This window comes from Heyndrickxia camelliae (assembly GCF_002844575.1).
GTDB classification, from domain to species: Bacteria; Bacillota; Bacilli; order Bacillales; family Bacillaceae_C; genus Margalitia; species Margalitia camelliae.
The window spans coordinates 173014-288356 of the sequence record NZ_PIQO01000004.1; the positions used below are offsets into that span (position 1 = coordinate 173014).

Genomic DNA, 115343 nt, shown 5'->3' on the forward strand with positions numbered 1-115343 from the left:
CTTTGTAATTGAGTAATACTTCATTAAGAGTAGAAATAATATCCGTCCACCTATCTTTCCTTTCCAGATTATCAATCTTAAATGTATTAAATGATATTTTAAAAGTTCCTACATCAAAAGCGTCTCCAACCTCTTTTACTATTTGAATAATGTCATTTTTTCTTGTTTTATAATCTCTTTCGGGAATAACTAACGTTAATTCTGCTGGTTTTGGTTTTGTCTGGTATTGATTGTATTTTGTATCAAATCCTGCTTCTGCCATTTTCTTCGATATTTCTATAATAAAATCACTATTTTCTAAAGGATAATCTGTTACGTTTTTGATTACTTTAGAACCACTATATTTTTTCACCTTTATTTCAATATTACTATATCCTTGTTGTTGAATATACTGCTTAGCGGCTTTCTCTACTTCCTTCTTTTGCTCAGAATATTGTTTTGGATCTATAGATACAGAGATGGTGTTTTTAGTTTGGGATAGCCCTTTAATGGTATAACCTTGCTTTATTAAGTGATTCATTAATGATTCAACAATTGGTCCTCTGTTAAAAACATTATGGAACAATGGCATTTTTGAAACTATTGAAGCAATCGTTGGTGAAACAAAAGAAGAACCTACAAAAAGTCCAATAAAAATAATAGCAGCTGAAAACCAAAGAGTGATATACTTTTTTCTATTTCCCTTTTTCTTTAATGATTGATTGTTCATTTCTTGCTCTGCTTGTATAAACCCCTCCATAATTCTTCTATTTAGTTCTTTAGGCAGTTCAATAGAATTTATTTCCTTACGAATTGGATTATGCTCCATATATATCCTCCTTTTTGATATACTGTTTAAGTTTCCCCAAGGCACGATATGTAATGGTTTTTACAGTACTTAACGGTAAAGACATAAACAAAGAAATCTCTTGAAATGTATATTCCTGAAAATATTTTAATAAGATTACTGTTTTTTCCGTTTCATTTAACTTTTCTAAAATATCATTAAGCGACAACATAAGTGGTACATCAACTTTTGTATTCAAAATGTCCTGATGTTTTTCTAAATCTGTAGATTCAATTGCTACAATCTTGTTACTTCTTCTTAATAAATCTAAGGAGCAATTTATTGTAATTTTTAACAACCATGTTTTAAAATATTTCTTTTCTTTCAATGTATCAATGTTCTTGAGACATTTATAAGCAACATCTTGTACTATATCTAAGGCATCCTCGCTGTTTTTTACGTAAGTGAATGCCATGCGATATATATCTTGTTGGTATTCTTGAAATAGTAAAATTAATTCTTCCTTGCCTAATTTTGAATTTGTTTTAGCTTTCTCCCGTATTTTACGTGACAGAATAATCGCCCCCCTTTCTTACATCTATATTTATTAGACGGTAAACTGTTGTATTTGGCCGGAGCTTTTTATCTTTTCTTTTATTCCATTAAAGAACCCCATTTGTTAAATAAAAGACCTGATAGACTTTGAATATATAAAGAAGAAATAAATATCTTTAGAAGAATTACATATATAGGAGGAAAAAATACTCAGGGGATGGCAGTGAATTATATACCTTCTGGGACCATTATTACAATTGAAGTGTTAATAATAATTATTTTAAGCTTTCGTTGGGGGTTAATAATAATAATAATTCACAGCATTATAAATCAGATTCGTATTTTCAATAGGTACATTGCTCTCTTGAGTAAGATTAAAAATGTTATTAAATACATTTCTAAAAAATTATGATTATTAAAGGCAATAACAAAAAGCTGTTCCATTTAGGTACAGTTTTTTGTTATTTGGCTTTAAAAAGTGCATTATAATATTTTTACTCTATCAGTAAACTTCTCCTTTACTCAAGGACCGAAAAAAGCCGACTATTAGGCAGCTTATATCTTTTGACATACTAATGACAGTGTTATAAAAACAACTATTCTTTAAAGATAAAACCAATAGATTTGTCTTTTCCACCATACCATTTATCAGCTATTTCGTCTGTGGTTAAAGTGAATAAATCTTTTACAAAATTCCATTCCGCTTTATTTTCCGAGTCAGGCTCAAAACTTAACATTGTTTCTTGTAAGGTTTCGTTTTTTTGATAAAGTGCAGTCATTGAGGCCTGTATAAGAACTCTTCCTAATTTTTGTTGATCCAATTCTCCTATTTTCATATTTATCCCTCATTTCTTCTATAAACTTTCTTCAAAAGGTAGGAAAGTTCCTTTTTCAGGAAAGTTATTCTCACACAAACCTTACCCTTTACTTTATAAGAATATTTAAATTAGCTCCAAGTGTCTTGGGGAATTCTAACGTACAAGCTGAGTTTTTTCTGCAATTTCTTTAGCAGGTCTCCCTCCCTCCTGCTTTTCGCTACATCATGCAAGAAATTAGCAGGTTCTTTGCTTCGTACAACACTTTCTAATGCCATGTAAGAGTATTAATTTATTACTTCCCTTTTTTCTTTCACAATAAATTGCAGGGAAACTTGTTTACCATTCATATGTGATATAATTTCTTGCAAGTTGGAAGTATATTTGGTTTCAAGCCAATCTCGTATGTAAAAAAAGCCCTTCCTTCTGAAAGAGCTTTATTCAATCATTTAATTAAACCAAATTGTTTTTTCTTCAGCAGGTACTCGCTCTGCTTTTATATTAAATTCTTGTTTCGGATAGCCTATATACACGAGTCCGATAATTTTGTCGTTTTCCTCAAGCTGAAGATATTTATTTAATTCAGGTTCATAGGCAATATCCCCGGTTCTTGCAATTGTTGCCAAGCCTTTTTCTGTAGCAAGAAGCAATAGATTTTGCATGGCACAGCCAGTTGCAACGACTTCTTCTATTTCTGGAACTTTTCCGCTTGGACTTGCTGCCATAATAATGAGAACAGGCGCTCTTAGCGGACCTTTTCTGGATTTTTCAATTTTTTTCTGTGCCTCTTCCTCACTCAATCCTTTTGTTTTTTCTTGCATGATTCTGGCCATTTCATTCCCTAATTTAACACGGCCATCCCCTTTTATAACGCGAAATTTCCATGGTTCTGTTTTTTTATGGTTTGGTGCCCATGTTGCCGCTTCGAGTAACTCATTAATCACTTCATCCGGTACATCTTTTTCCTCTACGGCACCGATTGAGCGACGTGATTTGATTAAATCCATTAATTCCATTTACCATCGACTCCTTTGTAAAAACAACATAATTTGAGTATAGAATAAGGAAAATTATTATTCAAATAATTTGAAATTCATTTCATTAAATATTAGGATGCATTTACATGCGCATTTAGTGCCTTTTCCCTGCCTATTTTTCCAAGCATGAAAGGCATATAGTGATTGATAATGTATACTGCTGGCACTGAAATGAAAGCAGCAATTAGTGTATACAAGATTCCTTTTACCACCGGAATATTGACTAAATTACTATAATCTAATATATATTTTTGCATCACTACACTGATTAAAAAGAAAATGATTTTTTGATGCAATGCTAAATAAATGAGTGAATTCTTCCCAACATATTGAAGAGCCTTACTTCTTTTAATATGCTTAATTCCTGTCATAAATGCCCCTATTCCGGAAATAGCAGCTACATAAAATAGAAAGATATTTCCTAAACTACTATTGTAAAAATCCACCCTATCTCCTGTAAAAACATAATTTACATAACCTGTTATAACATTGATGATCAAGAAAAAGATAAATGTGTTGAAATGCAAATATCTATCCAATTTATCTTGATAGACCTTATAGAAGAACCCTAGTCCATAAAATCCTACACTAATCAACGCAATATCAAAACCCCAAGGCAGTGGTTGTCCGTGCATTTTATTATAAATACAACCAATTACAGATAACAGAATTAAAAAGAAGCTTATCCGCTTATTGGTTCTGCCAAATTTTGTAACTAAATAAAAGAGTAGCTCTGTACAAAATAAACAAGCAACGAACCATAATGCACCGCTATGAACCGTCCAAATTGATTTTCTAATATCAATAAACGTTCCAATCAATGGCGTAAATAAATCATGGTTATAGTCTACTTCGCCATAATGATAGACAACTAAAAACCATAAATAGGCCAGGAATGAAAAACAAAGATATGGAAAAATTAATGACTTTGTTCTTTTGATGAAAAATACTTTTAAGTTAGAGAACTTTTCCATTTTAAATAAGTACCCTGACAAAAAGAAAAAAAGTGGCATATGGAAAGTATAAATATATGTTTTAAGGAATATTGGAATATCAGCATGTCCCAGCATGACAAGAAGCATTCCCAATCCTTTTCCTGCATCTAACCAGTCTAATCTTTTTTTCATACTATAATCCCCCTCTCTTCTACTAATATGATTTGAGGTAATACAAGAAAATCAACCATTAAACTATAATATATTTCTCTTAAATAAATCTTAAGACTGTCATGCATTGAGTTATATCGTCTGTGAATAATAAATCATAATAGTTCGTTAACCAAATAAAATTTAAAGGGGAGTTTTAATTGAAGAATATGTTAAATAAAGGCTTAGCACTAGGCCTTGGATTAGCAGCTGTTAGCAAGGAACAAGCCCAAAAAGTTGTGGATGAGTTGGTAAAAAAAGGTGAACTCAGTCGAGATGAGTCAGTTGAATTAGTCGAAAAACTATTGCAAAGAGGTATAGAAACACAACAAGAATTAGACAATTTGATTACGAAAAAAGCACGTGAACTCGTAAGTAAATGGGATTTAGCGACCAAAGAGGATATTCAACGCTTGGAAAAGCGCATCGACCAGATTGACAATAAAATGAATTCGGTTGAATAATAGACGTATATTGGTTGTTGCGATAAAGGAGTGAGTTTCCATTTTTGAAAAAAGAGTTCGTCACCTCGGTCGTTACCGTGATATTGTTACAGCTTTTGCGCGCAATGGTTTCGGTTTCATAATTAAGGATCTGGGGCTTTTTGAATTTCTATCCTTACCGAAAAGATTATTTCAGGATGGCCGTCAAGAGATGAATTCCAAGTCTATTGGGGAACGTATCCGGCTTATTTTAGAAGAATTAGGTCCAACCTTTATAAAAATGGGGCAGATTGCTAGTACAAGACCCGATCTTATACCCGCAGAAGTTCTTATAGAATTGGAAAAGTTACAAGATGATGTCCCTCCTTTCCCATTTGAAGAAGTCGAGCGAATCATTAAAGAAGAGCTTGGAGGCTCCATCGATACTCTGTTTAAAGAATTTCAAGAAACTCCTCTTGCTGCGGCCTCTATCGGACAAGTTCATTACGCGGTATTGAAATCCAATGAGCGAGTCGCGGTGAAGATTCAACGTCCTAATATCTATAAAGTCATCCAAACCGATTTAGAAATTTTACAAGACTTAGTACAGTTAGCAGTTCAGCGATTGGATTGGGCTTCCCGCTATCCATTGACAGAGATAGTGGAAGAGTTTTCTAAATCTCTCCAAGCAGAATTGAATTATGCGATTGAAGCTCGAAATACGGAGAGAGTATCAAAACAATTTGAAAGCGATGCAACTGTACATATTCCAAAAGTATTTTGGGATTTATCTTCGCAAAAAATTTTAACGTTGGAATTTATGGAAGGCATTAAGTTAAATAATGTGAATACGCTTGATAGTTTAGGAATTAATCGGAAAATTTTAGCGGAACGATTCGTTCAATCGATATTCCATCAGATATTAATAGAGGGATTTTTTCATGGAGATCCACATCCCGGTAATATATTGGCCCAGCCAGGTGAAGTGATTATTTTTTTAGATTTTGGAATGGTTGGCCGTCTTAGGGAAGAAATGAAGACCCATATAGCCACTTTAATTATTGCAATGATGCGCAAAAATACTGAAGGAGTGATAAAAGCTGTCACCAGGATGGGATTAATTCCTGAAGACATAGATATGAAGCAGTTAACGAAAGATGTGGATGATTTAAAGGAAAAGTATTTGGATGTACCTTTAAGTCAGGTGAGTCTCGGAGAATCAATCAATGATTTGTTTTCCATTGCCTACCAGCATCGCATTCAAATCCCTGTAGATTTAACTTTATTGGGAAAAACACTTCTGACTATGGAAGGTACCGTGGAAATGTTGGACCCTGAAATCAGCGTTATGAATATTGCGGAACCCTTTGGCCGCAAATTATTGAAAGAGCGGCTAAGACCAAAAAAAGTAGCGGAAAATGCAGCAAATTATTTATTTGAATATGGTGAAATTCTGACACAGCTTCCCAAGCATATTCAAGATTTAACCTCCACGATCAAAAAAGGCAAATTGCGAATGGAAGTAACCGTACCAGAGCTCGAGCAGTTCTTAAAAAAGCTAGATCGAATTAGCAGCCGATTATCATTCAGTATAGTATTGCTTTCTTTCAGTATTATCATGGTGGGCCTTATAATCGGATCGGCATTAAATAAACAATCTACCCTTCTTTGGAATATCCCAGCAACCGAAATCGGATTCATAATAGCTATTTTAATGTTCCTGTGGCTTCTCTTTTCCATTTTTAAAAAATAGGGTGCCAGGCACCACTCGTGGACAAATGGAGATTTTGTCCGTCCTATGTGGACAATGGAAAACTGTCCATCAGAGGCGGACAAAGTTGTGAAATGTCCACGTCTGGTGCCTGGCACCTCTTTTATTTTTTATTAAATCCTTGTTTGGTAACGAAGTCTTTCATATAGGTCCTTGTAGGGACTTTAAATTTTGCTGCCATTTGACTCGTCCATGTATCATCACGTTTTCCATTTGTGCGTTCTTTATAATATTGTTGAATGATTTTGTTATAATCCTCTAATTGTTTTTTCAATAAGGATGAGTCTGATTGATATTCATCTTCATGATAAATATGTTCAAATGGCAAACGCGGTTTCTTCGATGATTGATTTAATGGATAGCCAATAGTCATCGCAAACACCGGTACCACCAAGGATGGGATATGTAATATTTTCGACACTTCCTCCAGGTTATTGCGTAAGCCACCAATATAACAAATACCTAATCCTAAAGATTCTGCAGCTAATGCAGCATTTTGTGCAGCTAGTGCGGCATCGATGATGGCAACCATAAAGGATTCTGTCGTTTCCAATGCAGGATAAATATCTACGTTCTCCATTTCTGCGATAAGTTCATGGCGATGAAGATCCGCACAAAATATAAGCAGATGGCCATTATTTTCTACATATTCATTACCGGATAGCTGTGCCAACTTTTTCTTTTTCGCTTTATCCTTTACGCCAATAATCGTGTATGCTTGTACAAAGCTCGAAGTTGCAGCAGATTGGGCACTTTCTACAATTGCCCTGATTTGTTCATCAGTTAGTGGACGATCTTCAAAATGTCGAATAGAACGATGATTTTGTATTAATTCAATAAATTCATTCAATCTCTATCACTCCTTTTTATCCATAACCACAATGGCCCTAAAATTCAGATTCAAAGTATAATTTTTAATATAGCTACTTCTCTCTTTAAAATCAATTTAAAGGGCTTAGAATTTATAAAAATACAAATAAATAGAACTTATATACTGATTTTGTGATTACAAAAACGGATGGAACATTATAATATAATTTGATCCGCATGGCGGTCTTCTTCAACGCTTTGCGGATCTTAATAGACATTTAAAGTATTGTATATAACAGTTTTTACAATTCCTGAATCTATGAAGAAGTTTTAATCTATACTTGACTGTAGACATAAATACCATGACTCCGAATTCATCAAATTTTTCCTGTACATGCTAGTGATTTTGATTAATTCTCGTTCGTGTTTTAAAATTCTAGATTATTTTCGATAACGTTACCTAAAAAAGTAAAAGAACGCCGAAATCTCACGGCGTTCCTTGTTTTCTCTTTACATTTTTATTATTTTCCATCCACCACTTCTTTTAATATCTCATAAGATCGTTTTTGTTTGTCTGGGTCGTAGATATAAGACACTGCCATAATTTCATTTACGTTGAAATAGTCTTGGAAATTGGTTAATTGGCGACGTATAGTCTCTTTACTTCCCATAAAAGTCATACTGGACATGGACTGTGACATTTCTGCTTCCATTGGTGTCCAAAGATGGTCCATCGTATCTACTGGCGGTTGCAGTTTAATCTGAGAACCTCGTACAACATTAAGGAAAAATTGTTTCATCGTCGTAGATAAATGCTTTGCTTCTTCATCTGTTTCAGCTGCTATTACATTTAGGCAAACCATCATATATGGTTTATCTAAATACGCAGATGGCTTGAATTCCATACGATAGATTGAAATAGCTTCTTCCATAAATCTTGGCGCAAAATGCGAAGCGAATACATAAGGTAATCCGAGTCGTGCTGCTAAATGAGCAGAATCTGTTGAAGAACCTAAAACATAAATAGGTATATTCGTTCCGACCCCTGGGTACGCTTTGACATAACCTTGCTCGTCTTCTGGTCCAAAATACGTAAGGAGAGCCTGAATATCATCAGGGAAGGTAAAGACTGTATCAGCTTGAGCGCGTCTTAAAGCGTTGGCTGTTTGCATATCTGTACCGGGTGCACGGCCAAGTCCTAGGTCTACACGACCTGGATAAATGGTAGCCATCGTCCCAAATTGTTCAGCCACGACCAATGGAGAATGATTTGGCAACATGACTCCGCCGGAACCTACTTTAATGTGACTAGTATGCTCTAATGTATGTTTTATTAAAATCGATGTCGCTGAGCTAACAAGCGTCGAGGTATTATGATGTTCTGCGATCCAGTATCGTGTATACCCCATTTTTTCAACGGCTTGAGCAAGATCTACCATAGAATCAATAGCTTCCTTAGACGTCTGGCCTTCGCGAATGGGTGCTAAATTTAATACCGATACAGGTATATGAATATTTGTCATCCTCTATTTTCCTTTCAAATGTAGAATAATTCTATAGTAACAAGAGGCCATTATAAAACCAACTTATATGCTTGGAAATTGTAGTAAAGTAATTTTATAGAAAAAGACTGTCAAATTGACAGTCACTCGATATACATTACTTTCCGTTTCTCTCTTCTGTACTCTGGATGGAAACATTTTTTGGTATTCTCGGATAGGATGCTTTGTTTTCGTCATCAGGTCCCGTAAGATCATTTCCTTGGTCTAATACCTCTTTTGAAAATTCAAAGGAATGTCGCTCTGTCATTTTGCTTCACCTCCAATGATTAGGATGGTTCATTGGGGGTATATTTATGATTGTTTTAAATAATTGAAAATGCATTTTCCGATTTGCGCCATGGTTTGTTTGGCTAGTCTATTCTCAACATCTTTTGAAAGTACAACAATATTCATCGTGCGGTTGCCAACGTATAAAACTCCAATATCATGGTGAATACCTGTTACCCAACCTGTTTTATTGGCAAATTCCCATTCTGATTTCGTGCCAATTATATCCGATTCCATTTCTGGAAATTGTTCTGGCAGGCAATCCCGAAATTGCTGTTTTTTCATGATGTCAATCATTTGTTCACATGCATATTGGGAAATAATAGAACCAGAGGTTAACTTATGAAGCAAAATCGCCATGTCACCAGCAGTTATTTTATTTCTTCCCTTTGTCTTAACTGGAACGGTCATAAGCTTATTATAAAAGCAGCTATTTTTCATTCCGATTTCCGACATGGTCTCTTGAATTTTTTCCACTCCTACTAAGTCAATTAATACATTCGTTGCTGTATTATCACTTTGGATAATCATCAGAGTCAGATAATCATAAATGGTAAGACTTATTCCTGGAGTCATATGTTGAAGAATCCCAGATCCCCCAACTAAATCTTCCCTTTTTAAAACAATTTTGTCGCTTAGATGAAATTGTCCTTGGTCATATGCAGAAAAAACCGCAGCCATGATAGGCACTTTGATAATACTTGCTGCAAAGAAATCCTCCTTTTCATTCCATGACCAATGTTGCTTTTTATCCAAGTCCTCCAAGCAAATCCCCCATGTTCCACCAGTGCGATGGAGAATGTCTTGAATCTCATTCATTAACAATTCCATCTCCCTTACCCCCTATTTTTATGGATGTAACTGATTATTTATTTCTTCCATTGTCTTCCCAATAGACTCATGAATAACATAGGTATCCTGACCGAAATCGTATGGTGTTTCGCCTTTATTGATTATAATTAGCGGAACACCTTGCCGCCTATATTGAGGAAATGTAGAAAACGGAGCAACGAGCAGGCTTGTACCTAATACCAGTACAAAATCCGCTTCTTGCATGTATCGTAGGATCGTTTGAATTCCTGCCATCGAAAACCATGTACCAGTATCCCCAAATAATACTACATCCGGTTTGATATACTGTTCGAGTTTGTTATTCGCAATACAGTTGTTGCATATATAAAAATCTTCCATGGTTTCCATGCGAGACAGCATTTCATCTGTAGAATAATTTTTTCCGCAATTTAAGCATGTAGCAGTCTTCATCGTCCCATGAAATTCAATCACGTTCTTGCTGCCTGCTCTTTGGTGGAGACCATCTATATTTTGCGTAATAATGGTTGCTACTTTTCCCTCTTGCTCCCATTTGGCAAGTATCTCATGTCCCTTATTGGGTACAGCTTCCGGATGATAAAGATTTTCGATAGCGAATTGGTAAAACTCTTTTGGATGCTGATAAAAATAGTCAAGGGAAAGAATGTACTCCGGTGCTAAGGAATAAATTCCCGTTTTCGAACGAAAATCTTTAATACCAGATTCTGTACTAATTCCTGCACCAGTTAAAACGACTATCTTTTTAGCATTGCGAATAAGGTTTGTACAAGTATCCATTGTATTGGCAGACATGTTGCTAATCACTCCAGATTTTTTCTTCATTTATATGTATCATATGATGATATGTTGGACCAATAGATCAAAATATCGATTTAGATTCATGTTCCTTTATTTAGGTAAAATCCCCCTAATATAAAAATACTATGAAAAAAACTGTTTTACTCCATATAACAGAACATGCGTCCTCTAATGAGAAGAATTTCAGCGTTTTTATCAAATATAACGCCAACGTTGAACCCGCTACTCACACAATAAAAAAAGGAACGTATCCACATTCCTTTTACCCCGTTAATTTGTAGTTTTCATTTTCTTTCTTTCCATATTTACAAGTGCAAGTAAGCCAGCCCCGATTAACCCAACAAATAGATTTAGAGTGACAAGTTCAAAATGTCCTGATGCTATACTATAAGCAGTTCCAAAAATGGAATATAGCATCACCATAATATAAAAACCCATCATCGCTTTAACCATGATAACCTCTCCCTTATCCCTTTGTTGTACAATTTGCTGTAACCGTTTTCTAAATTGTAACAAATAATTCACAAAATGTACATAAAAAATTTGCTTTTTGTACATTTTTATCTTAAGTAAGATATCCTTATAGATTTATCTTACCTTCCACAATTTAGCTTACTCCAAATAAGTATGCTTTGAGTGAAGCGGTTCCTCTATTCCAAGATTGTTATCCGTTTAACTATATAGATATACATAACCATTCCATTTTTAGTCACACTATTATGGAAGGTGTTACACCGATTTTAATGTTTTATTACCGCTCTCTATTCTAAAACGACCTTTTAAGAAATTACTTATCTTTATTATTCAGGAAATCTTGGTCAATCAGTACTTGTTATAACGGGAGAAAAGGATAGAACTCGTATCTATTCAGTTTTTAGTTTGATTGCTATTATATGAATGATAAATAAGTGTAGTTTTTTCTAAAAAGTAAAAGTCAAAAATGAATCTTCTTAGAAGGAGCCATTCACTTGAAACAGAATCTTTGTGAGAATATACAGAGTTATTCCCTACCTTTTGAAAGTAAATTAGATTTAAGAAAACTTGTTGAACAAATGGAGGATTCAACAATTGTATTGTTAGGAGAATCCTCTCACGGTACTTCGGAATTTTATAAAGTCCGTTCTGAAATTACAAAAATGCTGATTGAAGAAAAGGGATTTTCATTTATTGCTGTTGAAGGTGATTGGCCATCTTGTCAAGCTGTTAACCGATTTATTAAGGGATATGATTCAGAAGCTTCGGCAAAGGAAGTTCTTTCCCATTTTGAGAGATGGCCAACATGGATGTGGGCCAATGAAGAGATAATGGAACTAGTGGATTGGTTACAGAAACATAATCAAACCAAAGCAAAAAACAAGCAGGTTGGTTTTTATGGTTTAGATGTTTATAGTATGTGGGAATCAATGGACGAGATTCTCAGGTACTTTGAAGAATCCGGTTTAACTGAAGAATATAATGCTGCAAAAAAAGCATTTGCTTGTTTTGAGCATTTCCAAAAGGATTCTGAAAAATATGCTGTATCTGCCGCATTTTTCTCAGAGGGTTGTGCAGACGAGGTAGTAACCATACTTAAGGAAATCCAAACCAATAAACATAAATACACCGATGAGTTTGAAAATAGCTTAAACCTCGAAATAAATGCCTTAGTGGCTGCTAATGCTGAAAAATATTATCGAACAGTGGTTATTAGTGATATTGAATCCTGGAATATTAGGGACCGGCATATGGTTTCTGCATTAAATAAGATTAGAAACTTCTATGGAAAAGATGCAAAGGTTATTATTTGGGAACATAATACACATGTTGGCGATGCACGTGCTACAGATATGATAAACGATGGTATGGTAAACGTTGGACAGCTGATTCGTGAACAAGAAAATAGTGAGAATGTATATATTGTCGGCTTTGGCACATATGAAGGAACGGTGATTGCCTCAAGCGAGTGGGGACTGAATATAGAGAGGATGCAGGTGCCTCCTGCACAAGAAAATAGTTGGGAAGATATGCTCCATCGTGCTGGAGCGTATGATAAAATGTTGATCTTCAATGACCAAAATCGGCGATTTTTTAATGAAACCATTGGCCATCGGGCAATTGGTGTTGTGTACCATCCTGAATATGAAATGTATGGGAATTATGTTCCCTCCAACATTTCGGAAAGATATGATGCTTTCATCTTTATTGATCATTCAAATGCATTGCATCCTCTTAATATGAAAACCATCCATATCTAACGTTTTCAAAGTAAAAAAACAAGCTGATCATTCATCAAGCTTGTTTTTTCACTTTTGTTCTTCATTAGTCAGTCTCTTTCTCTTGCTTTCTGAGTATCCCTTATATTCTTTTGAATGGTTATAGCCGCAAATATACTAAGCACAAATGCCATGCCATAAAATCCTTTTTCGCTTAAAACAATACTCCCTGCATTGTATAATCCGATGGCCATTAATAATATTGATACAATCAGTGCAATCCAACTAATACCATAATAAATATTCGTAACCGGTATTCCCTCATCTTTATCTCTAACCGCTTTTTGCAAGGATACAGCTGAATATAGCCCGAATACTAAAACAGCAAAGTAATATCCTTTTTCATTCAGTTGCATCGATGCATTATACAAACCGATTAGGTAAGCCACAATACCTACAAACAGCGCTGCCCAAGATGCCCCTTTGAAAGCTGAAGTAGGTTCCCCTTCTTTTCTTTGCAGTTTCTCCTTGGGTTCATTTTGTTTTTCCTTCTCTAATAAAACCTCATTTTCAATAGACATCATAAGTTCCCCCATCTTTTTTCTAAGAAAGATGGAGCACCATAGTTACAACCTAGTGCTCCATCTTACGTTCATTATATAAAAAATCACTGAAAATTGTATATATTTTTTAAAAATAATTTCCAAACATGATAATTGCCTTCCAATTTTTTATGTTGCCGCTAAATGTTTTGTGATATAACAAGATTAGATGCTTTTGAAAGAAGGCTGTGTATTAGTTTGAACCGTCGCCATCATCTTATCCTTTGGATCGTATTTATTTTATTACCGATCCTTATTTATATAATCACGAATAGTTGGGAAACCGCATGTATCACTTTTTTTAGTGAATTGTTATTATATAGTGTTTTCACTTTGCTATGGCTTGGTCTGACAATGAAAAGACAAGAGGATTCTTCAATTTGGATTATTAATAAAATGTCGGATGAGCAATTAGAAGAATTCACTATCCCTTTAGTAGCCAAATTAGGGTTTACAATAACAAAACCAACTGAAGATAATCCAGATACCAACTTTTTCTTAAGCACTTCAACCGGAAGAAAAGCTATTGTAAAACTTAAAAGCCATAAAAGAGAAGTTGGCATCCGCCTAGTACAAAGAACATTTGAACAAATGAATAGTCAGGAAGCCGCCGAATGTTGGGTTATTACGAACAAGAGCTTTACATCTGGAGCAGAAAAATTTACCGAAGCAAACAATATACGTTTATATGATCGGCAGCAGTTCATCAAATGGATTCTAACGGAAAGAAAGGGGGAAAATGCCTGAATTAGCGTTTGAGATATTTTAATTTACACCAATCTCCATGCGACTATTTTTTAATAATATCCATAAATGGTTGAACTATAGAACATTAAAAAATGGTCGATATATAATTTAATCCGTCGTCATGAAATAAAAAATTTTTAAAAGTACCTCCCCCTTCTTAATAAAATAACAGCTTGATTGACACGGTAGTTCAAAAAAAGGCCGCCAAAATGGCAGCCGGACCTTAAATTCTTGCCCTCTTTACATTAAGTGCAATTTTTTATAATTGTCTTAGTTTTCTAGCTTGTCTACGATAATTCTTTTATATACCAAGCGTCCATAGCATTATGCTCAGAACCATTTAGTGCTCTTTCAAGCTGTCGGAAACCCAGTTTGGTGTAAAGAAGATTAGCTACTTGCAGTTTCTTCAATGTTTCTAGATAACATTGTTGATAGTGTTCCTTGGCAAAGTCGAGTGCTACTTTCATCAATTCTTTCGACAAACCCATCCCTTGAGCTTCGGGGGCAATGTATAGCTTTTGCAACTCGCAAATACCTGTCTTTTCTCCGAATGGTGCAATACCTACACCACCTACCACTTCATCCTGTTCATTGACCGCAACCCAATACTTTGCATTAGATTGTTTCTTGTAAAATTGCGCTAGACAGCTCAGTTGCGGGTCGAAATAGGCTGTTCCTGGAATATCTAAGTTAAATGTTTCCAATGAATGCTTTATGATTTGCTCCATTGTTTGATTATCTTTTTCTTCCATCTCACGAATACGCATTGTTTCATCCCCATATTTAAATAATTTATTTATTCTACTATGATTATTCTAATATTTCAATACTAATAGATTAACTTTTCTGTATACGAAAAAGTAAAGCAATATTCGTAGTGCACACCCATTATTGTTTATTTGATAACCATTTCTCCAAGTAAGATGAAAAACTTGGGTATTGAAGTTAATGGCAATCTGTGTAATAGTATATGTAATTGGATATTTTAAAGTTTTCTAGGGTTCCGCAGCTTTATAGTTGGTCTGGTCCGAGAGAAAACTCACAGCATTGCTGTGTCACGGAGGGATAAAAGCCTGGGAGATACTGTTTACAGTTGTCTCTTGGGCTTTTTTATTTTTAGGAAAAATAAAACGGAGGTGCTTGTTTTGAATATGAACTGGATTAAAGTATTTGTTGCCGCAATCTTTGAGGTTTTTTGGGTGATTGGATTGAAGCATGCATATGACTTTTGGACTTGGAGTGGAACCGTTATTTCCATTCTTATCAGTTTCTATGCGATGATTATGGCCGGAAAGATACTTCCCGTGGGTACTGTTTATGCGGTTTTTGTTGGGTTAGGTACGGCAGGAACTGTTTTTTCCGATATTGTTTTCTTTGATGAACCATTTAAGCCAGCAAAAATTATATTGATAATGGTTTTATTAGCAGGGGTGATTGGATTGAAATTAGTGACGAGTGATAAAGTGGAGAAAGGAGTGGATTCTTAATGGCGTGGATTTCTTTGATTTGTGCAGGTGTATGCGAAATGTTTGGAGTTACCATGATCAATAAATTGCACAGAGATCGTAATGGGAAAGCAATACTACTGCTTATTCTTGGATTCGGAGCAAGTTTTCTTTTTCTATCATTTGCAATGAACACCTTACCTATGGGTACCGCATATGCCATTTGGACCGGAATAGGTGCATCTGGGGGAGCCATATTAAGTATGATATTTTATGGTGAATCAAAGAATTGGAAAAGAATCATTTTTATTGCAATGGTCTTAGGTTCAGCAATCGGTTTAAAGTTAGTTTCCTAAATCTCGTATAGTGCATAGATAATTATTAATCTGCCAAAATATCTATTTTCGATTGTATACATCTGAACACCCCATAAGTTGGATATATTCTTACTTTTGGGGTGTGGTATACCTTATCTCTCATGAATTTTTAAAACCGATATCAAATTAATGCATATATCCGATGCCACTTCCATACCCTGCGCAAAGTAAGCTAAAGCAAGAAGCTGCCACATTACTAATTTAATCGAGGAAGATATTCCCTCCATTCTTTCCGGGCAGCCATATAGTTGGTATTTTATGAAAAAGAAGAGTGTATAGAACGCCATTAGTTGTGCCACTTTTTAACCTATTCCATTCACTACTAATGATTAACCCCCTATTGATTAGGATATCCATGATATCGTTAATTTTTTTTATTAATTTTCACCTCATTAGTTAATTTTTTTTATTTATTTTTAATCATCACCTTATTATGCAACACTCCTTCCTAAACATGAAGTGTAAAAAGCCTTGCTACTTTAGAAAAAAGCTCATTAATTGGCAACATATTTTAACATTTAATTTATTTTATGTTTTGTATTCTTCCTCATTAAGACAGTATCTTTGGCAGTTCTATTTCATCTCTTATCGGAATGCCATCATTACCAATGAAGGGTATTTCCGGTTTTATTTTTCTTGGCTTGTTTACCGCATTTTTGAAAAGCTTTGATAAAAAGAAACCTCGCTTTTGATAAAATTTCAAAGCTAATAAATTATCATTTGTTGTTATTAGTTTAAGAAGCTTGCATCCATTTTCGAGTGCGACTTTTTCCACCTCCCGAAGTAGAGATGAACCGATTCCTTTCTCCTTTTCAATACTATCCAATGAAATAATTTCGCATTCATTGTCTTTTATTATAAAAGTGATGAGCCCGCTGATTTGATTGTCGCCATTTAAAATAGTAAAGCCATCCAAGGTGGAACAATCGATAATTCCACTTGAAATAACCATCTTAGGGCTACCCCAATGTAAAGTAAAAAAATCTATTACTGATTCTTTTGGTAAATCTTTTATTGGTCGTATATTCTTTGCAGTACCTCTTCCTTACTAACTTGAATCTATACTTTAAAATCACCCATCAATATTCGCGGCAAAAGGTATAAACTCCTTCTTTTACTGCATGCCCATTTAGTGACAAAAAGAATAACCCAAAACGAAAAAAAGAGTTTGACCCTTTTGGGATCAACTCCTCCTTAAATTAACATATTATTAAATTGCTAAAACCTTAGGGATATGTGTATTCCGTTAGATTCTTTTTAACAATCTTAAGGTGGTCGTCCAATAGACAATGTATTGACCTAGTCCTAACAGACAGATAGTCAATAATGGTATGAATATATTTTCAGAGAATGCAAAGCTGATAATCAATGCTGCTGGAATGGCAAGACTGTAGTAAATATAGACATTGCGGCAAGCTTTAAATGTCACCCATTGTTGGCCCTCATCCATTTCTCGAAATTCTGGTGGAATAATGGATGAATCTTTGATTTTTTGATTGGGATTTTTATGGTTATGGAATTTAATGAGTACAGAAAATACTAATGATATAAGTATAAATATCCAAAAACAAACATTTGCTAAAAATTTATGGTTATTCATAACTGTCAACAGCATAAAGGCAGTGAGTAAAATAAGCATACTCATAGGGTAAAGTGGCGAACGTACTATAAACCTAAGCATAAAAATCAGTCCTCTCCTTTTAAAGAAAATACTTCCTCAACAGTAACATGAAATACCTTTGCTATCTTTAATGCCATCGTAACCGACGGGGAATAGTCCCCTTTCTCAATTAAACCGATTGTTTGTCTAGTTACACCAATTGAATCAGCCAAATCCTGTTGAGTCCACCTAAATCGCGCACGTAATTCTCTCACTTTGTTTTCTAACATCTTCTTTTCCCTTCTTTAATTCTGTTGTCAAAATTGTAAACGATATCACACAAAATGTAAATAATCATTTGCATTTTGTACAGAATAATTTACATCAACAAAATAACATAGTCATTTATCTTTCCAACTTATTCTGAACATTTCTTAAGCATCCAATAAATTAGCGTTAATCCTTTAAGCATCAATGCCAGCCTATATTTAAGTAACCTTCTATATTCTAATGGTGTGGTATCGATTAAAACCGAAATGAAGGATGGCTATGGTTTTTCATAGCTAGTTTACAAAGTCTGACACCAAAGGAAACCGTTTTATTAGGCATTAAGAACCTCTTTCCGCTGTACTTATAACCGTATTTTGGCTGATAAAAACCTTTTGAGTGTTCCAATGGTTTGGTGCAATTTAATTATAAGTTTTTAATAAAAGAGCATTACAAAATACAAGAACCTCTTCGAAGCTGATCTACGAGGAGGTTCTCTACTTCCATTATCACGTTCTTCAGTAAAAACAGCTGAACCAATTGCATAAAATTCTTATCTAGAAATTATGATGAATAAGGAAAGGCTATAATCTTATTGGATTATCTCACCTGTTTTGCATAATAAGATACTTCTTTTAACACTAAACATGCTAGAATTAGAGTTATAAGCTTTACAATGTAGTCAATTTTTAGAAGGTGTTAATTATGCCAGATTGGTCATACCATCCATTAAAAAAACTTTTACTCGATAGATTAAGTCCTAAAACAAGCAGAGAATTTATACATAAATGTATCAGTACAATAGCATCTATCTCTGGTGGTCGCAGTCTTATTAGGTTTTTAGGAAATATGAACCCACCGCAGGAATGTCAAAAGTATTTGGAACAGACTAGTTTTCCCTCTCCTATAGGGTTAAGCAGTATAATCGATCCCAGTTTGTCAGGTACTAACGCGTTTCAAGAGTTAGGCTTGGGTTTTTTAGAAATAGGACCCATTGTATTAGATAAACCTAGAAAACAAATGGAGCCAGTTTTAGAAAACGAACATATTTTACTTTCTAATAATTTTGAGAAAGTTCCTCTTAAACTAGCAATCAAAAAATTAACAAGTCTTGATATCTGTATCCCTATTTTTGCTAGAATAGATGCACAGGTAAAAAGAAATGAGTGGGATCTCATTGTGCAGCATTTAACGCCTTTTGTGGACTTTTTCATCGTGACCAAAGAGCAAATGAATTCCTTTTTACAAAAGGATATATCCTGTAGCCGTTCTTTTTTTATCTCCCTTACCGTGGATGAAATGCACGAAGATACATTAGAGATAGAAAAATTCCATAAACAGATAAATGTTGGTGGAATCGTTGTTACGGCTCCTTGTCGAATGAAGGATAGTTATTGGCATGAGGATGCTGATGCTAATAAATCTTTAAGGAGAGCGGTTAAGCACGTTAAGGAACGATATCCTGACATAGTGGTGATAACCTCTGGCGGAGTGGAAACACCAGAGGATGCCTGTTCTTTAATGGATTCAGGTGCAGATTTCATCATGTTAACGAATGGTTATGTAAAAGCTGGACCAGGGTTAACAAAGCGAATCCATGAGCGATTATTATTTACAGAAAACCAACCTGTATTAAAGCAACAATGGATCTGGTCCTTTCTGTTTGGTCTTTCTATTCTATTTGGAGGTCTTATTGCGCTATACTTTGCGTTTACATCTATTATCCTTAGCTATGATGAGTCATTTATTGGGCTTACAAAGGCTAAATTAGTACAAATAAACCCGCTAATATTATCATTCATGTCACATGATAGGATGGCGCTTGCTGGAACAATGATATCTGCAGGAATATTATATATCCAGCTTGCTAGGCACGGAATTAAAGATGGCATGAAGTGGGCAAAAATTACTTTCCACAGTGCAGCCATCATAGGCTTTCTTGGTATATTTCTTTTTATTGGTTTCGGTTATTTTGACTGGCTGCATGGCTTATTTTGGCTAGTATTATTACCAATATATTATTTTAGTTTTAAGGAAGGCACGAAAGTCACAGGTACACCTTCTTCGAGTCATGAAAAGAATGATAGAACTTGGATGCTTGGGCTTTATGGGCAGCTCATGTTTATCATACTTGGATTTTCTATCATTATTGGTGGGATTGTTATCTCCACAATTGGTATTTCCAACGTTTTTGTATCTACTGACCTTCGTTTTCTATGTATGTCACCACAAATGTTAGATCGTGTTAGTGATCATTTAATTCCTGTTATTGCACATGATCGAGCCGGATTTGGCAGCTCTCTTATAAGTGTTGGATCGCTAGTGCTAATGCTATCTTTGTGGGGGTTTAGAAAAGGAGAACGGTGGATTTGGAACACTCTTACTTTAGGAGCATTACCTGCGTTTATAGCGGGAATTGGAACACATTTCTACATTGGATATACAACACCTATACATCTATTTCCGGTATATTTCTTAGTCCTTTTGTATATGTTAGGAATTGTTTTCTCCTATCCTTTTTTAAAAACAAAAAATTGAGGCTGGGACATAAGTAAAAAAATCATTGAAATTGGTTAAAACTACGAAAGCAAAAACGCATGAAATCAAGGTTTTTAAATTTGATTTCATGCGTTTTTTTGATTTTCACTGCGTTGTGTCCCAGCCTCAATTCTTTGCTTGTATGTTATTACGTAAACAGCATAAAAAGGAACCAATCAATCATAATGAGAAGAAAACATAAAATATGAATGGTTATAAACTATATCTACAAACACCCATCCTTTTAATATTTCCAAATTGCAGTTTTATCCCCTATCCGCTTTCCTTATCGCCGTGTTTCTTCAATGGTTTCTTTCCACCTTGTAAGGACCGTAGCTGGATCCTTTAAGGATATTTGGATCCCGGATGTGATGTCTGCATATTTAGCCTGATCTTCTCTAAATAATTCTACCTTTGCGGAAAAGCGTTCTAACGGATGCTTTGCTCCTTCTAATATCCCCAATGGAGATAATGCAAGACGGAGATAATTTACCTTCCCTTTATAGACCGCAACTAATAAGGCCTTTTTGGTTCTTAGGCAATTTTTGGTGGTTGTGGTTCCTGGCCAGAGTGCGAGCCGTAAGTTTTCTTTGTCGATTGCTACAATTTCACCTGTACTAACCATCGCATTATGTGGCCATCCATCCTCTGTTACGGTCATTAAAAACATTGCTTCATGCTGTTTATTTTGAAGGTCTTCACCGTTCAGAAGTTCTAACAATTCCTCAGATAATTCCAATAGTAACAAATCCTTTCATAAAAAAATCTACAAATGCTAGGACAGGGCTAGTCCCCTTTTAGACTAGCCCTGCTGTAATGGATTATTATTTTATATATTTTGCCGGAAGAGCTGGCACATTTTCAGCTAATGGAATATCAGCTGGGTTCACCTTGAATGCTCGATTGTACTTTTCAGGATTCGTGATAGTTTCAGGCTCAATGGAACGCCATGTAAAAATACATACCGGACACATATAAACCTCCCAAGCACCTTCAACCGGTGATTTTGATACAACTGTGGCTTCTTTTGATTCACATCGCGGACAAGTATGCATATCCGAACACTCCTTTTATTGTAATAATTCTCGTAACCGTTGTTCCCACTTATCTACATTAAGCGGAGAATCTAGCGGCTGTGAATAATGGCCTCTCGTTTCAGGTGCTACTGGTGTCGTTGCATCCAGGATCATTTTGTGAGTGATTCCGGAAGGCTCTGAACCGGGATCCAGTGCAAGAACAGAAAGATCTGGAATAATCACCGCGTCGTGCTTTGGATGCATCTTGGTTGATAGGGCCCACATCACTTGCGGAAGATTAAATGGATCCACGTCTTCATCCACAACAATTACTAGTTTACAATAGCCTAAGCCATGAGGAGTGGTTAAGGCGCGCATTCCTACTGCCTTGGCAAACCCTCCGTAGCGACGTTTAGTAGAAATAATAGCGACTAATCCATGAGTATACATTGCATTTACCGCTTCAATTTCATTAGGAAATGCTTCTTTCAATTGCTGGTATAATGGAACACTAGTATTAATCCCAACCATATAGTCGGTTTCCGTCCAAGGCATTCCGATATAAAGATGTTCAAAAATAGGATTCTTGCGGTGATATACACGATTAATTTTTATAACTGGCATGCTTCTTCCGCCAGAATAGTGACCAGTAAATTCACCAAATGGTCCTTCAAATTCACGGACACCTGCTAAAAGCTCGCCCTCCAGGACAACCTCTGCTCCCCATGGTATATCGAGGTTCGAATCCTTTGCTTTTACAATTCGGTATGGCTCGCCTTGAATGGCACCTGCCATCTCATATTCTGATTGATCATAAAGTAAAGGGGTAGCTGCTGCGGTTGTAATCGCAGGTTCATTTCCAAGCGCAATTACAACAGGCAAATTTTCTCCGCGTTCTTCTGCCTGGCGCAGATGGATAGCGATATCATGCTGAGGTACCGGTTGGATTCCCAAACAGTCTTTTCCTTTCACTTGCATGCGGTAAATTCCGACATTTTGTTTTCCGAAGTGATCCGGATCATCCAAATCACGTGAAATGACACATGCTTTATCAATATAAAATCCACCATCACCCTGATTCAAACGGAACAATGGTAAAATCTCAAAAAGATTGATGTTCTCTGTGATTTCTACTTCATGGAATGGTGCTGTTTCCTCTCGTTGAACAGGCACTGGAAACTGGTCATAACGACGGGCGAACTCAAAGAATTGATCCTTTAACGGCGTATTCTTTGGCAACCCCATCATTAAAGCATGGTTTGGCCATGAACCCATTACATTCATCGCTACTTTTGCATTTGTATATCCATAAATGTTATCAAACAGCATTGCCGGAGTTTCAGAACCAAGCTTGCTCATCGCCTTGGTTGCTGCTGCAATATCCGGTTCAGGCTTTACTTCATCATGTATGGTCAGAAGCTGACCTTCTTTTTCTAATGTAGCAAGAAAATCACGAAAATCTTTATAGGCCATTATAAATCCTCCTGTTTTTTAGGTTTCATTCCTTCCCAGCGTTTCGCCTCTGACATATCAATACCAAATTGGTCCAACGCCCTGAAAGCAATGTGATTTACCATATCATCCAGATTCTGTGGATGATTGTAAAAGGCAGGCATAGGCGGAAAAATAATAGCGCCCATGCGGGAAAGCTCCAGCATATTTTCAAGATGAATTGTATTTAATGGAGTTTCTCTCGTCATTAATAGTAGTTTTTTTCTTTCTTTCAACATGACATCCGCTGCGCGTGCAAGTAAGTTATCGGCTAGTCCCATCCGAATGGAAGCCAGTGATTTCATACTGCATGGTGCCACAATCATGCCATCAACCCGGAAGGATCCGCTTGAAATTTTAGCGGCCTGATCTTTGTAGGAATAGTTAAAATCTGCGATTTGTTCTATTTCCTTCACGGTATAAGATGTTTCGAAAGGTACGTTAGCTGTTGCCCACGGGGACATAACCAGGTGGGTTTCAACATTCACTTGCTTTAATAGTTCAAGAATGCGAATGCCGAAAATGACGCCCGTTGCTCCAGAAATACCAACTATGATTCTCATCTGTTCCCACCTTTCTCCTTCAGCGTATATATTCATGTACTACAGTAAGTAAGTGTACTCTTTGAATGTAGATAAATAAAATATATATATTTTATGCAATGCATATATTAAACTTATGCACCATTTGGAATTCTTCTCTTTAATCGGGAAATGCTAATGACGGAATACAGAACCTATATGGAGAGGAGGATGCAGTTTGGAAGAAACGAAGTACAAATACTACGTATTTATCGCTGGTGAGTCAAAGACCAATTAGCTTCTTAGTGTGTTTTGCAAGATAGAAGGTTTCACAAAGGATGAGGCTAGAGAGAAGGTAGCGACTGTATTATAGAAACACAAAGAAGGTCACACTTATCAACTCTATTATCTCGGAGTGATTGATTTTCATAATTTAGATATGGAAGTTGTGGAAAAACAGGCAGAGCTTTTCGATAAATACGATTCCGTTTGGATTCTTAATTTCTCCTTCAGCAGTAATCAATAAATGATGGGAAAAAGGGTGTTCAAACTTCGGACTCTTTTTTCTGGTTATCTCACACAAAATAGTGTATGCTCCATCTGTATATGCAAAATGCATTTGGATAGTTTTGATAAGATTAGAGGAGAACTTATGGATATTCGTCAGCTTCGCTATTTTCAAACCATAATAGAAGAAAAACAGATAACGAAAGCAGCGAGGGTGCTTCATATAGCCCAGCCAGCACTAAGTCTGCAATTAAAGCAATTAGAGGAAGAGCTTGGTGTTACATTAATTATTCGAGAAGGAAAACAATGGCTGGTAACGGAAGCCGGGCAAATTCTATATGAGCGTTCCAAACAGCTGCTTCAGTCCATTGACACGATTAAAGGAGAACTATCGGAAATAAACAAAGGCATTGCGGGAACTGTTAGGATCGGTACTTCCACCATTTGTGTATCCCATCTTGCCCCGCATTTAACGAAGTTCCACAACGATTTTCCTAAGGTATATGTGAAGATTTTCAATGGTGATACACATTATCTAGAGGAACTCCTGCAGCAGAATATGATTGATATTGCCCTGCTTTTGCTTCCGGTAGAAGGCAAAGATTATGAAATCATACCTTTAGAGGACGATCCATTTGTTGTCGTAATCCCGAGACAATGGGAAGATCGTTTCCCTAAAGACTCTATAAGCCTTGAAGAAGTCGCGCAACAGGATCTTCTCTTGGGAAAAAGAATGTCCGGTATAGGGATGTACGAAAATATTCTTTCTCATTTCCATCAATACGATCTCCATCCAAATGTTGTTTTGGATGGCCCTGATATTTCTACGATTCTTACTTTTGTAGCAACCGGCATGGGGATGACGATTATTCCGCGTTCCGAAATCCATCAGGCATACGATGGGAAATTCAAGGTACTTACTATTAAAGAACCTTTTCTTAACGCAAAGCCTGCTGTCGTTTGGATGAAGGATAAATATATGTCAAAAGCGAGCAGAAAGCTGATTGAGTTTCTGACTTCCTTTGGAATATAACACTCTTAAGCAAAATGAAAATAAATTTGTGTCCATTATAAAAAGTCATGTTAATTTAAAAAGTCTATATATTTGCTTTTTAAATTGGAATCCAATTATTGCAAAGTAACTGATTGGTGGCACCAAGAATAGTAAAATGAGAACTGCATTTCGATTAAGGCTAGTGCCTGGATATTTTTAAAAGCTTTTACTTGCATTATTTCTTTATGGCAAAAGCCAATAGGCTAATTATAAATTGAGTAAGGATACTTCGGAACTAATATATACATTTCGTTCTAATTCGATACGTTCTAAGGAGGTATACATTTGCTATCAATATGGAGCAAATGTTATTAACTTGATAATAAGGGACCAATTATGGAAATAAAACTCCGATTACTATTCCCATAACCATGTTTCTCCATCCTCTACTTCCTTCAAAAACATAAAAATGTATGAATTTACTTCTAACTTCAAATACTTTTAATGATATTCCTGAATATCACTTTATTCAGAATATCCTATCCTATCAATGAGGTGATTCGTAATGAGCTATCGAAGTCAATTAGATGAACATTCTCAAGAGTTTCACCATAATTGGACAAGACCTAAGCGTTCAAAATCCCAAGTAAATGGGCATACGAGAGTATCTCAAACAAATATAATTCTCAGAAGTAACGCAAAGGCTCATAGGTGGTAAAGGATATCTGAGTAGACAAAGAAAGAAGGCGTTTGTCCTTCTTTCTTTTGTATGCATCATTTCTACATATGTACATGTATTAGGTACGCCTATCCGTTTATCTGATAGTATATCTTTTTCATTCAATTTTACTTTCAACAGTAAAAAGGAATAATTTTTCTTAGATTCATGCCTTGAAACTCCAGGAAATAATCTAAAAACGAAAGTCACGCTTTCTGGTTAGTCGTTTAACGCCTTCGGTACAAACAAAGCTACCTAAGACTCCAACTAAAACGCTAGATGAAAGAATCTTAAATAAAAAATAAAAACCTGTACCGATCATACAATCAAGAATGAAAAATCTTTTGATTGTTGAATGATTTATTGTATAGAATACAACTTGATGTTGATTTTTCATATTGCTTATCACACCTAAATGTTTTTTCCTATGGATATGATTAAATAAGATTGTCCTATTCCACCGTCCATCCCTTTACCTTTCATAAAAAACGAGATCAAAACCATGTATCAACATTGTCCTATACTGACTTATGAGATATTTTAGATTCCTAAAAAAAAAAACACCTCCTCCATCATACTAAATATGATGGAGGAGGTGTTTCCTTCCCCTTTTCGTTTGCTTCTATTAAATCAATGGTTATCGTAACATCCCTATTGATATATTTTTCCAATGTTTCCATGACGTCCTCTTCATCAATGAAGAAATCATTTACATATTTCGTTCCACTAAAATATATTTGCTTTCCTTCAAAGTAATAGATTTCAGCATGCCCTTTAAAGTTTCGAACTAATTCTTTTGTATCGGCATGATGAACAATAATATGTAAAGCAATATATTGATCATCAAATGTTTCAAATGCCTTTGCCACGGGAATATGGTTAATCAATAAAACAGCAGATCCTTTTTCTTCTTTTTTTTCAATATGTCCCGTCACTTCTATGCTTTTTTTCTCCTTCTCCATAAAAGATTTCCTTTCCACTATACTATAAATGAATATCGAAATTAGTATAACAAAACTCTTTCATGAAGTATAACTATCTTAACTTTCCGATAAAGAGCGAATACGTCTGAGGGAAGGAAATAAAACCATCCAAAGACCGGCAACGACAATGGTGCCAATGCCACCAATGAACACAGCTGGAACCGTCCCAATTAAACCAGCCAATGTACCAGACTCAAATTCCCCAAGCTGGTTGGAAGTTCCAATAAATAAAGAATTGACCGCGTTGACTCGTCCTCTCATCTCATCTGGAGTTTGCAACTGGACAAGCGAAGATCGGATCACGACACTAACTACATCAGAAGCCCCGATTATCAATAAGGCTACTAATGAAATAATTAGATTAGTAGATATCGCAAAGAGCATCGTCGCCAACCCAAAAATTCCAAGTGCACCAAACAAAATTGGTCCAAACGCTTTTTTTAGAGGATAATATGCCAGCACCATAGACATGATTAATGCCCCAACCGCTGGTGCAGTTCTCATTAATCCAAGACCTAAAGGGCCGGTATGTAAAATATCTTGAGCAAATATCGGTAATAGTGCTGTAGCTCCGCCCAGCAAGACCGCAAAAAGATCCAAGGAAATGGTACCTAGAATAACCTTATGACGATATACGAATACCAATCCCATTAACATAGAACGCAATGTAACAGGTGCTGAAGACCTTTGGACTGCATTGTCCTTCAATCGAATAAAAAATGTAAGAATAGCTGAAATAGATAATGCGACTGTTACAGTTGCGTAAACAAATACAGGTCCAACCGCGTAAAGTACCCCACCCAAGGAGGGACCCACAATTTGCGCTGTTTGTCCTGCCGATGTGCTCCAAGCGATGGCTGGTTGAAGGATTTTCTTCGGCACAAGCTGCGGCAATAATGCGGAAGAAGCTGGGTCTTCAAAAGAACGGCAAGAACCAAGGATAGCAGCTACCACCAAAATTTGTACTTTGGTTAGCCATCCCCCAATACTTCCATATAATAAAAACGCCGCCGTAAGCACCTCAATGATTTGACATATATACACAATTTTTCTGCGGTTGAAGCGGTCTGCAACCTGACCTACCACCAATGTCAAAAGTACCATTGGAATAAACTGGGCTAACCCCACTAATCCGAGGCTGAATGCATCATGGGTCAATGCATACATCTGCCAACCAATCGCAACAGACAACATTTGAAATGAAGTCGAAGATAAAATTCGGGAAACCCAATAATTTGCAAAAGATGGCTGTTTGAGAATGGAACCACTTAAACTTGCCAAGTAAAAATCACATCCTTTTATAGTTTAGATAGAAGTACACTTGTCCATTTAGGAACACGAAATATTATACTATTTTTATTTCAAGATTGTTATAAATTTTTTTAATAAATGGTTCCTTGCAACAAAACGCTATTCAAATATGTTAATGCATTTTAGCAGGAAAAAGACTCCCTGCTTTTCTATTCAAGGACGGAAACTGAGTTTCATAACGTTAAGGAAATTTCAATATTAAAGAGCCCAGTTTCCCTTTTAAATATAGGGAAACTGGGCTCTTTTTCGTTACAGTATAACAAGTACCTTACATTAAAAAATTTAATTCTGATCCTTTCAGTAATATTCTATTTTGTGTCTATAAAACATCATATTTTGAAAAATCATAAACAGAAGCTCTGGTAGAAAAGTAAATATGCTCCAAATTTTCAAATCAAAAGTCCTGTAGAAAAACGCTGCAATACAACAAGAAAGTTCTGATTTAAGAAAATCCAATATCTTAAACAGAGGAATTGAATTATATAAATGACTTAAACTGCTATCACATTGACAGATAGCCTGATTAGAATTAGTGTTACTGAAACAGAAGTAGATTTGTTGGCTATGTTCTCTTAGAACTGTCTTAAAGCCGAAATCTGCCAATAAGCATGGAAGTTATGACATCGAACTTAGTGCTTGATTTAGGGTTGCATAAGTCTCCACATTACGGAAATCCAGTCCTAGCTGAACAGCTGTTTGTGCTATTTCAGGTCTAATCCCTGATAAAATGGTTTTAATCCCTATTAATTTTAATGCTGTTACCAGATGAAAAATTTGTTGAGCAACCATTGTATCAATCATAACCACACCTGACAAATCAATGACTAGAAGCTCAACACCCAATTTGACACATTGCTTTAACGTATTGTCTATCATGAACTTTGCTCGTCTCGTATCAATTTCACCTACAAGAGGAAGCATAGCTGTATTGTTATAAAGCGCAATAACTGGACAACTCAATTCTTGTATCAATTCCTGTTGAGCCAATAATCGTTGTTCTGCATAATATTGATGTTCTTCTACAAAACTTAGAATCACTTTATCGAATGCTTTAATAATTATATTATTCCATCTATCTATCATTTCAGTAGTAAATGTACCCTCGTGTATCGCCACGAATTCCTTTATAAAAGAAAGATATTGCTCCCGTACCCTAAAAAATTCTCTTATTATATATTGAATAGGTGTATTTAGGTGATGCGGATCTTGCGCTATGGTGTGAATCCACTTTTGAAAATCCTCCAGAAATATGCTTTCCTCTTTCACAAAAACCTCACAAAGATGTATGTGGAAATCATAGTTTTGTTTTTTTAAATCATTTATAACATCAGGATTTTCAGAAGAATATACCCCTGATGGATCACTTTTATCTAAAGAATCATACCACTGTTCTGTAAAACTAGATGCTTTTGTCAATAAAAATGTATGCAACTCTTTGTTTCTATGCAAAATGAATCTCCCCTGATTTAATCATTTATAATAATTTTTGTTATGTATGACTGTCATACAGACTACGTACTGGGTATCTACATACGAAATGACTTAATATCACTCTTATTGTTTATTCTGGATACATGATTATTATACCAACGAACATAGCCCATTTTCCTTTATATGCTGAACTATGTTAATTATTATTATTTGTAAATTTATTATTAGACATTTTCAATCTTCTGTTTTAGGTGTATATGTGTCAAAACCCAGTATCTGTTATTTTTCCTAAATAGCCATTTTAGCCACATATAACGAAATTAGAGACCGTTAAAATTCTTAAAAATCCACTCCAAATTGGCAATAAAAGTAATTAAAAGTGAGATATATGAAATAAAATAGGTCTTTCTTTAGATTTATATAGAAATAATAAGAAGGAAACAGTTGCAGACAAATCGGATGAAAGTACACCACTATCTTTCATCCCATATTGAAAAATTATTAGGAACTAACCACTGTATTAGCTTGTCTGAGAAAATAAAGAAACAGAACCAAAATAAAGGGCAAGAATTTATTCTTATTGAACGGCTATCTAATAAGTTCAACTTTATATTCAAATAATCCTCTTTGGTTATTACATATGACGGAAAATCATTATGTATAAAAATAGATCTGAACCCAAAAATAGATTCAGATCTTAAGTGAAAAGGTAAGGTAGCTTTTATCCATTCATTTTAACTTACGCCCAACATACTGCTCCAACGATAATGAGGAGTATGAACAATACTACGATAAGCGCGAAGCCGGCACCAGCACCATAGCCTCCGCCATATCCATAGCCTCCGCCGTAGCCTCCGCCACAAAAACCAAAGCCCATATAAACAACCTCCCTTACACCATGATTAGATGGTATTCGATTTTACCGCCAACCATCTTCTCCATCAATCCAGTTACAACACATTCGTTTTTCATTTCAATACCTTTTCACTAATTAGTAATAAGGTATGTTGCCTTTTTAACTATTGGAAAGGCATTAAAACTAGTATCAATGAATTTTTCACAACGTATCTGTCTGAATTTGCTCATTTTTATTCTCTATAGACGTATTTGGATATTGGTCGATGTTCCAATCCTGTCTATAAAAAAAGCCACAGATTGAAATCTGTGGCGATTCTAAGGGGACCTCCCCTCTTTACCAAACGAACAAACCGACAAACATTGCACTCAATAGGGAAACAGCCACACCGCTCACTAAAAGTCTCCAAACATTTTTTCCAATGATACTAGACTTTTCTTCTCCCATAATCGAACTAATAGCTCCGTAAATCATCCCAACCGTGCTGAAATTAGCAAAAGAAGTCAAAAAGGTTGTCGCAACAGCAACGGTATGAGGAGGCAAGGAATGTATATGTTTCTTTAAATCCATCATTGCTACAAATTCGTTGGTGGATAATTTAATTCCCATGAGTTGCGCCACATACATAGCATCATGGCCAGATAATCCAAGTAAATAAGCAAAAGGACTAAAAATAAAGGAGAATATTTTTTGAACAGTTAAGCCATGGACAATAAATCCTAAAATTCCATTAGCACAAGCGGTTAATGCAACATAGCCAACAATCATAGCTAAAATCACAATAACCATGCGCATACCGACAAGCATACTATTGGAAATGGTAGAGAAGAAATCTTTACGTTCTTTTTTAGACGGAACGTAAACAACATCTTCTTCTTTCGCAACATCAATAGGATTTAAAACACTTGAGAGCAATAAAGCATTTAAACAATTTAAAGGAATCGCTGCAAAGACATACTCTCCAGGAACCATGCTTAGATAAGCTCCGATGATCGACCCACTAATACTGCTCATACTCATGATTCCAAAGGTAAGCAGTCTTTTTTCCTTTAAAACGGAGAGCTGCTGTCGGATAACAGCTAAGGCTTCTGTATTACCAAGGAACATCATTTGCAGGGAAAAGAAGCTTTCTAGCTTAGGTAAGCCTGAAACTTTTGAAATCACCCAACCTACTTTATCAATTATCCACGTTAAAATTCCAAAGTAACTTAAAATATCAAAGAATGTAATGATGAAGATAATTGGCATTAAGGCACTAAAGAAAAAATCAACAGTAGGGTTTGCCATTACGGATGGGAAAGCAAAAGAGATTCCTTCGTTGGCACTAGATATGAGAAAAGTAAAAAACGATGCAATTTTATCGATAACCCAAATCCCGATTTTGGTTCCCAGCATAAACCAAGTAATAAGCAGTTCTACTATGATTAAACTGATTATGGGTCTCCACTTTACTTTTCTTTTACTTGGAGAACCAAGAAATACAAGACCAAATACAATTAGGATTCCTAATATATTCAATAAAAAAAACATGTAAACAACTCCTTAATAGGATTCCCTGTACAAAGCCCCTTTTCACCCCGCCACAGACTGAAGCATGAAACCATAAGAGCTGCAAAGAACCTATTTCGATACACTCATTTAAAAAAATTAGTATCTAAGGAAATAGTTTGCATGTTTATATCTTAGTTTATTCACACTTCCCTGTAGTCCGACAATTATGGCTGCCGGGTAGAAACTATCAGACCATCCATCTGATATTATACAAGGATCATTTTTTTAGACTTGATAAGTTTATAACACCTGTTCAAATCCGACAATATATATAGAAAAAGTTGTAATCATGTTATAAATGGTAATAATGAAAAGATTCAATACTGAGGGAAGTTTAATACTTTTTTGATTTTCCTTGTGTTCACAATCGTTTTACGGTCTCTCTAAAATTTTCCATTTAAAGGCTAACCTTGTGCTATAATAGCATAAGTATTGGACAAAGGTGGTGCAAAACATAATGATAGATTCTCCCTTTATTAGAAGTGTGATTTTAAAAAGAGATATAGTTCCTTCATTTAAACAATATCCATTTAATCTTCCAAGTTTTATAAATTTGGAGCAATTACCATTCCATCCTAAGGTTACATATCTTATTGGGGAAAATGGTATGGGAAAATCAACATTATTGGAGGCAATTGCGGTTGCTTTGGGCTTTAATCCAGAAGGTGGTTCGTTTAACTTCCATTTTTCAACATATGAGTCACACTCTGACTTAACTGACTATATTAAAATTATAAAAGGAGTAAACAAACCAAAAAATGGGTTCTTCCTAAGAGCAGAAAGCTTTTATAATGTGGCAACAAACATTGAAGAATTAGACAGTATGCCCGGAGGTCCAAGGATAATTGACTCCTTTGGTGGTAAATCTCTACATGAACAATCACACGGAGAGGCATTTTTCTCGACTTTTCTTCATCGTTTTGGTGAAGAGGGAATTTACATACTAGATGAACCGGAAGCAGCCCTTTCCCCTTTAAGACAAATGTCCATGATTACAAGAATTCATGATTTAATAAATGAAAAATCACAATTCATTATCGCTACCCACTCCCCTATTATCATGGCCTATCCAAACTCGGTTATTTATGAATTGAGTGAAGAAGGAATACAAGAAAAGAAATTAGAAGAAACCCATCATTTTCAGATTATGAAGCAATTCTTTGACGAACCTAATAGAATCCTAAATCATCTTTTGAATGACTAATATACATTAACTTTCACAGAGGGACGATTGATGTTCCTCCTTTCTTTAGATCGGCCATTAATACATTAAACTCAAATAATTGGTAGATAAAACAGATTAGTATCTTCCTCAAACATATGGACTACAGAAAAGTCGATTACCACACAAGTTCCAGTTCTTCTTGTTTATATTGCTCCTCTTTTATTATTTAAGCCTATTAATGACTTTGATCCATTTATTTGAACGATAATAATGTATAAACCCGATAATAAGCAAAATGACTCCAAAAGTAATGGAAATGTACGCCGTAATTTCTAGTTTTACGTTTTTATCAAAAAACTGAATTAATGCAGCAGAAGCGGCAAAGAATGCTAAGGATGTTCGAATGTAAGCTAATAAGGTGCGAATATTAGCCAGCTTGGTTCTCTCCATTGCTAATAATTCGCTTGCAGATGCTGAGTTTTGCTCCTGTTTCTTCATATTTCTTCTCCTTTTACAAAAGATACCGATATGATAAATAAGTCCTATAATATCCCCTTCTTTTCCTAAAAATTAAAAATAGAAACTCTTTCACGAGGGCATGATTATTAGTAAAGAGAAACCGCCTATTCTGAAGGAGACACGATAATGACTCGTAGCCAAAACGTCATTCCCTCCCTTGCATCCAATTCTATTCTGCTTGGTTCTTTGTTAGCTATCGTAGGTGGATTTTTGGATACCTATACGTATATCAGCAGAGACGGGGTATTTGCGAATGCTCAAACGGGCAACATCGTCTTGCTCGCGATAAAAGTGGCAAGTGGCGATTGGAAACATTCTTTTATTTATCTTCCCCCAATCATGGCTTTTTTTCTCGGTGTTTTGATAGCAGAAATCGTAAAAACATCACGTCTTAGAGAATGGTTATATAGCTATCGACGTGCTATACTTTTGCTTGAATGTATGGTATTAATAATTGTCGGATTTTTGCCGAGCAATATACCTAATGTAGTGGTAACAGTATGTATTGCCTTTGTATCATCGGTGCAAATTTCTACTTTCAACAAACTAGATAAATGGTCGTACAATTCAACCATGACTACCGGAAATCTGCGAACCGCCTCTCAAGCTGCTTATTCTGCATTGATTCATAATGATGACGAAGCAGAAGAAAAATGTAAGAAGTTTTTTATCATCATCTTTTGTTTTTTATTGGGTGCATTAATGGGAACGATTTCGACTAATCATTTAGGCAATACATCGATATGGATTGCAGCAGGGATTTTATTCATTGCATTAATCCTATATCACAGAGATAAAGGTTATTTTAAGCATTCAGGCAGGTAAACCAAAAAATGACACGATCATTCCATGTCGTGTCATTCAATATGTGATTCATTAATTTTCAGCAGTCTATAAGCCACCACAATTGGAGGGATTGTCCTTCCTTTGGGATGCTGGATTCTCTTTATCCGGTTCTTTTACTACAGATTCCAATCCATATCCAGTTGAACTAATTTCCAATACTTCTTCTGTGTTCTGATGTAAACTTCCAGTCAGATGATCTTTTTTTATAAGGGCCTCCCTAAAGTTATTTGCTACTATTGTGCCTCATTTCTTAGGAGAAATTCTTTTGTAATAAAAAACAATAATCTAACTATTATACATCCTTAGAATATTATGTATATAATGAAAGACATACCAAAGAAAAGGAGTGCTAATAGATGAGCATAGAAAAAATAAGAGATTTTGTATCTGCTAATCAACTTGAATTCTTAGATCCACTTTATACTTTACTACGGCAGAAAAGTATTAGTGCTCAAAACGATGGTGTAGTAGATTGTGCAAACCTTGTTATGGAAATGATGAAGGAACTTGGAATTACGACACAACTCATTGAAACAGAAGGACATCCAGTTGTATTTGGTGAACTTATGGATCCTGCCAATACTTTTACCCTTTTAATCTACGGTCATTATGATGTTCAGCCTCCGGAGCCTTTAGAAAAATGGGAATCTAATCCATTTGAACCAGAGATCCGTAATGCAAGAATCTATGCTAGAGGTGCTGGTGACAATAAAGGACAGTTAGTAGCCCAGCTTCTAGGCGTAAAAACGTATTTAGAAACAATGGGCAAAATGCCAATCAATTTAAAATTTGTTTTTGAAGGAGAAGAAGAAATCGGCAGTATTCATTTAGCCTCCTTCGTAGAACAACATAAAGAATTGCTAAAAGCCGATTTAGTTTATACATCAGACGGTTCTTTGCATGAAAGCGGCTCCCCTACCATCCTGTTAGGTGTGAGAGGAATGCTTGCGATTGAACTTGAAGCAAAGGGCGCAGACCGTGACAACCATTCAGGGAACAATGGCAATATTGTCCCAAACCCTGTCTGGAAATTATTAGACCTTCTCGAAACTATGAGAGACAAAAATGGCAAAGTGTTAATCGAAGGATTTTATGACAATATTCTTCCTTTGACAGAGTACGAAAAACAATTACTAAAGAAACTGCCTTTTGATAAAAAAAGTGTTGGAGAGAAAATTGGTTATCCCCAATTAGAGATGAGTGGCGAAACCTACTATCGAAAATTAACAATGGAGCCTACCTTTAATATTTGTGGTGTCGAAAGTGGATATACAGGCGAAGGCATCAAAACCATTATCCCATCCACTGCACGTTTGAAAATGGATATCCGATTAGTAGTAAATCAGGATCCAATAGATATCTTTAATAAAATTAAAGCACATGTTTCCCTTCATGCTCCAGATGTACAAGTAACATATTTAGGATCGATGGAACCTTCACGTACAAATGCGGAATTGGAAGTGGTTAAAACAGTTGCTCAAGCAGTTCATCAAGCCTTTCATACAGAACCACTTATTCAACCAGCAATGGGCGGCTCTCTTCCTAACTATGTATGGACAAAAATACTGGAACTCCCATCTGTCATCGTTCCTTATGCAAATTTCGATCAAGGGAATCATTCTCCTAATGAAAATATTAAAATACATAATTTTTTAAGTGGGATTGTTTGTACAGCGCATGTCATTCATACATTAGGGAAAGTTGCGAGGGAAAATTAGATTTTTGGAGTAATTACTGCATGATCTTGAATGGAATCTAAAATATAGCAAGCCTTTCAACCGTAAGGCTTGCTATATTTTTTTATTCACTTACAAATGGATGAATCGGCTTCAACATAAAATCAAAGGCTAAGTCCTGATGCGAATGAATTAGGTATTCATGATGAACCGGTGCACCCCAGCTGTCATCTCCGCCAACACCCATTTGCTTTCCAACTGTTACAACCGTATAGTGAATATTTGGTAATTCATAATGGTGCAGGGCATTTTCCAGTTCAAACGCTGTATAAGGGGAAAAATTACATTCCAGTGGTTCCGTAACGGCTGATAGCTTGAGTCCAAATCCATCCCTGTTTTTAACACTAACCCGTCTGACCCCTGTTCGATTACCGGATTCCTGCGGCATAATATATTCGGATAAATTGTTGGAAACGCAATTATTAAATATTCCTAGTTTTGCTCCATTACACCGGTCAGAATAGTTTTCCTCCGGTCCCTTTGCATACCATTCCAGCAAATGATAATCAGCTGGGACTTTAAATGTAAGGGCGAATATAGGCATCTGCGGAAGATGATCTGCTCCATGATAAATTGCATTTACATAAATACTTCCGTCTGGATACACAGTGTAAATAGTGTTAACTTCTATTTCAGCAAGAATAGAAAACTTATACGTAAATACTATGCGAGTAAACCCCTGACCTTCTGTAACTTCTATATTGATACATTTTCTTGCTAAACTCGCTGCATACCAAACACCTGAATTATATCCTTGAGAAAAACCCCTGTCATTATCTGTAGTGGCTCTCCAGAATAGCGGCGTAATTGGTGTAGAAATCATCTCATTTCCAAAATAGTTTAAGGAAATAATACTCCCTACTTGTTTAGAAAATAAGATGGAGAATTCTTTTCCGTGAATGCCAATGTTAACATCACCGTGAACTACTTTAAAGTTTCCAGTCGGAATCGATGATTTTTGATTTTCCTTTTCCGTAAAAACATACTCTCCAAATGCGATTTCGTATCCTGCAGCTGCCCAAAGGCTGTCTTCTTTTAATCTAGCTAAAACATGAATGCAATATTCTCCTTCAAACCTGAAAATATTATTGGGCCACTTAAACACTGCCCCTCCATCGTTCAATGGCGCTACACTCACTTGCAGAATATCTCGAAATAATTCTTTCCCTTCATGATAAAGGATATATTCCAAATCATATTCCGAAGTATCCGAAAATAGGTTTTCGTTCCATATGGTTATACCCTCCCGATCAGGAAGTAATTTCAAATTTTGATATAAATATTTTACTTCCTGCATCTTTGGTGACGGCTTACGGTTTGCGTAGACAATACCATTTGTACAAAAACCGTAATCGGTAGGACGATCATCAAAATCTCCGCCATATGCTAGAAATTCCTTTCCATATCGGTCTTTCTTCACCAGCGCCTGGTCGATAAAATCCCATATAAATCCGCCTTGATACATTGCGTATTTTCGTTCTAAGTCTGTATATTTTTTCATACCGCCAAGGGAGTTTCCCATCGCGTGCATGTATTCACAGCTAATATAAGGCTTATTAGGATTTTTCGATAAATATTTTACAATTTCTGCAGGTTTTGCATACATTCGGCTTTCTATATCACTGGTATCATCAAAATCTCGGTTATGAAAAACTCCCTCATAGTGGACAAGCCGGGAGGAATCTACCGATTTAAAGTAGCGAGAAACATTTAAAATGACCTCCCCTGCATATGATTCATTCCCACATGACCAAATTAAAATAGATGGATGGTTTTTATCGCGCTCATACATCGAAATAGCACGGTCTAAAACAATATCTTGCCACTCTGATTTGTTTCCTGGTATGTTCCATGAAGGCTCAATTGCCCCTATTTTTTGCCAAGATCCATGTGTTTCCAAGTTCATCTCATCTATTACATAAATTCCATATTGATCACATAAATCGTACCATTCACTTTGATTAGGGTAATGAGAGGTACGAACGGCGTTAATATTGTTCTGCTTCATCGTTTTTATATCCCAAAGCATATCTTCTTTTGTGATAGATCGGCCCCTTCGACAATTAAATTCGTGGCGATTCACCCCTTTGAAGACAATACGTTCCCCGTTCAGTTTCATTATCTTATTAACTAGCTCGAATTTACGGAATCCAATGTTTACTGGTACTACTTCTACTAAACTTTCGTCTTTTTTAAATACTTGAATATAGAGCTTATATAAATATGGTTTTTCTGCACTCCATAGCTTTGGTGATTTCAGTGAACAGCTTATGAATCTTTTTTCATTAGCATTTTGATTTTCTGCTGTTCGAGCTACCAATGTTCCGCTAGCATCATATAAATCTCCAACTATTTTAGCTTCCTCTGCTGATGATAAAGTTAAATCTAGCTTCAGTATCCCTTTTGAAAAAGTAGAATTTAAATCGGTTACAACTTTGACATCGCTTATATGAATGTCAGGAATAGTATAAAGATATACATCACGAAATATCCCTGAGAATCGCCAAAAATCTTGGTCTTCCAACCAACTTCCTGTACTTCTTTGGTAAACCTCCACAGCCAGTTTATTATCGTGATCCTGAAGATACGGCGTTAATTCAAATTCTGATGGAGTAAAGGAGTCCTCGCTATAACCGACAAATTCTCCATTCAGCCACACAAAAAAGGCTGATTCTACTCCCTGGAAAGAAATAAATACAGATCTATCCTGCATATTTTTCGGTAAATCAAAATACCGCACATAACTTCCGACCGGATTATCATCCTCTGGAACTTCCGGTGGCCGAATTGAATGAATACCGTCCCAAGGATACATGGTATTTACATATTGAGGTTTCCCGTAACCCTGCAGTTGAATATGCTCTGGTACTTGAATGTCTCCCCAATTAGAGCAGTTAAATTCGAATTGAAAAAAATTTTTGGGCCTACTTCCAGGATTCACAGAATAATGAAATTTCCAATATCCATTTAATCCATAACGCATTGGCATCGGACCCGCATTTTTCGCTTCCTCCATTGTTTCATAGTACGAATGATTTGAATGAGCCTTAATCCGGTTAACTGCATAGACTTTGACGTCTGATAGCCAATGAATATCTGGACTTGTTACCATCTTAATCACCTTTTTCTTTAAAATTTATTTGACAGAACCCATCATTCCAGCTACAAAATGTTTTTGCATAATAAAGAAGATAAGTGCTGCAGGTAGGGTAGCGATAACGATTGCCGTCATGATCATTCCATAATCAGGAGCGTAACTGGACCCGAGATTGGATATTAATAATGGAATTGTTTGATTCTCTGGAGTTTGTAATATAACCAATGGCCATAAATAACTATTCCAAGAGGATGTGAACGTAATAATGGCTGCAGCAGCATAGCTTGTTTTCATGGTTGGAATATAAATTCTAAAGAAAATTCCAAACTCCGTTAATCCGTCCATTCTTCCAGCTTCAAGTATTTCCTTAGGAAACATCTTCGTGCTTTGACGAAAAAAGAAAATAAGGAAAGCAGTCGTAATAGTCGGGAGAATAACAGCTGTATGTGTATCAATACCAAACGCTGGAACTGTTTGAGTAATGGTCCCAAACATCTTAAATAAAGGAACCATTAATGCTGCAAACGGGATCATCATTGATAGCAGCAATATATTAAAAACGATATCTTTGAATTTACTTTTAAAAATTTCAAATCCATATCCTGCAAGCGACGCAATCAGTAATGCAAGTACCGTCGTGATAACCGAGATTTTAGCTGAGTTTATTAAGGCGGTTCCGAGTTCTGCTCTTTCCAAAAGATGATGGAAATTTTGCACAAACTGGTTTCCTGGCAATAATCTACCTGCCGTAACATCGACCGATTTATTCGTTGCGCTAACAATCATCCATATAAATGGGAAAACCGAAATAATAGCAGCAATTGTTAAGACAACATAGTTTAACATATGTTTCCAATTATTCATGTTTATCACCTGCCACTCTGAACTGTATGAATGAGAAGAATATGATTAAGATAACAATAGAATAGGAAACGGTAGCTGCATAACCAAAATCGGGAGTATATTTAAAGGACAAATTATAAATATATTGAGAAATCGTCATTGTCGCATTTGCCGGTCCTCCCTTTGTAATATTCATGACTTCATCAAATAGCTGAAGTGTACCAATTGTAGATGTTATCGAAGTAAATAAAATGATTGGTTTTAACATAGGTACAGTAATCCTAAAGAGCTGTTGAACGGAAGAGGCACCGTCCATTCTTGCTGCTTCATAGATAGATTCATCCACATTTTGAAGGGCAGATAAAAAGAAAATCATATTATACCCCGTCCATCTCCAGGTAATCGCAATAATAATGGCAATCTTAGCTAAAAAAGGATCTGTTAGCCATGGTATTGGTTCTGAAATCAGTGAAAGCTTAGAAAGGAATAAATTGATAATGCCATCCTGGCCGAATAAGTACTTAAAGATAACAGAATAGGCAACAAGTGATGTAACACAGGGCAAAAATATTGCTGTACGATAGACCCCTTTTAATCTCAATTTTTTATTATTTAATAAAACTGATAGAAACATAGCTAGTATAATCATGATGGGAACTTGAATAATTAAATAAATCACCGTATTCTTTAAGGTCGTAAGAAACACGGGGTCTTTTACTAATCGAACATAATTATCCAAACCCACAAAGGTTTGATTCAATCCATTACCTGAATGAAAGGACATGATGAGTGCCTGGATCATCGGATAAAAATAAAACAAACAAATTAATATCGTTGCTATAGCAATAAAAGACCAACCAATCAGCCCTTTTTTCATCCGAAGTTTTCGACCGGAATTTTTCGCTAAATAGAGATGTTGATTTGCTTTCGCTGGTATCATACGTTCCACTCCCTATACAAATAGCCTTGGAAACCGCCGCCTCTATTTCCATTAGTAGACTAGCCAGCAGTTTCCAAGGCTAATTCTCTAAAACAATTTCTGAAAATAGCCTATTTTACCGATTTTAAGTAGTTATTTAATTTGTTCTTCTGCTTGTTTCTGTGCATCTTGCAGGACTTTTTCCAGATCTTTTCCTTTTAAGTAGTCCTGCATGGAAGCAGCCAAAATATCCTCGATTTCATAAGTATGCAAGCCATAGTTTACTTGAGGGATATTTCCAGTCCAGCTTGCGAAATTAGAGATAATCTTTTGTCCCCCAAAGAAATCATCTGTTGCCTTATATGCTTCACTATCTGCTGCAGGCTTATAAGTACCGATTGCGCCAATTTCTTTAACTAAAGATTGATAGAAATCAACATTAGAACCAAATGTCTTTGCTAAAAAGTCAGCGGCTTTTTCCTTACCGGGTACATTAAGTACATACCAAGAGCTTCCTCCTAAATTAGATGCATTGACAGAGGTGGAAATACCAGCAAGTTTTGGAAGTGGTACTACTGCCCATTTGCCTGCTTGATTGGCTTGTGCTTTTACAGACGGTGTAATCCAGTTTCCAGTTGGAACACTTGCGACCGCTCCACTATTAAATGCGGCAACGAACTGGCTCCAATCAGAATTTGGCTTAACAATATCTGCATCAACGATTTTTTTATAAGTTTGAAAAGCATCTTTTAATGCGGCATTATCGGCAATATCTGGTGTTTGTCCATCATCCTTTACATACCAGGAACCACTTGACTGAATCATCATACGAATAAGACCAAGATCTTTTGGATCCTGTGTGAGCATTTGTTTTCCAGTAGCTTTTTTTATTTTCTTACCAATTTCGATCTATTTGTCCCAATCAATATTTTGTAAGTCATTTACTGAGTAACCTGCTTTTTGTAAATAGTCAGTTCGTACATACAGCCCGGTAACACCTGAATCGAATGGAACTCCGTAATTTTTGCCGCTTAAAGTATTGGCAGCCACTTTATAGGAAGCAAAATCATCTGTTTTATAAGTGCCGGTCAAATCATAAAACATATCAGGATATGATTTCAAAAACCCTTGGGAACGATAATCTTCAATTAAAACAATATTCGGCAAGCCTTTCGTAGAACCAGAGCTTAAAGTTGTATTTAATTTTTGAACAATATCATCTTGTGCCATCTCTACAACCTTAATCTTAAGTTTGGAATCGACGTCTTTATATACGTCTTTTGCAATTTCCATCGCTTTAATATTAAAGTTTGGATCCCATGCCCATACTGTAATTTCTTTTACATCCTTACTTTCACTCGATGACTTTTCACTTGAACCCGAAGAACAAGCTGTCAATAGCAGCATACATGCAATAAAGAGTGCTAGTATTTTTTTCATTAAAATTCCCCCATATTCGTAATGTAAGCGCTAACTTCCTGTGATAATTATGGTAACACCGTAATGAAGGAAAATGTTAGGATGATTTTTATGAAAAATAGTAATTTTTTATAAAAATGAATTCGCTTTCAAGACCTATTTGAACTATTTTTAGATTTTAGTATTTTTTTATGATTGGCAAGGTATGGTGATTAGGACTTTAGTACCTTCCCCTGGCTTACTTGTAATCTTGACTCCGTAGGGTTCCCCATAAATTAGCTGGATCCTTTCATGAACATTTCGAACTCCTATTCCAGAGAATAGTTGCTGTTTGCGCTTTGTTTTCGGGAGTTTTTCGTCTATGGGGCTCATTCCATCCCCATTATCCGTCACTTCACATTTTAGCAGTTCATTGTCGCGCCAAATAAGAACATTAATGGTTCCTTCCTGCTTTTGATTAAATCCATGAAAAAAGGAATTTTCTATAAATGGCTGTAATATTAATTTTGGTATTTGAACATGCTTACAATCTAGCCCCACAAAATAATTAACTTGTATACGGTTCCCATAGCGCATTTGATTGATGAGCACATAGTTTTTCAAATTGTCCAATTCCTGTTCAATGGTGATGGTTTCACTTACATTTCCAATCGTATTTTGCAATAACGAAATTAAAGCATTAATAATTGCTTCCGAATCTTCTTTTCCCCTCTGCTTTACCAAAAACTTTATCGATGCTAATGTATTGTACAAAAAATGCGGATTAATTTGCTGTTGCAAAGCAGCTAGTTCCGCATGCCGCTGTTGCTTTTGGGAAAGCATTAATTGCTCTACATATTCATGTAATTCATCCAGCATGGAATTAAATGCATTCCCAATTTGCTTCGTTTCATAGGTACCCGTAACCGCAACATACTGATCAAAATTATTTTTGGAGACATTGCTAATTTGCCTTACTAAGATCGATAAGGAATTAGTCAATCTTCTGGACGCAAAGAATACTATTAGTAAGGCAAGTAGGACAATCCCCATTAAAATCAACGTGATTTCCTTTGAATCGATTAAATCTCCAAATGCCGTTTGCTTATCAATAATATTAAAGAGATACATATCAAAGGAAGGCAGATAATTCATTAAGATAACTTGATCCTTCCCCATAAATTTTCCAACAATATATTTTTGAGAGCTGTTTTTTAATTTAGCAGCATAGTCCAAAAAATCTCTTGATTTTTGACCAATTAGCTTTGACTGATTACTGGAGACGATCAATCCGGTTTTGTCGACGAGATAAACATTATTCCCCGGACTTGTGTAGCTTGTATAGAACTTCCTAATTTCTTTTTCTGAAATAGCAAAGTACATGGATCCATAAATTTTTTCCGTAATTCGTTCCATTAGCGCTCTTGTGGCAACAATATATTGTTTTTGCTTGTCTAAACGATGATACTGATACATCAACTTTTTCGGCTGCTCCAAAGTTTTTTTGCGAAGTGTACTTGTTTCGAGTTCGCGGTCTGTTATAGGCCAGTAGTTTTGATAGGTCGAAAAACTAACCCCATTTATTCCCATAATCACAATATCCATATCATAGGGTACAAAATTTGATTGGATTCGTTTCATTTGTTGACCAATTGTATAAAACGAAGTCATCTTTTGCCTGTCGGATTGCTTTCCGCTCAATACAGACTTAATCGTGCCACTCGTGAGAAAGTTGTTAGATGCTTGTACAATAGAATAATTAAATGATTCGAAGCTATCGATAACCTGATTCATTACTGTTGCATTCATGATACTGAATTTACCAAAGAAAAATTTCTCTGACATCCGGATTGTGGTCCAAGCAATCGTAACCGATACAATAACAATAATTACAACGGTTATGAAAAACATATTGATAAATAATCCACGTTGTTTAAAGCTGACAGGAATCCATCTCATCTTTTCCATCTCTTAACGGTTGTATGTTTTCTTTTAAATTGACTAGGAGACATACCTTGTACTTTTTTAAAAACTTTGCAAAAATAACTATGATCGGAATAACCGACCATTGCACTTATTTGCGAAATGCTCGCTGCTCCCTGGATAAGCAGTTTAGATGCTTCCTCTATGCGAATTCGGTTCAAATATTCATTAAACCCTTCTTTGTTATGGGTGGAAAAATAACTGGAAAGATAGGATGGGCTAAAATGAAATTGCTTGGCTACTTCTGTTAACGAAAGTGGTTCATGGTGGTGATTCTTTATGTAATTCAACAGTGATTTTGCACCGCTGTAATGCATTGTTTCGCAGCTTCTATAAAACCATTCAATATCTGTAAAGTTGCTTGTGCGGATGAGGCTTCTTCTATCCTTTTAAAATACGTATACTTTCTTTTATCCAATTCCTTCACATCCAAATCCATATTGCCAAGTAGGATAATGATGTTAAAGATGCAGTTGCCCATAAAGGACTTATATTCAAAAATATCCATTGTATAGCACTTAGATAATTCGGAAGCATAGGATGATAAATACATAAATGCTACATCGAAATTGTGTAGTTTAAGATCATTCGTAAATTGCTCCAAATTAAAGGGAGCCACTTGATTTGGAGGATCTGGAAGATTTCTTTCCATAAGCAATGGCATGTAATTTAAATAGAAATGATATGGAAGTAACTGCAATAATGTTTTGTATGCCTCGCCAATTTGATTCATCTCCTCGAAAACGTCACTTAATGCAAATTTCGCTTTCTCCATGGACTGTGCCAGATGATAGGAAATCTCAACTACTTTATCATTATTTTCGGACCTTGTATTAAGAACGATAAGAATGATAGACTGATTCAAACAAAGAGTATAAAAGGTACCAAAGGGAAATTCTTTAAGGAATATGCGTTCAATCTCATTTTTACAAATATCCAAATGGGTAGTGGGAATCTTGTTCACATCGGCACCAAATAAAAAGAAATGCCGGTATGGAAACATATTTTCCACCTCACCTGGTTCAAAACAAACCTCATACCCAGAAATCATTCTTTCCAGCTTTTGACCAATGGATAGCTTGCTATTTTCTTGTATTGCTAATTTTTGCAGATATGGTATTCGATTCGCAGCGGTCTTTAATGTCTTCAAAAGCCCTTCTGCATCCAACTTTGGCTTTAATATATAGTCCACTACCCCATTTTGAAATGTTGACCGAACATAATCATATTCACTAAAACTACTAAGAATAATAATCTCCATCTGAGGGTATTTTTCTTTTACTAATCTCGTTAATTCCTCTCCATCCATAATAGGCATTATAATATCGGTTATTAAAATATGCGGAGACACTTTTTCGATTAACTCCAATGCTTCTTGACCGTTCGAAGCCTCTCCAACGATTTGGAAGCCCTCCTTCTCCCAATCAATATAATGCTTAATTCCTTGTCGTATTAACAATTCATCATCTACAATTAGTGTTCGAATTAATTCTTTCGCTGACATAGACTCCCCTCCCCTTTTCCATGTTTAATGAAGTTATACTATTTTTATATCATACTAATTATGAGTTTTTAAATAAATCTGAAAATACCTCCTACCCTTCATTTTATAAATGCGCTTTTCTTAAACCTTGTTTAAAATCCAAAAGCCGATTTTAACCTGTTACTATTTACAATATTTTTCTACTATCTAATGAAAACGGAATGTAGAAAAGAGCGCGAATCCTATCTATTTCAAGGATTATACTCTTATAGGAAATGCAACAATCTTTGAGAAAACAGCCTTATAAAAAAAGCATATGGGTGATACTTGTTCTCTATTTTTCACGTACTGATTCACCAGAAAGCTAATGGCAATAAAGTGAGGTGTTTATTGGCTAAACCTAATGATTGTAGAGAGAAGCAGAAATTCGTTAACGGATAGCTGCTTATACAGACACTGGTTTTATCATTTCGGATGCAAAAAAGAGCCTTCACGATTTGTGAAAGCTCTTTAGATTAAGCGATGATATAAAAAAGATATTCTCTTCCATTTTTCATTGGTTCTTGCGCCATTTGGTATCCGTGTTTCACTACTTCCTCCGGAACATTTCTGAAAGATGACGGACAGTCGGTAATGACTTGAAGAATCTTCCCCTTTTCCATATCTTTTAATGTTTCTAAAGTATAGATGACAGGATATGGACAGGATTCTCCTCTGATATCTAATGTAAAATCAATGGACATGTTTATTATGATCCCCTTTCTTAAAGCCTACTTCGAAACGATAATTTTTTTGCCAATAGACTGCGATGATAAAGCAAAGAGCAAGTAAAATAAGCGTAATGATCAGTGCAGAAGCTGGTCCCATTACTGTGATAAGATTAATTGGTTTTCCGCTTTTTACCAAATAATTGTAAACTCCAAGATGATCCCAAGCATAGGAAAGCAATGTTGCCCCAAAGACATTCCCGATAAATACCATCAAATAGTGAACCTGTCCTTCCATCAACCGGTACATCATCCCAGTTTCACAACCGCTAGCCAAGACAATTCCCAATCCAAAAAGCAGCCCGCCAATAAAGGTGCTTGGTGCCGCAATTTTCGTTACAGGCTCTAAGCCATAAGCAATAATAACGATTAGAGTAGCCACGGAACTGATCACCATTCCCAATAAAATTGCCTTCGTCATGGTTGCTCTGCCGCTGATCCATAAATCACGAAAAGCAGAGGTGAAGCATATTTGTCCTCTTTCTATTAAAATACCAAAAGCTGCTCCAAAAATAGCCGCTACTCCAAGCATGGTTTTTCCTGTACTAAATAAATACACAATGATTCCAATATAAAGTATAGCAACAAGTCCGCCAATGTACGGCTGTATTGGGTGTTTCTTTTTCAAAATCTCAGCAGTATTTCCCTTTAGCAGCACAGGTTTCCCTTTCCACCATTTTAATTGGACAATCTTTGTACCAATAAAAGTACCAATTCCTGTCGCAACCATAAAAATCCAAGAATGCAACGAAAATTGTGGTACACCTGTGAAAAAGGCGGCTAGATTACAGCCGAGGGCTAACCGTGCACCGAAGCCTGCAATGATACCGCCTATGAGGCCTTGAATCAATCTCCGTTTTTGTTTCGGAATTCTAATTTTAAAGCTATTACTGAATAAAACCATCATAAGTGCTCCAATAAACATCCCCCAAACAATCCAGCCATCTGTACGGCTAAATGTAGTTCCTTGCATTTGTATTAGTTGGAAGTAAGCCCAATCGGAAATATCCACACCAAAGAGCTGTAAAATATGTCCTCCTAATCTGGTAAACTCACCAGTCACCGCCCAAACCGTTTTGGTTATTCCAAAATAAAGAGCACTTAAAATCCCGGCAATGCCTATCGCGATATATGGGCTCCAATAATGGTTGAATATTTTGTTGATTACTTTCATTTAGTAAAAACTCCCTTTTCAAAATTTCCCTCTCTATTTTACTACAAAAATAGAAAGTGTATTACGTATGTTTACATTGCATATTATTTGATTCTCAAGAAATGTTTATTTAGGATTAATAACAAACCTTAAAATTCCATAACATATATTTGGATAAACCTCAAAATGAATAAGCTGTAAAAATTTTTTAGTAGGAAGTGTTATAATGAAGGCTGTCATTGTAGATAAACCAGGAGGCCCAGAACAACTTAAAATAGTTGAAATGCCTACTCCCAAACCTAAAAAGGGAGAATTACTAATAAAAGTAGAAACTGCCGCCATAAATCGAACAGATATTATAACGCGTGAAGGAAAAGCGGGTTATGCTCTCAATCCAATCTTAGGTGTTGAAATCGCAGGCACTGTTGCAGAAACAAATGGAAATGATACCTTCTCGATTGGAGACAGAGTAATGGGACTTGTTAATGGTGGAGGATATGCTGAATATGCCGTCATGCCTGCAGATCGTGCGATGAAAATTCCTGATACGCTTTCATTTGAAGAAGCAACAGGAATTCCTGAGGTGTTCCTAACCGCCTATCAAACGCTATATTGGATTGGAAAATTGCAAAAGCAAGAAACCGTGTTAATCCATGCAGGTGCAAGCGGCGTTGGTACCGCTGCGATTCAATTAGCAAAAATATTAAGTAACGCTAAGGTTATTGTTACTGCTGGATCCAAAAGAAAACTTGAATTTTGCCGTACATTAGGTGCTGATATCCTTATCAATTACAAGGAACAGTCCTTCGAAGAAGAGGTTCTAAAAGCGACAAATGGTAATGGCGTAGATTTAATTCTAGACTTTATTGGCGCCGATTATTGGGAGAAAAACTTAGCAAGTATTAAACAAGAAGGTCGTTGGGTCCTTATCGGAATCTTGGGAGGAAGTGAAGTAGAAAAGATGAATTTATTCAGCCTTATGTCAAAGTGCGTTCAAATTACTGGAACTTTACTAACCCCAAGAAGTGATGAGTACAAAGCTCAGCTAACGCAAGAATTTATGGAAACAGTAGCTCCCTATATCGAACGAAAAGAAATAATGCCTGTAATCGATGAGGCATTCTCTCTAGATATGGTGCAAGCAGCCCATCAACACATGGAGGACAACAAGAATATTGGAAAAATTATTCTTAAGATAAATAAAGGGTAACTCATCTACAAATATAAGAACATGAAAAAAGTAACCCCTTCCAAGTTTTCGGGTTACTTTTTTTGTTCCATCATTTATCGTTTTATAACGCTCACGTTTTCGGTACATATTTAAAGATTTCATTGCTTTCAAAAAAATCAACTAATCGGGTTAACCAATTATAATAATCTGCCCACTTTTTCATTTCCAGAAGTAATTCATTTACTTGTTCTTCCATTTCAGGTGAAAGCTCTTCACCTTCCTTTAATTCGTTTAGCTCTCGGATTACTTTTTTCTCGAACATTTTATTTCGATTGATTGTTTTTCTCCAATTAGATGTAAATATCGTGATAAAGGTATCGTAGTAATCATCTTCGACATCATAAATATCTTTACGAACCCCTTTTTCAAAAACTTTTTCCGCTATATTAAGTTCGACCATTTCACGAACCACTTGGCTCATTCTCGTCTTACTCATGCCAGTTTCATTGGAAAGTTCATCTAGTGTCATCGGTTTTCGATTCATATAAATAATCCCAAGTATCCGTCCAACCGTCGAGGAAACCCCGTATGCTCGCATATTATCGGCAATTTTCTCTATATATTGTTCTTTTACTTGAGTAACTTTTTCTAACGCTTTCTCATCCACAGGTAGTAATCTCCTTTCGACTACCAATTATACTATGACAATGTAACATACATCTAGCGAAAATTAAAATACGATATGTGGTAGGAAACAGGAGTATTTTTTAGAAAAATTGGGTAATTAACATAATAGATCTTTATACAATCCAAAATTTGCACGATATCGATAAAATACATACAGTTTATAAACTTTATATTTTACAAACTTTACACTATACTAAAATAGTACCGAACATATTATCGATTAAGTGTATAAAATTTCGGAGGTGTTTTCATTTGCTTAAATTTGAACATGTTACAAAGGTGTATAAAGGAGGAAAAACAGCGGTTAAGGATTTGAATATGGAGTTTCAGCCCGGTGAGTTTATTGTATTTATTGGTCCAAGTGGCTGCGGGAAAACAACAACCATGAAAATGATTAACCGTTTGATCGAACCTACCAGCGGCAGTATTTATATTAATGGAAAAAATATTTTAGAAAAAGATCCTGTTCAACTAAGACGGGAAATTGGCTACGTTATTCAACAAATTGGTTTATTTCCTCATATGACCATTCAACAAAACATATCACTCATTCCAAAACTACTAAAATGGCCGGAAGACAAGCGCCGCGAACGAGCAAAAGAACTACTGAAACTAGTAAATATGACAGAAGATTATCTAGATCGCTACCCACATGAATTAAGCGGTGGGCAACAGCAGCGGATTGGAGTATTACGTGCGTTAGCAGCAGATCAACCATTAATTTTAATGGATGAACCATTTGGTGCTCTTGATCCCATCACACGTGATTCCTTACAAGATGAATTTAAAAGGCTTCAACAATCATTAGGAAAAACTATCGTATTTGTTACCCATGATATGGATGAAGCGATAAAACTAGCCGATCGCCTTGTAATTATGCGCGACGGACAATTAGTGCAAATCGGCACTCCGGATGAAATATTACGAGAACCGGCAGATTCCTTTGTGGAAGAATTTATCGGAAAAGAACGCCTGCTTCAAGCACGGCCAAATATTCAAACCGTGGAACAAGTAATGAACCCGAAACCGATAACCATTACAGAGGATAAATCTATATCGGAAGCCATTCAAATAATGAAAGATCAACGAGTCGATTCCCTGTTAGTAGTAGATCGATATCAAGTACTAAAAGGTTTTATCGACGTAGAAATGATTGACCAAAATCGCAAGAAATCCGTAAATGTTGGGGATATCCTCAATACACAAGCATTTGCCGTGCAAAAAGACTCTTTAGTTCGAGAATCCATTAGACAAATCTTAAAACGTGGAATGAAATATGTTCCTGTCGTGGATGAGAAACAACGTCTTGTTGGTATCGTAACAAGAGCTAGTCTTGTCGATATTGTTTATGATTCCATTTGGGGGGATGTAGAAGCGGAGAAACAAGAAAAACATGTAGGATAGGAGGAATTTAGATGGATAGTTTACTACAGTTTTTGAACAGCTATTGGTCTGAAATGTTATTTAAAACTTGGCAGCATTTTTACATCTCTATTATTGCCGTCATTTTTGGTATCATTGTGGCTGTTCCGCTTGGGATCGCATTAACACGAGTACCAAAAGTTGCCGGAATTATCATGGGAATCGCAGGCGTTGTCCAAACCTTTCCGAGTCTTGCTATATTAGCCTTTTTTATTCCTATTCTGGGAGTCGGGGTTAAGCCTGCAGTTATTGCTTTATTTTTCTATTCAGTCCTACCCATCTTAAGAAACACCTATACTGGTGTAAAAGGGATTGAACGAAATCTGCTGGAAGCAGGTCGCGGGATGGGTATGACTGGATGGGAACGTGTTCGCTATGTGGAAATACCATTAGCGATCCCGGTTATCATGGCAGGAATTCGTCTTTCCACTGTTTATCTAATTGGCTGGGCCACTCTTGCCTCTTTTATCGGAGCTGGGGGTCTTGGAGATTATATTTTCAGCGGACTTAATCTATATCAACCGCAATTTATTATCGCGGGGGCAATTCCTGTTACGATTCTAGCCCTCTTAGTCGATTTTCTACTAGGAAAAATCGAAAAATGGGCTACCCCTAAAGGAATTCGCAATGTAAAAGAAGCTGTCTAGGAAGGAGCTAATTATGAAGAAAAGCAAATGGATAATCGGATTGATTTTGTCGTTCTCCTTGCTATTTAGTGGATGCTCCTTACCAGGCTTGAGTGCATCTTCTAATAAGACCATCAAGATTGGAACAATGGTGACGACAGAATCACAAATTTTAGGATATATGCAAAAATACATGATTGAACATTATACTGGTTTAAAAGTAGATATCGTAAACAATTTAGGCTCTTCCATTGTCCTTCATAAAGCGATGGAGAATGGGAATGTAGATATTTCCTCCGTTCGTTATACTGGGACGGATTTAGCAGGGGCACTAGGAATGGAACCAGTAAAGGACCCTAAGAAAGCGTTAAAAATTGTTCAAAATCAATTTCAAAAACGTTTTGATCAAACTTGGTTTGATTCCTATGGATTTGCTAATTCCTATGCTTTTACTGTATCGCAGGATTTTGCTAAAAAAAATCATCTGGAAAAAGTATCTGATTTGAAGCCATTGATTCATGACTTAAGACTAGGTGTCGACAATTCATGGTTAAAACGTAAAGGTGATGGGTATGAAGGCTTCACAAAGGAATATGGTTTTGAATTTGGGCACACCTATCCAATGCAAATCGGTTTAGTGTATAAAGCAGTTCAAAGCGGGAAAATGGATGTCGTTTTAGCGTATACAACAGACGGAAGAATCAGCGCTTATCACTTAAAGGTATTGGAAGATGACAAACATTTCTTCCCTCCTTACGATGCCTCCCCTGTTGCAAGAAATGATGTATTAAAGCAACATCCCGAGCTGAAAAAAGTTTTGCAAAAACTAGTTGGAAAAATTAGTACGGAAGAAATGCAAAAATTAAACTATGACAGCGATGGTAAAATGAAGGAACCATCTGTAGTGGCAAACGAATTTTTGGAGAAGCATCATTACTTTGAATAATGTAAAGCTCAGCTAACGTATGGTTTACGTAGTTATAAGTATTGTCCCTGTAAGTGACGTAGGAGCATTCTATGACTATTATGATTGTAATTCTGGTAGCAGACTGGAAACGGGAACAATAGTCGGTGTTTCGTGACCATTAACTAGCTGGCCAAGGGAAATTGGGTATGTTGGTAGTGGTTCAAGGAATCCGGGCACGATCGCTGGGTTGGTATCCGAATTACAAGTGATTAAAGTAAACTACTCAAGTGGTTTACAAGCTTATTCCGATTATAGAGAAGTCTAGTCGAGGTGGTTGAGCTAGATCCTAATTATAATGACATTAAAAATAGCAGAGAGTGAGGTGCTGATATGGATACACTACAAGGAATTGTAAACTATTATATGCAAAACGGAAGTTACGTTTGGGAACAGTTTTACCGCCACTTTTTAATGTCAGCCTATGGAGTGTTATTTGCTGCTATTGTGGCTATTCCACTAGGAATCTTGATGGCGCGCTATCATAAATTAAGTACTTGGCTCTTGTCTCTGGCAAATATTATTCAAACCATTCCTGCCTTGGCGATGGTATCGGTGCTTATGCTAGTGATGGGATTGGGAACGAACACCGTTGTCCTCTCCCTATTCCTTTATTCTTTATTGCCAATTCTTAAGAATACCTATACTGGAATACAGAGTGTGGATCAATTTTTATTAGAATCAGGTAAAGCAATGGGAATGACGAAATTTCAAGTATTAAGAATGGTAGAGCTTCCCCTTGCATTATCAGTTATAATGGCAGGCTTACGAAATGCACTAGTTATTGCAATCGGTATTGCTACCATTGGAACCTTTGTTGGCGCAGGAGGCCTTGGTGACATCATTGTCCGTGGAACGAATGTAACCAATGGTGCCCCTATTATTCTTGCTGGCGCTATCCCAACTGCAGTAATGGCAGTTGCAGCTGATTTTATTATGGCGTGGCTGGAACGAAGTCTATCTCCGATTAAGAAGAAGAAAAAAGTAGAGCAGGTGGAGTTGGAGAAAGCTGCTTAAACTTGGTATTAAATAGCTATTATTTTCGGATGCAAAATAGTAGAGAATTCGAGGCACTGTTTTTTTGAAACAGTGCCTCGTACTTTTTTCTTCTCTTCTTTAACTTGAAAAGCCTCTTTTTTTGATCATTATTTACTGCCAGCAACCCACTTCATACCCCAACGATACGCATGGTCCATATCTTGATGACCATTGAAGTATTCCACCAATCGCTGGACTTTAAAGGTTTCATCATTAACATTTTCAATCATCGCTATCGCACACATAATTTTACCATTGCGATGTTCATCTAGTTTTACCTCAATATCTGGACCAGAAGGGTATTTTAATGTTACGATTCCATCCGCTTGCGACCAGTTCGCTACACCTTCATAGATAAAAGAATAAACTAAAATCCTTTTAATATCTTTAATCATATTTCCGTTTATTCGCAAATTTTCTCCACTAGATACAGAACCAGTGCGATCATCTCCATCCAGTTCTATGTAAGGAAAACTACGAAAGGAACCAAATGAATTTCCCAATGCTTGCACGCATCCCTTTTGCCCATTTTTTAATTCATATAAACAACCTAAATCTAAATCGACACCAGCATTCCCTTTTCCAAACAACGTAGAAAGGATTCCCCCGGATTTTTTTGTTTGTTGATTCCAATTAAGATTTACTAAAATTTCACCTATCAATTGTGTATTACTTTTTGTTAGATTTATAGATTGCCCTTTTTTTGTTAATTCAATTTTACTTAAATTTACCATTGGTCCCTCCACCTTTTTCAAATAAGCTATATTACCATTATATCAACAATTGGAAAATATAGTATAAATTTAGTGGAATTTATCGAAATTCCTGGGATGAAAATAAAAACCGACCTATCAAACTCCTTTAATAGGTCTGTAAATGATTTTAAAAATCTATCATTAAAATTTAACGGCTTGACTGACTACCTGTTTCACAGCTTCAACCAATTTTTCTGCTTCTTCAACAGTGTTATATGGAGCGAGTCCAGCGCGGATCCAACCACCTTTATCATTAAGACCTAACTTATCTGCTAAAGTAGTAGCATAAAAGTCTCCATCTGCGATAAAAATGGCATGTTCTTCTGCAAGATTAAGGCAAAAATCAGTAGGAATTACCCCCTCTACCCGGAAGGCAATCGTAGGAGTTTTAAGTATATTCGGTGGAGTTTGATAGAGTGTAACTTCAGAAATAGCAGATAAACCATTACGGATTCTATTCGCTAATTCATTTTCGTGATCCTCAATCGCTTTGTACCCACTTACAATTCTTTCACTACGTGTCGAACCTGTTCCAAGGTTTTCAATAAATTCAATGGCTGGTTTGATAGCAGCAATTCCTTCATGGTTTTGCGTTCCCGTTTCCAGTTTATCTGGTGTATTGGTAGGTGCCGGCACTAACTTATACGGTTCAAGTGATTCAAATAAGCCTTTACGTATGATGGAAATCCCAACATGTGGTCCAAAAAACTTATACGCAGAGCAAAGGATAATATCGGCACCAATCAAATTTCGGTCGATAGCAAAATGAGGAACGGCGTGAACCGCATCCACCGCAAGTATTGCACCAACTTCCTTTGCTCGTTTTGAAATTTTTTGAATGTCGGTAATCGTGCCAACAGCATTAGATGCTAATGTAACTGCGACGAGTTTCGTTTTTTCATTAATTGTTTCTTCCAAGTCTGTTAAATCCAAAGATAGAGTTTCTGTGTCCACCTTCAGCCAGCGAGCGTTAAGATTATTATCGCGAGCTGCCGTTAACCATGGATCCACATTGGCACGATGATCAATTTACGTTACAACTATTTCATCCTCTTCCTGCCACTGTTTGCTTAAAGCACGGGAAATCGAGAAAGCAAGTGAGGTCGAATTCTGACCAAAAGCCACTTCATCCTCCTCGGCCCCAACAAGATCGGCAACAATACGTCTTGCTTGAGCGATATGATCCTCGGTTTCCCTACTCGATGGAAATTGGCCATGCAGATTAGCTCCCCCATTTGACATGTAAGTTACCATTGCTTCGATTGCGGTTTTTACTACTTGTGATCCACCGGGTCCATCCAAATAGACTGCAGACATTCCATTATAAGTTCTTTTCAATGCAGGAAATAATTCTCTAACATTATCAATTGGAAAAGCTGTCATACAGTTACCTCTTTTCATTTATTAACTGGTCAGACCATTCTTTTTCCTGTTCTACATCATGACCGTAAAACACGTTCACCTTTTCACTTTTTGCAATTTCTTTTAACTTGGTAATCGAGTTAATTGTATCCTCGGCATTATGTATTGCAAACGGGACATTGTATTCATAATTACTTCTTGTGTAAGCAGCATCAATTGTTAAAAGAATATTCCCAGATTCCTTTGTCTGAACCAGAACTGATTGGTGGCCTGGGCTATGACCAGGAGTGGCTAATAATTGTAACCCTGGTACTAATTCCTTATCGCCATCTCCCCACTTATAATTTAGTCCAAGTCTCTTACAAACTTCGGGATATCCCTGCTTTTTCATAGCTGCATCAAATTCAGCACGCTGAAGATAAATTTCCGTATTTGGAAACATAGCATTTCCTCCAGCATGGTCAAAATGCAAATGAGAACTGATTAGACATGCTAAATCATTAAGTTGATACCCTTGGCAATGCAAAATGTTTAGAATAGTGTCCTCTTCCTTCATTTGTGGAGCGATAGACCCATCACTCATTCCGCCGAATAACCCCAATGGATCTTGCACACATGATTCTGGCATTCCGGTATCGATAAGAATCGGTCCATCCGTTGTTTCAATCAGATAAACCCAAACCGGTAAACTTACTGTTAACCTCCCATGCTCCATACGTGTATCAAGGATAGTACCATCAACTAGACACCGCCCCGCCGGAAGTAAGGATAATTTTTTTATTGCCAAAGAAAAACTCTCCTCCCATATATGATTCATAACGCAAACTTGGTTCTTGTTTACCTCTTTATACTATTGAGAATATTCTAATTTTTAAATCAATACCAGTGCTTTTTTTTATCATCAAATACCGCCTCATACCAATCAAGTTCTAGTTTTTGATATTTTTTATTACAATTAAGTAAAGGCATGCCAAATACCATTTTGTTTTAGTAGCCATGAGACTTTCTCTGGTTTTTCTTACATGTGGGTGCATTTTGTACGGTGCTGATGATATAAATGGCTATATTCGAAGCGGCCGTTTTAGAAAAATTGATGCACCAAGGAATTGAGCAAAAACGGAATTACTTACTTGTTTTACAAGTTAAGTGTTGTATTTCGAATTATTTAGCTTGATATGCGTTTAACGTATAAAATTTGTTAAATGTTGACGATAACCTTCAAAAAAGCATAAAGGAAGGGGTTGAATGTGACCGATGTATGAATAAAATCAGAATTAAGGTCACATTCATCAGCTCAATGTGACCGATGTATGAGTAAAAACAGGATTAAGGTCACATTCATGGGCTCAATGTGACCGATGTAAGAATAAAAACAGAATTAAGGTCACATTCATAGGGGGAATGTGACCGATGTATGAGTAAAATCAGAATTAAGGTCACATTCATAGGCGGAATGTGACCGATGTCACAGAAAAAACAGAGTTAAGGTCACATTCATAGGCGGAATGTGACCGATGTAAGAGTAAAATCAGAATTAAGGTCACATTCATGGGATCAATGTGACCGATGTATGAGAAAAAACAGAATTAAGGTCACATTCATGGGATCAATGTGACCGATGTAAGAGTAAAATCAGAATTAAGGTCACATTCATAGGCGGAATGTGACCGATGTAAGAGTAAAAACAGAATTAAGGTCACATTCATGGGCTCAATGTGACCGATGTATGAGAAAAAACAGAATTAAGGTCACATTCATGGGCTCAATGTGACCGATGTATGAGTAAAAACAGAATTAAGGTCACTTTCACGGGCTCAATGTGACCGATGTCACAGAAAAAACGGTAATATTCGATAAGCTGCGGGATGGTTCTGTGGAATCCGACAGAATTGTAAAGACGTATAAAATTTTAGCTAGGATTTTATTGGCATTGTTTTTAGATAAAAAACCCTGAAAAAAGTAATCTCCTTCCAGGGTTTCCGCTTAATAAAAATTATTTACTACTAGCAAGTTGGATTGATGCGAGTACCTCTTTCTTATCAATTTCTCCGAGACTTGCGGTTGTTATTGTAGTGGATTGGTGTTTTTTTACTCCGCGGACTTTCATACAGAAATGTTCCGCTTTCATGATTACAAATACACCTTTAGCATTCAGTTGTTCATATAAATACGCAGCAACTTCATTTGTGAGTCGTTCTTGGATTTGCGGTCGGGATGCGAAATAATCTAATACTCTAGCTCCTTTGGAAAGTCCCATGACCCTATCATTAGGAAGATAGGCGATAGTGGCCGTTCCAACAAAAGGTTGGAAATGGTGTTCGCATAAAGAGTTAAAAGGAATATTTTCTATTACAACTAGATCCCTTGATGTATTTTTATCTATTGGAAAGGTTGTAATAATTGGCGGTTCTGTAAATAATCCATTACATGTTTCATTTACCAGCATTTTCGCTACTCTTTCCGGCGTATCTTTTATCGAAGGATCATCTAAATCTAAGCCAAGTTCTTCTATAATTCTAGCAAAATGCTCGGAAATTTTTCGCTTTTTCAAGTCATAGTCCATAGTAGTTACTTGATTCATAAATTATACACCTCGCTTATTTGCCCAAACTAATGCATGTAGTTGCGGCAAAGCACGTACATTATTCATTTCGGGATCTTCGATTACTTTGCTCCATAACCAATCTAGAGAATTTAATAATCGTGAAGATATATCACCTGTCTCATAAGGATCCTTATTCCCTACAGATACATAAAAATCTATGGAAGGATACCGTTTATGAACCATTCTGGAGTAGTCAAAATCCTCATCATTAAAGACAACTACCTTTAGGCTCATTCTATTTTCATCTAAATTTTCTATTATTCTATCTAATACATCAAAGTCGGTCTTCATCCCGCTGCTAGGAGGCTTCGGGCTGATGGTTAAATCATCGACTAAGGTAAACCATTCCTGCCAGCGGCTTCCTTGTGTTTCTAAGCCAACTCTTATATCATGTTCATGGAAAATCTTAATCAATTCCATCATCGGTTTCCCAATCAATGCAGGATTTCCTCCACTTATCGTTACATGATTAAAATTGTGACTGCCTAGTAGTTTCAACTCCTGAAAAACTTCGGATGGAGTTAGTAATCTAATATTATCTTTTTCCGATCCATCCCATGTAAAAGCCGAATCGCACCATGCACAACGATAATCACAGCCTGCCGTCCGAACGAACATGGTTTTTCTTCCTATTACCATGCCCTCTCCTTGTATCGTAGGACCAAATATCTCTATAACAGGGATCTTACTCATGTCGGTCGTTCCCTTCGTTTCTGGGTCTATAGATAACATAAGACGTTGGTGTTTCTCGAACCAACACCTGGATACATTTTGGTAGATTCGGTAAAGTATCTAAATAATTGGCAACCAATTCGTAAATGGTTTGCGCCACGGCCTCTGTAGATGGAGGCAACTTTTCAAATTCAGGAAAATCATTTAATAGCTTATGATCATATCTTCCGTGCACTAATTTCTTTAAATCACTAAAATTAACCAGCATCCCCATTTCATCGAGGTCATCCCCTGCAATGGTTAGATTGACAAAATAAGTGTGCCCATGAGTAAAGGAACACTTCCCTGCTTTCTCATTTGGGATAAAATGAGCAGTCGAGAAGTTCATATCTTTATTTAATTCAAAACGATATGGATGTGGAGCTGGTTGCGGGTAAAATTGTTGTATCATATCGGTCATCTCCTAACTCACTATTTTCTGATTTTCAAATATTCTTCAAGACCATGTTTTCTTAATTTACAAGCTGGGCACTCTCCACACCCATCCGCGATTATCCCGTTATAGCATGTTAAAGTATTTTCACGGACAAAATCAAAAGCATCAAGTTCATCTGCTAGTTTCCAAGTTTCACATTTATCCAACCACATTAGCGGGGTATGAATTACAAAATCCTGATCCATCGAAAGATTTAAAGTAACATTCAAAGACTTCACAAAAATATCTCGGCAATCGGGATATCCGCTAAAATCAGTTTCACAGACTCCAGTTACAATATGTTTAGCCCCCACTTGACTAGCTAATACACCTGCAAAGGACATAAACAACAGATTTCTTCCAGGAACAAAGGTGGATGGCAGACTTCCGTTCTCCCCATCTTTTACCTGGATATCGTCTCTGGTTAAAGCATTCGGAGCTAATTGATTTAATAAGGACATATCTAAAATATGGTGTTTGACACCAAGCTGATTTGCAATATTTTTGGCGCATTCAATTTCTAACTTGTGCCTCTGATTATAATCGAAGGTTACAGCAACGACTTCTTCAAATCGTTCCTTCGCCCAAAATAAACAAGTGGTACTATCCTGGCCGCCGCTAAAGACAACAACCGCTTTTTCTTTTTTCTTCATCTTAAACTCTCCCTTGTACAGAAAAACAGGACTACTAACGAAAGCAGTCCTGTTTTCCTTAGTTTTTTAAAGAGGGTAGCTAGAACCTCTACCGCGTTTTGCGGATTTTTATTTAGTTGACTTTTTGATTTTAACAGATGTTTAGCATTTTTGCATATGAAAATAGACTCAATTAGAGATTTCCGAAAATTTTAACGCCATAATAAATACTTCTTCAATAGCAAATAAAGAATCTTACTTTGCTGTTTTGTACTTTATGCCCATTTAACTACTAGATGAATCAAGCTAACACCATAAAGCGTGTTAGAAACATAGATTCCCATTAAGGATCTTTATCCATTACCGCACAAGATACTTATTTCGTCCTCATAACAAAACAACGCTTGAATGTAATTTCTAATATAGTATTTTGGGCCTGCATTGCAGCACACAAAACAATTTCATACCAAAATTAATGTAAACGCTACGCAATTGCTTTTTAATTGTCTCGTACATATAGTAAAAGAAAATGTATTATCTGTGCGAAATAAGAATTAGCCAGTCAGTGGATATTTAATTTTTTGGAGAGTGAATCATTAAGAAACTCGGTTAAAACGATGATAAAGGAAACATTTGAAGGACCTCCAGTTCCTGTAAAAGGAAGTTGGTTCACATGTTCGGGACCGAATTCTGGAATTTTCGGTGTCATAGATGGCATGTCTTGCAACCAAACCCCCATGTCCGTCATGGAACAACATTGGCAGCACATACGGATCACGTCTAAACAAATGAATTATTAAAAAGGGGGAAACAACCGCAAATAGATTGACGAAAAAGTTGGGATATTCATTCTAAAGATGAACAGCAATGGAACCAAATTCAGGAAGGATTGCGAAATGAATACGTAACACTTTAGAATTGATTGATATTATTGAATGGAACAAATGAAGTATTATCTTCTTTGCTCGGCAAATATTAAAAGGCATACAGTTTGATGATTTAGTAGACATAAAGGTGCACCTGTCGATTTGGGGGCACCTATTGTTTTTCATCATTGGTACCGAAGATGATTATTAAGGGAGATTTATTTGCCACGAAACTCCGAATCGGTCATTTACCCATCCAAACTTTTTACTGAAACCATAATCGTCCAAAGGCATAAGAGCTTGTCCACCTTCAAGGAGGTTCTCATAAAGATTGCTCAATTCTTCTTCCGTATTACAGGTAATAAAGATGGAGAAAGATGGGGTGAAAGAGAACGGATGTTTTACATAACTATCAATACACATAAATTCTTGCCCTTTTAAGGTAAAAGTAGCCTGCATCACGGTGCCTTCTGGACCAGCTTCGTTTGCCCCATATCTAACAATGCTTGTAATTTGAGAATCCTCTATGATGGAGGTATAAAAATTCACCGCTTCTTCTGCGTTGCCATCTTGAAACATTAAAAATGGTGTTACCTTTTCCATCATACATACTCCTTTCCATATATATCATTTAAAGTATAATTCATGATAGTTTAGAACAATTCCTTTTTAGAATTTGATAATTCAATGATATAAGAAGTACATTCTTTTATTTTTGAATGATTACGCGAACTAAAAAATTTGTATACGTTACAAAATCCATAGTTCTTCTTATTTTCTAATATAAAGGTACCGTTTACAGAGCCATCATAGCCGTGAGTAATTATGTTGGTTATGTGCAGTTCCGTTACTTTGTTATGATGCATTTGTTTTAATGTTTCGACAAAATTCTCCTTCCCGTGAATACGTTTTTTTCCGATTATATTCCATTGAAAATCATCGGTAATATTATCATTAATAGACAGTAAATCGTTTTTAGCAAAAGCAATGGTTAATTCCTTAAGATGCTGTTTTTTGGGGGCATTTCCACAATCATCGGGGCAAATTATTTTTAAGTTATTGTTTTCGTATGTTCTAGAATCCATTAGACTCCCCTCCCATTTAAAAATTTTTTCGAACAGTCAAAATCAGTTTTGTGTTCCATAATGATTGTAAATCAAAGTAACCACCATGAATAGTTTCATTTCAATTCTTTACAATCTCATCCATATTTTATCATAAATTATGGGTATTCTTTAAAGCCATTATATACCCCTTCAATGGAATAGAAGTATCGAAATTCTATATTAAAAAAGCCGCATTTCTCCATGTTTAAATGGAGAAATGCGGCTTTATAGTTTCTACAATAATGTGCCAAAATTAATTTACAAAATTTATATTTTTTTCGGCATAACAATTCCTTTATATAAATGAACTGTAATAAGATAATAAGCCGTGTAAACGGTGAAAAAAATAACAATTGGCAGACAGATGTGATAATAAGGATCGATTAAGATAAATCCAAAAATGTTCATTCCTATTAATACATGAGTCATGCCTAGGATTGCTGGAATTAAAAATACGAAGAATAACTCTTTATAGATGGACTTCGTTAGTATTTCACGACGGACTCCGATTTTACGAAGCATTTGATACCGGGTAATATCTGATGTTGCCCCAGATAGGATTTTAAACATTAAACAACTTGCCATCATCGCTAAGAATGCAAACCCTAAAAAGAAACCCATAAATACGGCTCCACTTGAGACAGTGTAAAATTCATGATAGATTTTATATTTACTTAGTATACCATCCGCTTTAATATCCTTATATTTTACCAACTGCAACTTATCTAGCTTCTTCCACTCTTTTGTATATGCAATAAAATCATCTGTTCTACCAGTAAAAATAACCCCTGCTTTGCCTTGTAATTCATGATACATTTTTAGGTCTACAATTTTTATTGGCTTGTTAAAATCATCTATATAAATAGGTTGCATATTTATTAAAGCATCTTGCCAATCCTCCGGAATTATAGTATTTTGTTTGTTTTCATGACTATAAGCTGAAACAGATCCCACAGGAAGATTTTTAGAAACACGTTTAAGTTTAGCGGTATTTCCCTCACCGCTTCTAACATAAATTAATGGCGGATATTTCTTCAGATCTTCTTTAACATAATAAAAGAATTGGTCGTCCACTTTATAACGATATTCCCCTTTTTCTTTAAATGGAATGTCATCTAGGATTTTCATCTCCTCCGTTGTTGGGTTATTAATTACTGAATCATATATTTCGAAACGATCTGCCGAGATCATCGCATTATTTTTAAAGGCCAAGCCACCTGAAATAGCACCTGCACCAAGTGCAATTAGCATGGCTACTGTGGCTAACACCTTGGTTAAACCGTTGATTCTGAAATTTAATTGTGCAAATGTAAAGGCATTAAGACCTTTTTCGTTGTATGTTTTATTTGCTTTTAGTTTTTTAACAAAAAGTGGCAAAAATGCTTCAAAAAACAAATACGTACCTGCTGTTGTTGAAAGCATGGCAATCATGATTCCAAGTAATTTCAACTTTTCCAAATAGACCATGGATGCATAGCCAATACCTAACAAGATCAGGGAGAAAAGCGCAACTATACCAGTCATTTTTCCTTTAATTAGGATAGAATCTGCGTAAGTATCTCCGTGAACAAGCTGCAGAATCGAAATTCGCGATAATTTAATACTATTTATAATGGCGGATAGGATAAATAACAAACAGAAGAAGATAAAAGTAACGGTCATCGATGGAATGTATATTGCATGATAACCATTCGCAGTAAAATCCAGCTGTTTCATAAGCAACTTGCCAATCCCTTGTGCAAGCCCGGAGCCGACTAAAATCCCAATCAATAGTGATGCTGCCCCGATAATGATTATTTCGATAAACATTAGAAGTATAATTTTATTTTTCTTCGCTCCTAATGTTATATACATTCCAAATTCTTTCCGCCGGAGAGACATCATGAAAGAATTCGCATAAAACATATAGAAAAATGTTATGATAGCCAGTAAAACGGACCCTGTTTGAAAAACATAGCCGATTGACTTAATCGTTGTGTTTGCTTCAAGGAATGTTTTATTTAAAGCTAATGTTTGAAACATATAAAAAATGGCAATGGACATAACTAGTCCAACAAGTAAAACAATGTAATCTTTTAACTTACTTTTTACTCCTGATATGGAAAGTTTAAATAACATCATGAACCTCCTCTCGCTGATTGAGTACCTATATCTGCAAGTGCATCTAAAATTTCTTTATAAAACGCTTCACGTGTACCACTGCGATGAATTTCTTTGTATAATCCCCCGTCACGAATAAATAAAATACGCCGACAATAACTTGCACTAAACGCATCATGGGTAACCATTAAGATTGATACACCTTGTTTTTCATTTAAGTTCTCCATTGACCGTAAAAGGCTTGTTGCGTTTTTGGAATCAAGCGCCCCAGTTGGCTCGTCTGCTAAAATAATGGCTGGCTCATGGACAATTGCACGTGCTGCTGCCGTACGTTGCTTTTGTCCTCCGGAAACCTCTGACGGATATTTACCAAGAATCGCGGAAATCCCTAATCCCCCTGCTACTTTTTCCACTTTCGGTCCAATCTTTCCTGAAGAGACACCTTGCAGTGAGAGTGGGAGTGCAATATTTTCATAGATCGTTAAATTTTCAAGTAAGTTGAAGTCTTGAAAAATAAACCCTAACTTTTGAGATCGGAAGTCAGTCAGGTCACTTTGTTTCATCTTCGTAATATCCTTGCCGTCAATTTCAACTGTGCCATTTGTAGCTGTATCTAGTGTTGAAATCACATTTAGTAATGTTGTTTTTCCAGAACCGGATGGGCCCATAATGCCAACAAATTCCCCTTCTTGAATGGAGAAGGATAATCCTTTTAATGCATGTGATTGGTTTTCGCCTTTTTTTCCATATACTTTTTGTACATTTTTCACATTAACAACAAATTTCTTCATATTTCCTACCTCCATAAGTTATCTGTTCTTAAGCGTTTCTCTTGCCTTTTCAGGTACATCCTTCTCTGTTACTATCTCGTATTCAAAAACATATTTACCTTTTACATGTACTTTCAAATAACTATTTTTGGGGAAATTTTTAACGGAAGACGTTACTTTAATTTCTTCTACCTTTTCTGACTCATCTACCCCATCTAATAGGAACATATATCTATGCTCAAAATCAGGGTCGGGTTTTCCTTCTTTATTTACAAGTACATACACGTCCTTTTCTTTAATAAATGGATTGAATCTATCACGATTTTCCTTTCCAATAAGGAAAAATACGCCGACCCCCATAATAATCACGACGAGTGTTGCAAATAACCATTTTTTCATCTTTTATTTCCACCTTTCTCTACCTATTAAAATTTTTTGATACTCCAAAGTATAAAGTGCGTTCTTTAATAAAAAATGGAAAAACTTCTTAAGGTTTTCTTAACAGATGAATGAAATGACCATATTTTTGCGCAAAAAAAGAACCCTTAAAATGTAAGGGTCCTTGAAAAAACATCCTTTATTTTGGATGATGCATTATTGTTCTGGTGATATTGGCAACCAAATAATAAATTGGACAACGCCATTTTCATATTCCGCCTTAATCTCTCCTCCTTGCAGTTCTACAATGTTTTTTACTATTGCAAGGCCAAGTCCTGAACCTTCAGCCACTCTACTTCTTGAATGATCTGTTTTATAAAAACGTTCAAATAGGTTTTCTAACTCTTCTTTGGTAAATTCATCGCTTTGGTTTGCGATGGATACTTCCAGATAATGCTCATGTCTTTGAAGAAAAACCTGAATATCTCCGTTATCTTTGCTATATTTAATGGCATTCATTAATAAATTGTCAAACAGTCGTACCGTTTGTTCTGAATCGACAAAGGCATATAAAAGTTCGTCAGGAAATTTTTTCTCAATGGACAAGCCATGGCTTTCTGCTTGCGGTGTAATCTCGTCGATTAATTGGCCCAGGAGTTTATTGATGCAGACATCTTGTTGAGTTAAGGACATATTTCCGTCACTAAGCTTTGTATACTCAAACAAATCTTCGATTAAATTTTCCAATTGCTGCGATTTTGAAAAAGCAATTTTTATATATTCATTACTTTTTTCTTTATTTTCAAATTTTCCATCACGCAGCAAGCGTAAATAACCAATGATTGAGGTCAATGGTGTTCTTAAATCATGTGATACATTTGTAATCAATTCATTTTTTTGCTTCTCCAATCTCCGTTCTTTTTCCATTTTGTTCATTAGTTCTTCCGCCATATTATTAATGTGTTCGGTTAATGAGGCAATTTCATCTTGCCCTTTTTGTTTAATACGAAAACCCAAGTTTCCTTTTGCAATCTCTTTAACACCATGTGCCATTGCTTCAATCTGTTTCATCTTTCTCTTCGTTATCATGAGAAAAGAAAATATGAAAACAAGCATTCCGATTAAAAATGGAAAAGGGCCTTCTCTTGTACTATAAGTTACATTCCCTTCTGGAATTCCGCTTACAAACATGTATAAGTTCTTATCTTTAATTGTAAGTGGGTAAAACGCAATGAACTCTTTGCGCGATTCCCATTCCGGTTCGTCCCCACTTGTATACGTCGGCTGGTTTATAGCAAAGGACATAACATTACTAATGGTATCATGAAGATTGATCTGAACTTCCTGTGCTTGTTTTGTTTTATACAATACTTTTCCACTTTCATCCGTCACAAGCACTTTTAAAGCGGTTCTATTTTCTAGTAATAATTCATTTTGTTCATTGATAAATTTTTTTATCGCTCCCATCGTATTTTCTTTAACGGTTGTTTCTGCTGTAATTTTAGCTTGCCAATTAATACTTTGCATATCCTGGCTATAATCAATCGTTGCCTTTTTATTTATGTTTTCAAATATTGGCGCTGCTATTCTTGATGCAAAAAAAGCCAATAATGCACAAACAATAAAGGTGGTAATTAACTGAATTCTAATACTCCGACTTATTCTGATTATCATTTTTTCAATAAGGCGTTTTATAAAATGAATGGGATTAATTTTCTTTTTCAATTTTATATCCCACTCCCCAAACCGTTTTGATATATCTTGGTTTTCTTGGGTTTTCCTCAACTTTTTCACGGATTTTTCGAATATGCACCATGACTGTATTGTCTGATTGATAAGACGGTTCTTTCCACACTGTTTCATAAATTTGATCCACACTAAATACGATGCCACGATTCCGGGCAAGAAGTTCTAGAATGGAGAACTCTCTTGGCGTTAGTTTTACTTCCTGATCCCCAATCATTACTTCATGTGTCGCTACATTAATTACCATCTCTTCAATTACAATTTCGTTTTCCTTTTGAACAAAACCACCACTCATCGTCATATACCTGCGGAGCTGCGATTTAATTCGCGCTATCAGTTCTAGTGGATTAAAAGGTTTCGTTACATAGTCGTCTGCTCCAGTTGTTAATCCCATAATTTTATCCATATCTTGAGTCTTTGCGGAAAGCATAATAATCGGCATTTCCGCTATTTCTCGTACTTTTATACACATATGAATACCATCAATTTTAGGCATCATTATATCGAGTACAATTAAATGTACTTCATTATTTCTCAAAATTTCTAGACCTTCTTCACCATCACTAGCAAGTAATACTTCGTATCCTTCATTCTTTAAATAGATTGCTATGAGGTCTCTAATCTCCTTTTCATCATCCACTACAAGTATTGTTTCTCTACTCATGAAAAATCCCCCAATTGTCAAAAATACCTTCACATGTCAGTTTAAATTAAATTTCTTAAAAAAATAGAGGTTGAATTCTGAAGTATTTCTTAAGATAATAATACATTTTGTATAGCTCAAAATACATTTGTAACTTCATAAATTCAATTCTTCTAAATCTTGTTTGGGAAAACCTAGCACTTCAGAAATTTATATAAGGAACTGCCGCTGTTTGATGCAACAATTCTCCAACTCTCGTAATTATCATACAGTATCATCTCATTTCTGTTATTATTCCGTTAATTAGTTTTATTATATATCAATAGAGTGTACGCTATTGATATAATTGTAATAGACTGATACATTCATAGTTACGCGTTGTCCAGAAGATTCGTTCATGGAGCAGAAAATTAAAACAGTATTTACTTGACCTGCTTCCATTGACCAATAGCATTTGCAATGAGCTTTTCCATGCTGCTTCCTTCGCCATGTATATCTTTTACATATTTTGGCCGAACGCCAAGATAGGTTGCCAGTTCATGCGACGTATAGAATCATTTTCGTTATAGCTCATAAATCCTTCTATATCCTTTGCAGCAAGTCCTGCATCTTTCAGCGCAGTTCATGCTGCGTCCAAAGCCATATGTATTGGTGTTGTTCCTGATTTTCGGGAACGTCTATTTTCTCCTACCCCTACAATGGCATAACGATCTTTTATATTCTCCATAAATTTCCTCCCTTTTTCATTCCATGAAATGTGAGTATGGCAGTACCAGAACCTACTAGTTCTTCCGGTGCCTTTTCAGCAAATAGATCAAACTCTACTAAACGCTTGTTATCTTTTTCATACACATGTTTCACATTTCCATAACAAGTAAGGGTATCACCTGGTCTTGTTATGGCTCCAAATCTCATTTGAAAGTCGGAAACTTGCGCTTCATCCCCAGCAAGCTTCTCCTACATATTGTCCTAAAAACCCATAATGAGCATTCCATGTGCAATCACTCCTGGCATGCCAACATTTTTCGCAAAATCGGATTGTTCTTTATGATAAATACAAATCACCAAAAAGCTATTAATTTTTTTCATCCATTGGTGAGGAGTCCCCTTCATTTTGGCCAATCCACCACTCTACTACTTCAATCATATCTTTGTATGATACCTCCTAGACAATGATTGACTAATAATTATGCATTTATGTAGACATGGAGGCTGGGACATAAGTAAAAAAATCATTGGAATTGGTTATAATCTACGAAAGCAAAAACGCATGAAATCAAGGTTTTTAAATTTGATTTCATGCGTTTTTTTTGATTTTCACTGCGTTGTGTCCCAGCCTCCTTCACCTTACTTATTAATAGTCCTGCATGTTGGATGGAGAGTCATTATTTCCCCAATTGTTTTTCGTCCATAACAGAAGGAAATATAAGGAAAATATCGAATAGATATATAAGATCCTTTTTTTGATAGGAGTGACAAAATGATTTATTTTATTATTGGTTTAGCGGTACTTATTGTGGTTATCTTGGCTATAAGGTCTTCGAGAAGGAGAAATGAAGATTCCCGACTAAAGGAATATCACATTTACACATATGTCGTAATGGAAAAAGAAGACGAAGAAGTGTTTGATAATGCGGATGAAAAATTATGGGAACTTGCAGAAACCTATCCTTTTCTAATTCCTGGCCAAATATTTTGCAGAGAAGATAGATATAACGACACATGGGAAAACGATTGGGATGAATTAATTACTAATACCAATTATTCGAAGGAAAAAGAACCTTATTATCTATTTTTTAGTGAACCAATCCAAAACAGAAAAAATGCCCCAAGTATTCTATGGGATACGAAAGTATTGGAGACAAACAATATAGAAGAAGTAAGAAAATGGTGTGAAAAATTTGAACAGAATATTTTTAAGGAACAGAGCTCATATGAATACCGAGTAGGTTTATAATGTGTAGACTAGTATTTTCATTTTTCGCATAATATATTATGTACAAAGATATATATAAAGAACGCCGATGCTATTACATCAGCGTTCAGCAACTATTCCGCAAGTAGTGCGGTGGCTCATCGAAGATCCCTTTACCTATAGCATACAAGATGGGTTCCTTTTCTCTTTTTGATTGGTGTTTGTCTAGTTCTAGCAATATACTCTGCTTTAGTAGAATTTCTGATAGAAACGTTTCTCTAGTAAAATAATAAATCACACAATAAAAGTGCCCAAGACATCCTACATGTTTAGTAGAAATTAGGCTGATTTGCGCAACTTAATTCAGCAGAAACATCATGAAAGCTCTGCGCTAAATTTTCCTATAATTATCAAAACCACATACATTCTTCCTTAAACTATCTTTCTATGTATACTTACCTGAAAGATAGTTTAATATCTTACCTATTGTTTTTTAATTGGAGTAACTACTGAGAATAAACTTTCCGTAGGATCTGTTACTTTGACCTCGATAATCTTGTATCCGTTTTTTCCGTCTTTACTTTCGTTTGTCCTTGATATTCTCAACTTCATGTCTTCCATTTTCTTCTTACCCCCGTATTTATAAAATTGCTCACAGTAGGCAGTATATGATGGAATTTAAAATATGTTCATCAATTTTTTAATTAATTTTAAAAATGGTTCGCCCTAATTTTTGTATGCTTTAAATAAAATCACATAAGTAAATTTTTCTGTTTACCCCTAAATGAAATGCAGTTATAATGAAAATTATGTAATTTCGGAAATCGAAAGGAAATACAAATAAAATATTGACATTTTATAGGGGGTGTTGATCAAATAACTGGGCAAAGACATTAACACAGGTTTCATTCTAAATATATAATCGAAAGGCGAGGAAAAATTGAAAACACCTAGTGGAAAACAACGAATACAACTTGCTGTACTTTTAGGATCACTTGGACTTTTAGGACCTTTTACAATAGATACGTACTTGCCGTCCTTTCCAACTATTGTAAAAGATTTTCATACCACCGCTTCACTTGTACAAATTAGTTTAACGGCCTGTTTATTAGGACTTGGGGCAGGACAATTATTTATTGGTCCATTGAGCGATGTGAAAGGCCGCCGAATACCATTGTTATTTTTTCTATGTTTATACTTAATAGCCTCTTTAACTTGCTCGTTTGCACCCAATATTTATTTCCTTATTATATCTCGTTTTATCCAAGGCTTTGCTGCAGCTGGCGGTCTAGTGGTATCCAGAGCCGTTGTCAGAGACCTTTTCAGCGGTAAGGAATTAACTAAGTTCTTTACTCTCATGGTGTTAGTCGGTAACCTTGGCCCTATCGTTGCACCTGTTGCCGGCGGGATTATCCTTTCTTTTACAAAATGGAATGGGGTCTTTGTCGTTTTGGCGTGTATCGGCGCGACCTTAATCTTCATCGTTTCATTGAAACTAAAAGAAACGTTGCCAGCAGAAAAACGTGTTCCAAGTAACTTGCCTCAGCTATTGGGCAATTTTGGCTCGTTATTCAAGAATCGTGAATTTATGGGATACGCGTTCACACAAGGATTTACGACTGCTGGAATTTTTGCCTATGTATCTGGTATTCCATTCGTCTATCAAAATATTTACCATGTCACTCCTCAACAGTTCAGTCTATTATTTGGAGTAAATGGCCTAGCATTAATTATTGGAAGTCAGTCCGTGGGGCGCTTTACAGACAGGATATCAGAACGGACATTCTTAAAGATCGGGTTAACTATCTCTAACGTTGCTGGAGCATGTTTGCTTATCGCCCTTCTTTTAAAAGCACCGATAATGGCCGTCGCTATCCCTATTTTCTTTTTTGTCCTATCAATCAGTATTATTGGTACGACTTCATTTGCATTGGCCATTGAATCACAAGGACATATTGCTGGCAGTGCATCTGCATTATTGGGCTTATTGCCATTTGTACTAGGATCCCTATCCGCTCCTCTTGTTGGAATAGCTGGATCCTATACAGGTGTACCGATGGGAGTCACTATCTTCGGTTCAAGTATTTTGGCGTTCCTGTCCTATTTTGTGTTAGTCAGGAGAGCTACAGTTCGGATACAAGGGGCGAAGTCTACGGAGCAGGTTTCTAAGTTATGACGTGGGAACGTTGCTTTTGATGATTACGAACCAGCATTCTATGATAAGGCTAATATCATTATTCGGAGATGATATGCCTATGGATTTCAAGAAACTCAAAAAAGCTAGCTAATTCGTTGGATGATAATGGTAACAAATTTAATAAAGAGTCAAAAATTAAAATCATTATCAAATATTAATCAGTTCCAATAGCGCAATGCTTTAAGGAGTAATCCTCCATTTAGGGAGAGTTACTTTTCTTTTGTCACTAAATAGTATTATAAGATTGTCAATAGATTTAACCATTTAAAAACACCCCGGAAGTTAGATCTTTTCCTCTAACTTCCGGGGTGCAATACTTTATTGGATGTAACGTTTATTGTATATTATTTAACGCCAGGTACCCAGCCAGGATTAGATTGCATCATACGCATCATCGGTCCAGGAATGACATTTTCTCGTGTCATATCCATTTCGGTAATGACTTCTTCCCCTGCTGCAATTTTCTCTACCCAATGCGGCTCAATTAATAATTCTCGCGCCAATGCTATTAGTTCTGCACCTGTTTCCATCGCTTCTGATGCATCTTTTTTCGAATAAATGGAGCCTACCCCAATAAGTGGCACGCGACCATCAATCACGCGATGAATAATTTTGATGCGATTTTCTTTCTCCCCTTCATAGCGTCTTGCTAATGAACGGAAATCCATGACTGAAATATGTAAATAATCCAGTGACTCATTTGCTAAACGATCTACAAGCTGTACCGTTTCATCCAGCGTAATTCCATCTTCCTCCGGCTCTTCTGGGCTGAACCGATAGCCAACGATAAAGGAATCATCTGCGTATTGTTGCTTTACGCGATTCACTTCTGCTACTACTTCTAATGGGAAACGCATACGCTTTTCTAGTGTACCACCGTATTCATCTGTACGTTTGTTTGTGAAACCAGAGAAAAATTGCTGTAATAAATATGTATTAGCACCATGTATTTCAACCCCATCATAGCCTGCTTCAATGGCACGACGTGTTGTTTCACCAAATGCTTTCACAACTTCTTGAATCTCTTCGATTGTTAATTCGCGAGCCTTGCCTCCATCTGCTGCTATCGTCTCACTAGCACTGACAACATCGCCATTTGGCACAAGTTCTCGTGGTGATTGGCGTCCACCGTGATAAATTTGTAAAATCGCTTTTGCACCGCCTTTATGAATCGCTTGTGCTACACTTCGTAAACTATCGATATATTCATCTTTATGCCCAGCGAATTGTCCTGGGAATCCTTTTCCGTTTGCAATTACATATGTACATGCCGTAATCACGGCTCCTACTCCATAGGAACGCTCCTCATAATACGCTAATTCTTCCTCCGATGCCGTATCATCTGGATTTGCAGAATACGTGGTCATCGGTGCCATCACAACACGGTTGCGTAGCTCAACTCCGTTATTAAATGTAAATGGTGTTAAATAAGTTGTCATTTTCATCACTCCTTGAAATTCATAGTAAACAAATCAGTTTTATTGGTCAAGCGTTCTGCTTTGCACCCTAAATTATTTTCAAATGTAATCATAAATATCTACAGAAATACTATTTTTGAGCAAATTGCATCCTAATGACTTAATTTTTCTTATTTTTGTTGGATTAGTTCATTTTGTATTAGTAATTGAAATATATGCATACTATTACACAAGGAAATGCTATATTTCATACTTGAATTGTCGGAGGAAATATGAAAAAAACTGTCAAAGTCGTAGCTGCAATCATTGAAAATGATAAAAAGGAAATTCTCTGCGCACTTCGTTCACCAAAAATGGATCATCCTAATAGGTGGGAATTCCCAGGTGGTAAAGTGGAGAAAGAGGAAGATATTTATACTGCCCTGGTTAGAGAAATTAAGGAAGAATTAACCTGTAAAATTGAAACGCATGAAATACATAATGATATCTTTCATGAATACGAAACCTTTATTATTAACTTAATTGGTATTAAATGCAGTATTGTAGAAGGAACTCCTACACCAAAAGAGCACTCTACACTTATTTGGCTTAAAAGAGAATATCTTGATTCCTTGAAATGGGCTCCGGCGGATGTACCAGCGGTTGAATTGTTGATGGGAGAGATTTAAATATTATTAATGAAACGTATCTTTAATAACAGAGGGAGAAAATCACCTACTTCTCCACTTTGCAAAAAATAAGAATATGGAATCACCAGTCTAGTATCATTCCAATAGCTACCTTACATGCATGGGAGTAACTCATCTCTAGTTTCCAATCAAGGAAGGATACTCCTTTTTTGGTCACATTTAAACTTGCAAAATTAACCTTTAAACATGCGGATTCCAACAGTTGTGACTTCAAAAAGTTGATTAATAAAGAATTTAAACCCCATTTAAGATAAAAATTTTGCTAGCTGCTTTTTCTTCCTTTTGTAAATTCCTCTTTACTAAATAGGATAACCTTGCTGTTCTAAAAAAGAGTTTTGACATACATATGAATAGTATGGCTATTAACTTTTTTACACTATATAACAGAACCGGCGTTAAATAAAAATGGTATAAAGAAGCAATCACATCTGCAGGAAAAATGAAAATGTTACTGTACATATATATTTCGCATGTTCATCTAAATAAAGTGAGTCTTTTTAAAGTGTACTGAACGGATAATAAAATTACCCGTTCAGTCTCACCAAAAATTTCACTTGTATAAGCCACTAGTTGTAACCATGGCTTCTTGTTTACTTGGAGCTTTTTCATATAATTTTGCTTTACCTACTGAATGGAATAGATTCATTTTTTGGTGAATCACTTTACGTGCAGCCATAATGCATTCTGGATATATGACATTTGGATCCCAATACTCAGTAGTGCTAAGAATATCCCGGGCCTTTGCAAAATAAGCATATTTCATATCGCTAGAAATATTGATTTTACTTACTCCAAGTGTTATGGACTGAGCTACTTCACTGTCCGGGTTAGAGGAACCCCCGTGTAGTACTAATGGAATACTTACAAGCTTATTAATTTCTTCTAGAATATCCATTTGTAATTGTGGTTTGATATTCTTTGGATATATCCCATGTGCTGTTCCGATTGCAATCGCTAATGAATCTACACCTGTTCGCTCCACAAAGTCTTTTGCTTCCGCGGGGTTTGTATATACAACTTCCGTAACGCCACCTTCAACTGAGTTTCCTGTGCTTCCAATGGTACCTAACTCGCCTTCTATCGACACCCCTACCGCATGGGCAATTTCAGCCGCTTTCTTCGTTAATTCCACATTTTCTTCATATGGAAGTAGCGAACCGTCAATCATTACAGAAGTAAAACCACACCGTATTGCTCTTAATACATCCTCAATAGAACCACCGTGATCTAGATGAATAACAAATGGCACATGACTTTCATACACACGGTGCCTTACATACGAGAAAAATTCATCAGTCAAAAATTCTAATTCAGATGGATGGATTGCTATTATAGCTGGTGAATTAGAACTTTCTGCTTCCTCAACTACTGCTCTTAAAAATGAACTATCAGCGACGTTAAATGCTCCTACTGCAAATTTGTTTTCATTTGCTACTTCCAATAGCTGCTTCATAGTTAATAACATTATAAAAACACTTCTTTCTTTAATTTTTTATAGAGATTTACCAGTTGATTTTGATAGATTGATATAATATTTAACTACTTCTTTACCTGCTTCTACTGTACTGTGTATCAAATCAAAATAATTAGTTGTTGGATCCATATCTAACTGATGCTTAATATCCATCACCTGTGCTTTCATAAAATCAGAGCCAACATTAATCTTATTAATGCCTAATTCAATAGACTTTCTAATATTTTCTTCCCCGCAGCCAGATCCTCCATGCAATACCAATGGAATGTTTGTTTCATACTTTATTTTTTCTAAGATATCAAATCGAAACGAAGGTACATAGTCATCAGGATAGTTCCCGTGACTTGACCCATATGATATAGCTAAAGCATCTACGCCAGTTTTTTTTACAAAAACAGTCGCAAGTCCAGGGTCCGTAAACATATTATCGTTTGTCATGATATTACTTGCTGCTCCAATATTCCCTATCTCTGCCTCTACACTTGCGTTGTATGTTTGAGCAAATTCCACCATATTTCTAGTTATTTTAATATTTTCTTCAATTGGATAAGCGGAGGCATCCATCATGACACTAGAGAAACCATCTTGTAAACATCTCTTAACAAAGCCAATATCTTGACCATGATCTAAATTTATAGCAACCTCTACGCTCGATTCATTTGCCATTGTAATGATTGATTTCGTTAATAAATGACTTCCCAAATGCTCCTTTAAATGATCTTGTAATAAATCGATGATAATTGGTGCTCTTAATTCTTGAGCCGCTTGTATTACAGCCTTAGCCGTTTCTAGATTAAAACAATTAATGGCCATCACCGCATATTTACTTTTATTTGCTCGTTCAAGCATTCCTTTCATAGAAACATACATTTTACATCCCCCATGCAGTCTATTTAATTATGAAATTCTTATACCGGACAAATCCATTTCCTCTTCCTCTTCATCAAATGAATAACTATCTACATCACTTTCAACCGGCTCTTTTTTCCATAAAAATAGCATTATTCCTGTGACAACAGAGCCAATAAATAAGGCTAAAGTGAATAACAATGGATGATTCATGGCTGGGACAATAAACATTCCTCCTGATGGAACTGGTGAGCCGACTCCCCACATCATAGATAAACCTCCACCAACTGCCGCTCCGATTGTACAAGAGGCAACGACACGAAGTAAATCAACGGCAGCGATTGGAATGACACCTTCAGTAATCATACAAATACCCATTGGAAATGCAATCTTAATATTATCTTCTTCTTTCTTCGTATATCTCTTCTTTCGAAATGATTTTGCCAAAATCCATGAAATTGTTACGCCGAACGGAGGAACCATTGAAGCTAGTATTTTTACAGCCTCTGGTTCATAAACTCCCTCTAGCAATAGACCATCTGCAAATAATGAAGCTACTTTATTTACAGGCCCTCCAAAATCAAATGCAGCCATACCACCTAAAATTGCACCAAAGACGAATTTCATAGATCCTTGCATATTTGTTAAGAAAGAGGTCAATCTTTCCGTTGCCCAAACTATGGGAACACCTAAGACAAAAAACATTAACAATCCTACTATCAAACTAGAAATAAGCGGAATAATCATCATAGGCATTAAACCTTCTGCCCATTTTGGAACTTTTAAATGATTTTTAAGAAGGGAGACGAAATATCCTACAATAAAACCACCTAACATTCCTCCTAAAAACCCTGCACCTATTGCATTTGCAATCAAACCCATTAATAAACCAGGTGCGATACCAGGACGGTCAGCAATGGAGTAAGCAATTGCACCTGAAATGACTGGTGCCAATAATCCCATACCTAGAACTCCAAGGGAGACAAGTGCGGATGGTATGGAGAAACTCTCTTTATAATTCTCAATAACTGTTCCACCTGTTAAGTTTCCGATTGCAATAAGTAGACCAGATGCAACAACTAGAGGTAACATATACGAAATAGCAGTTAATGCATGCTTTTTTATTTGCAGCTTTTTTAACATACCAGCTCCTCCTTATTTGCTACTATTTAATTCTTCTTCGATTTTTTTAAATAATTGTTTAGGTGCTTTAATAGCGATATTTGTTGGAATTTCAACTATTCTTTTACCTCGAAATCTCTCCTTTCCACTTACCTTAATATCTGCAGCAATAATGATTAAATCAGCAGTAGCAATTTCTTCCTTTGTTAATTCATTTTCAATTCCAATAGTCCCTTGTGTTTCAATACGCACTGTGTGTCCTAGTTCTTGCCCCACTTTGATTAATTTTTCTTTTGCGATATACGTATGCGCAATACCAGCTGTACAGGCAGAAATTCCAACGATATTCATACCATTTCCTCCTAATCATAATTTTCAGATAATAGTTTAATTAATTCTTGCTTTGTTTTGACACTTTGTAGGCTCTGAATAACTTCATCATTTGCTAATAAAGTGGCTACCTTTTGTAATAATTTAATATGGACTGTAGTAGTATCAGAAGACTTAACGGCAAATAGAAAAATAATGTCGATAGGGTTTCCATCTAAGGATTCCCATTCTATTGGCTGTTTTGTTCGTCCAATAACTAATGAGGTCTTGATCACACTCTCTGATTTTCCATGTGGAATGGCTATGCCTTTTTCAAGTCCTGTTATACCTTGACTCTCGCGATACAATACATCCTTAATGAAGTCTTTCTCGCTCTCAATACAATGATTCCTATACAATAAATGTGTTAATTCCTCTATAACTTCCAATTTTGTAGTGGCCTGTAAGCTTAAATTGATTAAATCCTTTGTTATGACTTTACTTATTTCTAAATCTTCTAATCGTATATTCATTCTCACGTTCTTCCCTTCAACATACTTCTGCTCTTTTTCTCTTATAATAATTGCCAATAAACTGATCTATTTTCTGTTTATCTTCATCATTTAAAATGGGACTAACCAAAATTGTAGGTTTATCTATTATGCTTTTTATTTTTACAGTTGAGATGATAAGTTCAATATCGTCATAGTCGTTTTTATTGATTCGATGCTGCGCAACGATTTTTTTCACCTCAATGTTTGGGAAGGTTTTCTTTATTTTTTTACTTAGTAGATGTGACGTTCCAATTCCACTAGTACACTCAATTAAAACAGGAATTTTTTCTGAAAGTCTTTCTTCTATTGAAATTTGAAAGTATAGTGTAATATACCCAATTTCCTCATCAGTGAAATTTTTCACAAATTTTCCATCTTCATTTACTTCATATACACATTGTTTAACTATTTGAAAAGCACTACGAAAATTCGTTTTAATAGACTCTAAAATCGGATTTACAATATAAATATTATGATTTAAGCGATATACCATAGAGTGAAGATGGAAGGTTAACTGAACCTTTAATAATTCTTCTCCTTCGAGGTTATAGTCAATCTTTTCTGATACTGTTTTTACTAACTGTTTTGAAAGTATTCTTACCTTTTCATTCATAATTTCTTCGGTATCTTGCTCTAACAGAAATCTAGAATTGAGATTATAAGCCTTTAAAATATAATAAAGCTTCTTGAATTCATATTTTTCTAATGTAATGGAGTAAAATGACTCTACTTTTTTTACTAAATCATACGTAACTTGATATGTTTTAGATCGTTTATTTACAGATTCAAACGATTCTTCGTGCTGTATGCTTGAATAATTTAGGTGCTTCTCAATAATAGAGAGTAAGCTACAAAATAAAGTTAAATAGAATTGTTGGTCTAGAAGTATTTCATGTTTCTCTTGAATATCATGGAGAAATATTTTAATTTCGTATAGTCTTTTATAATTATTTCTTACTTCTTCAATAAACTTTGGTATGTGATATTCGCTAAATGGATCTCCTGATTGTTTTAAGTAACTTTGTACGATAACGGATAATAACCTATTTATTGAAAGTTGGTGTCCATGAATAAAAGTACCGCTGTTATGTTTTAGTAATCTAAGATTGTATGCTTCTATATGTGACTCAATATACTTAAAATCATTAATGATGGAACTTTGACTTACAAAATATCTTTCTGATAACTTTTGAATAGATGTTTTCATAGGTGAAATCGCCAAAAGATGAAGTAATAAATTAAGGCGTCTTTCTTTAGTACAGTTAATAATGATTTGTTCTTTTCCTTCAATGCCCGCATTTGGTTTAGTCAGTAGGTATCCGAGGTTTTCCTTTTTAGTGAGCGTGTAATTTTTTAAATATCTAGAAATTCTTTGGATATCCCGATAAATAGTTTTAGTAGAAACTGACAATTGAACAGATAAATCAGAAGCAGTAACGTAATCGCTATTATTTAGCAATATATCAATAATCTGGTTTTGTCGCTTATTTAAGTCGTTTATTATAGTCATTCTCACTATTCACCTCTTTTCTTTATCTTTATATTATCGCCATGAAAGCGCACTCACAATTACAATTTTCAGTTAATTTTAATGTCCTTATTAAAGTGATTTTTAGGTGTGCATGTTTTTTGTATGGAGAATTCGAACCAAGTTCTGTAAGAATGATAAAATTTTGATGATTTTAATAGGGTATTTCTTAATAAAAAGTATGGATCTTGCGAAAGCGCGAACCAGAACGAATATGAAGATCGTGAGGCGAATAGTCGAAAAAGGTAGCATCGAGGCACTGTTTGCTGTCGATACCCCAAATGAAATGTGGCAAGTATAAAGTGTCAATTTAGGAGTTTTTCATTAACAACTTTAAGTACTTAGTGAGTTCCAATAAAAAAGCATGTTTTGAGATTAAATCAAAACATGCTCAAAAAATATCTACTCTTCTTAAACGAAGGCAGCCGTTTCTTTGGTTTCCTGGTAATCAAGCCGGTTTTAAAATGAGAATATGGTATATTATCAAAAAATAGCCTTCACAATATTTATTCCCTTTTATAATGGTTCCCAGACATTGTAATAACTATTGTTAATCATTCCAGCGGATTTGGTTCCATAACCTTGAATTCAGACCCAACGTTAGAATTTTATAATGTGAAATCACTCGCCTACAATAGTTCCAAAACAGCTGTAAATGCTTTAACCGGTTTCTTTGCTAAAGAATTAAGCGATACTCCTATTGATATCAACTCCGTTTGCCCTGAATTTACAGCTACCGATTTAAAGGGTAACAGTGGTTATCGTTCAGTTGAACAACCAGCTTCCATTGTACTGAAGCTCGCCACATTAAATAGTTATGGTCCAACTGGTGGCTTTTTTGATGATGATGGAGTTGTTCCTTGGTAAAATAGGAGGAAGCGACTGGCTTCATTTTTTAAGAACTGGATAAAAATAAAATCAAAGATTCCTTTAATAGCACCATAATCAGTTCTTATTTACTCAGTCTGTATCTGACGATATAAGTATAGCTATTCGAAAATGTATGTTTGAGTCAAATACAATTACAGAAAATTGATCGTTTCTATGATTTATCCTCTATGCAGAGAGAATCATAGGTAGACAATGAAAAAACTAAAAGAAAGAAGAGTTTCCGGTTAACACGGGTATTATGAGTCATTCTTGTGAGGAATCTAATTTTGTCCGTAATAGGCGTTAGTGCCATGCTTACGAAGATAATGTTTATCTAACAAAAATTGGTCTATCGGCTCAATCTTCGGATTTAGTTGAAGTGTATGCAATGCTATCTTTGCTATTTCTTCTAAAACAACGGCATTATGAACGGCCTCATTTGCATCTTTTCCCCAACAGAACGGGGCATGACCATATACGAGAACTCCGGGCATGGATAATGGATCAATACCACCGATTTCGAATGCTTCAATAATTACATTACCAGTTTCGACTTCATAAGCACGGTGTATTTCTTCTTTTGTAAGTGGACGTGTACATGGTACTTCACCATAAAAGTAATCGGCATGTGTGGTTCCAAGCGCAGGGATAGGCCGCCCAGCTTGTGCCCAGCTAGTAGCCCAAGGTGAATGAGTATGAACAATTGCGTCTACGTTAGTAAACGCACGGTATAAAGCTAAATGTGTAGGAGTATCTGAGGAAGGTCTAAGTGTTCCTTCCACAACTGTCCCTTCTAAATCTACTACAACAAGGTCATTAATTTTTAATTCTTTATACGGGACACCGCTTGGTTTAATGACAACAAGATCATGTTCACGGTCAATTCCACTTACGTTCCCCCATGTAAATGTAACTAATCTATGCTTGGTAAGTTGTAAGTTTGCTTCTAAAACATCTTGCTTTAATGATTCTAGCATATGGACTCCTCCGTTCTTTGCAAGGAGCTATATTTTTTAATCTCTTTTAATTTTTTCATCACATTGTTTTCGCCGCGACCAAAGTAATCATAGAGCCTTGCATACTCCTTAAAAAGCCGGTCATATACGCATGCATTTTTTTTAATAGGTTGATAGATATAATCTTTTACTTTCCCCATTTCTTTTGCCGCGTCTGTAATGCTATCGTATCCGCCCCGTTCTTTTCCAGCTGCTACTGCACCGAACATTGCGGCTCCTAAAGCTGGAGTTTGAGAGGAGGCAGAGATCTTAATATCCATGTTTAACACATCGGAATAGATTTGCATTATGAATGAATTTTTATCCACAATACCGCCACAAGCATATACTTCTTCAATCGGCACACCGTGATTTCGAAACGTCTCAACAATTTTTCTTGTGCCATATGCTGTTGCTTCAATTAATGCCCGATAAATTTCCTCCGGTTTTGTGAGAAGTGTGGCACCCAACAGAACTCCAGTTAGGTCAGCATCTACAAGTGTTGAACGATTTCCATTCCACCAATCTAAAGCAAGAAGTCCACTTTCCCCAGCACGTAATTTCTCTGCTTTTTCAGTTAATAGCTGATGAATATTTATACCTCGCTGATTTGCTTCTTCGTTATAAGTTGCGGGAATACAATTTTCAATAAACCATTCAAAATGGTCTCCAACACATGATTGCCCTGCCTCATATCCCATGTAACCAGGGATTATCCCATCCTCGACTACACCGCACATCCCAGGAACAAGCTTCTCTTCACTCCCAAGTAAAACATGACAAGTTGATGTCCCCATAATCATTAATAATTTTCCAGGGTCGGTTATCCCAACAGCAGGCAATGAAACGTGAGCATCAACATTGCCAATAGCTACGGCCGTTTCCTGATTCAATCCGGTTAACTTTGCTGCCTTTTCTGTTATTTCCCCAGCCTTCGCCCCAATCGAAACAATTTCTGATGATAATTTTTCTTCCACCACATTCTCTAACCTAGGATCAAGCGCTTTAAAAAAATCACGTGAAGGATAGCCTGTTTGCTTATTCCAAATTGCTTTATAACCTGCAGTACAGCTATTTCTATATAACTTCCCTGTCAGTTGATAAACCACCCAATCAGTAGCCTCAACGATTTGGTCCATAGCATCATATATTTCTGGAGCTTCATTAAGAATTTGCCATAGCTTTGGAATCATCCATTCAGAGGAAATTTTCCCTCCATATCTTTTTAAAAACATTTCCCCACGTTTTTCAGCCATTTCATTTAACCTGTTTGCTTCATCTTGAGCAGCATGATGTTTCCAAAGTTTTACGTAACTATGAGGTTGACCACTAAACTCTGGATTAAAGAATAATGGTGTACCAGTTTTCTCAATTGGCAGGACCGTACAAGCGGTAAAATCAATTCCCAAACCGATTATATCGTCTGGCGAAACATTAGCGTCCTTTAAAACCTTCGGGATGGTAACCTCTAAAACCTCAAGGTAATCAGCAGGATGCTGTAATGCCCAATCATGCTCCAGCTTTGTTTTACCCTCAGGCAAATACTCATCCATGACTCCATGCGTATATTCTTTTACAGCAGAAGTAACCTCTCTACCTGTACCAACTTCAACCAGTACAGATCGACCTGATTGTGTCCCGAAATCAACACCAATTGTATACTTCACGATACAAATACCCCCATTATCAATCTCTGAATTTCTACATCTAAAAAATTGGAATATCGTCCCCTGTAGACCGCACGAATATGGTCAATTTTTTATACGAAGTAACCATTCCTTAAATGCTTCACTTATTTTTGAAATTATTTTGATTAAGAACAATAACCATTGCCTTTGTTCGAAAAACTAAGAACTTCAATCGGCTGGTGGTACTGTTCATTTCTATACCAAGATTTTCAAGGCCAATATCGTCTTTTTGACCTACTCCTCAAGGCACTAACCCCGGTTTCTCCTGAATAAGTGGATATTCCTTTGAAAAGAAAAAGTGAACTTTCATTTTTTAACAGCCAAGTTCTATTCCATTAACATATTTCATCCATTTCTTGAAAACGATGATCCTATGCTTTCAATCATTTGTTTTTAGTAATTCATTGTATAATTTTACGAGGAACTATTTTTACATCATTGGTACTCTTATGATTCTGGAATCAGTGAAAACATCACTTTCGTCGGTGCTTTTTGTGGAAAATTCAGATATGACAGCTCCGTCTTCTCCGGATTTGAACCAATGGAGTGTGTTTGGATAAATAGTATATTGTTGACCTGGAGACAGGATTAATTCGTGAAATACGGTGTAATTTTCTTCATCCCCTTGTGGTGGATGGGCAGATCGCGTTTCGGTTTCATTGCCTTCTACGTAAAGATAGACCTTTCCATAACGGCAACGGAATGTTTCCTCCTTCCCCTCATCAAAATCCCTTTTAGGATGTTTATGTTCTGGACATGTTTGATTTGGTAATAAAGCTAATTCCTTTGCACATACTTTTTCCGTGTTTACATAAGTAATAAGCTGCAAGCCGGTAACTTCAATATTATGGAGACCAAAATCAACAACTTCTATTGATGTCTTTTCCTCTTCTGTGAGAATAATACCAGCCTTTTCATACAGTGCTAGTGCTTTTCCTTTTATTTCTTCATATTTTTGACGCTCCATATCTATGCCTCCCCATTGGCTAGTACTTCACCTTTATTTAAAAATATATTGATCACTCTTTTTACATTTTGTTTAATGCTCTCTTTAGCAACAACAGTAAAGTCATGATAGAAAAGGTTTGCATTATTTTCTTTTTCGATATATTCCTTAACTGCTTGAGCACCTGCCCTAGCCGCATAACTATAATAATTAATTTTTCTTACACCAGCGTTAATAGCCTTGATATATTCTTCTTCACTTAACCCCGAACCGCCATGCATAACAATGGGTCGTTTCGTATTACGATATATTTCTTCAAGTCTCTTAAAATCTAAATTCGGCTTAGTAATATAAATTCCGTGAACCGTACCGAAAGAGGCAGCTAATGCATCTGTTTGAGTCCTCTCCACGAAGTCCTTTGCAACCAGTGGGTCTGTATAATAATCCCCATGAATTAGTTCTGAATGCATCTCCTCCCCTCCTAATCCCGAAGAGGTCATGACACCAAGTTCGGACTCAACTGAGACATTTTTTACATGAGCATACGCCACCACTTCTTGTACAATTCTGATATTATCCTCATAATTCATATGGGAAGCGTCAATCATAACCGAACTAAAACCAATATCTATCGCTTTTTTCACCATTTCAAGACTTGACCCATGATCTAAATGAACTGTGACAGGCACCGTTGCTCTTTTCGCAAATTCGACAAGAATGGGACCCATAACTTCAAGTGGAATAATTTCATTATGCACTTCTGCATGAGCTAATATAATGGGTGCTTGCAATTCTTCCGCCGCTTCTATAACTGCCCTCACCGATTCCAACGTTGGTGAGTTAAAAGCACCAACAGCATAGTTACCTTTTTCTGCATTTTTCAGGTTTTCGTTTAGAGTTACTAACAATGTAATTCCTCCTCAAATTTCCTTTTTGGAAAGTCCCGGTACATCCCTAATAATTCCGCATACCTTTTCACACCAGAGGTACTATCTTCTTCCAATAGTGACGACGCCGCTGCCGCAGTTCCTAGTTCCATAGATGCACGAAGGCAAAATCCTTTTAAAGCACCATATAATACACCCGAAACAAAGGCATCACCTGCTCCAACCGTTCCTTTGATACACTTATTTTCAATCAATAATGAAGGAACACGATGTATCTCCTTTCCTTCATATCCGAAGCTTCCTTCTGGCGTATGGATGACAACCCAATCTCTTACCCCCATATCCTTTAATTTAAAAATAACTTCCGGTATCTTTTTAATAAGTAGTTTTCCTGAACCGTCTCTTAAAGTAATTCCCACACTTTTTCCTGCTTCAAGTTCATTAATAACGCAATAATTTGTATATTTTAAACTAGGCGGTACAATGTGTTTGTAGCGATTGCTATTTTCACTTACAATATCAATGGATGTTTTAATACCAATATCTTGAGCTGTTTTCAAGAGCTTTGCCATTTTCGTTCCGTACGTATATTGCATCTTCTTCATCAAGTGAATCTAATAACAGAATATAGCCGACATGTAAAATCGTTGAATTTATATTACGAAAATCAATCATAGACTCATTAAACGAACTGGAATTGCCTTTATATGAGAAAAACGTTCGGCTATGATCGGAAGAATCCTGTATCACATCCGTGAAAGGTGTTTCTCCCATGATCTGAATATGTTGTAAATTAATATTTTTATATTTTTCTAAATTCGATAAAAGAAATCTACCTTTTTCATCATGACCAATTAGTGCTATTACTTCTATGGGTAAGGAGGAATCTATTTTGGCTAGGCTAACCGAACAATTTGAAACAGCTCCTCCTATGGATCTTCTCACCGATTGAATTGCAGTCAGTTCAGATCTATTTGGATATTTATCAATTTTTTTAATTTCATCCACAGCAATGGTTCCAGCTATTGCAATACCGTCCTTCAAATTAAACACCTCCCTTATGAATCTAGGATTTTTTCTTCTTAATCACATCCGTATATACCGCTACTAATATCACAATACCTTTAATAATGTATTGCCAGAAGGAACTTATGCCCATTAGATTCAAACCATTACTAAGTACACCAATAATCAGTGCGCCAATGACAGTACCACCAATTTTCCCTTTCCCTCCTGACATACTCGTACCGCCTAGCACAACAGCTGCAATGGCATCGAGCTCTGCACCTTCTCCAGCTGTAGGCTGACCGGAAAACATACGGGATGCAAGGACAATCCCTGCTACAGCAGCCATTAGCCCACTAAAGGTATACGCGAACAGTTGCACTTTTTTAATCGATATACCTGAGAATTTAGCTGCTTCAGCATTGCCGCCGACAGCATACATATACCGTCCAAGCTTCGTCTTATTCATGATTAAATAACAAATTATTAATATTACAATCAAAAATAAAACCGGTGTTGGCAATACACCACCAATATATCCAGAACCAATATTATTAAATGACATGGACATAACCCTAATTGGTTTTCCGTCACTTAAAACATAAGCCGCACCTCTAGCAATATTCATAGTTGCTAGAGTGACAATAAATGGAGGAATTACTGTGGTGGCAATCACATAACCATTTAATAAACCTACCAACACCCCTACCAAAAGGCCAGCAATGATTCCGAGATAAACAGGTAATCCCAACAATGCAATTGAGGAAGTTGCCACAACACCCACTAATGCAATAATGGATCCAACTGATAGGTCAATTCCACCTAAAATAATAATCATCGTCATTGCTAATGCTAAATATAGATTAGTAGATGATTGTCTTAATACATTCAAAATATTATTTGTTGTTAAGAAATTCGAGTTGACAATAGATATCACAATACATAAAACAATAAAACCGATTATAATTCCGATATTTTCTCGAAAAAACCGAATAATACTGTAACCTAAGTTAAAACGAAGGTTTGTATTCTTATTTTCTTTCACAACAATATTTGACATATTATTGACCTCCAGTAGCATAATGCATAATGGTTTCTTGACTAAACTGATCTTTGTTTAATATGGCTTTAATTTCCCCCTTACACATAACCGCTACCCTATCACTCATGTTGATCACTTCAGGGAGATCCGAAGATACCATAATAATTGAAACACCATCTTTTGCTAATTTATTCATAATAGAGTAAATCTCTGCTTTTGCTCCAACATCGACACCTCTGGTTGGTTCATCAAGAATTAGAACCTGTGGCTTTGTGGCTAACCATCTTGAAATCAATACTTTTTGCTGGTTTCCACCACTCAAGTGTTTAACCTCTTGTTCTACTCCCGTTGTTTTGATTGATAAACCTTTAATATATTGATTAGTTTCCTTATTTTCATATTTTGAATTAACCTTAAAGAATCTCATAAATTCGTGTAATACTTTTATGGTAATATTGTATTGAACTGATTGGCTTAAGAATAAGCCTTCTTCTTTTCGATTTTCTGTAACATAGGCAATTTTATTTTGGATAGCATCATTTGGGTTTCTGATAACTACTTTTTGCCCGTTTACAATAATTTCACCTTTCTCAAAAGATTCCAGCCCAAAAATACACTTCATCAGTTCGGACCTACCGGCACCAACTAACCCGGAGAAACCAAGAATTTCCCCTTTTTTCAATTCAAAACTAGCGTTTTTTATAACACCTTGTTTTGTTAGTTGATTCACTTTCAAGATGCTTTCTTCTGAATTGGACGAATCCTTAATATAATATTTTGATAGTTCACGGCCTACCATCATCGAGATTAACTGATCATTGGAAGTATCCTTGGTAGTTACTGTTCCTATATATTTTCCGTCGCGCATGACTGTAATTCGGTCAGTTATTTCAAATAGTTCATTCATTCTATGAGAAATGTATACAATCCCCACTCCTTGTTCTTTTAGACTTTTGATGGTCCTAAAGAGAAAACGTACTTCTTTTTCTGTTAAAGAAGAGGTTGGTTCATCCATGATAATAATCTTTGAATTAAAAGATACAGCTTTAATAATTTCAATCATCTGCTGCTGTGCAACGGTTAAATTATCTACAATTGTACTTGCAGATAATTCCATCCCAAAATCATCTAATAATTTTTGTGCGTTTTGAAACATCCTTTTTTTATCAATAAATCCTGATTTTTTTAATGGTTCTCTTCCAAGAAAAATATTCTCTGCAATCGATAAATATGGTACTAGAACAATCTCTTGATGGATAATACTGATTCCAAAATGCTTCGCATCTTTCACACTATTAATCTTTACTTCTAATCCGTCAATCGAAATGCTGCCTTCGTCTAAGCTGTAAATACCACCAAGCACTTTCATTAATGTGGATTTGCCGGCACCGTTTTCCCCAAGAAGTGCGTGAACCTCCCCGCCTTTTAACATCAAATATGCATCCTGTAACGCATAAACCCCAAGAAACTGCTTCGTTATGCCTGACATTTCCAAAAGACTGTTATTCATATCTTCACCTCATTAAAAAGATTAAGAGTAACTCATCAGCAGCAACTTTGTATACAACTCTAGTAATCTCTACTATTATTTGTATCGAAAAGGCTTTGGCGCCCCTTGAGTTACCCTATCCTTTCCACTTCATTACGTGAAAATTAATTATTGCCAACCATCTGTTCCATATTGATCCACATTTTCCTTATTGATCAAGAACGTTTTTACGGGATATTTTTTATCGACTTTTTCCCCTTTTAACACTTGATAGGCAACATCAACAGACTTTTCCCCGATGGTAATAGGTGATTGAGCACCTGTTCCAACAAATGGACCTCCATTAGCGATTTCTTTTTTCGCATCTGGTGATCCGTCTACCCCATAAATCACAATATCCTTTTTATTGGCTGCTTTAATCGCTGCAAGGGCACCAAGTGCAGTTGGGTCGTTTCCGCCCATGACTGCAATAATATCAGAATGTGATTGAAGAATATCGGCCATCTTATTCATCGCTGTTTGTAAATCACCTTTAGCGTCCTGCTGCGCTACTATACTAAAGTTATGACCTTTAATGGCCTCCATAAATCCTGAAATCCGATCATTTACAGAATTCATAGTAGGGCTATCAAGAACAACAATCTTTCCACCATTAGGAAATCTCTTAACAAGGTCTTCTCCATCGACTTTCCCTGCATTTTTATTATCTGAACCGACATAAGATGTAACAATACTTTGGTCCTTTACTTCAGCATCGAAATTGATAATTGGAATATTAGCATTTTTTAATTCAACGAGCGCAGGCTGGATCCCCTCCCAGTCAACAGGATTTAGGAAAATTGCGTCAACACCCTGAGAAATCAAGTCTTCAATTTGGTTAATTTGCTTTTCTTGGTCCATTGCGGGATTGGTCGTAATAAGCTTATCCCCATTTGCCTCTACTTTTTTTCGAATTGCTTTCTCAACAACTTGGAAATAAGGGTTGTTCTGAGTCATAGAAGTATAACCAAAAACATAATGCTTCTTTTTAGAACCTGTGCCACTTGCTTTGTCACTATTGCTGTTGCATGCAGATAGTGCAAAAGTTAATAGAGCGGTTAACAATAGAACCATCCATTTCTTCATTTACGGATTTCCCCTTTATATTTATTTTTTATATTAAAGCCATCCGAAGATGACTTAATATCTAGTTAAATTGTGAAAAGGGTTACAATTTTTATTAAAGATTGAAGTATGATCTATTGAGATTCTTGATGGAATAGTTTGGTAGGTGTAATACTGTTGAAAGATGGAAGGCTAGTAGCTTAGAAGTTTTTTATTGCTTCTGTTCTATAGGTGTTGACGATACCATTGAAGAATACTAATTAGCTAGATTAATCACATATCACCAGTTCAACGCCGTAACGTTTTAATAATTGGCTATATTCATGAGGAGGCTCAATGTCAGTAATAATACGATTTACATCTTCAATATTTGCTATCTTATAAAGAGATTGATTTCCAAATTTACTATGATCAATAAGGAAGGTAACTTCTTTTGATTGCTTCATGACTTTTTGTTTAATTTGTACTTCAAATAAGTTGGAATTAGTAAGTCCTTGTTCCGGAGAAAAATTCGTAGCTGCTAAAAAAGCTTTATCAAAAGTCAAATTATCTAAAGCCGATTCAGCAATAGGGCCTACCAATGAAAAAGTCGAATCCAGCAACATGCCACCTATTACTATTTTCTCTTTAGTGATTCCTTGAATTTTTGCCGCCACATTCAAAGCGTTCGTTACAATTACTAAATTGAAATTTTTAGGAATGTAACTTACTAAATGCGGAGTTGTTGTACCTGCATCTATAAAAATAGCTTCACCCATTCCGACAAACTCGGCAGCTTTCATTCCTATTCGTTTCTTTGCTTGGGCATTTAAACTTTCTCGTTCAAATAGGGATACATCCTGCGAGACCATAGAAATAGCCCCTCCAAAGGTTCTTTTGATTAGACCTAGTTTTTCCATTTTTTCAAAATCACGACGAATGGTCATTTCCACTACATTAAACTGTTCGGTCAGTTCACTAATTTTTACTTCGCCTTCATTTACAATATATTTATAGATTTGATTCTGCCTGCTATTAAGGTGGTGTTGGTAATCCATAAAGTATCGATCTCCCTAACTTTAATAAGAATGTTATAAAAGAACCTTTTTTGTTTGTTATAAACAATATAAACCATGATTAACCATTTGTAAATGCTTACATTTGTATTATTCTAAAAATATTTAAAATTATAAATGTTTAAATTGAACATTTTATAAAGATAAAAAGTAGGAAAACTACGTCCTATTCAGCTAACTATAGCTTTAATAATTGATGAAAAACACTCGTGAAGTGTTGATTTGTCAATACGACAATAATAGGTTTTTTTAAATAATAAAAGCTTCTTACTTCTAAATGCTAATCGAAACTTCTTGTACCCTTGAGATAAGTTCAATTCAATTAAAAAAATGCTATCATTTGTCTATACTTAAAACTAACAAAATATAATAAAAGGAACATTGGTTGCATCCAATGTTCCTAAGTACAGTTTATTAAGAATAGATTCTGTAACAACACTCCTATTATTTTATACAAGTTATAAAATTACCTGTTATTTATAAAATCCTCTAAATAGCAAGTTTAAGTTTCCGAACGAGTGCATATCCCAAGAATCACTCCTAAAAGACCTAAGTGAAATTACATCACTTGGGTCTTTTTCACCTCTTGTTTTAATACATCTTAACTGTTTGTAGTATGTTATAGTATTTATACTTTATCTTTTTATTAAAAGGATAAATCCCTTACAATCGATGCTACATATGAACTATTTAACCAATAGCACTGTTTTGTTATTAATTGATTATTTGGAAGTAAAATCTTATCTTGTCCATTCGCGCCTTTAGGTCTAATATGTGTTACACCATTAAAATTTGATTTAGGAAAGTTATTGGTCTCAACAATTTTTTTACCTCTTTGAACATACTCAATTTGTAGTTTATTTTCTTTAATCAAGTAGTTTACTTCATCCCATAATTCTTTCATTTCTTTTTCAATGATTTTCTCTGGCATATTCCAAAGTTTAATTCCTTTAAAATATAACTTTCGATTTTTGTTTTGTGATTCTGTCTCCTTATATTGAAAAACAACTAATAAAAATTTCGTATCGTAAAATCGATTTCTTAAATAGCTCTCCTCCCAAGACTCAGTTGTCCATTTTTCAAAATCTATATTTTCAAATGACATAGACTCCTTAGGTTTTCCATTTGGTTCAAGTCTAACGGTCTTAAATTGAATATTAGCCTTTGAAAACTCTTCTATTTGGTCTAATTTTGTTCCCTTTATTCCTAATAAAGCACTAATTATAGTGGGAACCAGACTTTTTGAACTCTTATTATAAGGTATATCATGTATGTCTGCTATTTGTTTATCTGTCATACCTATATAAGGCCTAAATTTCTCTAATAAAAGATCATTAAATGTTTTCCTTTTCAATTCTTCTGCATTTGTAAAATTTACAAGTGCCTCATTTTTGATGTACTTTCTAACTAATGCAGTCATATAAGACTGTTTTAACGAAAATGCTCTTTGCATGGCCTTAATATCACTATATGGTTGTTCCCTAACAGAATTTTTATTACTACCCTTGGAAGCTGCACCTAAATATACGGTGTCTCCTTCAGATAGTTCATGTGCCTTACCTTGTCTAATCTTCGAAACTATATTTTCCCAATCCTGCCGTATAATTTCTAAGTCAGCCTCGGGGAATGTATATAAAATACTTTTGTAAATCTTATAATCTTTTCTTTCAATTTCAGGTAGCCATTCATAAAACATTAATAATAGTTTTTGATTTTTAACCCAAAAACTTGATGTTTCAAACTCATGTTGTACTTCATCCATATAGTTGATAATGTTTAAAACTAATCTTTCTTTTGCAGAAAGTTGCCCATTTTTATTCCTTTTAAAAGGAGTTACCTTAAGTTCTATGCCTAGGTTTTCAAAGTCTGGCCTTGCCTCTGAGTTTACTGAATAACCAAAAAAACTTTCCTCAACAACCTGCCCAAGTCCACCTTTAGATTTAACATTTAAAAGACGTCCATGTTTATCGATTTCACCAAATGTTTTGCCTTCTGCTTCAATTGCTTTTTCCATTAACTCATCAGTAGTTTGATAAATCATTTTAATCTCCTTTAAATCACTTTCAGAACGTATGTTCTTTATGTAGTAGGTGTGATATACTAAAGTTAATATAAAAGGTAAATAATTATTAGTTGATCTTTTTGTTACTTTTTATTATAATGTTTAATAGGTATCTTTTATACCGAAAGGATGTTCGAAATGATAAAAGTAATAGAATTATTTGCAGGAGTTGGTGGGTTTCGTCTTGGACTAGAAGCAACTAAGGGATTTGAAGTTGTTTGGGGCAATCAATGGGAACCATCAAAAAAATCCCAAGATGCTTTTGAATGTTATTCAAGACAATTTAAAGATAAAGGGATTCACTCAAATCAGGATATAAATACGGTCGATGAAAAGACTTTAATAGATTTTAATGCAAATTTATTAGTTGGAGGATTCCCTTGTCAAGATTATTCTGTAGCTCGCAGTTTATCTGGAGAAAAAGGGATTCAAGGTAAGAAAGGCGTATTATTCTGGGAGATTGTTCGTATTCTTAAAGAAGTTAGACCAAGATATGTATTACTTGAAAACGTCGATAGACTTCTAAAGTCCCCTTCTAAACAACGAGGTAGAGATTTTTCTATCATGTTAAGCAGTTTAAAGGACTTAAACTATACTGTTGAATGGCGAGTTGTTAACGCAGCTGATTATGGTCAAGCACAAAGAAGACGTAGAATTTTTATTTTTGCAGTACAAAACGATACATCATATGTGACTCGTCTTAATAATATTGATAAGGAAGAAACTATTTTGCATAACGACGGTTTCTTCGCAAAGACTTTTCCAGTTTCACAAGTAATGCACGAAAAGCACACACCACTCTTATTTTCTTTACCAAATGATATTGTAGAGGTTTCTGAAACATTTTCTCAAAAATATTATAATGCAGGTATAATGAGAAATGGTGTAGTTTATACGGAAGAATTAATACCAATCCAAGAAACACCTATTACATTAGGTGAAATTCTCCAAACATCTGTGGATGAAAAATATTATTTAAGTAGTGACGGAATTGAAAAATTCAAATATTTAAAAGGTCCAAAAAAAATAGAGAGAACATCCTCAACTGGTCATAAATACACTTTTTCTGAAGGTGGAATGGCATTTCCTGAACCTTTGGACAAACCTGGACGCACCATGTTAACTAGTGAAGGAACTATAAATCGAAGCAGTCATGTAATTGAAGATCCAGAAACAAAAAGAATAAGAATTTTAACGCCTGTGGAATGTGAAAGATTAAATGGATTCCCTGATAATTGGACAGAAGGCATGTCAGAAAGAATGCGGTATTTCTGTATGGGGAATGCGTTGGTTGTTGGGTTAATAGAGAGAATGGGAAAACGGATATTGGAGATTGAAAATGAAGAAACAATATCTGTTGATGATAGAATTGTACAGATGTCCTTATTTTAAAAAAGAGGCTGTGACAAAACGCAGTGAAAATCAAAAAAACGCATGAAATCAATTTAAAAACCTTGATTTCATGCGTTTTTGCTTTCGTAGATTTAACCAATTTCAATGATTTTTTTACTTATGTCCCAGCCTCTTTTAAATTCTATTAAATGAGAGAAATACAAAAAATAGCAGTACCCCTTTAAACACTTCACTCAAAAAATTTGTGATGTGTAGATAATGGTACATAGAAGGTAGCCTCATAATGACCCCTCTATAAGTGGGGAAAATACGCCATCTATCTCAACATAAAGAAAAGAGACCTCCTTTAGGGAGTCCCTTCCCTTATAATTGTTTCTCCTTGACACTCAAACTTTGCAACTATTAAAATAGCAGCTAATTTAGTTACCAAAGTTAGATTATATATTGCCACACCATTAAAACAGTCCATCCAACCTTTCAGACTGCTGTGATAGTCATTGACATTTTGGATATAGTAAATCCCCTTTACTCGTACCTTTCCATCTGATTTAGAGGATAGTGTGCATAGTTTTTGAAACTCGCCAAGAATCTGTACATAGGTATTGGTTTTAGATAATTTGGAGCAGATTGCTTTTTTAAGAGGGATTTTACAATCCGTCATTGCCCAGTCAGTTTTGAATAAATCAGTTTTTGACTGTCTCTTGCAATTAACACACAATCTTGTCCCTTACTAATGCCACTATATTAAAGCACCACCACGTTTACGAGCTTTACGCATTTTCAAATTTCGTTACCCTTTTTCAGAGTATAGGAAATATGTCTCGTCAATTTAACCATACCAGAAAATTTGTCAAAATCCACTTGTTTCAAAGCGGATAAATCTTATGCCTGCAATAAAAAAGGGGAACGTAGTAGACTTCAATCATTACAAATAACTTTCGTAAAGAGTACTCTTCAAATTTCTTTAAAAATAGATTCACTTGCAGAAATTAAAGCTAGAGATTTGTTGAAAAACTCTTATAAACGAAGTTAGTCTGTCGTGTTGAGTTTTTGAATCTCCTTTATAATATCCGTTAATTCCGTTCGAAACCACTCTCTTTGTCCTTAATTGTATATTCATTGGAGTACAACAGTTCGTTTAAATCAAATATCCACATAATCGATTAACCGAGCATTCGTAAAAAATAAACCAAACTGATCGAACCCCTCTTTTGTGGACTAAGACAAATTTTTGAAAATTCTTTATCACAAAAAAGTCGCTTAATGCGTTAACTTCATACTTGCTTTACACATTAAAAGACCCTTTATCAGAAAGCCTATCATGAAATTTGTTGTTAGATAATAAAACACTTGAAATTCATACTCTAAATTTGCTGCAATTCCTTTTTACTGCTTTCCTCTTTCAACATCTCCTTGATGAGTTGATCGATTCTTTCAATCTCAACACTAGGATTTCTCCACCAATTACGGCTCCAAATTCTCGTGATGTTCCATCCTTTGTTTTCAAGAAATCTTTGTCTATATACATCTCTTTCTTTGGCACTTGCTGAACTGTGATACATTGCCCCGTCACATTCAATTCCTAAAATATACTTTTGAGGATTGTGTGGATGGACGACCGCTAAGTCAATTCGATATCCAGACATTCCTACTTGAGTATCTAGTGTATATCCTAGCTTAGTCAAGTGATTGTATACTTGTTCCTCAAACAGAGAATCAAATTGTAATGCAGTTAATTGTTTTTTTGTAGTTTTATTTTCATTTAACAAGGTCAAGATAGATTCAATTTCATCTCTTCTAACTAAAGAAACAGCCTTTGCATATTCCATATAGCTTTTTAAAAGTTTTGGACCATCATTTTTAACACTGGAAACATTTAGATCGGATGGTTCAATACTCGATACGATATGAATTTCTTCTTTAGCACGAGTAATGGCAACATTTAGCCTATTTTCCCCACCTTGTTGTCCAAGAGTTCCGAATCGATTATATACGCGCCCTTCTTCATTTTTAGCGTAGGCTATCGAGAAAATAATAATATCTCTTTCGTCCCCTTGAACATTCTCAATATTTTTAACAAAGAGTCGCTGATCCATATCATTACTCATATTTTGCTGATATAATACGCCAAACTCTTTGTCATCTTCTGCCTCGTCCTCTATTAAATCGAGGATTTTATCTTGTTGTTTTGCGTTAAATGTAATAATACCTAATGATTTATTGGGATTTTCAATCATTAGTTGTTTAACTAATTCAACTACTTTTTTTGCTTCAACCTCATTATGTTGATTTATCCATAAACCATTTACTCTATGCCATTGGATGGCAGCAGGATCTCTTAGAGGTTCAACATTTGGAGCAATTTGAATATTGCCGTTATAGAAAGCATGATTAGAAAAGTTTATCAACTCTTCTGATTTTGATCGGTAATGCCATTGTAGCATTTTTTCAGGTAAGCATCTTTTTGCAAGATTTAATAAACTTTCTGATTCTTGAAAGTTTATTTGTTCTTCATCGTCTTCATCTTCGACAATCTCACTTTTAAATAAAGAAGATGGTGGAAGCTGTTTTTCGTCTCCAGCAACCACTAGTTTTGATCCACGATATGCAGATGGGAGTCCATTTTCTACTGTACATTGTGAGGCTTCATCAAATATTACCAAATCAAATAAATCTTTTTGTATTGGAAAAATGGCAGAAGCCGTTTCCGGAGATGTTAACCAAATAGGCATAACATCCAGCAATCCATTTAATGAGAATTCCCTAACAAGCTTTCTTACTGGCCATATCATTCGTTGTTTTCCTGTTTGATGTTGTAACTCTTTCATTGCCTTGGAATGGGTTTGCTTTACATTCAAGAGCTTCGATAATAATCTATTGATTAAAACCTTCACGGATAATTCCCTTTTCTGTAGTAATAAACCCCTAAATTGACTTCTTAATTTAGTAAACTCCTCTGTTCCAATTTTCGTTAATTCGGGATGTTTTCGTTCAATTTGATCTATCCAGTGAATATAGGCAGATTGTTTTACAATATCTACCCAATCATTTGCCATATCCCTATATATGTTATCTTCGGATTTATCTTTCAATAATTCAATAATTGTTTTTATGAATGGAGGACTTTGGTCGTAAAATCTGTCCATTTCTCTAACTTCCTCAAAATCTTGAATAATATATTCCTGCTGTTTTTGAAACTCTTTTAACGGAATATCTCCTTTTGCAATTTTTTGATTTAAATGGTCTACCATTTCTTTTGAAAAATAGTTCTTTAATGATTCGGTTTCTTTAAACATTTTTTCAGAAACCTTCGCCAATTCGAAAAGGACTCGTAAACTTTCTCTTAATTTCGGCCATTCTTTAGAGGATAGTCCTTTAAATTTTTCCCCATTTAATAATTCCTCTATGATTGTTTTCCCTGTAAAAGAGGTCCACCACCATAATCTAAGTTTTTGTAAACTTCTCTTCTCCTCCGGGTTTAAATCATCAAATATTTTTTCAATCTTATCATTGATATTCCAACTATATTCAGGGGTAATATCTTCTTGGTCAAATGTATTCAAATATTCAATACTTGTTTCAGCTTTTTCAATAATATTTTTCAATAATTCAATGATTCTCATTCGATCTTTTAAATCTAAATTCGCAAATGATAAACGATTTTTCAAAGGATAGTCTTTACTTCCAAAACGCCCATAATAATTTCCGTATGAAAAGATTTTCATTAATACATCTTCAAGATTTTCTTTATTTATAGAAGTTAATACGGCTTCCATATCAAGAATAACTTCCATATCATTTATAGGTTTTCCTAGACCATATAAATCATAAGCTTTATAACCATGATGTTGGACTTCAAATAGGCCATTTGCAATCGCATTTAACTTGGCCTCGCACTGTTCAATTTTTGCCGATAATTGGTACAGCTCATTTTCATAGTCCACTATATTAATTTCACTTTGCAACAAATTAAAGAGTTTCTTGTAAAGTGTTTTACGGTCATTTTTTTCATCATGCAATAATGCAACATGCCCAGAAAGTCCAAGAGAATCCATTCTCTGATACACAACATCAAGTGCTGCTCGCTTTTGACAAACAAGCAGAACTCTTTTATTTTGAGCGATTGTATTTGCAATTAAATTTACAATAACTTGTGATTTACCTGTACCAGGTGGTCCATGAACGACAAGTCCTTTTTGTTTTTCAACTTCCTTAATAATTTCCTCTTGTGAAGCATCCGTGTCTAGAACATAGAATTTATCTTTTTCCGGAATGTGTTTTTCAAACTCTGGCCTTTCGATATCCTCTCTCATATCTGTAGAAGTTTCATTGTTAAGACTAGAATTTAATAATTCTCCTAAAATGCCAAGGTCAGAATTTTCACCTTGTTCATCTAATAATATCAAATCGTCATAGTCTTTCAACAAAGCAGAATTCCCTTGAGGAAAACAACCTAGAATTGCCATTTTCTCAAGTTCAAATTGCCCTTTCTTTCCATCTGGAATCTCGCTCTGTTTAAGATTCTTGAAAGGCTTTAATTCTATTTCATTAGACCAAAGAATATTAATAGAATAATTTTTAAGTCATTTGATCCAATTTAAGAAATCATGTTTTTTTGCATACTTTTCCGCTTCTTCATAAATGGTATCTGTTACATCAATGCCACTATATTTTTTAAAAGCAAGGAAAAGGGGTCGATTTAACTGAGGTTCACCATCCTCAAATAATAATTTCCAATTTATCCCATTAACTTTTGCTTTTTCTAATTTAACAGGGTATAAAAATAGAGGAGCTCTTATATAGGTTCCATCCAACATATACCCTGATATGTAGGGATAACCTACAAATAAATCATAAAGGCCTGTTTCTTCTTCAATCGATTTTAAGTTCCGATATAATGAGTTTAGTTTATTGGACAATAGTAAGGTTGCCTCATTATTCACATCTTGCTTTAACAACGTTATATTACCGTTTTGCTCAATAATATTCTCGAGAATTTTACTAGAACTGTCCGGATTTACTTTATTTACTGAAGTTATATCAAATGACCATTTATCATATAGCTTTAACATCCGGATAGATCGATTTCTTCTGCTGAGGTCATTTAAACGATCCTTTAAATAAACCAATTTATCTTTCAAATTTATCACCTATTAACATTATTATTCATTATGTATAAATACTTATTAATATCTATATTATAACCTTTAGATTTTTACAATAATAGACAAAAATCAGCAAATTCAATATGAGAAAATTAGTATAAAATGCTATTTAATATATATAATGTCACGTTTGAGGAAACAGAATGAATTAAGGGGATTAGACAATTTCAGATGCATTTGTAAAAGCTTTGCTATTTTATTAATTGAATTATGTATCTTTCTGTATATTTTATGTTGATTTTGATTTAGAACTACCATGCCGTAGCCAGTGATCTGCATCACAAAAGCCAAAAAACTAATCCGTTCTTTCAAATTATGTTATAGCAATACATGTTAATCCCATGTTCTAGTTGAACATGGGATTAACAATTCCAAATTTATTAATATCTATTCCACCTTACTAACAATTTCATCGTAAATCATTTGTAGCTTTTCTAAAATTTCCTGCAAATCTTTGTTGTTATATATAGTATCGAAAACCTGTATTAGCTCAGATTCGCTTAGTCCTTCAATGGAGATTGTTTCAGTGTGAATTTTACTAAATTTAGCATCTGGTTTAAGTCCTGTTGATTTAAATTTAATACCTTTTTCTTTCATACTTTCCATTAACAGCACACGTTGATCTGCTTCAATTGGGCCAACTTCCAAGGTGAAATATAAAGAATTTGGATTTATATTCATCCAAAATAGAAATGGTCCATTATGCCACCACCATTTTTCTCTGGTTTCCCCTAATTTCTCTTTGAACTGATCAAACAATGGAATTTTAAAAGATATTTTTTGAGAAGACACACGATAATCTGATTCAGGAATATTTTTAGATTGTATCCATTTTTTAAATGCAAGTTGCACTTGTAATTTCATTTCATCTAATGAGGAACTTTTCACAGATTTCGTCATTTCTTCTCTTACCGGATTTTCATGATTTAATATTGCAGCAACCTGTTTGCGTAATAAAGTAAACTCCGGACTATTATATAAATCTACCATTGCTTGGGTAAGCTCGGTCATATCATCCCACTTATTAACATCCATCTTGAGTGAAAAAAATCTTGTATACCGTGCCTTTTCTAATTTTGAACTCTCTTTAAATGTCAATCCGATTTTTTCTAATTGTTCTAGGAGCCAAAGTCGTCCTTCATATTCCATTGGTCCGATTTCAGCTATCAAACGTAACCGGCTATCATTTGTTTGTTCAAACCATACAATTAAACCTTTCCCTAACCAATAATTTGGATCCCGTAATGAAATTTGACTAATACCTTCCCATTCAGGAGGTACCAAATTAGGAACAGTTGGGTGTGCATTGGAAAGAACTTCTCCATGAAATTGCTGCCGTATGAATTGTTCAAAACTATAGGACAAGATGTTTTGCCCATGTTTGAAAATATAGTTAATCGTATTTTTATATTTCATCATGAATTCAAATTGATACCCAGATTCAAACTGTAAAACCTTATTAAGTACAGAAGTTTCTTCAAAGAGTGTATCAATCGTCGGCTTATAATTACGGTATATATCAATTGCTTGCATAATTTGATCTTGATTTGGATAAAATTTTTCCTTCAATATTTGATTGTAATCTTCAAGGAATTTGTAAACATTATCACTGAGTTGATCCTGATATAACATTAAAATAGTATGTAAGATTGATTGGATTCGCTCATAGGTAAGGATAAAATATTGTTCATTTGAAGGCTCTTCCCCATCCAGTGTTAAGTAAATTGGAATGATTGTAAAACCTTCAAATGTTTGATGAATATAATTAAAATAATCATCTAATTGATTTTTAGATTCTGTGGAATAGAATTTATTTTCAATCAGAAGAATCGATTTTAACTGTTGATTCACAATGAGTAAATCTATATATCGGTTTTTATCCGTTTTAACTTCACGATATACATGGCTTTCCATTAAGGAATGGTTTAGAATTTCACCAACTGTTTCATACTGAGGATTATTACTGTTTTCATCTATTAGAATCAGATGCTCCATCATTTTCCGTAAAAAATAGTCACGTAAGCCATGATTTTCTTTTGGATTCAGCAGCCACGCCAAAATATTGGAATGACGAATTTCGTGGTTTTCTAATTTTAATATTTTTAAGGTATTGAAAGAATTTACTTGCTGATTAAGTTGCTGGAAGGTTGCATCATTTTCTAACTAAAATAAATCTCGAATTTCCATCATGTATCACCCCGATTGTTCTATGTAAATTAACTATATATTATGATCATTAAATTTTATCATAAATTGTGGAAACATAGGGACGGTTCTCACGTTTACTATCTTAAAGATATAAGTGGGACAACGTACCTGTCCCCTCGTCGCATCGAAACACAAGAACCGTCCCTTTGTTTTTTTGAAACCTAAATGGGTCGTTAAACGTAAGTATACAAAATTTGATATTTAAGGTGGTATTATGTTGAGTGCATTTATTACTTTGATTGGGGATATTTTTGCAGCGATTGCAGGTTCATTAATGGAAAATAATCGAGAGAAAAAGTAGGAATACAGGATTTGCGAAGGCTTTAACCGATTTTTCTCTTTCAGCTTTTGGGTGCAGTAAAGTACCTGCTTTTTTAGATTCGAATTTGCCGATGAGGGGATGAAACTTCATGTTATATGAATTTGTATTAACATTAATTATTACTTATGCTATAGTTATCACCATTAGTTTCGTAGTAAATAAACTTTTATTAAATAGATCAATTAGTGGGAGTAAAGTTTACGGAGTTCTTTTTGGTCAAAGTTTGTTCATTGCCCTTCTTCTAACCTGGATATTATGATGTTATTTACCTAAACATGGCATTGATCCATGTAGAATTGTTGCTCTTATTGTTGAAACTTTTTATTAGACAAAAGGAGCGGGTTCATGTAATTACACTTCATTAGAAAGCATATTTATATTATCGAAACGGCAGGACCCGCCAATGTTTCCTTCACATAATAACCAGCTATTGCAGGAAAACAATTAAACTCCTTCTTCATTTCCCGAAACGTGATTACCCCATTTCCTCTAGAAAAAACACAGGGACGGTTCTCACGTTTTCCTAACTTTAAAAAAAATGGGACAAGGTACCTGTCCCCTCGTCCCACTTTTATATAGAAAGCCCACCATCCACCGGAATAACTGCTCCATTAATATAGCTGGAATCATCACTTGCCAGGAATAAATATGTATTTGCAATATCCCTTGGTGTTCCAAGTCGTTGTAATGATACTTTTTCTTTCATTCCCTGGAGAACTTTTTCTGGCATTTTTTCTGTCATAGGGGTCATGATAAAGCCAGGAGCTACGGCGTTCACATTAATTCCTTTCCGACCCAGCTCTTTTGCCCATGTTTGTGTCATGGCAATGACAGCAGCTTTGGTTGCGGCATAGTTGGTTTGACCAAAATTCCCCATTCTCCCAACTATACTGCTTGTATTGATAATTCTCCCGTACCCTGCTTGAAGCATATGAGGTACAACGGCTTGTGTGCAATGAAATACCCCCGTTTGATTTATTGCGATAACGTGTTCCCACTGTTCTTGATTCATCTTAACAAGGGTAGAGTCCATCGTAATTCCAGCATTATTAATCAAGATATCAATTTTTCCATATCTGTCTATTACCTCATTTACCAACCTATCTACTTGTTCACGGTTAGAGACGTCAACCGCTAATCCAAGACCATTAACCCCATTCGCTATTTCTTCAGCTGCTTCCTTATTATAGTCGGCAACTACAACATGTGCCCCTTCACTGGCAAATAGCAAACTGGCTTCTTTCCCAAGACCACCGGCTCCGCCAGTAATTATGACTACTTTCCCTTCAAGCTTCATATCAAATCTCCCGCCTTTTTTACTCATTATTTTAATAGTTTAATAAAAACATTTTAATAGAGGACAAAATAGACATTTAGCAATGACAAGTTGTCCCCTGCTTTTCAACCTTCTTCCAAAACTCCTATACTTAACCCAACACCGCGTTCAAGGTGAGAACTCCAAGTATTCCGTAAATCGCAACAAGGGTGTACATAAAACAAACAGACTTAATGGTTTGCCCAATGGTCAGATTAAAGTATTCTTTTGTCATCCAGAAGGATACATCACTTGGTGGTGCCCACGCTATTGAAGCGCTTCCAATTGCGAGCACCATTAATTCAGGGTTAACACCAGTTGCATGGATAATGGGCAGCATGATTCCAGCAGTCGTTAATACGGTAACGGTTGCAGATCCTACAGCGATACGGATAATAAGGGCGATAATCCAAGCTAATATAAATGGCGAGATATTCCATCCGCTTGTAAAATCAGCAATATATTTTGCCATTCCACTATCCAGTATAACTTGTTTAAAAGCACCACCACCGCCGAGAATGAATATGATTCCTCCCATCGAGATTAGGGCTGATTCGACGATTTTCATTAATTCGGACATTGTCTTTCTTTTCTTATATAGACCAAATACATATATGGCAACCAGAAGTGAAATAAGTAAAGCTATATCAGCATTTCCGATAAAGGTTAATATTTTATACATGATAGAGGATTTTGGTAACCAGAATTCCGCAATTACCCCTAGTAAAATTAAAATAACGGGAAGTAAAGTTGTAAGAACAGAAGTTGCAAAGGATGGGACTTCCTTCATGTTGAATTCTTTCTTTGATACTAAATGACTTGGAATTTGGATATCCCAATTTTTATAAAGCTTTGTAAATAGCGGTCCGAAAATAAGTGCAGCAGGAATGGCGAGAATCATGCCATACCCGAGTACAACACCTATATTTGCACCTAAAGCGGATGCGATGGCAGTTGGTCCTGGATGTGGGGGTAAGAAAACATGTGTGATGGAGATTCCTGCTAAAAACGGGATCCCAACTTTCATCAGTTTTACCTTTGCCTCATTTGCAACGGTGTATACGATTGGAATAATCAGTATATAACTAACTTCATAGTATAAAATGATTCCCAGAAGAAAGGACGCAATACAAATCGCCCAATCTACTCTTTTTTCACCAAACATTTTAATCAGAGTAGATGCGATTCTGTTTGCTCCGCCGCCCTCAGAGATGATTTTTCCAAAAATGGCACCCAATCCGATAATGATGGCTAAATGTCCTAGTGTTCCCCCTAGTCCCGTTTCAATCGATGTAACGATTTCTAATGGGGCCATCCCTTGGATAAGTCCTACACAAATGGCAGATATCATGAGAGAGAGAAAAGCGTTAAGCTTAAAGACGATGACCAAAATAAACAGGATTACGATTCCTAATGCCAAAGCTATAATTGGCATAATAGTAACACTTCCTTCCTTATAAAATTGAGGTTTTTCACTTTGATACTGATACGAGTAATTTCATTTATCTCAATAGGGACATCCCCCCTATTGAGAATGGTCGCTTATAGAATAATAGTTTTTAAGAACGCTCAAGCTAATCAATGTAAAATTCTGATGCTTTCAATTGATGGATTAGTTTTTTGGCAAACCAGTTTTTTATCACTGAAATATCTGCTTCCTTGTATTCATAAAATCCTTTCCCTGATTTCATCCCTAATTTGCCTTCTGCTACTTTTTGCCTAAGCAGCTCATTAGCTTGCTGGGAATGATCCATAACCTTTAGGAGGTTGTCCCCGACTGTGCACCAAATATCAAGTCCACCTAAATCGGCAATCTCTAATTGTCCAGTTGTTGCATATCGGAATGCCGGGCCAAACTTTAGTGCTTTATCAATATCGTCCGAGGTCGCTACCCCCATTTCCATTAGGGAGAAAACTTCCCGTGCAATGCCTTGTTGTATTCTGTTTGCAATAAGACCAGGTATATCTTTCAGAACCTTCACCGTTTGTTTTTTGATAGATTGATATAATTGTTCTACTTCCTTAAACAGATGATTCGGCATATTGCCAAAATAAGATAGCTCTACTAGTGGCATCAAGTGAGCTGGATTATACCAGTGATTGATGATGACTCGTTCTTTCCGCTGTTCACTAATTTGCTCCACCATTTTGGTTAAACTCAAACTTGATGTATTGCTAGCCAATATCGTATGTGCAGGACAATATTCATCCAATTTCTTAAAAAGCCCTTGTTTTAGCTCTAAAATTTCCGGAATGGCCTCAATAACATAATCACGATCTTTGACTGCTTCTTTTAAATCTATAAATATAGAAATCCTATCAAGCGTTAACCCTACAGAGTGTGGATTGATAAAGCTTTCTTGAGCGAGTATATGAAGTTCTTCTTCGATTTCTTTTAAAGCTGCCTTTAATTTCTTCTCGTCTGTATCATATAAATGAACGTCATAACCATACATGGCAAAAGCTTCTGCAATGCCATGCCCCATTGTACCTGCACCAATGACCGCTATTTTTTTAATCATGTTCTCTCCACTTTCTATACTATTTTTCTTTGAAAAACAAATAGAAGCTTATCCTTTGATGCAACTCGAATCAAAATGTTTAATATTGTCATTGAACGTTGGAGGATACCCTTTTTCCTCCGCTTTTTTCACTAATGTAACAACTAAATCATTGTACGGAGTTTTAATACCTGCTTCTTTCCCCTTTTTACTGACAAAACCGTTGATAAAGTCGATTTCGCTCTTTCTATTTTTCTCCAAGTCTTGTAACATACTTGCCTTCGTTTGACTGTGCGGTGTCCAAACCTCTCGGTAAAAGTCCATTTTATTTGGTATATCATTTTCATCCTGGAGCTCTAGAAACTCCATATCTTTTCCTTGCATTACTTCCAATTTAATGCCGTGTGCATGTGCAACTTTGATCGTTTCATCTGCAATATGGGCTAAGCTAAACATTGCCTTCTCACTAGCTAATACATCCCCAAATCGGCAGCCTAACGCAGCAGACATCCCACTAAAGGTTGCATTCATTAACAACTTTGCCCATTTGATGCCCATGATATTATCGGAGATATGACAATGACCGACTAGATCCAGTACTTTTTTTACTTCCTGAAGACGTGGAGTGATGGATCCATCTAACTCGCCAATGTCAAATGCATAACTCTTAAGAGTATGTTCTTCCGTTGCAAGTTCTGAAACACCAGGTCCTAACCATGTTGCACCAAACCCTACTACGCCTCCAATTGTTCTTTCGCGTCCGATATAAGATGCTACAAAATCTTCCGGTACACCGTTTTGTAACGTACAAACGATACTGTCGGAATGCAGATGCGGAAGTATTTCATCTAAAGTCGCTTGGTTGTATACCTGTTTTGTTAGTAAAAAGACCAAATCATACTCACCGGTCAATTCTTCAGGTAACAATGCCTTTACTGGTACTTGAAGATTGATAAAACCAGTTATCTTTGCACCGGATTGGTTTAATGCATCTACGTGTTCCTTGTTGATATCTATTAAATCTACTTGTTGTCCTCCTGCGGTAATCATGGCTCCAATTATCGTACCTAAGGAACCTGAACCCATGATAGCAACTCTCATAAGTGCTCCTCCTTGTTGAATGTGGTTGACAGGATTATGAATCCAGATTTATTGATGGGTTCAACTTTACCCTTAAAAATCGCTTCAAAAATGTAATCGATTACAATATCCTTTATAAGTCATTTACTTTACTACTTCAGACTCATTGTTTAATGTTTGACTACTTAATTGATCCAAGCCTAATATTTTCCTTGCCTCATTCGGAGTGGCTACTTCTCTTCCTAAAATACCAGACAAATCTACGATTCTATCAACAAATTGAGCATTTGTTTTCGCTAATTCCCCTTTTCGGAAATAAACACTATCCTCCATACCTACGCGGACATGTCCTCCCATTAAAATACTCATGGTATTAATCGTTAATTGGTCCTTACTTGCCCCAATTGCGGACCATGTGGAACCTTGGGGAATACTTTCAGATAGGAACAGTAAGTTTTTTGGTGTTGCTGGCATTCCTCCATGTATGCCCAGAACGAATTGAAAATGAAATGGTGGATCCATAAGACCCTTTTTGATAATCCTCTTCGTATTTTCAATCATCCCTACATCGAAAACTTCAATTTCGGGCTTAATGCGATTTTCTTTCAATTTTGCAGCCAAACGCTCTAAAAAAGTCGGTGTATTATGGAAAACACCAGATCCGAAATTCAAAGTACCCGCATCAAATGTTGCCATTTCAGAGCACAGTTCACAAACTCGCAGACGATCTTCATCGTTCATGACAATACCGCCGGCTGTTGTTAAGTTGATAATGATATCACATTTATCCTGGATACGATCCACTACTTCTCTGTAAGTATTTAAATCAAGTGTATTGTTACCGCTTTCATCCCTTACGTGAATATGAGCGATAGACGCACCTGCTTGCCAAGCTTCATAAACAGAATCCGCAATTTCCTTCGGTGAAAGCGGCAAATATGGTGTATGTTCGCGTGTTGTCTGTGATCCAGTCGGAGCAACGGTAATGATTAATTTTTCCAACATAATTCCTCCTTAAGGAAAATGGATGTAATATAACGAAACGTTTCGCTAAAAAGTGAAAAATAAACAGTAATCTAAAACCCCTATTTTTTGAAGTTTATCTTCTTTTGACTTCTAAATTATACTATTTTGAGTAGTTTTCTTATGCAAATAGGAAAAACTTAAATGCTCATACGGAATTAAAATGTATATAACAACATATTTTTCAACGAAACGTTTCGCTAAATATGAATTAAGTATAATTTACTAATGGAATGAAAATCAATCTTTTTTTCTAATTTAATCAAATTTTTTACACTATTCTTAAAAATGGAATGAGAGGAGATGCAAAGAGTTACTTATTCTTTATAGAGGAGAAATTTTATAGAAGAGCAAAATTCCCAGCCCAGATAAGATGGACTGGAATGCTCAAAAAAGGATATTTAGATGAGATTAAACGAGGTTATTCATTGTACCCAATGTTTTTTCTCGTACCCACAGCTTTCGCGAACAACTAAAGATGGTGTTAATATAATCTGTCTAGGTGTGATTTCATGCTTTTCCTTAATTATCTGCAAAAGCAATTCCATGGATAACTTACCCATTTCATATGTAGAATGATCGACACTGGATAAAGGAACGAGAAAATTCTCAGAAAAAGCACTATTATCATTTCCAATGACTGCAATATCTTCCGGAACACGAATTCCGGCTTCCCGTAGACCTTTAATCACCCCGAATGCTACTACGTCACTTACTGCACATATAGCATCTGGTAATGCATCTACTTCTTTGAGCATCTTTTTTACGTTAGTGTATCCCGATTCCAGAGTATATTCCCCTTCAAAGATGAGCGTTGGATCCACTTCTAAACCATTTTGATTCATGCAGCTTATAAATCCGGATCTTCTTTCCCTTGCTGTATTAATTTTTAAATTCCCTCCAAAAAAGGCAATTCTTTTATATCCTTGACCTACTAAATGATTTACAGCTAATTCTGTACTCAATATATTATTAATACCAACAAAATTTTTATCATAAAAAGGAGGTTTTCGATTGATTAAAACGTATTTCAACCCAGTTTTTTCGATTTCTTTTAAATCTTCCGTTGTTGCGATATTAGCTAAGAGAAGACCGTCTATCTGCTTCTCCAACATTAGTTCTAAATAAGTAGAAATTCTCCTATGTTCATTGGAGGTATTGCATAGGATAACATTAAAATTATGATCAAATGCTACATCCTCAATCCCTTTAATCATTGGCGGATAGAATGGATTTAAGATATCGGTCACGATGACCCCAATGGTGTTCGTGCTTTTCTTTTTTAAGCTCCGTGCGACAGCATTCGGTCTGTAATTAAGTTCTGCAATTGCGTCTTGTACTCTTTTAGTAAGTTCAGGACTGACATATGCTGATTGATTAATTACTGCTGATACTGTGGACAGTGAAACATTAGCTTTTTTGGAAATGTCCTTCATCGTTGCCATCTATAAAACCTCCGTGCAAAACGTTTCGATATATATGTAATGTAAACTATATTTAGAACGTTTGCAATTTAAAACAAATATTGTATATGCAGGAAATAATAGTGACAGTCGTATGTACCTTACGGTGAAATAGTTTAATATTATTGGGAATCACGGTTAAATAGATAAATTAACTCTGGACGGAAATGCCTAGTTTAAGAAATAGGAGTAAAGACAAGATGTATAAAATGAAGAATTAAATATAAGTATCCTTTTCGGAGCACCTTGTTTTGCACCGGTAACCTTGCTCTTGATTCATTTATTGAGTGCTATAAAATAGCACATCTAAGGGAAGTATTCCATATACTCCCCCATCTTCACCTCCTGCTAGGTACTCTTGAAATCGAGCTAATACCATGAATTTCTCATCATACGATTCTATTTTTCTAAGATAAGGAGTGATCTCCTCTTTCCAATTGTCCGTTGTTATTTGTATACGAAAGGAAGTCGTTTTAAATTAATCTGTGTCCATCTATACCATGAACCCAGCTAAAAAACCTTATTAAAAAAGCACCCATGGATCTGGATGCTACTGCAATCTATTCCCTTGAAGAATGCATAAAGGTTTCCCAAAATACCTTATGTCTCCTCATTTTAAACGTTCATTTAAAATCAAGAAGCATAAACAGCACTCATCCAACCCTTTTGTCTAACAATTCATTCGCCTGACTTTCCGTGATTCCTCTAATAATGCCCAGTTCACTAGTGAAGATTTTCCGTGCGTTGTCTAGCATTTGCTTTTCACTTGCATTGAGAGGTTTCTTTTTGTTTAAGCGCATTAAATCACGTACAACTTCTGCTCCCTCTTGAAAATCACCCGTTCTCAACTTCTCCGTATTAATCTTGTATCTTTCTTTCATGGAAAGATTTGTGTCTGTTTCACCGTGTTGAAAGATGTCCAAAACGTGTTTAAGTGTAGGTTCATCTGCAACCAAGCGAATGCGTGATTTTTGTACTTTGTCAACAGGTACCATTACTTGCAATCGTTTGAAAGGCATACTTATCATATAATACCTATGTTTCTGACCTAGAATTTCCTTTTCTTCTATTGCTTCAATGAGACCTGCACCTTGCATTGGATAAACAATGGAATCTCCAACATGAAACATCTAGAACACCTCCGAATTTAAAGCCTCCTTTATTATAACACACATAATATTTTTATCAAAATTTTTATTATAACATTATCAAATATAATTATTCAATATTTTTGTCGGTAAAATCTTTGTTATTCATGTTGGTTTTATTTTCCAACAAGTAATCCACTATGATGAAGGATTTGTGAACTATTGATGATCCATTTTCCTTTCGTACTATCATGAACTGTAATGGAAGAAATAAGAGTTACCAATTTATATATTCGTTATCTTCCACTTTAGTACGCCCAAAGCAACCCTCGCGAAAATAATTAGCATCAGAGGCTAGGACATAAGTAAAAAAATCATTGAAATTGGTTAAATCTACGAAAGCAAAAACGCATGAAATCAAGGTTTTTAAATTTGATTTCATGCGTTTTTTTGATTTTCACTGCGTTGTGTCCCAGCCTCAATATTTGTTGATAGAAACTTTAGATAGACGAAATATTTGTTGAAAGAAACATGTCCTTTGAAATTAATTTCCGACATAATATTCTAAATAATTAGATTAGAATTAAAATTGCATTAAAAAGAAATGAAAATTTGGAGGTGCGTATGAAAGTGCGAAAAAAAAGGAATTGGAAAAAGAATATAATGGTCCTGGCCACCATGACCGTCCTTGGTATCTCGGTTCTCTATCCCGGTCTGAGCGCCCCCTCTAAGGCAGATGAGACGGATTTGCCCATTCCAAAAGAGGAAACCGTCTCGATTGTAACTCTCCAGGTACCAAATGAACAAGCCAAGGACAAGTTGTTGGAGGTGGGGATTGACTTAACAGAGCACATTACGAAAAAAAATGGAATGTATGAAGTGGATGCCGTTGTTACCCCATCCGAGTTAACAATGCTTGCAAGCTATGGTATCAAGGCGAAGGAAACAGTGTTTACAAAAGAACAATGGAATGCCAGGGTGGCAGAAAGACAGGAAGCCGTTCAACTTCAGTCTAGCTTAACGGCTACAGAAGATTCTGTAAAAATTTTACGTGCCAATCATTTTACCAATCAATCCGGTACCTTCCTCTATATCGAGGCAAAAACCAGTGCTGGAGAAACCGCCAGCACCGCCCTTAAAGCTACCTGGACAGAGAACGGAGCGGAACAATCCGCGACTTTATTAAGATTTGTAGACGCCGAAAAGTATATGTATCACTATTTACTTCTGCCGATTAGCGCCATTCCGGCTTCCGTAACAATTGACAGCAATCTTGGGGGATCTGCTTCAAGTGCAGTGACACAATGGCTGGGAGCTGATAAGCCAGGCACCCCGCAAACAACCTATGTCACGGACTTTATCGACCATTATATGGCACCAAATGAATTGTACGAGCGTATCGTCAAGCTCGCAAAAGAGTTTCCTGATTTAGTAGAAATCATTGATATGCCGAATAAAACGAAAGGTTATAGACGGCTTGCCCAGGCGACTATCGGTTCAACTACTAATACTTCTGTTGTCGTTTCCTCAAAAGCATGGGGTCACGAAGGCGGAAATGAGATATCAGTTGAATTCAAAAATCCTGGTGCCAATAATACTCCTCTTCATGTAACAGTTAAAAACAAAAAAATAATAGTAGATTTGGCCACCGATTCTTCAGGTAAAAGCATAAGTACGGCAAAACAAGTAGTGGATGCCCTAAATTCACATGCTGACAGTCTGGTAACCGCGACAACATACCGTGGCAATAGCGGAACCGGTGTTGTTTCACCGGCAACTGCAAATTTAACCGATAATTTAAAAGCTCCTGCAAATGTTTCCCGTGATCCGTTCACAGTTAAAGCCATCCGCATTGGCAAACACAGTGATGGCTCTAAGCCAGGCGTTCTTGGATATGCTCAAGAACATGCCCGCGAATGGGTAACACCTCTTGTCACGATTGAAACAGCTGAGAGGTTACTGCGCAACTATGATCATGATGCTGAAACAAAAAAACTTGTTAATAATCTAGATATTTTCTTAGTACCTAGCACCAATCCGGATGGAGCCAATTATAGTTTCTATGATTACAATATGCAGCGGAAAAATATGACCAACTACTGCGGCCCAACGGAATCAGATCCAGGATACAGTACTTCTTGGGGGGTTGACATAAACCGAAACCATTCGGTCGGGTCTGCATTTGACGGCTACGTCGGGGCTTCTACTACACAATGCCGAAGCAGCACCTATGCAGGACCAGCGGAAACCTCCGAACCAGAAGCTAAGAATATAGTATGGCTGGCGGACCAATATCCAAACCTTAAGTTCGCGATGAATATCCATAGCTACGGCGGCTACTTTATGTGGGCACCAGGGGCATATACTCCAGACCGCGTAACCCTGCCAAGCCCGGATGCCGGTCAGGATGCCTTTTACTGGGCAGCGTCGAACACTATTTTAAACGATATTCAGGACTACCGCGGAACCGTCATTCTCCCTGGCCAAACCGGGCAAATCCCGGATGTTCTCTACTCTGCAGCGGGTAACTCAGCCGATTACCTATGGTATGAGAAAGGAATCTATGCTTGGGACTTCGAAGTTGGAGCTGATTTATGGAATAAGGATAAAAACAGATGGGAATCGGTTGGATTCCAGCCGCCGTTTTCTGAGGGTCATGAAGAGGCGATGGAATTTTCCAATGGTTTAATCGGTCTGTTAAAAGTTGCCTATAACAATGCGAAAGACCATCAGCCGCCATCGTCTAAAGCGGTACCGGGGAACGGCAAGTATACCGGACCTGTCGAAGTGAAATTTGAAACCAGCGAGCCAGCGACAGTCTATTACACCCTTGATGGCAGTCGCCCTGATTTTCATTCGAAAAAAGTGCAGTTGAATGGAATTCGTGAATCTGCGGAAACTTTTAAAATTGACAAAACAACCACAATCAAGTATTTCGCGGTTGACGCAGCCGGAAATATTGAGAAAAACTACAACCCGCAGAGCAAAGGAAATAATTATAACTCGCTGACAATTACAATCAAGTAATCATTATATAGAGTTGGCCATTCGGGGCCAACTCTTACTTTTTCCACCAGCACTCTAATAAGATATTTGCGCGAGATAAGTTTAAAAGCAATTGACTTCGGTCCACAACTTCCTATCCTAATTGATTCTGCCGTCCAGAAGCATATGTGTAAAGTGCCGGAAAGTTATCCTATAGATAAAATTTAACCCGTGATCACTATGAGGATGTATTTGATGGTTCAGTCACTTTGCCAATATGTTTGATGATTTGGATATTGTGGACCTTCTCATCCTATGAAGTTCATCTATTTATTTAAAGTCCAATTGTTATCACTATGTGGATTTCTTTTTGCCACTATTCCTAAGCAAAAATCAAAAGGTGCTAGGTGAAATTCAAAAGTGTGAATTTCATATTAAAACGCTAATTATATTTGCTCATTAGCGCAATTTTCTAGTTGAGTACTTCACTACATTCTTCAATTCATCAAATACCTCATTCCTATTCTCTTCTTTTGATTTTACTATAGTACTTCTATATACCCATCTGTACCATTTACTCTTATCCTTTGCCTATCCTTGATTAATTTCGTAGCATTTTCCACACCGACAATTGCTGGCAGGCCATATTCACGTGCGATAACAGCTCCATGGGTCATGAGTCCACCAACTTCGGTTATTAGGCCTTTTATCGATACAAACAATGGGGTCCAGCTAGGGTCGGTAAAGGTAGTGACTAATATATCTCCATCTTCCAATTCCGCATCTTCCACGTTAAAGATAACTCGTGCTCTTCCCTCTATCACTCCGTTCGAAACAGGCAGACCTACAATAGAATTTGCCGGGAGGTTTTCTCGTTTGTACTTCCCAACAATTATTTCTCCATCTGACGTAATGACACGTGGAGGAGTCAGTTTTTCATATAATGTATATTCGTGCTTTCGCTTGCTAATCATTTGGTAATCCAATTTATTAGAACGAACGACTTCATGAAGCTCTTCAAAGGTAAGATAATATATATCTTCTTTTTCTTGAATAATGTTCGCTTGCATGAGCTGTTCCGCTTCTTTCAGTAATGCCTGTTTATAAACGAAGTAGCGATAAATCATTCCATATTTTGGATATTCTCTGTACCCGCTGAAATTTCGTAGCAAGTTAATGATTCGTTTTGTTTCTTCTGCTTTCTGTTCCCCATCTGGTAATTGCTTCAGCCGTTCTAATATCTCTTGCTCTTTTTTCAAAGCCTCCAATCGTCCTTGCTCCCATTTCCGCTGACTGGCCTTAGGCTCAAAGTTTCTGATATTACTCAGAATCATAGGGATGATTGTTGCTGGCTTTTCGCTCCACCTTGTTCTTGTAATATCGATTTCCCCGACACAGCGCATTCCATATTTTTCAAGGTACGCTTTGATTGCATTCTGAACCTCCAGCCCACCATCAAACTTCACGAGTTCCTCTAAAAAGCTTTCATCTTTTACATCTTGTAAGTACTCTATTATCTCGGTATAGGGACGAATCACATCTGCCACATCCATTAATTCCAAGCCCATTTCCGAAGTGATATTGTTCGGAACGGATTGAGAAAGTATGTCTGCTGCGTTTTTATCTCCTAACCATTTGTTCATATTTTCATTAATCCAGGATGAAGCATTCATTACAATTCTAATTAACGCAGAACTTTTCGGGTTAAATAGATGATATTTTAATTGCTTAATATCTTCTAGAATGAAATCAAATAATTCCGCTCCTGATTTTGCTTGAATATTTCGTT

At 35.8% G+C, this 115343-nt stretch carries 102 protein-coding genes, 5 pseudogenes and 3 riboswitches (2 of these 110 only partly in view); of the genes and pseudogenes, 23 read left to right on the forward strand and 84 right to left on the reverse strand.

Going from position 1 to position 115343, the window contains the following annotated elements:
• The 5 genes from CWO92_RS07955 to CWO92_RS07975 all read right to left on the reverse strand — a co-directional run.
• On the reverse strand, nucleotides 1-808 hold the 5' portion of the coding sequence (locus CWO92_RS07955; protein ID WP_101353683.1) for a DUF4179 domain-containing protein. The gene continues 218 nt to the left of window position 1, outside the view; the window shows 808 of its 1026 coding nt (coding positions 1-808); it begins with the start codon at nucleotides 806-808; its stop codon lies off the left edge, out of view.
• Nucleotides 798-1346, reverse strand: a complete 549-nt coding sequence (locus CWO92_RS07960) for an RNA polymerase sigma factor (protein ID WP_321207786.1) — start codon at nucleotides 1344-1346, stop codon at nucleotides 798-800. Before CWO92_RS07960 ends, CWO92_RS07955 begins: the two co-directional genes overlap by 11 nt.
• 571 nt (nucleotides 1347-1917) lie before the next feature.
• Nucleotides 1918-2157, reverse strand: a complete 240-nt coding sequence (locus tag CWO92_RS07965; RefSeq protein WP_101353685.1) for a hypothetical protein — start codon at nucleotides 2155-2157, stop codon at nucleotides 1918-1920.
• Between the two features lie 428 nt (nucleotides 2158-2585).
• The gene (locus CWO92_RS07970; RefSeq protein ID WP_101353686.1) at nucleotides 2586-3152 is read right to left on the reverse strand and encodes a nitroreductase family protein; all 567 of its coding nucleotides are present in this window, start codon (nucleotides 3150-3152) and stop codon (nucleotides 2586-2588) included.
• Between the two features lie 92 nt (nucleotides 3153-3244).
• Nucleotides 3245-4300 (reverse strand): acyltransferase family protein, encoded by a 1056-nt coding sequence (locus CWO92_RS07975; protein ID WP_101353687.1) that lies wholly within the window; start codon nucleotides 4298-4300, stop codon nucleotides 3245-3247.
• Nucleotides 4301-4488: 188 nt separating this feature from the next.
• On the opposite strand from CWO92_RS07975, the gene CWO92_RS07980 reads away from it, so the two are divergent.
• Complete coding sequence (locus CWO92_RS07980; RefSeq protein ID WP_235851585.1) at nucleotides 4489-4782, forward strand: phasin family protein; 294 nt, start codon at nucleotides 4489-4491, stop codon at nucleotides 4780-4782.
• 40 nt (nucleotides 4783-4822) lie between these two features.
• Complete coding sequence (locus tag CWO92_RS07985; RefSeq protein WP_101353689.1) at nucleotides 4823-6493, forward strand: ABC1 kinase family protein; 1671 nt, start codon at nucleotides 4823-4825, stop codon at nucleotides 6491-6493.
• A gap of 121 nt (nucleotides 6494-6614) precedes the next feature.
• Here the strand turns inward: CWO92_RS07985 and nfsA are convergent, their stop codons facing one another.
• The 6 genes from nfsA to CWO92_RS08010 all read right to left on the reverse strand — a co-directional run bounded on the left by nfsA (nucleotide 6615) and on the right by CWO92_RS08010 (nucleotide 11232).
• Nucleotides 6615-7361 (reverse strand): oxygen-insensitive NADPH nitroreductase, encoded by a 747-nt coding sequence (nfsA, locus tag CWO92_RS07990; protein WP_101353690.1) that lies wholly within the window; start codon nucleotides 7359-7361, stop codon nucleotides 6615-6617.
• 481 nt (nucleotides 7362-7842) lie between these two features.
• Nucleotides 7843-8844 carry an LLM class flavin-dependent oxidoreductase gene (locus CWO92_RS07995; protein ID WP_101353691.1) on the reverse strand — a complete coding sequence of 334 codons (1002 nt, stop codon included), beginning with the start codon at nucleotides 8842-8844 and terminating at the stop codon, nucleotides 7843-7845.
• Nucleotides 8845-8980: 136 nt separating this feature from the next.
• Nucleotides 8981-9130, reverse strand: coding sequence for a hypothetical protein (locus CWO92_RS25310; protein WP_165786636.1), 150 nt, complete (start codon nucleotides 9128-9130; stop codon nucleotides 8981-8983).
• A 44-nt stretch (nucleotides 9131-9174) separates the two neighbouring features.
• On the reverse strand, nucleotides 9175-9981 hold the full coding sequence (locus CWO92_RS08000) for a serine hydrolase (RefSeq protein ID WP_101353692.1): 807 nt from the start codon (nucleotides 9979-9981) through the stop codon (nucleotides 9175-9177).
• Nucleotides 9982-9999: 18 nt separating this feature from the next.
• Nucleotides 10000-10773 carry an NAD-dependent protein deacylase gene (locus CWO92_RS08005; RefSeq protein WP_165786637.1) on the reverse strand — a complete coding sequence of 258 codons (774 nt, stop codon included), beginning with the start codon at nucleotides 10771-10773 and terminating at the stop codon, nucleotides 10000-10002.
• Nucleotides 10774-11049: 276 nt separating this feature from the next.
• Entirely contained in the window at nucleotides 11050-11232 is a 183-nt protein-coding gene (locus CWO92_RS08010; RefSeq protein WP_101353694.1) for a hypothetical protein, read from the reverse strand.
• Between the two features lie 515 nt (nucleotides 11233-11747).
• Between CWO92_RS08010 and CWO92_RS08015 the strand changes: the two genes are divergently transcribed.
• Complete coding sequence (locus CWO92_RS08015) at nucleotides 11748-13013, forward strand: erythromycin esterase family protein (RefSeq protein ID WP_235851577.1); 1266 nt, start codon at nucleotides 11748-11750, stop codon at nucleotides 13011-13013.
• Between the two features lie 68 nt (nucleotides 13014-13081).
• Here the strand turns inward: CWO92_RS08015 and yiaA are convergent, their stop codons facing one another.
• The gene (gene yiaA, locus CWO92_RS08020) at nucleotides 13082-13552 is read right to left on the reverse strand and encodes an inner membrane protein YiaA (RefSeq protein WP_101353695.1); all 471 of its coding nucleotides are present in this window, start codon (nucleotides 13550-13552) and stop codon (nucleotides 13082-13084) included.
• A 375-nt stretch (nucleotides 13553-13927) separates the two neighbouring features.
• On the opposite strand from yiaA, the gene CWO92_RS08025 reads away from it, so the two are divergent.
• Nucleotides 13928-14320: a restriction endonuclease gene (locus CWO92_RS08025; RefSeq protein WP_235851578.1), complete on the forward strand. Its 393-nt coding sequence runs from the start codon at nucleotides 13928-13930 to the stop codon at nucleotides 14318-14320.
• Nucleotides 14321-14607: 287 nt separating this feature from the next.
• Here the strand turns inward: CWO92_RS08025 and CWO92_RS08030 are convergent, their stop codons facing one another.
• Nucleotides 14608-15087 carry a GNAT family N-acetyltransferase gene (locus CWO92_RS08030; protein WP_101353697.1) on the reverse strand — a complete coding sequence of 160 codons (480 nt, stop codon included), beginning with the start codon at nucleotides 15085-15087 and terminating at the stop codon, nucleotides 14608-14610.
• Between the two features lie 217 nt (nucleotides 15088-15304).
• Nucleotides 15305-15402, forward strand: a riboswitch (guanidine-I (ykkC/yxkD leader).
• A 63-nt stretch (nucleotides 15403-15465) separates the two neighbouring features.
• Between CWO92_RS08030 and CWO92_RS08035 the strand changes: the two genes are divergently transcribed.
• Complete coding sequence (locus CWO92_RS08035) at nucleotides 15466-15807, forward strand: DMT family transporter (RefSeq protein WP_101353698.1); 342 nt, start codon at nucleotides 15466-15468, stop codon at nucleotides 15805-15807.
• Nucleotides 15807-16121: a DMT family transporter gene (locus CWO92_RS08040; RefSeq protein ID WP_101353699.1), complete on the forward strand. Its 315-nt coding sequence runs from the start codon at nucleotides 15807-15809 to the stop codon at nucleotides 16119-16121. The genes CWO92_RS08035 and CWO92_RS08040 overlap by 1 nt, the downstream gene beginning before the upstream one ends.
• A 571-nt stretch (nucleotides 16122-16692) precedes the next feature.
• On the opposite strand, the gene CWO92_RS08050 is transcribed toward CWO92_RS08040, so the two are convergent.
• The 3 genes from CWO92_RS08050 to CWO92_RS08060 form a co-directional block, all read right to left on the reverse strand.
• Entirely contained in the window at nucleotides 16693-17094 is a 402-nt protein-coding gene (locus CWO92_RS08050) for a GNAT family N-acetyltransferase (protein WP_101353701.1), read from the reverse strand.
• 294 nt (nucleotides 17095-17388) lie between these two features.
• The gene (locus tag CWO92_RS08055) at nucleotides 17389-17823 is read right to left on the reverse strand and encodes a hypothetical protein (RefSeq protein ID WP_101353702.1); all 435 of its coding nucleotides are present in this window, start codon (nucleotides 17821-17823) and stop codon (nucleotides 17389-17391) included.
• 5 nt (nucleotides 17824-17828) lie between these two features.
• A complete protein-coding gene (locus CWO92_RS08060; RefSeq protein WP_101353703.1) occupies nucleotides 17829-18032 on the reverse strand; it encodes a helix-turn-helix transcriptional regulator in 204 nt (67 codons plus the stop codon).
• 682 nt (nucleotides 18033-18714) lie between these two features.
• Here CWO92_RS08060 and CWO92_RS08070 point away from each other — a divergent pair.
• Nucleotides 18715-20547: a dihydroorotate dehydrogenase gene (locus CWO92_RS08070; protein WP_101353704.1), complete on the forward strand. Its 1833-nt coding sequence runs from the start codon at nucleotides 18715-18717 to the stop codon at nucleotides 20545-20547.
• A gap of 286 nt (nucleotides 20548-20833) precedes the next feature.
• Here CWO92_RS08070 and CWO92_RS08075 read toward each other — a convergent pair whose 3' ends face one another.
• From CWO92_RS08075 to CWO92_RS08090, 4 genes are all read right to left on the reverse strand, one after another.
• Complete coding sequence (locus tag CWO92_RS08075) at nucleotides 20834-21295, reverse strand: hypothetical protein (protein WP_101353705.1); 462 nt, start codon at nucleotides 21293-21295, stop codon at nucleotides 20834-20836.
• Between the two features lie 76 nt (nucleotides 21296-21371).
• Nucleotides 21372-21602 (reverse strand): non-oxidative hydroxyarylic acid decarboxylases subunit D, encoded by a 231-nt coding sequence (locus CWO92_RS08080; protein WP_101353706.1) that lies wholly within the window; start codon nucleotides 21600-21602, stop codon nucleotides 21372-21374.
• 15 nt (nucleotides 21603-21617) lie between these two features.
• On the reverse strand, nucleotides 21618-23036 hold the full coding sequence (locus CWO92_RS08085; RefSeq protein ID WP_101353707.1) for a non-oxidative hydroxyarylic acid decarboxylases subunit C: 1419 nt from the start codon (nucleotides 23034-23036) through the stop codon (nucleotides 21618-21620).
• Entirely contained in the window at nucleotides 23036-23653 is a 618-nt protein-coding gene (locus CWO92_RS08090) for a non-oxidative hydroxyarylic acid decarboxylases subunit B (protein ID WP_496197109.1), read from the reverse strand. Before CWO92_RS08090 ends, CWO92_RS08085 begins: the two co-directional genes overlap by 1 nt.
• Before the next feature lie 574 nt (nucleotides 23654-24227).
• Here CWO92_RS08090 and CWO92_RS08095 point away from each other — a divergent pair.
• Complete coding sequence (locus tag CWO92_RS08095) at nucleotides 24228-25115, forward strand: LysR family transcriptional regulator (protein WP_101353709.1); 888 nt, start codon at nucleotides 24228-24230, stop codon at nucleotides 25113-25115.
• Nucleotides 25116-25641: 526 nt separating this feature from the next.
• Nucleotides 25642-25794 carry a YpzG family protein gene (locus CWO92_RS08100; RefSeq protein ID WP_101353710.1) on the forward strand — a complete coding sequence of 51 codons (153 nt, stop codon included), beginning with the start codon at nucleotides 25642-25644 and terminating at the stop codon, nucleotides 25792-25794.
• Nucleotides 25795-26366: 572 nt separating this feature from the next.
• Here CWO92_RS08100 and CWO92_RS08110 read toward each other — a convergent pair.
• The 5 genes from CWO92_RS08110 to CWO92_RS08130 form a co-directional block, all read right to left on the reverse strand.
• Nucleotides 26367-26756, reverse strand: coding sequence for a hypothetical protein (locus tag CWO92_RS08110; protein WP_101353712.1), 390 nt, complete (start codon nucleotides 26754-26756; stop codon nucleotides 26367-26369).
• Between the two features lie 78 nt (nucleotides 26757-26834).
• Nucleotides 26835-28058 (reverse strand): MFS transporter, encoded by a 1224-nt coding sequence (locus tag CWO92_RS08115; RefSeq protein WP_101353713.1) that lies wholly within the window; start codon nucleotides 28056-28058, stop codon nucleotides 26835-26837.
• 645 nt (nucleotides 28059-28703) lie between these two features.
• On the reverse strand, nucleotides 28704-29537 hold the full coding sequence (locus CWO92_RS08120; RefSeq protein ID WP_101353714.1) for an STAS domain-containing protein: 834 nt from the start codon (nucleotides 29535-29537) through the stop codon (nucleotides 28704-28706).
• A gap of 721 nt (nucleotides 29538-30258) precedes the next feature.
• Nucleotides 30259-30396, reverse strand: a complete 138-nt coding sequence (gene yjcZ, locus CWO92_RS08125; protein WP_101353715.1) for a sporulation protein YjcZ — start codon at nucleotides 30394-30396, stop codon at nucleotides 30259-30261.
• Between the two features lie 315 nt (nucleotides 30397-30711).
• Nucleotides 30712-31905 (reverse strand): nucleoside transporter C-terminal domain-containing protein, encoded by a 1194-nt coding sequence (locus CWO92_RS08130; RefSeq protein WP_101353716.1) that lies wholly within the window; start codon nucleotides 31903-31905, stop codon nucleotides 30712-30714.
• 154 nt (nucleotides 31906-32059) lie between these two features.
• A riboswitch (purine riboswitch) is annotated at nucleotides 32060-32160 on the reverse strand.
• A gap of 223 nt (nucleotides 32161-32383) precedes the next feature.
• Between CWO92_RS08130 and CWO92_RS08135 the strand changes: the two genes are divergently transcribed.
• Nucleotides 32384-33130, forward strand: coding sequence for an AAA family ATPase (locus tag CWO92_RS08135; protein WP_101353717.1), 747 nt, complete (start codon nucleotides 32384-32386; stop codon nucleotides 33128-33130).
• 183 nt (nucleotides 33131-33313) lie between these two features.
• Here the strand turns inward: CWO92_RS08135 and CWO92_RS08140 are convergent, their stop codons facing one another.
• The gene (locus CWO92_RS08140; protein WP_101353718.1) at nucleotides 33314-33589 is read right to left on the reverse strand and encodes a DUF202 domain-containing protein; all 276 of its coding nucleotides are present in this window, start codon (nucleotides 33587-33589) and stop codon (nucleotides 33314-33316) included.
• A gap of 147 nt (nucleotides 33590-33736) precedes the next feature.
• Here CWO92_RS08140 and CWO92_RS08145 point away from each other — a divergent pair, with 147 nt between their 5' ends.
• Nucleotides 33737-34435: a YoaK family protein gene (locus CWO92_RS08145; protein ID WP_101353719.1), complete on the forward strand. Its 699-nt coding sequence runs from the start codon at nucleotides 33737-33739 to the stop codon at nucleotides 34433-34435.
• A 377-nt stretch (nucleotides 34436-34812) separates the two neighbouring features.
• Nucleotides 34813-36174 (forward strand): M20/M25/M40 family metallo-hydrolase, encoded by a 1362-nt coding sequence (locus CWO92_RS08150; RefSeq protein WP_101353720.1) that lies wholly within the window; start codon nucleotides 34813-34815, stop codon nucleotides 36172-36174.
• An 82-nt stretch (nucleotides 36175-36256) separates the two neighbouring features.
• Here CWO92_RS08150 and lacZ read toward each other — a convergent pair whose 3' ends face one another.
• From lacZ to yedE, 9 genes and pseudogenes are all read right to left on the reverse strand, one after another.
• Complete coding sequence (lacZ, locus tag CWO92_RS08155; protein ID WP_101353721.1) at nucleotides 36257-39304, reverse strand: beta-galactosidase, LacZ type; 3048 nt, start codon at nucleotides 39302-39304, stop codon at nucleotides 36257-36259.
• Nucleotides 39305-39328: 24 nt separating this feature from the next.
• Nucleotides 39329-40153, reverse strand: a complete 825-nt coding sequence (locus tag CWO92_RS08160; RefSeq protein ID WP_101353722.1) for a carbohydrate ABC transporter permease — start codon at nucleotides 40151-40153, stop codon at nucleotides 39329-39331.
• Nucleotides 40146-41072 carry a carbohydrate ABC transporter permease gene (locus CWO92_RS08165; RefSeq protein ID WP_101353723.1) on the reverse strand — a complete coding sequence of 309 codons (927 nt, stop codon included), beginning with the start codon at nucleotides 41070-41072 and terminating at the stop codon, nucleotides 40146-40148. Before CWO92_RS08165 ends, CWO92_RS08160 begins: the two co-directional genes overlap by 8 nt.
• Nucleotides 41073-41204: 132 nt before the next feature.
• Nucleotides 41205-42491, reverse strand: a pseudogene (locus tag CWO92_RS08170) (ABC transporter substrate-binding protein).
• Between the two features lie 168 nt (nucleotides 42492-42659).
• Nucleotides 42660-44408: a sensor histidine kinase gene (locus tag CWO92_RS08175; protein ID WP_235851579.1), complete on the reverse strand. Its 1749-nt coding sequence runs from the start codon at nucleotides 44406-44408 to the stop codon at nucleotides 42660-42662.
• Nucleotides 44405-44722, reverse strand: a complete 318-nt coding sequence (locus CWO92_RS08180; protein WP_165786638.1) for a helix-turn-helix transcriptional regulator — start codon at nucleotides 44720-44722, stop codon at nucleotides 44405-44407. The genes CWO92_RS08175 and CWO92_RS08180 overlap by 4 nt, the downstream gene beginning before the upstream one ends.
• The gene (locus CWO92_RS08185; protein ID WP_101353726.1) at nucleotides 44719-45936 is read right to left on the reverse strand and encodes a response regulator; all 1218 of its coding nucleotides are present in this window, start codon (nucleotides 45934-45936) and stop codon (nucleotides 44719-44721) included. Before CWO92_RS08185 ends, CWO92_RS08180 begins: the two co-directional genes overlap by 4 nt.
• Nucleotides 45937-46430: 494 nt before the next feature.
• The gene (yedF, locus tag CWO92_RS08190) at nucleotides 46431-46658 is read right to left on the reverse strand and encodes a sulfurtransferase-like selenium metabolism protein YedF (RefSeq protein WP_101353727.1); all 228 of its coding nucleotides are present in this window, start codon (nucleotides 46656-46658) and stop codon (nucleotides 46431-46433) included.
• Nucleotides 46648-47856: a selenium metabolism membrane protein YedE/FdhT gene (gene yedE / locus CWO92_RS08195; protein ID WP_101353728.1), complete on the reverse strand. Its 1209-nt coding sequence runs from the start codon at nucleotides 47854-47856 to the stop codon at nucleotides 46648-46650. The genes yedF and yedE overlap by 11 nt, the downstream gene beginning before the upstream one ends.
• A 205-nt stretch (nucleotides 47857-48061) precedes the next feature.
• Here yedE and CWO92_RS08200 point away from each other — a divergent pair, with 205 nt between their 5' ends.
• Nucleotides 48062-49045 (forward strand): NAD(P)H-quinone oxidoreductase, encoded by a 984-nt coding sequence (locus tag CWO92_RS08200; protein ID WP_101353729.1) that lies wholly within the window; start codon nucleotides 48062-48064, stop codon nucleotides 49043-49045.
• Between the two features lie 91 nt (nucleotides 49046-49136).
• Here the strand turns inward: CWO92_RS08200 and CWO92_RS08205 are convergent, their stop codons facing one another.
• A complete protein-coding gene (locus CWO92_RS08205; RefSeq protein WP_101353730.1) occupies nucleotides 49137-49673 on the reverse strand; it encodes a GbsR/MarR family transcriptional regulator in 537 nt (178 codons plus the stop codon).
• A gap of 272 nt (nucleotides 49674-49945) precedes the next feature.
• On the opposite strand from CWO92_RS08205, the gene CWO92_RS08210 reads away from it, so the two are divergent.
• The 4 genes from CWO92_RS08210 to CWO92_RS08225 all read left to right on the forward strand — a co-directional run bounded on the left by CWO92_RS08210 (nucleotide 49946) and on the right by CWO92_RS08225 (nucleotide 53722).
• On the forward strand, nucleotides 49946-51097 hold the full coding sequence (locus CWO92_RS08210; RefSeq protein WP_101353731.1) for a betaine/proline/choline family ABC transporter ATP-binding protein: 1152 nt from the start codon (nucleotides 49946-49948) through the stop codon (nucleotides 51095-51097).
• Between the two features lie 11 nt (nucleotides 51098-51108).
• Nucleotides 51109-51762, forward strand: coding sequence for an ABC transporter permease (locus CWO92_RS08215; protein WP_101353732.1), 654 nt, complete (start codon nucleotides 51109-51111; stop codon nucleotides 51760-51762).
• Nucleotides 51763-51775: 13 nt separating this feature from the next.
• A complete protein-coding gene (locus tag CWO92_RS08220) occupies nucleotides 51776-52687 on the forward strand; it encodes an osmoprotectant ABC transporter substrate-binding protein (RefSeq protein ID WP_101353733.1) in 912 nt (303 codons plus the stop codon).
• A 351-nt stretch (nucleotides 52688-53038) separates the two neighbouring features.
• On the forward strand, nucleotides 53039-53722 hold the full coding sequence (locus CWO92_RS08225; protein WP_101353734.1) for an ABC transporter permease: 684 nt from the start codon (nucleotides 53039-53041) through the stop codon (nucleotides 53720-53722).
• 128 nt (nucleotides 53723-53850) lie between these two features.
• Here the strand turns inward: CWO92_RS08225 and CWO92_RS08230 are convergent.
• The 17 genes and pseudogenes from CWO92_RS08230 to CWO92_RS25320 form a co-directional block, all read right to left on the reverse strand.
• Nucleotides 53851-54474, reverse strand: a pseudogene (locus tag CWO92_RS08230) (TerD family protein); the annotation flags it as partial.
• A gap of 165 nt (nucleotides 54475-54639) precedes the next feature.
• Nucleotides 54640-55899, reverse strand: a pseudogene (locus tag CWO92_RS08235) (cysteine desulfurase-like protein).
• The gene (locus tag CWO92_RS08240; RefSeq protein ID WP_101353736.1) at nucleotides 55886-56647 is read right to left on the reverse strand and encodes an N-acyl homoserine lactonase family protein; all 762 of its coding nucleotides are present in this window, start codon (nucleotides 56645-56647) and stop codon (nucleotides 55886-55888) included. The pseudogene CWO92_RS08235 and the gene CWO92_RS08240 overlap by 14 nt, the downstream one beginning before the upstream one ends.
• A gap of 1206 nt (nucleotides 56648-57853) precedes the next feature.
• Nucleotides 57854-58441 carry a GTP cyclohydrolase I gene (gene folE, locus CWO92_RS08245; RefSeq protein ID WP_101353737.1) on the reverse strand — a complete coding sequence of 196 codons (588 nt, stop codon included), beginning with the start codon at nucleotides 58439-58441 and terminating at the stop codon, nucleotides 57854-57856.
• A 3-nt stretch (nucleotides 58442-58444) separates the two neighbouring features.
• Nucleotides 58445-59158, reverse strand: a complete 714-nt coding sequence (gene queE / locus CWO92_RS08250) for a 7-carboxy-7-deazaguanine synthase QueE (RefSeq protein ID WP_101353738.1) — start codon at nucleotides 59156-59158, stop codon at nucleotides 58445-58447.
• Nucleotides 59151-59588, reverse strand: a complete 438-nt coding sequence (gene queD, locus CWO92_RS08255) for a 6-carboxytetrahydropterin synthase QueD (RefSeq protein WP_101353739.1) — start codon at nucleotides 59586-59588, stop codon at nucleotides 59151-59153. The genes queE and queD overlap by 8 nt, the downstream gene beginning before the upstream one ends.
• Nucleotides 59589-59608: 20 nt before the next feature.
• Nucleotides 59609-60265, reverse strand: a complete 657-nt coding sequence (gene queC, locus CWO92_RS08260; protein ID WP_101353740.1) for a 7-cyano-7-deazaguanine synthase QueC — start codon at nucleotides 60263-60265, stop codon at nucleotides 59609-59611.
• Nucleotides 60266-60317: 52 nt separating this feature from the next.
• Nucleotides 60318-60360: riboswitch (PreQ1 riboswitch) on the reverse strand.
• A gap of 446 nt (nucleotides 60361-60806) precedes the next feature.
• Nucleotides 60807-60971 carry a hypothetical protein gene (locus CWO92_RS25315; RefSeq protein ID WP_165786639.1) on the reverse strand — a complete coding sequence of 55 codons (165 nt, stop codon included), beginning with the start codon at nucleotides 60969-60971 and terminating at the stop codon, nucleotides 60807-60809.
• A gap of 346 nt (nucleotides 60972-61317) precedes the next feature.
• A complete protein-coding gene (locus tag CWO92_RS08265; RefSeq protein ID WP_101353741.1) occupies nucleotides 61318-61713 on the reverse strand; it encodes a VOC family protein in 396 nt (131 codons plus the stop codon).
• A gap of 50 nt (nucleotides 61714-61763) precedes the next feature.
• A complete protein-coding gene (locus CWO92_RS08270) occupies nucleotides 61764-62195 on the reverse strand; it encodes a DNA-binding protein (RefSeq protein WP_101353742.1) in 432 nt (143 codons plus the stop codon).
• Nucleotides 62196-62483: 288 nt separating this feature from the next.
• On the reverse strand, nucleotides 62484-64334 hold the full coding sequence (locus tag CWO92_RS08275; RefSeq protein WP_101353743.1) for an ABC transporter permease: 1851 nt from the start codon (nucleotides 64332-64334) through the stop codon (nucleotides 62484-62486).
• Nucleotides 64334-65107 (reverse strand): ABC transporter ATP-binding protein, encoded by a 774-nt coding sequence (locus CWO92_RS08280; RefSeq protein WP_101353744.1) that lies wholly within the window; start codon nucleotides 65105-65107, stop codon nucleotides 64334-64336. Before CWO92_RS08280 ends, CWO92_RS08275 begins: the two co-directional genes overlap by 1 nt.
• An 18-nt stretch (nucleotides 65108-65125) precedes the next feature.
• Nucleotides 65126-65485, reverse strand: a complete 360-nt coding sequence (locus tag CWO92_RS08285; RefSeq protein ID WP_101353745.1) for a YxeA family protein — start codon at nucleotides 65483-65485, stop codon at nucleotides 65126-65128.
• A gap of 195 nt (nucleotides 65486-65680) precedes the next feature.
• Nucleotides 65681-67189 (reverse strand): HAMP domain-containing sensor histidine kinase, encoded by a 1509-nt coding sequence (locus tag CWO92_RS08290; protein ID WP_101353746.1) that lies wholly within the window; start codon nucleotides 67187-67189, stop codon nucleotides 65681-65683.
• The gene (locus CWO92_RS08295) at nucleotides 67173-67874 is read right to left on the reverse strand and encodes a response regulator transcription factor (protein ID WP_101353747.1); all 702 of its coding nucleotides are present in this window, start codon (nucleotides 67872-67874) and stop codon (nucleotides 67173-67175) included. The genes CWO92_RS08290 and CWO92_RS08295 overlap by 17 nt, the downstream gene beginning before the upstream one ends.
• A 693-nt stretch (nucleotides 67875-68567) precedes the next feature.
• Nucleotides 68568-68768, reverse strand: coding sequence for a hotdog family protein (locus tag CWO92_RS08305; protein ID WP_101353748.1), 201 nt, complete (start codon nucleotides 68766-68768; stop codon nucleotides 68568-68570).
• A 54-nt stretch (nucleotides 68769-68822) separates the two neighbouring features.
• Complete coding sequence (locus CWO92_RS25320) at nucleotides 68823-68966, reverse strand: hypothetical protein (RefSeq protein ID WP_165786641.1); 144 nt, start codon at nucleotides 68964-68966, stop codon at nucleotides 68823-68825.
• A gap of 367 nt (nucleotides 68967-69333) precedes the next feature.
• Here CWO92_RS25320 and CWO92_RS08310 point away from each other — a divergent pair, with 367 nt between their 5' ends.
• Nucleotides 69334-69810, forward strand: a complete 477-nt coding sequence (locus CWO92_RS08310; protein ID WP_101353749.1) for a hypothetical protein — start codon at nucleotides 69334-69336, stop codon at nucleotides 69808-69810.
• 441 nt (nucleotides 69811-70251) lie between these two features.
• Here the strand turns inward: CWO92_RS08310 and CWO92_RS25325 are convergent, their stop codons facing one another.
• Nucleotides 70252-70389 carry a hypothetical protein gene (locus CWO92_RS25325; protein ID WP_165786642.1) on the reverse strand — a complete coding sequence of 46 codons (138 nt, stop codon included), beginning with the start codon at nucleotides 70387-70389 and terminating at the stop codon, nucleotides 70252-70254.
• Nucleotides 70390-70708: 319 nt separating this feature from the next.
• On the opposite strand from CWO92_RS25325, the gene CWO92_RS08315 reads away from it, so the two are divergent.
• Nucleotides 70709-71944, forward strand: coding sequence for a multidrug effflux MFS transporter (locus tag CWO92_RS08315; RefSeq protein ID WP_101353750.1), 1236 nt, complete (start codon nucleotides 70709-70711; stop codon nucleotides 71942-71944).
• 365 nt (nucleotides 71945-72309) lie between these two features.
• On the opposite strand, the gene CWO92_RS08320 is transcribed toward CWO92_RS08315, so the two are convergent.
• Nucleotides 72310-73404 carry an NADH-dependent flavin oxidoreductase gene (locus CWO92_RS08320; protein WP_101353751.1) on the reverse strand — a complete coding sequence of 365 codons (1095 nt, stop codon included), beginning with the start codon at nucleotides 73402-73404 and terminating at the stop codon, nucleotides 72310-72312.
• Between the two features lie 251 nt (nucleotides 73405-73655).
• Here CWO92_RS08320 and CWO92_RS08325 point away from each other — a divergent pair, with 251 nt between their 5' ends.
• Nucleotides 73656-74051, forward strand: a complete 396-nt coding sequence (locus CWO92_RS08325) for a (deoxy)nucleoside triphosphate pyrophosphohydrolase (protein WP_101353752.1) — start codon at nucleotides 73656-73658, stop codon at nucleotides 74049-74051.
• 571 nt (nucleotides 74052-74622) lie between these two features.
• Here the strand turns inward: CWO92_RS08325 and CWO92_RS08330 are convergent.
• Genes CWO92_RS08330 through CWO92_RS08355 form a run of 6 tightly spaced genes read right to left on the reverse strand, consistent with a single transcriptional unit; the run spans nucleotide 74623 to nucleotide 79890 of the window.
• Nucleotides 74623-75537 carry a ketose-bisphosphate aldolase gene (locus tag CWO92_RS08330; protein ID WP_101353753.1) on the reverse strand — a complete coding sequence of 305 codons (915 nt, stop codon included), beginning with the start codon at nucleotides 75535-75537 and terminating at the stop codon, nucleotides 74623-74625.
• 27 nt (nucleotides 75538-75564) lie between these two features.
• Nucleotides 75565-76416: a class II fructose-bisphosphate aldolase gene (locus tag CWO92_RS08335; protein WP_101353754.1), complete on the reverse strand. Its 852-nt coding sequence runs from the start codon at nucleotides 76414-76416 to the stop codon at nucleotides 75565-75567.
• A 27-nt stretch (nucleotides 76417-76443) separates the two neighbouring features.
• Nucleotides 76444-77538, reverse strand: a complete 1095-nt coding sequence (locus CWO92_RS08340) for a PTS fructose transporter subunit IIC (protein ID WP_101353755.1) — start codon at nucleotides 77536-77538, stop codon at nucleotides 76444-76446.
• Nucleotides 77539-77550: 12 nt separating this feature from the next.
• Nucleotides 77551-77868, reverse strand: coding sequence for a PTS fructose transporter subunit IIB (locus CWO92_RS08345; protein ID WP_101353756.1), 318 nt, complete (start codon nucleotides 77866-77868; stop codon nucleotides 77551-77553).
• 11 nt (nucleotides 77869-77879) lie between these two features.
• Nucleotides 77880-78359, reverse strand: coding sequence for a PTS sugar transporter subunit IIA (locus tag CWO92_RS08350; RefSeq protein WP_437177524.1), 480 nt, complete (start codon nucleotides 78357-78359; stop codon nucleotides 77880-77882).
• 16 nt (nucleotides 78360-78375) lie between these two features.
• Entirely contained in the window at nucleotides 78376-79890 is a 1515-nt protein-coding gene (locus CWO92_RS08355) for a BglG family transcription antiterminator (protein WP_101353757.1), read from the reverse strand.
• Between the two features lie 600 nt (nucleotides 79891-80490).
• On the opposite strand from CWO92_RS08355, the gene CWO92_RS08365 reads away from it, so the two are divergent.
• A complete protein-coding gene (locus CWO92_RS08365) occupies nucleotides 80491-80775 on the forward strand; it encodes an SDR family NAD(P)-dependent oxidoreductase (RefSeq protein WP_235851580.1) in 285 nt (94 codons plus the stop codon).
• A 284-nt stretch (nucleotides 80776-81059) separates the two neighbouring features.
• Here the strand turns inward: CWO92_RS08365 and araD are convergent, their stop codons facing one another.
• From araD to CWO92_RS08415, 11 genes are all read right to left on the reverse strand, one after another.
• A complete protein-coding gene (araD, locus tag CWO92_RS08370) occupies nucleotides 81060-81755 on the reverse strand; it encodes an L-ribulose-5-phosphate 4-epimerase (RefSeq protein WP_101353759.1) in 696 nt (231 codons plus the stop codon).
• On the reverse strand, nucleotides 81749-83440 hold the full coding sequence (gene araB, locus CWO92_RS08375; protein WP_207767788.1) for a ribulokinase: 1692 nt from the start codon (nucleotides 83438-83440) through the stop codon (nucleotides 81749-81751). Before araB ends, araD begins: the two co-directional genes overlap by 7 nt.
• Before the next feature lie 451 nt (nucleotides 83441-83891).
• A complete protein-coding gene (locus CWO92_RS08380) occupies nucleotides 83892-84428 on the reverse strand; it encodes a D-lyxose/D-mannose family sugar isomerase (protein ID WP_101353761.1) in 537 nt (178 codons plus the stop codon).
• Nucleotides 84429-84430: 2 nt separating this feature from the next.
• Complete coding sequence (locus tag CWO92_RS08385) at nucleotides 84431-85315, reverse strand: class II fructose-bisphosphate aldolase (RefSeq protein WP_101353762.1); 885 nt, start codon at nucleotides 85313-85315, stop codon at nucleotides 84431-84433.
• Nucleotides 85309-85890 carry a carbohydrate kinase family protein gene (locus CWO92_RS26265; protein WP_268877580.1) on the reverse strand — a complete coding sequence of 194 codons (582 nt, stop codon included), beginning with the start codon at nucleotides 85888-85890 and terminating at the stop codon, nucleotides 85309-85311. Before CWO92_RS26265 ends, CWO92_RS08385 begins: the two co-directional genes overlap by 7 nt.
• Nucleotides 85826-86338: a carbohydrate kinase family protein gene (locus CWO92_RS26270; RefSeq protein WP_268877581.1), complete on the reverse strand. Its 513-nt coding sequence runs from the start codon at nucleotides 86336-86338 to the stop codon at nucleotides 85826-85828. The genes CWO92_RS26265 and CWO92_RS26270 overlap by 65 nt, the downstream gene beginning before the upstream one ends.
• 22 nt (nucleotides 86339-86360) lie before the next feature.
• Nucleotides 86361-87359, reverse strand: coding sequence for an ABC transporter permease (locus CWO92_RS08395; RefSeq protein ID WP_101353763.1), 999 nt, complete (start codon nucleotides 87357-87359; stop codon nucleotides 86361-86363).
• A 1-nt stretch (nucleotide 87360) separates the two neighbouring features.
• Nucleotides 87361-88851: a sugar ABC transporter ATP-binding protein gene (locus CWO92_RS08400; protein WP_101353764.1), complete on the reverse strand. Its 1491-nt coding sequence runs from the start codon at nucleotides 88849-88851 to the stop codon at nucleotides 87361-87363.
• A gap of 147 nt (nucleotides 88852-88998) precedes the next feature.
• The gene (locus tag CWO92_RS08405; RefSeq protein WP_101353765.1) at nucleotides 88999-89955 is read right to left on the reverse strand and encodes a sugar ABC transporter substrate-binding protein; all 957 of its coding nucleotides are present in this window, start codon (nucleotides 89953-89955) and stop codon (nucleotides 88999-89001) included.
• Nucleotides 89956-90203: 248 nt separating this feature from the next.
• Nucleotides 90204-90971 (reverse strand): DeoR/GlpR family DNA-binding transcription regulator, encoded by a 768-nt coding sequence (locus CWO92_RS08410; protein WP_101353766.1) that lies wholly within the window; start codon nucleotides 90969-90971, stop codon nucleotides 90204-90206.
• 664 nt (nucleotides 90972-91635) lie between these two features.
• Complete coding sequence (locus CWO92_RS08415; protein ID WP_101353767.1) at nucleotides 91636-93030, reverse strand: Sau3AI family type II restriction endonuclease; 1395 nt, start codon at nucleotides 93028-93030, stop codon at nucleotides 91636-91638.
• Nucleotides 93031-93189: 159 nt separating this feature from the next.
• On the opposite strand from CWO92_RS08415, the gene dcm reads away from it, so the two are divergent.
• Nucleotides 93190-94443, forward strand: coding sequence for a DNA (cytosine-5-)-methyltransferase (gene dcm / locus CWO92_RS08420; protein ID WP_101353768.1), 1254 nt, complete (start codon nucleotides 93190-93192; stop codon nucleotides 94441-94443).
• A gap of 406 nt (nucleotides 94444-94849) precedes the next feature.
• Here dcm and CWO92_RS26680 read toward each other — a convergent pair.
• The 11 genes and pseudogenes from CWO92_RS26680 to CWO92_RS08475 all read right to left on the reverse strand — a co-directional run.
• Nucleotides 94850-95360: pseudogene (locus CWO92_RS26680) on the reverse strand (IS1595 family transposase); the annotation flags it as partial.
• A gap of 408 nt (nucleotides 95361-95768) precedes the next feature.
• A complete protein-coding gene (locus CWO92_RS08430; protein WP_235851581.1) occupies nucleotides 95769-98831 on the reverse strand; it encodes a PDDEXK-like endonuclease domain-containing protein in 3063 nt (1020 codons plus the stop codon).
• Between the two features lie 156 nt (nucleotides 98832-98987).
• The gene (locus CWO92_RS25990) at nucleotides 98988-99545 is read right to left on the reverse strand and encodes a DUF4011 domain-containing protein (protein ID WP_235851582.1); all 558 of its coding nucleotides are present in this window, start codon (nucleotides 99543-99545) and stop codon (nucleotides 98988-98990) included.
• Between the two features lie 411 nt (nucleotides 99546-99956).
• Nucleotides 99957-101672: pseudogene (locus tag CWO92_RS08435) on the reverse strand (PDDEXK-like family protein); the annotation flags it as partial.
• A 998-nt stretch (nucleotides 101673-102670) separates the two neighbouring features.
• Nucleotides 102671-103396 (reverse strand): beta-ketoacyl-ACP reductase, encoded by a 726-nt coding sequence (locus CWO92_RS08445; protein WP_101353772.1) that lies wholly within the window; start codon nucleotides 103394-103396, stop codon nucleotides 102671-102673.
• A gap of 130 nt (nucleotides 103397-103526) precedes the next feature.
• Complete coding sequence (locus CWO92_RS08450; RefSeq protein ID WP_101353773.1) at nucleotides 103527-104849, reverse strand: gluconate:H+ symporter; 1323 nt, start codon at nucleotides 104847-104849, stop codon at nucleotides 103527-103529.
• Between the two features lie 139 nt (nucleotides 104850-104988).
• Nucleotides 104989-105936 (reverse strand): 3-hydroxyacyl-CoA dehydrogenase family protein, encoded by a 948-nt coding sequence (locus CWO92_RS08455; RefSeq protein WP_101353774.1) that lies wholly within the window; start codon nucleotides 105934-105936, stop codon nucleotides 104989-104991.
• Between the two features lie 48 nt (nucleotides 105937-105984).
• Complete coding sequence (locus tag CWO92_RS08460; protein WP_101353775.1) at nucleotides 105985-107016, reverse strand: ketopantoate reductase family protein; 1032 nt, start codon at nucleotides 107014-107016, stop codon at nucleotides 105985-105987.
• Nucleotides 107017-107139: 123 nt separating this feature from the next.
• Nucleotides 107140-107997, reverse strand: coding sequence for a beta-keto acid cleavage family enzyme (locus CWO92_RS08465; RefSeq protein ID WP_101353776.1), 858 nt, complete (start codon nucleotides 107995-107997; stop codon nucleotides 107140-107142).
• A gap of 446 nt (nucleotides 107998-108443) precedes the next feature.
• Nucleotides 108444-109463, reverse strand: a complete 1020-nt coding sequence (locus CWO92_RS08470) for a LacI family DNA-binding transcriptional regulator (RefSeq protein WP_101353777.1) — start codon at nucleotides 109461-109463, stop codon at nucleotides 108444-108446.
• Nucleotides 109464-110134: 671 nt separating this feature from the next.
• Entirely contained in the window at nucleotides 110135-110611 is a 477-nt protein-coding gene (locus tag CWO92_RS08475; RefSeq protein ID WP_101353778.1) for a CarD family transcriptional regulator, read from the reverse strand.
• A 582-nt stretch (nucleotides 110612-111193) separates the two neighbouring features.
• On the opposite strand from CWO92_RS08475, the gene CWO92_RS08480 reads away from it, so the two are divergent.
• Complete coding sequence (locus tag CWO92_RS08480) at nucleotides 111194-113596, forward strand: M14 family metallopeptidase (protein WP_101353779.1); 2403 nt, start codon at nucleotides 111194-111196, stop codon at nucleotides 113594-113596.
• 500 nt (nucleotides 113597-114096) lie between these two features.
• Here CWO92_RS08480 and ppsA read toward each other — a convergent pair whose 3' ends face one another.
• Nucleotides 114097-115343, reverse strand: partial view of a phosphoenolpyruvate synthase gene (gene ppsA, locus CWO92_RS08485; RefSeq protein ID WP_101353780.1) — the end only. Its footprint extends 1369 nt past the window's final position; the window shows 1247 of its 2616 coding nt (coding positions 1370-2616); the start codon falls outside the window, past its right edge; the stop codon is at nucleotides 114097-114099.

What these genes read in the sequence shown, in the direction of transcription:
- queC (WP_101353740.1), bottom strand. Translation starts at nt 60,265, where the DNA reads ATGAAGAAAAAAGAAAAAGCGGTTGTTGTCTTTAGCGGCGGCCAGGAT.
- CWO92_RS08285 (WP_101353745.1), bottom strand. Translation starts at nt 65,485, where the DNA reads ATGAAAAAATGGTTATTTGCAACACTCGTCGTGATTATTATGGGGGTC.
- CWO92_RS08130 (WP_101353716.1), bottom strand. Translation starts at nt 31,905, where the DNA reads ATGTTTTTTTTATTGAATATATTAGGAATCCTAATTGTATTTGGTCTT.
- CWO92_RS08280 (WP_101353744.1), bottom strand. Translation starts at nt 65,107, where the DNA reads ATGAAGAAATTTGTTGTTAATGTGAAAAATGTACAAAAAGTATATGGA.
- CWO92_RS08140 (WP_101353718.1), bottom strand. Translation starts at nt 33,589, where the DNA reads ATGAAGAAACAGGAGCAAAACTCAGCATCTGCAAGCGAATTATTAGCA.
- folE (WP_101353737.1), bottom strand. Translation starts at nt 58,441, where the DNA reads ATGAATCAAGTAACTACTATGGACTATGACTTGAAAAAGCGAAAAATT.
- CWO92_RS08135 (WP_101353717.1), top strand. Translation starts at nt 32,384, where the DNA reads ATGATAGATTCTCCCTTTATTAGAAGTGTGATTTTAAAAAGAGATATA.
- CWO92_RS08005 (WP_165786637.1), bottom strand. Translation starts at nt 10,773, where the DNA reads ATGTCTGCCAATACAATGGATACTTGTACAAACCTTATTCGCAATGCT.
- CWO92_RS08270 (WP_101353742.1), bottom strand. Translation starts at nt 62,195, where the DNA reads ATGGATTCTAGAACATACGAAAACAATAACTTAAAAATAATTTGCCCC.
- CWO92_RS08380 (WP_101353761.1), bottom strand. Translation starts at nt 84,428, where the DNA reads ATGGAGCGTCAAAAATATGAAGAAATAAAAGGAAAAGCACTAGCACTG.
- CWO92_RS08340 (WP_101353755.1), bottom strand. Translation starts at nt 77,538, where the DNA reads ATGTTAAAAAAGCTGCAAATAAAAAAGCATGCATTAACTGCTATTTCG.
- CWO92_RS08175 (WP_235851579.1), bottom strand. Translation starts at nt 44,408, where the DNA reads ATGAGATGGATTCCTGTCAGCTTTAAACAACGTGGATTATTTATCAAT.
- CWO92_RS25310 (WP_165786636.1), bottom strand. Translation starts at nt 9,130, where the DNA reads ATGACAGAGCGACATTCCTTTGAATTTTCAAAAGAGGTATTAGACCAA.
- yedE (WP_101353728.1), bottom strand. Translation starts at nt 47,856, where the DNA reads ATGAAAGTAATCAACAAAATATTCAACCATTATTGGAGCCCATATATC.
- CWO92_RS08025 (WP_235851578.1), top strand. Translation starts at nt 13,928, where the DNA reads ATGAAAAGACAAGAGGATTCTTCAATTTGGATTATTAATAAAATGTCG.
- CWO92_RS08335 (WP_101353754.1), bottom strand. Translation starts at nt 76,416, where the DNA reads ATGTATGTTTCTATGAAAGGAATGCTTGAACGAGCAAATAAAAGTAAA.
- CWO92_RS08355 (WP_101353757.1), bottom strand. Translation starts at nt 79,890, where the DNA reads ATGACTATAATAAACGACTTAAATAAGCGACAAAACCAGATTATTGAT.
- queD (WP_101353739.1), bottom strand. Translation starts at nt 59,588, where the DNA reads ATGATACAACAATTTTACCCGCAACCAGCTCCACATCCATATCGTTTT.
- CWO92_RS08110 (WP_101353712.1), bottom strand. Translation starts at nt 26,756, where the DNA reads ATGGAGAAGGAGAAAAAAAGCATAGAAGTGACGGGACATATTGAAAAA.
- CWO92_RS25320 (WP_165786641.1), bottom strand. Translation starts at nt 68,966, where the DNA reads ATGAAGGGGACTCCTCACCAATGGATGAAAAAAATTAATAGCTTTTTG.
- CWO92_RS08060 (WP_101353703.1), bottom strand. Translation starts at nt 18,032, where the DNA reads ATGTTAGAAAACAAAGTGAGAGAATTACGTGCGCGATTTAGGTGGACT.
- CWO92_RS08200 (WP_101353729.1), top strand. Translation starts at nt 48,062, where the DNA reads ATGAAGGCTGTCATTGTAGATAAACCAGGAGGCCCAGAACAACTTAAA.
- CWO92_RS08185 (WP_101353726.1), bottom strand. Translation starts at nt 45,936, where the DNA reads ATGTCAGCGAAAGAATTAATTCGAACACTAATTGTAGATGATGAATTG.
- queE (WP_101353738.1), bottom strand. Translation starts at nt 59,158, where the DNA reads ATGAGTAAGATCCCTGTTATAGAGATATTTGGTCCTACGATACAAGGA.
- CWO92_RS07995 (WP_101353691.1), bottom strand. Translation starts at nt 8,844, where the DNA reads ATGACAAATATTCATATACCTGTATCGGTATTAAATTTAGCACCCATT.
- CWO92_RS08030 (WP_101353697.1), bottom strand. Translation starts at nt 15,087, where the DNA reads ATGCGTATTCGTGAGATGGAAGAAAAAGATAATCAAACAATGGAGCAA.
- CWO92_RS07980 (WP_235851585.1), top strand. Translation starts at nt 4,489, where the DNA reads ATGTTAAATAAAGGCTTAGCACTAGGCCTTGGATTAGCAGCTGTTAGC.
- CWO92_RS07965 (WP_101353685.1), bottom strand. Translation starts at nt 2,157, where the DNA reads ATGAAAATAGGAGAATTGGATCAACAAAAATTAGGAAGAGTTCTTATA.
- CWO92_RS25325 (WP_165786642.1), bottom strand. Translation starts at nt 70,389, where the DNA reads ATGGAAGACATGAAGTTGAGAATATCAAGGACAAACGAAAGTAAAGAC.
- CWO92_RS08310 (WP_101353749.1), top strand. Translation starts at nt 69,334, where the DNA reads ATGATTTATTTTATTATTGGTTTAGCGGTACTTATTGTGGTTATCTTG.
- CWO92_RS07970 (WP_101353686.1), bottom strand. Translation starts at nt 3,152, where the DNA reads ATGGAATTAATGGATTTAATCAAATCACGTCGCTCAATCGGTGCCGTA.
- yjcZ (WP_101353715.1), bottom strand. Translation starts at nt 30,396, where the DNA reads ATGGGCTTTGGTTTTTGTGGCGGAGGCTACGGCGGAGGCTATGGATAT.
- CWO92_RS08050 (WP_101353701.1), bottom strand. Translation starts at nt 17,094, where the DNA reads ATGGTTATTTCAAGTGGAATTATCGATTGTTCCACCTTGGATGGCTTT.
- yiaA (WP_101353695.1), bottom strand. Translation starts at nt 13,552, where the DNA reads ATGTCTATTGAAAATGAGGTTTTATTAGAGAAGGAAAAACAAAATGAA.
- CWO92_RS08275 (WP_101353743.1), bottom strand. Translation starts at nt 64,334, where the DNA reads ATGTTATTTAAACTTTCCATATCAGGAGTAAAAAGTAAGTTAAAAGAT.
- CWO92_RS08480 (WP_101353779.1), top strand. Translation starts at nt 111,194, where the DNA reads ATGAAAGTGCGAAAAAAAAGGAATTGGAAAAAGAATATAATGGTCCTG.
- CWO92_RS08470 (WP_101353777.1), bottom strand. Translation starts at nt 109,463, where the DNA reads ATGGCAACGATGAAGGACATTTCCAAAAAAGCTAATGTTTCACTGTCC.
- CWO92_RS08325 (WP_101353752.1), top strand. Translation starts at nt 73,656, where the DNA reads ATGAAAAAAACTGTCAAAGTCGTAGCTGCAATCATTGAAAATGATAAA.
- CWO92_RS08095 (WP_101353709.1), top strand. Translation starts at nt 24,228, where the DNA reads ATGGATATTCGTCAGCTTCGCTATTTTCAAACCATAATAGAAGAAAAA.
- CWO92_RS08215 (WP_101353732.1), top strand. Translation starts at nt 51,109, where the DNA reads ATGGATAGTTTACTACAGTTTTTGAACAGCTATTGGTCTGAAATGTTA.
- CWO92_RS08455 (WP_101353774.1), bottom strand. Translation starts at nt 105,936, where the DNA reads ATGATTAAAAAAATAGCGGTCATTGGTGCAGGTACAATGGGGCATGGC.
- CWO92_RS26265 (WP_268877580.1), bottom strand. Translation starts at nt 85,890, where the DNA reads ATGCAATATACGTACGGAACGAAAATGGCAAAGCTCTTGAAAACAGCT.
- CWO92_RS08010 (WP_101353694.1), bottom strand. Translation starts at nt 11,232, where the DNA reads ATGGTTAAAGCGATGATGGGTTTTTATATTATGGTGATGCTATATTCC.
- CWO92_RS08080 (WP_101353706.1), bottom strand. Translation starts at nt 21,602, where the DNA reads ATGCATACTTGTCCGCGATGTGAATCAAAAGAAGCCACAGTTGTATCA.
- CWO92_RS08090 (WP_496197109.1), bottom strand. Translation starts at nt 23,653, where the DNA reads ATGAATATATACGCTGAAGGAGAAAGGTGGGAACAGATGAGAATCATA.
- CWO92_RS08100 (WP_101353710.1), top strand. Translation starts at nt 25,642, where the DNA reads ATGAGCTATCGAAGTCAATTAGATGAACATTCTCAAGAGTTTCACCAT.
- CWO92_RS08305 (WP_101353748.1), bottom strand. Translation starts at nt 68,768, where the DNA reads ATGAGATTTGGAGCCATAACAAGACCAGGTGATACCCTTACTTGTTAT.
- CWO92_RS08220 (WP_101353733.1), top strand. Translation starts at nt 51,776, where the DNA reads ATGAAGAAAAGCAAATGGATAATCGGATTGATTTTGTCGTTCTCCTTG.
- CWO92_RS08410 (WP_101353766.1), bottom strand. Translation starts at nt 90,971, where the DNA reads ATGGATTACCAACACCACCTTAATAGCAGGCAGAATCAAATCTATAAA.
- CWO92_RS08320 (WP_101353751.1), bottom strand. Translation starts at nt 73,404, where the DNA reads ATGACAACTTATTTAACACCATTTACATTTAATAACGGAGTTGAGCTA.
- yedF (WP_101353727.1), bottom strand. Translation starts at nt 46,658, where the DNA reads ATGTCCATTGATTTTACATTAGATATCAGAGGAGAATCCTGTCCATAT.
- CWO92_RS08395 (WP_101353763.1), bottom strand. Translation starts at nt 87,359, where the DNA reads ATGTCAAATATTGTTGTGAAAGAAAATAAGAATACAAACCTTCGTTTT.
- CWO92_RS08145 (WP_101353719.1), top strand. Translation starts at nt 33,737, where the DNA reads ATGACTCGTAGCCAAAACGTCATTCCCTCCCTTGCATCCAATTCTATT.
- CWO92_RS08070 (WP_101353704.1), top strand. Translation starts at nt 18,715, where the DNA reads ATGCCAGATTGGTCATACCATCCATTAAAAAAACTTTTACTCGATAGA.
- CWO92_RS08345 (WP_101353756.1), bottom strand. Translation starts at nt 77,868, where the DNA reads ATGAATATCGTTGGAATTTCTGCCTGTACAGCTGGTATTGCGCATACG.
- CWO92_RS08475 (WP_101353778.1), bottom strand. Translation starts at nt 110,611, where the DNA reads ATGTTTCATGTTGGAGATTCCATTGTTTATCCAATGCAAGGTGCAGGT.
- CWO92_RS08400 (WP_101353764.1), bottom strand. Translation starts at nt 88,851, where the DNA reads ATGAATAACAGTCTTTTGGAAATGTCAGGCATAACGAAGCAGTTTCTT.
- CWO92_RS08445 (WP_101353772.1), bottom strand. Translation starts at nt 103,396, where the DNA reads ATGAAGCTTGAAGGGAAAGTAGTCATAATTACTGGCGGAGCCGGTGGT.
- CWO92_RS08165 (WP_101353723.1), bottom strand. Translation starts at nt 41,072, where the DNA reads ATGATACCAGCGAAAGCAAATCAACATCTCTATTTAGCGAAAAATTCC.
- CWO92_RS08160 (WP_101353722.1), bottom strand. Translation starts at nt 40,153, where the DNA reads ATGAATAATTGGAAACATATGTTAAACTATGTTGTCTTAACAATTGCT.
- CWO92_RS08295 (WP_101353747.1), bottom strand. Translation starts at nt 67,874, where the DNA reads ATGAGTAGAGAAACAATACTTGTAGTGGATGATGAAAAGGAGATTAGA.
- CWO92_RS08000 (WP_101353692.1), bottom strand. Translation starts at nt 9,981, where the DNA reads ATGGAATTGTTAATGAATGAGATTCAAGACATTCTCCATCGCACTGGT.
- CWO92_RS08450 (WP_101353773.1), bottom strand. Translation starts at nt 104,849, where the DNA reads ATGCCAATTATAGCTTTGGCATTAGGAATCGTAATCCTGTTTATTTTG.
- CWO92_RS08055 (WP_101353702.1), bottom strand. Translation starts at nt 17,823, where the DNA reads ATGCTTAGGTTTATAGTACGTTCGCCACTTTACCCTATGAGTATGCTT.
- CWO92_RS08225 (WP_101353734.1), top strand. Translation starts at nt 53,039, where the DNA reads ATGGATACACTACAAGGAATTGTAAACTATTATATGCAAAACGGAAGT.
- araD (WP_101353759.1), bottom strand. Translation starts at nt 81,755, where the DNA reads ATGCTAGAATCATTAAAGCAAGATGTTTTAGAAGCAAACTTACAACTT.
- CWO92_RS08330 (WP_101353753.1), bottom strand. Translation starts at nt 75,537, where the DNA reads ATGTTATTAACTATGAAGCAGCTATTGGAAGTAGCAAATGAAAACAAA.
- CWO92_RS08350 (WP_437177524.1), bottom strand. Translation starts at nt 78,359, where the DNA reads ATGAATATACGATTAGAAGATTTAGAAATAAGTAAAGTCATAACAAAG.
- CWO92_RS07975 (WP_101353687.1), bottom strand. Translation starts at nt 4,300, where the DNA reads ATGAAAAAAAGATTAGACTGGTTAGATGCAGGAAAAGGATTGGGAATG.
- CWO92_RS08415 (WP_101353767.1), bottom strand. Translation starts at nt 93,030, where the DNA reads ATGATTTATCAAACTACTGATGAGTTAATGGAAAAAGCAATTGAAGCA.
- CWO92_RS08460 (WP_101353775.1), bottom strand. Translation starts at nt 107,016, where the DNA reads ATGAGAGTTGCTATCATGGGTTCAGGTTCCTTAGGTACGATAATTGGA.
- CWO92_RS08405 (WP_101353765.1), bottom strand. Translation starts at nt 89,955, where the DNA reads ATGAAGAAATGGATGGTTCTATTGTTAACCGCTCTATTAACTTTTGCA.
- dcm (WP_101353768.1), top strand. Translation starts at nt 93,190, where the DNA reads ATGATAAAAGTAATAGAATTATTTGCAGGAGTTGGTGGGTTTCGTCTT.
- CWO92_RS08040 (WP_101353699.1), top strand. Translation starts at nt 15,807, where the DNA reads ATGGCGTGGATTTCTTTGATTTGTGCAGGTGTATGCGAAATGTTTGGA.
- CWO92_RS08085 (WP_101353707.1), bottom strand. Translation starts at nt 23,036, where the DNA reads ATGGCCTATAAAGATTTTCGTGATTTTCTTGCTACATTAGAAAAAGAA.
- lacZ (WP_101353721.1), bottom strand. Translation starts at nt 39,304, where the DNA reads ATGGTAACAAGTCCAGATATTCATTGGCTATCAGACGTCAAAGTCTAT.
- CWO92_RS08150 (WP_101353720.1), top strand. Translation starts at nt 34,813, where the DNA reads ATGAGCATAGAAAAAATAAGAGATTTTGTATCTGCTAATCAACTTGAA.
- CWO92_RS08265 (WP_101353741.1), bottom strand. Translation starts at nt 61,713, where the DNA reads ATGGAAAAGGTAACACCATTTTTAATGTTTCAAGATGGCAACGCAGAA.